Source organism: Paractinoplanes bogorensis (assembly GCF_018829635.1).
Taxonomy (GTDB): Bacteria; Actinomycetota; Actinomycetes; order Mycobacteriales; family Micromonosporaceae; genus Actinoplanes; species Actinoplanes bogorensis.
This window is the reverse complement of record NZ_JAHKKG010000006.1, coordinates 625,794-710,907: the sequence shown is the minus strand read 5'-3', so window position 1 is coordinate 710,907 and position 85,114 is coordinate 625,794. Positions and strand designations below refer to the sequence as shown.

General features: G+C 71.2%; 79 protein-coding genes and 1 riboswitch (1 of these 80 running past the window's edge). Of the genes, 41 read left to right on the top strand and 38 right to left on the bottom strand.

The window, feature by feature from the left end; genetic code table 11:
- The first annotated feature begins 489 nt into the window (after nt 1–489).
- From KOI35_RS22450 to KOI35_RS22430, 5 genes are all read left to right on the top strand, one after another.
- Nucleotides 490–1,407 carry a M28 family metallopeptidase gene (locus tag KOI35_RS22450; protein WP_215789452.1) on the top strand — a complete coding sequence of 306 codons (918 nt, stop codon included), beginning with the start codon at nt 490–492 and terminating at the stop codon, nt 1,405–1,407.
- Between the two features lie 182 nt (nt 1,408–1,589).
- Nucleotides 1,590–2,177, top strand: a complete 588-nt coding sequence (locus tag KOI35_RS22445; protein WP_215789450.1) for a hypothetical protein — start codon at nt 1,590–1,592, stop codon at nt 2,175–2,177.
- Between the two features lie 91 nt (nt 2,178–2,268).
- Nucleotides 2,269–4,719 (top strand): nSTAND1 domain-containing NTPase, encoded by a 2,451-nt coding sequence (locus KOI35_RS22440; protein ID WP_215789447.1) that lies wholly within the window; start codon nt 2,269–2,271, stop codon nt 4,717–4,719.
- Nucleotides 4,720–4,729: 10 nt separating this feature from the next.
- On the top strand, nt 4,730–5,371 hold the full coding sequence (locus KOI35_RS22435) for a hypothetical protein (RefSeq protein WP_215789444.1): 642 nt from the start codon (nt 4,730–4,732) through the stop codon (nt 5,369–5,371).
- Complete coding sequence (locus KOI35_RS22430; protein WP_215789443.1) at nt 5,371–6,564, top strand: caspase family protein; 1,194 nt, start codon at nt 5,371–5,373, stop codon at nt 6,562–6,564. Before KOI35_RS22435 ends, KOI35_RS22430 begins: the two co-directional genes overlap by 1 nt.
- On the opposite strand, the gene KOI35_RS22425 is transcribed toward KOI35_RS22430, so the two are convergent.
- From KOI35_RS22425 to KOI35_RS22400, 6 genes are read right to left on the bottom strand one after another with little or no spacing between them, the layout of a single operon-like run.
- On the bottom strand, nt 6,557–7,567 hold the full coding sequence (locus KOI35_RS22425) for a molybdopterin-dependent oxidoreductase (RefSeq protein ID WP_215789442.1): 1,011 nt from the start codon (nt 7,565–7,567) through the stop codon (nt 6,557–6,559). The two genes, KOI35_RS22430 and KOI35_RS22425, sit on opposite strands and share 8 nt — an antisense overlap.
- Before the next feature lie 54 nt (nt 7,568–7,621).
- Nucleotides 7,622–8,998: a RelA/SpoT-related domain-containing protein gene (locus tag KOI35_RS22420; protein ID WP_215789441.1), complete on the bottom strand. Its 1,377-nt coding sequence runs from the start codon at nt 8,996–8,998 to the stop codon at nt 7,622–7,624.
- Between the two features lie 48 nt (nt 8,999–9,046).
- Nucleotides 9,047–10,531 carry an arabinosylfuranosidase ArfA gene (arfA, locus tag KOI35_RS22415; protein WP_215789440.1) on the bottom strand — a complete coding sequence of 495 codons (1,485 nt, stop codon included), beginning with the start codon at nt 10,529–10,531 and terminating at the stop codon, nt 9,047–9,049.
- Nucleotides 10,528–11,373 (bottom strand): carbohydrate ABC transporter permease, encoded by an 846-nt coding sequence (locus KOI35_RS22410; protein ID WP_215789439.1) that lies wholly within the window; start codon nt 11,371–11,373, stop codon nt 10,528–10,530. The genes arfA and KOI35_RS22410 overlap by 4 nt, the downstream gene beginning before the upstream one ends.
- The gene (locus KOI35_RS22405) at nt 11,370–12,242 is read right to left on the bottom strand and encodes a carbohydrate ABC transporter permease (RefSeq protein WP_215789438.1); all 873 of its coding nucleotides are present in this window, start codon (nt 12,240–12,242) and stop codon (nt 11,370–11,372) included. The genes KOI35_RS22410 and KOI35_RS22405 overlap by 4 nt, the downstream gene beginning before the upstream one ends.
- Nucleotides 12,243–12,244: 2 nt before the next feature.
- Nucleotides 12,245–13,594, bottom strand: a complete 1,350-nt coding sequence (locus KOI35_RS22400; protein WP_215789437.1) for an ABC transporter substrate-binding protein — start codon at nt 13,592–13,594, stop codon at nt 12,245–12,247.
- Between the two features lie 232 nt (nt 13,595–13,826).
- Between KOI35_RS22400 and KOI35_RS22395 the strand changes: the two genes are divergently transcribed.
- Nucleotides 13,827–14,855, top strand: coding sequence for a LacI family DNA-binding transcriptional regulator (locus KOI35_RS22395; RefSeq protein ID WP_215789436.1), 1,029 nt, complete (start codon nt 13,827–13,829; stop codon nt 14,853–14,855).
- On the opposite strand, the gene KOI35_RS22390 is transcribed toward KOI35_RS22395, so the two are convergent.
- Complete coding sequence (locus KOI35_RS22390; RefSeq protein ID WP_215789435.1) at nt 14,830–15,612, bottom strand: class I SAM-dependent methyltransferase; 783 nt, start codon at nt 15,610–15,612, stop codon at nt 14,830–14,832. The two genes, KOI35_RS22395 and KOI35_RS22390, sit on opposite strands and share 26 nt — an antisense overlap.
- Nucleotides 15,613–15,985: 373 nt before the next feature.
- Between KOI35_RS22390 and KOI35_RS22385 the strand changes: the two genes are divergently transcribed.
- Nucleotides 15,986–19,579, top strand: a complete 3,594-nt coding sequence (locus KOI35_RS22385) for a helix-turn-helix transcriptional regulator (RefSeq protein ID WP_215789434.1) — start codon at nt 15,986–15,988, stop codon at nt 19,577–19,579.
- Here KOI35_RS22385 and KOI35_RS22380 read toward each other — a convergent pair.
- Entirely contained in the window at nt 19,557–20,069 is a 513-nt protein-coding gene (locus KOI35_RS22380) for a TetR/AcrR family transcriptional regulator (RefSeq protein ID WP_246613464.1), read from the bottom strand. The two genes, KOI35_RS22385 and KOI35_RS22380, sit on opposite strands and share 23 nt — an antisense overlap.
- Before the next feature lie 90 nt (nt 20,070–20,159).
- Here KOI35_RS22380 and KOI35_RS22375 point away from each other — a divergent pair, with 90 nt between their 5' ends.
- On the top strand, nt 20,160–20,900 hold the full coding sequence (locus KOI35_RS22375) for an SDR family NAD(P)-dependent oxidoreductase (RefSeq protein WP_215789432.1): 741 nt from the start codon (nt 20,160–20,162) through the stop codon (nt 20,898–20,900).
- Here the strand turns inward: KOI35_RS22375 and KOI35_RS22370 are convergent.
- Nucleotides 20,897–22,156 (bottom strand): putative bifunctional diguanylate cyclase/phosphodiesterase, encoded by a 1,260-nt coding sequence (locus KOI35_RS22370; RefSeq protein ID WP_215789431.1) that lies wholly within the window; start codon nt 22,154–22,156, stop codon nt 20,897–20,899. The two genes, KOI35_RS22375 and KOI35_RS22370, sit on opposite strands and share 4 nt — an antisense overlap.
- Before the next feature lie 202 nt (nt 22,157–22,358).
- Between KOI35_RS22370 and KOI35_RS22365 the strand changes: the two genes are divergently transcribed.
- Nucleotides 22,359–24,404: a DUF6055 domain-containing protein gene (locus KOI35_RS22365; RefSeq protein ID WP_246613462.1), complete on the top strand. Its 2,046-nt coding sequence runs from the start codon at nt 22,359–22,361 to the stop codon at nt 24,402–24,404.
- 51 nt (nt 24,405–24,455) lie between these two features.
- Nucleotides 24,456–24,839, top strand: a complete 384-nt coding sequence (locus KOI35_RS22360; protein WP_215789430.1) for a S24/S26 family peptidase — start codon at nt 24,456–24,458, stop codon at nt 24,837–24,839.
- Here the strand turns inward: KOI35_RS22360 and KOI35_RS22355 are convergent.
- Nucleotides 24,793–25,161 (bottom strand): DUF6086 family protein, encoded by a 369-nt coding sequence (locus KOI35_RS22355; RefSeq protein WP_308121122.1) that lies wholly within the window; start codon nt 25,159–25,161, stop codon nt 24,793–24,795. The two genes, KOI35_RS22360 and KOI35_RS22355, sit on opposite strands and share 47 nt — an antisense overlap.
- A 576-nt stretch (nt 25,162–25,737) precedes the next feature.
- On the opposite strand from KOI35_RS22355, the gene KOI35_RS22350 reads away from it, so the two are divergent.
- A complete protein-coding gene (locus tag KOI35_RS22350) occupies nt 25,738–26,265 on the top strand; it encodes a DUF2716 domain-containing protein (protein ID WP_308121117.1) in 528 nt (175 codons plus the stop codon).
- A gap of 255 nt (nt 26,266–26,520) precedes the next feature.
- On the opposite strand, the gene KOI35_RS22345 is transcribed toward KOI35_RS22350, so the two are convergent.
- Nucleotides 26,521–26,694: a hypothetical protein gene (locus tag KOI35_RS22345; protein WP_215789428.1), complete on the bottom strand. Its 174-nt coding sequence runs from the start codon at nt 26,692–26,694 to the stop codon at nt 26,521–26,523.
- A 456-nt stretch (nt 26,695–27,150) separates the two neighbouring features.
- On the opposite strand from KOI35_RS22345, the gene KOI35_RS22340 reads away from it, so the two are divergent.
- From KOI35_RS22340 to KOI35_RS22325, 4 genes are all read left to right on the top strand, one after another.
- Nucleotides 27,151–27,687: a hypothetical protein gene (locus KOI35_RS22340; protein WP_215789427.1), complete on the top strand. Its 537-nt coding sequence runs from the start codon at nt 27,151–27,153 to the stop codon at nt 27,685–27,687.
- 28 nt (nt 27,688–27,715) lie between these two features.
- Complete coding sequence (locus KOI35_RS22335) at nt 27,716–28,276, top strand: hypothetical protein (RefSeq protein WP_215789426.1); 561 nt, start codon at nt 27,716–27,718, stop codon at nt 28,274–28,276.
- Nucleotides 28,239–28,538 carry a hypothetical protein gene (locus tag KOI35_RS22330; protein ID WP_215789425.1) on the top strand — a complete coding sequence of 100 codons (300 nt, stop codon included), beginning with the start codon at nt 28,239–28,241 and terminating at the stop codon, nt 28,536–28,538. The genes KOI35_RS22335 and KOI35_RS22330 overlap by 38 nt, the downstream gene beginning before the upstream one ends.
- 95 nt (nt 28,539–28,633) lie before the next feature.
- Nucleotides 28,634–29,158 carry a hypothetical protein gene (locus tag KOI35_RS22325; protein ID WP_215789424.1) on the top strand — a complete coding sequence of 175 codons (525 nt, stop codon included), beginning with the start codon at nt 28,634–28,636 and terminating at the stop codon, nt 29,156–29,158.
- Here the strand turns inward: KOI35_RS22325 and KOI35_RS22320 are convergent.
- The gene (locus KOI35_RS22320; protein WP_246613461.1) at nt 29,131–31,428 is read right to left on the bottom strand and encodes a putative bifunctional diguanylate cyclase/phosphodiesterase; all 2,298 of its coding nucleotides are present in this window, start codon (nt 31,426–31,428) and stop codon (nt 29,131–29,133) included. The genes KOI35_RS22325 and KOI35_RS22320 overlap by 28 nt on opposite strands.
- A gap of 178 nt (nt 31,429–31,606) precedes the next feature.
- Between KOI35_RS22320 and KOI35_RS22315 the strand changes: the two genes are divergently transcribed.
- From KOI35_RS22315 to KOI35_RS22305, 3 genes are all read left to right on the top strand, one after another.
- Nucleotides 31,607–33,433, top strand: coding sequence for a diguanylate cyclase domain-containing protein (locus KOI35_RS22315; protein WP_215789423.1), 1,827 nt, complete (start codon nt 31,607–31,609; stop codon nt 33,431–33,433).
- Between the two features lie 9 nt (nt 33,434–33,442).
- Nucleotides 33,443–34,975, top strand: coding sequence for a serine/threonine-protein kinase (locus tag KOI35_RS22310; protein WP_215789422.1), 1,533 nt, complete (start codon nt 33,443–33,445; stop codon nt 34,973–34,975).
- Between the two features lie 307 nt (nt 34,976–35,282).
- Nucleotides 35,283–38,708 carry an ATP-binding protein gene (locus tag KOI35_RS22305; protein ID WP_215789421.1) on the top strand — a complete coding sequence of 1,142 codons (3,426 nt, stop codon included), beginning with the start codon at nt 35,283–35,285 and terminating at the stop codon, nt 38,706–38,708.
- Nucleotides 38,709–38,992: 284 nt separating this feature from the next.
- Here KOI35_RS22305 and KOI35_RS22300 read toward each other — a convergent pair whose 3' ends face one another.
- The 5 genes from KOI35_RS22300 to KOI35_RS22280 all read right to left on the bottom strand — a co-directional run bounded on the left by KOI35_RS22300 (nt 38,993) and on the right by KOI35_RS22280 (nt 43,336).
- Nucleotides 38,993–39,649, bottom strand: a complete 657-nt coding sequence (locus KOI35_RS22300; protein WP_215789420.1) for a hemerythrin domain-containing protein — start codon at nt 39,647–39,649, stop codon at nt 38,993–38,995.
- A gap of 97 nt (nt 39,650–39,746) precedes the next feature.
- The gene (locus tag KOI35_RS22295) at nt 39,747–40,736 is read right to left on the bottom strand and encodes a helix-turn-helix domain-containing protein (RefSeq protein WP_215789419.1); all 990 of its coding nucleotides are present in this window, start codon (nt 40,734–40,736) and stop codon (nt 39,747–39,749) included.
- 24 nt (nt 40,737–40,760) lie between these two features.
- A complete protein-coding gene (locus KOI35_RS22290) occupies nt 40,761–41,750 on the bottom strand; it encodes an alpha/beta hydrolase (RefSeq protein ID WP_308121116.1) in 990 nt (329 codons plus the stop codon).
- 89 nt (nt 41,751–41,839) lie between these two features.
- Nucleotides 41,840–42,427: a DUF6892 domain-containing protein gene (locus tag KOI35_RS22285; protein WP_215789418.1), complete on the bottom strand. Its 588-nt coding sequence runs from the start codon at nt 42,425–42,427 to the stop codon at nt 41,840–41,842.
- A gap of 9 nt (nt 42,428–42,436) precedes the next feature.
- Nucleotides 42,437–43,336 carry a LysR family transcriptional regulator gene (locus KOI35_RS22280; protein WP_215789417.1) on the bottom strand — a complete coding sequence of 300 codons (900 nt, stop codon included), beginning with the start codon at nt 43,334–43,336 and terminating at the stop codon, nt 42,437–42,439.
- A gap of 76 nt (nt 43,337–43,412) precedes the next feature.
- On the opposite strand from KOI35_RS22280, the gene KOI35_RS22275 reads away from it, so the two are divergent.
- Both KOI35_RS22275 and KOI35_RS22270 read left to right on the top strand, forming a co-directional pair.
- Nucleotides 43,413–44,321, top strand: coding sequence for a hypothetical protein (locus KOI35_RS22275; protein ID WP_215789416.1), 909 nt, complete (start codon nt 43,413–43,415; stop codon nt 44,319–44,321).
- A gap of 362 nt (nt 44,322–44,683) precedes the next feature.
- On the top strand, nt 44,684–45,892 hold the full coding sequence (locus KOI35_RS22270) for a YibE/F family protein (RefSeq protein WP_246613459.1): 1,209 nt from the start codon (nt 44,684–44,686) through the stop codon (nt 45,890–45,892).
- Between the two features lie 7 nt (nt 45,893–45,899).
- Here the strand turns inward: KOI35_RS22270 and KOI35_RS22265 are convergent, their stop codons facing one another.
- Genes KOI35_RS22265 through KOI35_RS22245 form a run of 5 tightly spaced genes read right to left on the bottom strand, consistent with a single transcriptional unit; the run spans nt 45,900 to nt 50,946 of the window.
- Entirely contained in the window at nt 45,900–46,649 is a 750-nt protein-coding gene (locus KOI35_RS22265) for a hypothetical protein (protein WP_215789414.1), read from the bottom strand.
- A gap of 41 nt (nt 46,650–46,690) precedes the next feature.
- The gene (locus KOI35_RS22260) at nt 46,691–47,158 is read right to left on the bottom strand and encodes a hypothetical protein (protein ID WP_215789413.1); all 468 of its coding nucleotides are present in this window, start codon (nt 47,156–47,158) and stop codon (nt 46,691–46,693) included.
- A 53-nt stretch (nt 47,159–47,211) separates the two neighbouring features.
- Nucleotides 47,212–48,768, bottom strand: a complete 1,557-nt coding sequence (locus KOI35_RS22255) for a Na+/H+ antiporter (protein WP_215789412.1) — start codon at nt 48,766–48,768, stop codon at nt 47,212–47,214.
- A 13-nt stretch (nt 48,769–48,781) separates the two neighbouring features.
- Nucleotides 48,782–50,152 (bottom strand): FAD-binding oxidoreductase, encoded by a 1,371-nt coding sequence (locus tag KOI35_RS22250; RefSeq protein ID WP_215789411.1) that lies wholly within the window; start codon nt 50,150–50,152, stop codon nt 48,782–48,784.
- Nucleotides 50,149–50,946, bottom strand: coding sequence for an alpha/beta fold hydrolase (locus KOI35_RS22245; RefSeq protein ID WP_215789410.1), 798 nt, complete (start codon nt 50,944–50,946; stop codon nt 50,149–50,151). The genes KOI35_RS22250 and KOI35_RS22245 overlap by 4 nt, the downstream gene beginning before the upstream one ends.
- A 93-nt stretch (nt 50,947–51,039) precedes the next feature.
- Between KOI35_RS22245 and KOI35_RS22240 the strand changes: the two genes are divergently transcribed.
- A complete protein-coding gene (locus KOI35_RS22240; protein WP_215789409.1) occupies nt 51,040–51,444 on the top strand; it encodes an SRPBCC family protein in 405 nt (134 codons plus the stop codon).
- Complete coding sequence (locus tag KOI35_RS22235; protein ID WP_215789408.1) at nt 51,437–51,748, top strand: ArsR/SmtB family transcription factor; 312 nt, start codon at nt 51,437–51,439, stop codon at nt 51,746–51,748. Before KOI35_RS22240 ends, KOI35_RS22235 begins: the two co-directional genes overlap by 8 nt.
- On the opposite strand, the gene KOI35_RS22230 is transcribed toward KOI35_RS22235, so the two are convergent.
- The 4 genes from KOI35_RS22230 to KOI35_RS22215 all read right to left on the bottom strand — a co-directional run bounded on the left by KOI35_RS22230 (nt 51,706) and on the right by KOI35_RS22215 (nt 57,358).
- Nucleotides 51,706–53,028: an aminotransferase class I/II-fold pyridoxal phosphate-dependent enzyme gene (locus tag KOI35_RS22230; protein WP_215789407.1), complete on the bottom strand. Its 1,323-nt coding sequence runs from the start codon at nt 53,026–53,028 to the stop codon at nt 51,706–51,708. The genes KOI35_RS22235 and KOI35_RS22230 overlap by 43 nt on opposite strands.
- 154 nt (nt 53,029–53,182) lie before the next feature.
- Nucleotides 53,183–54,172, bottom strand: coding sequence for an MsnO8 family LLM class oxidoreductase (locus KOI35_RS22225; RefSeq protein ID WP_308121115.1), 990 nt, complete (start codon nt 54,170–54,172; stop codon nt 53,183–53,185).
- 89 nt (nt 54,173–54,261) lie between these two features.
- Complete coding sequence (locus KOI35_RS22220) at nt 54,262–56,229, bottom strand: right-handed parallel beta-helix repeat-containing protein (protein WP_215789406.1); 1,968 nt, start codon at nt 56,227–56,229, stop codon at nt 54,262–54,264.
- Nucleotides 56,230–56,347: 118 nt separating this feature from the next.
- On the bottom strand, nt 56,348–57,358 hold the full coding sequence (locus KOI35_RS22215) for a LacI family DNA-binding transcriptional regulator (RefSeq protein WP_308121114.1): 1,011 nt from the start codon (nt 57,356–57,358) through the stop codon (nt 56,348–56,350).
- A gap of 105 nt (nt 57,359–57,463) precedes the next feature.
- Here KOI35_RS22215 and KOI35_RS22210 point away from each other — a divergent pair, with 105 nt between their 5' ends.
- The 7 genes from KOI35_RS22210 to KOI35_RS22180 all read left to right on the top strand — a co-directional run bounded on the left by KOI35_RS22210 (nt 57,464) and on the right by KOI35_RS22180 (nt 66,097).
- Nucleotides 57,464–59,068: a methyl-accepting chemotaxis protein gene (locus KOI35_RS22210; protein ID WP_308121113.1), complete on the top strand. Its 1,605-nt coding sequence runs from the start codon at nt 57,464–57,466 to the stop codon at nt 59,066–59,068.
- Between the two features lie 157 nt (nt 59,069–59,225).
- Nucleotides 59,226–60,266 (top strand): iron-siderophore ABC transporter substrate-binding protein, encoded by a 1,041-nt coding sequence (locus tag KOI35_RS22205; RefSeq protein ID WP_215789404.1) that lies wholly within the window; start codon nt 59,226–59,228, stop codon nt 60,264–60,266.
- Entirely contained in the window at nt 60,263–61,309 is a 1,047-nt protein-coding gene (locus KOI35_RS22200) for a FecCD family ABC transporter permease (protein WP_215789403.1), read from the top strand. The genes KOI35_RS22205 and KOI35_RS22200 overlap by 4 nt, the downstream gene beginning before the upstream one ends.
- On the top strand, nt 61,306–62,373 hold the full coding sequence (locus tag KOI35_RS22195) for a FecCD family ABC transporter permease (RefSeq protein ID WP_215789402.1): 1,068 nt from the start codon (nt 61,306–61,308) through the stop codon (nt 62,371–62,373). Before KOI35_RS22200 ends, KOI35_RS22195 begins: the two co-directional genes overlap by 4 nt.
- On the top strand, nt 62,370–63,182 hold the full coding sequence (locus tag KOI35_RS22190) for an ABC transporter ATP-binding protein (protein WP_215789401.1): 813 nt from the start codon (nt 62,370–62,372) through the stop codon (nt 63,180–63,182). Before KOI35_RS22195 ends, KOI35_RS22190 begins: the two co-directional genes overlap by 4 nt.
- Nucleotides 63,183–63,231: 49 nt before the next feature.
- Nucleotides 63,232–64,593, top strand: a complete 1,362-nt coding sequence (locus tag KOI35_RS22185; RefSeq protein WP_215789400.1) for a diguanylate cyclase domain-containing protein — start codon at nt 63,232–63,234, stop codon at nt 64,591–64,593.
- A 37-nt stretch (nt 64,594–64,630) separates the two neighbouring features.
- Complete coding sequence (locus KOI35_RS22180; RefSeq protein WP_215789399.1) at nt 64,631–66,097, top strand: aldehyde dehydrogenase; 1,467 nt, start codon at nt 64,631–64,633, stop codon at nt 66,095–66,097.
- A gap of 6 nt (nt 66,098–66,103) precedes the next feature.
- Here the strand turns inward: KOI35_RS22180 and KOI35_RS22175 are convergent, their stop codons facing one another.
- Both KOI35_RS22175 and KOI35_RS22170 read right to left on the bottom strand, forming a co-directional pair.
- Complete coding sequence (locus KOI35_RS22175) at nt 66,104–66,556, bottom strand: hypothetical protein (RefSeq protein ID WP_215789398.1); 453 nt, start codon at nt 66,554–66,556, stop codon at nt 66,104–66,106.
- A 56-nt stretch (nt 66,557–66,612) separates the two neighbouring features.
- Nucleotides 66,613–66,927, bottom strand: a complete 315-nt coding sequence (locus KOI35_RS22170) for a DMT family transporter (RefSeq protein ID WP_215789397.1) — start codon at nt 66,925–66,927, stop codon at nt 66,613–66,615.
- A gap of 12 nt (nt 66,928–66,939) precedes the next feature.
- Nucleotides 66,940–67,003, bottom strand: a riboswitch (guanidine-III (ykkC-III) riboswitch).
- Nucleotides 67,004–67,184: 181 nt separating this feature from the next.
- Between KOI35_RS22170 and KOI35_RS22165 the strand changes: the two genes are divergently transcribed.
- Nucleotides 67,185–67,463 (top strand): hypothetical protein, encoded by a 279-nt coding sequence (locus KOI35_RS22165; RefSeq protein WP_215789396.1) that lies wholly within the window; start codon nt 67,185–67,187, stop codon nt 67,461–67,463.
- A gap of 21 nt (nt 67,464–67,484) precedes the next feature.
- Here the strand turns inward: KOI35_RS22165 and KOI35_RS22160 are convergent, their stop codons facing one another.
- Complete coding sequence (locus KOI35_RS22160) at nt 67,485–67,856, bottom strand: PepSY domain-containing protein (RefSeq protein ID WP_215789395.1); 372 nt, start codon at nt 67,854–67,856, stop codon at nt 67,485–67,487.
- Nucleotides 67,857–68,003: 147 nt separating this feature from the next.
- Between KOI35_RS22160 and KOI35_RS22155 the strand changes: the two genes are divergently transcribed.
- The 5 genes from KOI35_RS22155 (at nt 68,004) to KOI35_RS22135 (ending at nt 71,934) form a co-directional block, all read left to right on the top strand.
- On the top strand, nt 68,004–68,615 hold the full coding sequence (locus KOI35_RS22155; protein WP_215789394.1) for a DUF7019 family protein: 612 nt from the start codon (nt 68,004–68,006) through the stop codon (nt 68,613–68,615).
- 49 nt (nt 68,616–68,664) lie between these two features.
- The gene (locus tag KOI35_RS22150) at nt 68,665–70,608 is read left to right on the top strand and encodes a sulfatase (protein ID WP_215789393.1); all 1,944 of its coding nucleotides are present in this window, start codon (nt 68,665–68,667) and stop codon (nt 70,606–70,608) included.
- Between the two features lie 39 nt (nt 70,609–70,647).
- Nucleotides 70,648–70,968, top strand: coding sequence for an ArsR/SmtB family transcription factor (locus tag KOI35_RS22145; protein WP_215789392.1), 321 nt, complete (start codon nt 70,648–70,650; stop codon nt 70,966–70,968).
- Between the two features lie 193 nt (nt 70,969–71,161).
- Entirely contained in the window at nt 71,162–71,587 is a 426-nt protein-coding gene (locus tag KOI35_RS22140) for an SRPBCC family protein (protein WP_215789391.1), read from the top strand.
- Complete coding sequence (locus KOI35_RS22135) at nt 71,584–71,934, top strand: nuclear transport factor 2 family protein (RefSeq protein ID WP_215789390.1); 351 nt, start codon at nt 71,584–71,586, stop codon at nt 71,932–71,934. The genes KOI35_RS22140 and KOI35_RS22135 overlap by 4 nt, the downstream gene beginning before the upstream one ends.
- A gap of 225 nt (nt 71,935–72,159) precedes the next feature.
- Here the strand turns inward: KOI35_RS22135 and KOI35_RS22130 are convergent, their stop codons facing one another.
- From KOI35_RS22130 to KOI35_RS22095, 8 genes are all read right to left on the bottom strand, one after another.
- Nucleotides 72,160–72,777 (bottom strand): hypothetical protein, encoded by a 618-nt coding sequence (locus KOI35_RS22130; protein ID WP_215789389.1) that lies wholly within the window; start codon nt 72,775–72,777, stop codon nt 72,160–72,162.
- Nucleotides 72,778–72,833: 56 nt separating this feature from the next.
- Nucleotides 72,834–73,058 carry a hypothetical protein gene (locus KOI35_RS22125; RefSeq protein ID WP_215789388.1) on the bottom strand — a complete coding sequence of 75 codons (225 nt, stop codon included), beginning with the start codon at nt 73,056–73,058 and terminating at the stop codon, nt 72,834–72,836.
- Complete coding sequence (locus KOI35_RS22120) at nt 73,055–73,294, bottom strand: hypothetical protein (RefSeq protein WP_215789387.1); 240 nt, start codon at nt 73,292–73,294, stop codon at nt 73,055–73,057. The genes KOI35_RS22125 and KOI35_RS22120 overlap by 4 nt, the downstream gene beginning before the upstream one ends.
- Nucleotides 73,291–73,998 carry a class I SAM-dependent methyltransferase gene (locus KOI35_RS22115; protein WP_215789386.1) on the bottom strand — a complete coding sequence of 236 codons (708 nt, stop codon included), beginning with the start codon at nt 73,996–73,998 and terminating at the stop codon, nt 73,291–73,293. Before KOI35_RS22115 ends, KOI35_RS22120 begins: the two co-directional genes overlap by 4 nt.
- Nucleotides 73,999–74,231: 233 nt before the next feature.
- The gene (locus KOI35_RS22110; protein WP_215789385.1) at nt 74,232–76,700 is read right to left on the bottom strand and encodes an FG-GAP repeat domain-containing protein; all 2,469 of its coding nucleotides are present in this window, start codon (nt 76,698–76,700) and stop codon (nt 74,232–74,234) included.
- A gap of 89 nt (nt 76,701–76,789) precedes the next feature.
- Entirely contained in the window at nt 76,790–77,482 is a 693-nt protein-coding gene (locus tag KOI35_RS22105; protein WP_215789384.1) for a CPBP family intramembrane glutamic endopeptidase, read from the bottom strand.
- Complete coding sequence (locus KOI35_RS22100; protein WP_215789383.1) at nt 77,479–78,579, bottom strand: FAD-dependent oxidoreductase; 1,101 nt, start codon at nt 78,577–78,579, stop codon at nt 77,479–77,481. The genes KOI35_RS22105 and KOI35_RS22100 overlap by 4 nt, the downstream gene beginning before the upstream one ends.
- 12 nt (nt 78,580–78,591) lie before the next feature.
- Nucleotides 78,592–78,834: a hypothetical protein gene (locus KOI35_RS22095; RefSeq protein ID WP_215789382.1), complete on the bottom strand. Its 243-nt coding sequence runs from the start codon at nt 78,832–78,834 to the stop codon at nt 78,592–78,594.
- A 55-nt stretch (nt 78,835–78,889) separates the two neighbouring features.
- Between KOI35_RS22095 and KOI35_RS49000 the strand changes: the two genes are divergently transcribed.
- On the top strand, nt 78,890–81,496 hold the full coding sequence (locus KOI35_RS49000; protein WP_215789381.1) for an ATP-binding protein: 2,607 nt from the start codon (nt 78,890–78,892) through the stop codon (nt 81,494–81,496).
- A gap of 26 nt (nt 81,497–81,522) precedes the next feature.
- A complete protein-coding gene (locus tag KOI35_RS22085) occupies nt 81,523–82,095 on the top strand; it encodes a hypothetical protein (protein WP_215789380.1) in 573 nt (190 codons plus the stop codon).
- Here the strand turns inward: KOI35_RS22085 and KOI35_RS22080 are convergent.
- Nucleotides 82,039–82,473, bottom strand: a complete 435-nt coding sequence (locus KOI35_RS22080; protein ID WP_215789379.1) for a universal stress protein — start codon at nt 82,471–82,473, stop codon at nt 82,039–82,041. The two genes, KOI35_RS22085 and KOI35_RS22080, sit on opposite strands and share 57 nt — an antisense overlap.
- 91 nt (nt 82,474–82,564) lie before the next feature.
- Here KOI35_RS22080 and KOI35_RS22075 point away from each other — a divergent pair, with 91 nt between their 5' ends.
- The 4 genes in view from KOI35_RS22075 to KOI35_RS22060 are tightly spaced (at most 33 nt apart) and all read left to right on the top strand, a layout consistent with a single transcriptional unit that may run on beyond the window.
- Nucleotides 82,565–83,143 carry a TetR/AcrR family transcriptional regulator gene (locus tag KOI35_RS22075; protein ID WP_308121111.1) on the top strand — a complete coding sequence of 193 codons (579 nt, stop codon included), beginning with the start codon at nt 82,565–82,567 and terminating at the stop codon, nt 83,141–83,143.
- Nucleotides 83,140–84,150, top strand: coding sequence for an MBL fold metallo-hydrolase (locus KOI35_RS22070; protein WP_215789377.1), 1,011 nt, complete (start codon nt 83,140–83,142; stop codon nt 84,148–84,150). The genes KOI35_RS22075 and KOI35_RS22070 overlap by 4 nt, the downstream gene beginning before the upstream one ends.
- A 33-nt stretch (nt 84,151–84,183) precedes the next feature.
- A complete protein-coding gene (locus KOI35_RS22065) occupies nt 84,184–84,870 on the top strand; it encodes a hypothetical protein (protein WP_215789376.1) in 687 nt (228 codons plus the stop codon).
- Nucleotides 84,867–85,114, top strand: the 5' portion of a protein-coding gene (locus KOI35_RS22060; RefSeq protein ID WP_215789375.1) for a transcriptional regulator. The gene runs 82 nt beyond the window's last position; the window shows 248 of its 330 coding nt (coding positions 1–248); its start codon is at nt 84,867–84,869; its stop codon lies off the right edge, out of view. Before KOI35_RS22065 ends, KOI35_RS22060 begins: the two co-directional genes overlap by 4 nt.

Below are 85,114 nucleotides of genomic sequence, written 5' to 3'. Positions count from 1 at the left end.
CGACCAGGACGGTGGTGCGGCACCGTCACCCGCCTCACCGTCCCGACTCGTCAGGACAGCCCGCCCAAGCAGGGCGCCCACGACCAGGACGGTGGTGCGGCACCGTCACCCGCCTCACCGTCCCGACACGTCAGGACAGCCCGCCCACCGTCACCCGCCTCACCGTCCCGACACGTCAGGACAGCCCGCCCACCGTCACCCGCCTCACCGTCCCGACAAGTCAGGACAGCCCGCCCAAGCAGGGCGCCCACGACCAGGACGGTGGTGCGGCACCGTCACCCGCCTCACCGTCCCGACTCGTCAGGACAGCCCGCCCAAGCAGGGCGCCCACGACCAGGACGGTGGTGCGGCACCGTCACCCGCCTCACCGTCCCGACTCGTCAGGACAGCCCGCCCACCGTCATCCGGGTCAGCCGTCCTGGCACGTCAGGACAGCTCAACCGGGCTTACGCTGAGGGCGCCCCGCGGGGCCGACAGCTGGGAGCCGACATGGACGCGACCGATCCCGCCGGTGGATGCCGGGGACACCGCCCCGGCCGGCCGGCCCCGGCATTGCTGCCCCGCCCGGCCTCCACCGCCCGGCGGGGCGCGTCCACGGTTGCCGATCTGGTCTCCGCCGACACCTACCGCGCGGTCCTCGAAGAGCTGACCGCCCACCCCACGCGCCAGTCCTTCTCCGAGCACTACCGCGCAACCGCCGGCCAGGCCACCGATCGCCTGGCCGCCCTGGCCTACGCGACCCGCGCGGAACCGGTCACCGTCGGCGCGCACGAAACGCTCAACGTCATCGCCGACCGCCCGGGCACCGCGGAAGAGGCGGAACGCCGGCTGGTCTACGTCACCGCCCACCTCGACTCAATCAACCAGACCGGCGGTCTCGACGCACCTGGCGCCGACGACAACGCCTCCGGTGCGGCCGGGGTGCTCGAACTCGCGCGAGTGCTCACCACCGTCGACAACCGGCACGACCTGCGGTTCATCCTGTTCGGCGGCGAGGAACAGGGCCTCTACGGCAGCCGCGCTCATGTCGCGGGTTTGTCCGCAGCGGACAGTTCGCGCATCGCGGCCGTCATCAACATGGACATGATCGGCCGGCGCAACGCCGGCACCCCGTCGGTCCTGTTGGAGGGCGCACCCGTCTCCCAGCCGCTGATCGACGACCTGGCGCGGGCCGCCCACGACACCGGCGAGCTGGAGGTGTTCGTCTCGCTCGACCCGTACGCCTCCGACCACGTCCCGTTCATCGACGCCGGCCTGCCCGCCGTGCTGACCATCGAGGGCCACGACGAGCTGAACAACGACGAACACACCCCGCGCGACATCCTCGAAGCTCTCGACCTGACGCTGGCCGTGGCCATCCTGCGCATGAACGCGACCGCGATCGCGGATATCGCCACGCGCGCATAGCTCGCCACCATCAGCTCCCGTGCAACGGTCCCCGCGACACGGCATCGAGCAACTGCTCCGGAGTGTCCTCACCCCCGCAAGACGAACGCGAACCCGGACATCGCGGCGCGCCCGGCGACCAACGCGACCGCCGCCACACACGTCACCTCGCGCGCCGCGCCCGATGGGCGACAATCGAACGTATGACGATCGACCTGTCGGCCGATCCGCCGCCGCCTCGGCGCGCCGGCCCGCCCGGGATCCGGCGCCGCCAGTTCCTGCTCGCCGGCGCGTGCGGGCTGATCGGCGGCGCGGGCGGGGCGTGGGCGATCGGGTCGCTCGTCCGGCCCGGCCACGCCGGCCCGGTCGCGCACTCGGTGGCCGCGATGGAACCGGCCGCGGTGCCCGGCCGGTTCGTCGATCTGGCCACGGTCGGGCCGTTCGTCACCGTCGAGGTCGGCCGGTCCGGGCGGTGCAGTGTCACCGTCACCGCGACCGTCGCCTTCGGATCGTCCGACAACGGCACGCTGTCCCAGGGCGGCGCCATGGCCTACGAGGCGACCGGCGCCAACGAGCGGCCGCCCCGGCTCGAGGGCGCGGGCCGCTCGTTCTGGTCGCTCAGCGGCCTCGAGGTGCCGTTCAGCGTCACCCAGACGCTGGCCGCCACCACCCTGGTCGAGGGTCTGCGCCCCGGCCGCACGACGTTCACCGCCAAATACCGGGCCGAGGGCGGTTCGCCCGTGCCGGTGATGTTCAGCCAAAGGACGATCACCGTCACTGCGATCGCCTAGAAGTCAAATACCTTGACGCTTTTCTATACGCGTGCGAACCTCCGAATCGAGTCGCCGATCGCCATTCTTGATCGCTTTTCGGGATGTCGTCATGAGTTCCTCCGAGGCCGGATCACGCGCACCGCTCAGCCATGCCCGGCCCACCCTGTTCCTCCTGCACTCGAGCACGGATCGGGAGTGGGTGGACGGATTCCTGCGGCCCGGACTGGGGTTGCCGGACGACGACATCGTCACCGGCGAGTCGTTCCGGCCGGGCGTGGCCATGGTGGACGAGGTGGCCCGGGCGGTCCGGGAGACCGAGTTCACGCTGCTCGTTCTGTCCGACGCATTTCTGACAGATCATTGGGCCACCTTCGGCGGCACCCTGGCGGCACACGCCGACGTGACCGGCCCCGGCCGGGTCGTCCCGCTGATGCTGCATCCGTGCGAACTGCCCCTCAACATCTCCTATCGGGTGCTGCTGGACTGCACCGATCCCGATCGCTGGGGCATCGAGATCGAACGTCTGCGCCATCTGCTGAATGTGCCGGAACCACCGGCCGAAAGAGTGGCCTGCCCCTATCCGGGAATGGTGGCCTTCGGATCGGCGGATGCGCGATTCTTCTACGGCCGTGATCGGGAGACGGACGATCTCGTCCACCGATTGCGGCATCAGAGATTCCTTCTGATCGTGGGTCCGTCCGGCTCCGGGAAATCGTCTCTCGTCACCGCCGGTCTGCTGCCCCGGCTGACCGCGGACGGCGGCTGGTTCATCCGGACCGTCCGGCCCGGCGAGCGTCCGTACGAGGCTCTCCAACTGGCCCTGGACGGCAACTCCGGGCGCATGCTGCTGGTGATCGACCCGCTCGAGGAGGTCTTCGTCCAGGCGTCGCCGGGGGAACGGGAACGTTTCCTGCGGGCGCTCGCGGTGCTCCGCGACTCCGGAGCCTGCGCGATCGTGCTGCTGATGCGGGCGAACAGCTACGCCGAGTTGATGAACAGTCCCCTGTGGCCGGTCGCGCCCGGCGAGCGGGTCGAGATCGTGCCGCTGCGCGAGGCCGAACTCCGGCAGGCGATCGCCCGGCCCGCGCGTGACGTGGGCGTCCACCTCGAGCCGGTGCTGATCGAGCGGCTGATGCACGACGCCGTGGGCGAGCCGGGTGTCCTTCCGCTGCTGCAGGCGGCGATGGTGCTGCTGTGGGAGCGCCGTTCGCGTCGTCTGCTCACCGCCCAGGCGTACGCCGCACTGGGCACCGACGACCGCAGCGGCCTCACCACCGCGATGGCGATCCGGGCCGACGCCGCGCTGGCCGAGCTGTCCCCGGCCCGGCAGGACATCGTCCGGCGCATCCTGCTGCGCCTGGTCCACCTGAGCGACGACCACGGCGACAGCCGCCGCCGGCAGCCGGTTTCCGCCCTGCGCACCGGTTCCGACAACGACGCCGACTTCGAGGCGACACTGCGCCACCTGGCCGACCGTCGCCTGGTGATCGTCAGCGGCGACGAGCACGAGTCCCGCACCGCTGACCTGGCCCACGAGCAGCTGATCCGGGGCTGGCCGACGCTGCGCGACTGGGTCGCCCAGAACCGCGCCGACGAACTGACCCGCCGCCGCATCAGCCACGACGCCGGCGACTGGGCCGGCGGCGCCCGGGAGCTCTATCGCGGCCGGCGGCTGTCGGCCGCGGTCGACTGGTCGCGGCGTTATCCGTACGAGCTGGGGACCCGCGAGAGCCGCTTCCTGCGCGCGGGCCGGCGGTGGCGTGCGGTCCGGCGGATCTCCCTGGCCGCCCTGACACTCGCCTTTCTGGCCGGCACCGTCTGGCTGGCCGTCCCGCAGGTGCAGCAGTGGCGCTGGCGCAACGAGGCCAGCCGCCTCGGCCCCACGGTCCTGCTCCCCGCCGGTGTCGCCCAGATCGGTCCCGGGCCGTCCCCGACGACGTTGCCGGCGCTGCGCTTCGACGTGCACGAGGTGACCAACCGGCAGTTCCGTCTGTGCGTGCGGGCCCGCCACTGCCTCGAGTCGATCTGGCCGATCGACCCGACGATGCCTGCCGGTGACGCCGACGACCAGCCGGTCGCCTTTGTCACGGCCTACCAGGCCGCCGGCTACTGCGCCTGGGTCGGGCGCAGGCTGCCGACCGAGGACGAGTGGGAACGCGGAGCTCGCGGAACGACCGGCCGGACGTATCCGTGGGGTGACACGCCGCCCGACTCCGCTCATGTGGCCGCGGCGTTCGGCGAGGACGATCCCCCGGACGCCGTGCCGGTCGGCGACCACCGCTATGCGGCCGGCGACACTCCCGAAGGCATCACCCATCTGGCGGGCAACGTCCAGGAGTGGGTGAGCACCCTCGTCCGGCCCGACGCCAAGCTCGACCCCGTCCGCAGCGGCCGGTGGCAGCGCATCGGCCCCTGGAACGGACGCGACCGGGTCGCTGTGCTGGCCGTCAAGGGCGGCGGCCGGCTCGACGAACCCGTGCCGATGTCGCTGGTCAACGGAAACAGCCCGACGCTCAGCGACGCGGATACCGGCTTCCGATGTGTCTCCTCCGACCGATGAGGTGAGAACAGTGACCGACAGCCCGGATCCCACGACCGGACACGACCCGAAACAGCAGGACGACCTGCTCGACCAGCTCCTCGCGATGCGCCCCGTCGTCTTCGGCGAACCGGTCGTCGAGGGCGATCGCATCACCTCCCAGGCGCGGCACCCGATGCAGAGCCTCGGGCAACAGTTCTGGCTCAACATCGAGGTGAGTGAGCCCGCATCCCGGGGAGTCGACAACCATCAGGCGGCGCTGCGGGACCTCCGGGCCGGCTTCATGGTGATGCACGTGGCGGATCAGCGGACGACCGAGGACGCCGACGCGGAACCGGCCACCGAGGACGAGACCGAGGCCCTGACGTTCCGGATCGGGCCGCTGGAAAGCTCGGCTCCGCGCGAGTCCGCACTGGTGCAGTTCGGCATACAACAACCCCACCTCGCCGACGGCGACATCGACCACTGGGCTTCGGTTCCGGCCGGTACCACCCACCGTGGTCAGATCCTGGTGACGGGCGGGGCGGCGACTCTCATCTCGGGCGGTCGGAGCAGCCTGCGGGCGGCGCGGAGTCTGAGCGACGCCTACCGGGCCAAGACGCTGAAGGTCCGCGGCGAGGCCAAACCGTCGTCCGCCTATACGTTCTACGGATCGTTCCAGAACCAGGGATGATGACAACGAGCTTGTGGGCGTTGGTGGTCGGCATCGCCGGCTACCAACGGCTCGCCCCGCTGCCGGCGGCCGTCCGGGACGATGCGCTCGCCGTCCGCGACGTGCTCGTCGACGACGAACACTGCGGATATCCGCCGGCCAACGTCACCCTGCTGCTCGACCGGGAGGCGAGCCGCGACGCCGTCCTGGGTGCGCTCGCCCGGATCGCCGCCGGGGCCGGGACCGACGCGAGCGTCGTCGTCTACTTCTCCGGGCACGGTGGCCGGGACGCCGGCGCGGAGTATCTGATCCTCGCCGACACCGATCCGGAACGGCTCGGGCCGACGGCGATCTCCGGCGCCGAGTTCAGCGCGGCCCTGCGGGCGATCCCGGCCCGCCGGGTGCTCGTCGTCCTCGACTGCTGCCATGCCGGCGGCGTCGGCCGGCTCAAGTCCGGGCTGGCCGAGCCCCTCTACGAACGGCTCACCACCGGGCGGGTGATCCTGGCCTCGTCGCGGGAGGACGAGTTCTCCTACGTGCTTCCGGGCGCCTCGCACAGCCTGTTCACCGAACATTTCCTGGCCGGCCTGCGCGGCGGCGTGCCCAGCGACGACGGGCTGGTCCGGGTCTTCGACCTCTTCGAATACCTGCAGCCGCGGGTCACCCGCGACCGGCGCACCCAGCATCCGATCCTCAAGGCCCACGTCGAGGAGAACTTCCCGGTCGCCCTGCGCGCGGGAGGCCGGCCCGAGGCACCCGTCAAGGACAACGACGGTTTCCGGTACGACGCGTACGTGAGCTACGCCGACCGCACCCCCGACGCCGACTGGGTGTGGAACGTGCTCGTGCCCCGGCTGGAACGCGACGGCCTGCGACCGGCCGTGTCGGGCGACTCGGGCGATCCCGGCGTCCCGCACATCGTCAACGCCGAGCGCGGTATCCGTACGGCGAAACGGACCGTGATCGTCCTGTCCCGCGCCTACCTGGCCGATCACACCGCCGGCTTCGAGAACGTCCTGGCCCAGTCGATGGGCGTCCGCGAGGGCACCTACCGGCTGCTGCCGATCCTGCTGGAGCCGATCAACGACCTTCCCGTACGCCTGGAGCAGCTCACCACCCTCAACGTGTCCGATCCCGCCCGGCGCGACCGCGACCTCGACCGTCTGGTCCGCGCCCTGCACGCGCCGCTCCCCCACCGCGACGGGATCAGCTGAGCGGGAAGAACGACTGCGCCCACGGCGGCCGGCCCGACGGTTCGATCGAGGTCACCCATTTCACCCACCAGAATCCCCGGCGGGACGGTGCCACGATGCGTACGGGAAAGCCGTGCCCGTAGGTCAGAGGTTTCCCTCCGACGGCGGTCGCCAGCCACACGTCGTCCAGCGTGCCCGCCCCGAACCAGCGGGCGTAGCCGGTGACCGACCGCACCTTCAGGCTGCGCCAGCCCTCGAGCGGAACCCCGGCCGCGGTCAGCAGAGCGCTCAGCCGTACGCCGTCCCATTCCTGATCGCTGTACCAGCCGCTGGTGCAGTCGAGGGTCGCGGCGAAGTGCTCGTGCGGCAGCGCCCGCACGGCGTCCAGGTCGAACGTGGCCGCACCGACCCGCAGGCTCCATCCGGCCGGATCGACCCGCTGAATGCCGTCGTCGAACCACGCGGTCACCTTGAGCTCGTCCGACGGCACCGACCCGGTGAACCGGCGCCCGGTGGCCGCCCACGTGTCCCAGGCCGCGGTGGTGACGGCCGCGCCCGCACCGAGCACGGCCAGCCGCAGCACGGCCCGCCGGTCGACGTCGGCGCGGCGCGGGCGTACGGCATGACCCACGAAGTGAGCCACCAGGGCGAGCAACGCCCCGACCGCGGCGCCCACGTGAATCTGCATCAGCGTGAGCGGCCCGACGAACTCCACCCGGCCGGTCGAGTGCAGCAGCCCACTGCCCACGGTGACGAGCACGAACACCAGCAGCGCGAGCGACAGCGCTTTGGTCGTCCACTTCCGCCGGGTCTTCCGCAGCCCACGGCGAATGACCACGTACTTCCAGGGCGCCACGAGCAGGATCGCCAGGGCCGCACCGGCGTGCAGCTGAATGAGATCGAGCGGCCAGTCGACCCCGATCGTGTTGGCCGCGATCCCGCTGACCACGCCCACGGCCAGCAGCAGCCCGAGCACGAGGTCGACCCGCCGCCCGCCCTGCCTGCTCCGCAGACTCACCCGCATACCCGGAACGCTACTGCGGGGTCAGGCGGCTTCAGACCGAGACAACGCCCCGGCCTATGCCGGCGGGGACTCGAACAGGAGATCACCCGCCCGTTTGATCCTCAGACCCGAGCCGGGGACCCTGGAGACCAACTGTCCCATCAGGCTTTCCGCGGACGCGCGGGTCAGGTTCGTCGCGACGTAGACCGGGCCGTTTGATGTCTCGACTTTCTTGGGCGCCCAGCCCGATGGCACATGGAGTCGGTCAGTGGCGATGGCCCCGTCGATGATTGTCGCCGCGATGCCCTCGCGCGCCGCGACAAACCTCACCACGTCGCGGAGTGCCCGCGCGGCGGCAACGGGCCGCCGCATACCGTCAGCGTCTTCCAGCGAATAGATAGTGAACTGGCCACGGACACGACGTAGCCGCAGAGAGAGAAGGCTCCACCGGCCAGGCGCGGCCGCTTTGACGTAACGGTCGAGAAACACCGCCAGCAGTTCGTCGTCCAGCCTCCGGACGCCACTCGTCTCGGTCGGATAGTCCATGAGACGCGCGACCTGGCCCGTGTCGAGGTTGGCCAGCACCTCTTCCAGCTCACCAACCGTGGTCACTTCGAGCGCCGCCAAGTGGTCGACGAGCTCGTGAATCGACCACGGATCACCCGGCTCGTCACGGGGAAAACGGGCGGCGATGAACGCGCTCAGCGTGTCGGCGTCAATGGGGGTCGGATCAAGCGCCTCCGTCGGCGGCTCGTCCTCGGAGAGGACAGGCTCATCGGCCGAACCGGCCTCAACGGCCGCTTGGGGCCGGAGTCGCTCCTCGATCTCATCGAAGATCTTGTCCATGTATCGGCGCATGCCGCCCGCCTCGACGAACAGCTGATCCACACGCCGCTTCTCACGCTCGCTCAGCGTTCGGTACGCCTCAGCCTTGTAACGGACGTCGTGCTCGTACTCCGCCCAAGCATGGCCGGCCACACTCCGCACCTGAATCTCCAGACCCTGATATTGGTCGAAGTAGGCGACGAGCGCGGGAAACCGGCGCAGGACGGCTTCGTCGTGTATGCCGGAGATGACGATGTGTTCGCTGTCGTAGCCGTTGTTCCTCTTCTCGCCGGGATTCTCCCTCTCGAGATAAGGACAGCTGCTCACGATCAGCCCGGCCAGGTCGTTACGAGCACGCGTGGTGTAGACGATCACCCGGGCTGCGACACAGTCGTGGATCTCCTTCGCGGGATCCAGGTACTTGGGTGTGCCGTCCTCTCGAGTCTTCTCGGACTTCGTCCGGTAAGAGTCGAAGGTCTTCGGACGCGCCTCGACCAGGTGAGTGTCGATAGCGCCCTCCAAGGCCAGATCCTCCAGGAAGCGCTTCGTTTCCGCGGCCGCATCGGCCAGCGACGGCTGGTTCTGCGCGTAATGCCAGAGGTACGAAGGAACCTGTTCGAAGGACACCCGCGCAGGGTACTGACGCGTCCGTCCGGAAGGGACTGGTCGTTCGGGCTAGCAGGTCAGGCGGATGGCTGACCAGGAGACCGGTGGCAGTACTGCCGTGACCGCATCGCCGTCAAGGCTGACGTCCAGCGGGCGAGGAACGACGCGGTCCGGGGCCGCCTGCGTGTTCGTAGCGGTCAGGTCGGCGTCGGAGACCAGCCACGCCTCGCCGGCCCGCCACGCCCCCGGGAAAGCCGCCGTCGAGAACGTCAGCTCGGTGGAGTCGGTGAGGCTGCGGTTGACGGCGAAGATCGACAGGCCCTCGTCGAGGGTTGCTACGGCGTCGATCACGGGGACGGGTCCGTAACGGTCGGTTTCGTAGAGTGGCGCGTCGACGACCACGTCCAGGACCGTACCGGCGGCCAGGCGGGACGTCAGTGCGTACGGGTGGAAGATGGTCTGGCGCCAAGCGGGACCGTCCGGTTCGGCGCGGATCGGGGCGATCACGTTGACCAGCTGGGCCTGGCACGCCGCCGTTACGCGGTCGCTGTGGCGTAGCAGTGCGATCAGCAGGCTGCCGACCACGACCGCATCGGCCACGTTGTACGCATCCTCGATCAGGCGCGGTGCCGTCGTCCATTCGGTTTGCGGCTCGGCCATGAAACGGCTGTGGTACCAGACGTTCCATTCGTCGAACGAGATGTTTATGCGCTTCGGCGATTTCCGGCGTGCGCCCACGCTGTCGGCGGTGGCGGCCACGCTGTCGATGAAATGGTCCATGTCGACGGCCGAGGCCAGGAAGGACGCCAGGTCACCGTCGACCGGCTCGTAATAGGCGTGGGCCGAGATGGAATCGACCGTGTCGTAGGCGATCTCGAGAACCGTGGCCTCCCACGCGCCGAACGTGGGCATCGACGAATTCGAGCTGCCGCATGCGATGAGTTCGATCCCGGGATCGGCCGATCGGAGCGCACGGGCGGTTTCGGCGGCCAGTCGACCGTACGCGGAAGCGGTTTTGTGGCCGGTCTGCCAGGGTCCGTCCATCTCGTTGCCGAGGCAGAACATGCTTATCCCGTACGGTTTCCCGCCGCGCCGGTCCGACAATGCGGTGCCGCCGGGGAACGTCAGATACTCGTGCACGTCCAGCGCCTCCTGGACGCCGCGGGTGCCGAGATTGAGCGCGTACATGACCTCCACGCCGGCCAGCGCCGCCCAGCGCATGAACTCGTCGATGCCGACCTCATTGGTCTCCAGGCTGTGCCAGGCCAGATCGCGCCGCACCGGCCGTTCGGAAACCGGGCCCACGCCGTCCTCCCAGCGGTATCCGGAGACGAAATTGCCGCCCGGATAACGCACCACGGAGACGCCGAGTTCGCGCACCAGGGCGAGCACGTCCTGCCGGAAACCGTCCGCGCCGGCCGACGGATGCGCGGGTTCGTAGATGCCGCCGTAGACGCACCGGCCCATGTGTTCGACGAACGAGCCGAACGTGCGGCGGGAGACCGGGGCGACCACCCGGGCCGGATCGAGGTGGAGCGAGGCGTGCAGGGTCATTTCAGGCTCCCGACGGACAACCCGCCCTGCCAGTATTTCTGGAGGGTGAGGAAGGCGACGATCAGCGGCACGATCGACACCAGCGAACCGACGATGATGAGGTTCCACAGGGATTGCCCGCCGGCGTTGTTCGAGCTGGCCAATTGCGTCCACAACCCGATGCCGACGGGCAGCGGGAACAGTTTCGAGCTCGACAGCATGGTCAGCGGCAGGAAGAAATTGTTCCAGGTGGTGACGATCGACAGCAGCAGCACGGTGATCACGCCGGGGCGCATCAGAGGCAGCGCCACCCGTACGAACGTACGCAGCTCACCGGCTCCGTCCAGGCGCGCGGCATCGAGCAGTTCGTCCGGCACCGACCCGGCCGCGTAAACGCGCATCAGATAGACCGCGAACGGGCTGAGCAGGGACGGCAGGATCACCGCCCAGACCGTGTCGACCAACCCCACGTTGGACATGAGCACGAACGTCGGGATGACCAGCGCGGTCAGCGGCACCATGACCGCGCCGAGCACGAGCGCGAACACCAGATTGCGGCCGCGGAACGAGTATTTCGCGAAGCCGTAGCCGGCCGGCACGGAGATGACCGTGCAGCCGACGCCGCCGGCCAGCGCGTACAGCACCGAATTACCCAGCCAGCGGCCGAACTCGCCGTTGTTGAAGGTGAACAGGTCGCGCAGATTGGCGACGAGGTGGAAACCGTCGAACCACAGCGCTCCCGAACCGGAGAAGAGTGCCTCGGCGTTCTTCGTGCTGGCCACCAGCAGCCACCACACCGGTACGAGGAAATACGCGCACAGGGCGAGCAGCAGCAGTTTGGCCCCGACGTGGCGAGGTCTCATGTGAACAGCCCTCCGCGCTTACGGGTGGCGTACATGAAGATCGCCACCACCAGGAACACCACGAAACCGAGCGAGAACGAGATCGCCGACGCGTAGTTGAACTGGGCGTAGCGGAAGGCCAGGAAGTACGCGTAGATGTTGGGCGTGAAATCGGGCGTCACCGAGCCGTTGGCGATCGGGGTCAGGATCTGCGGTTCGGTGAAGAACTGCAGCGTGCCGATCAGCGAGAAGATCAGGATCAGCGCGAGGGCCGACGACACCATCGGCACCTTGACGCGCAGGGCGATCTGGCGCGCGTTCGCCCCGTCGATCCGGGCCGCCTCGTAGAGCGATGTGTCGATGCTCCGGAGCGCGGCGTAAATGATGATCATGTAGTAGCCGGACCACTGCCAGGTCACCACATTCAGCAGACCGTAGAAGATGTTCCCCTGGCTCAGCAGAAACGGTGCCCGCACGTCGAACGCGGCCGCGACCTGCTCGATCGGGCCGAAACTCGGGCTGTAGAGAAACCCCCACATGAGAGCACCGAGAACGGCCGGTACGGCGTACGGGAGGAAAATGACCAACCGGCTGAATCGAGCGAGCCGGCCGGTCACCTCGTCGAGCACGAGCGCCGCGATCAGCGCCACCAGGATCTGCAGCGGGATCACGACGACGCTGAATTTGAGCACGAACCGCAGGCCTTTCCGGAACGACGGATCGCCGAAGGCCCGCGTGTAATTGTCGAATCCGGCGAACGTCGTTCCGGTGGCCAGGCCCTTGGTATAGAGGCTGAGGTAGCCGGCATAGAGCAGCGGGGCCAGCAGAAACGCCACGAAGACGAGCAGGAACGGAAGAACGAAGAGCCATCCCGTACGACGTGCGGTCATCGTCAGCTCACCGTGAAGCCCTGCGTCTTGGCGTATTCGACGACCTGGTTGTGCAGATCGGTCGCGGCCTGGGCGCCGGTCGTCTTACCGCCGAGAATCTTGACGATCTGGGCCTGCAGCTGGGCGTAATAGAACACCGTGAACGGGCTGTAGACCGCTCCCTTGTACGCGTTCTCGGCCGGGATGTAGATGTCCTTGTTCGCGGTCTGCCCGTTGAAGAAGCCGACCTTGGCGTTGACGAACTCGTCCGACTTCAGCACGCCCTGGTTGAGCGGGAAGATCGTCTGCGTCTTCCAGCCGTCGGTCAGCGAGGCCTCGTCGGCGTAGATCCCCATCGCCACCTTCGCCGACAGGGCCTTGTCGGCGGCCTGCGAGGTGACCGCGAACGCGGACCCGCCCCAGTTGACCGAGACCGGGTTCGCCGCGTCCCACTGCGGCAGCGGCGCGACGGCGAACTTGCCCTTGTCCTTGCCCGCACCCACGCCCGAGCCGGTGAGATAGCCGGGCGCCCAGGCGGCCGAGACGTACGTGGCGTACTTGCCGCCGACCATGCCCGCGATGTAGTCGGTGGTGAACTGGTCCTCCTTGCCGACCAGCCCCTTGGCCGCGAGGTCGCCCCAGTAGGTCAGCACGTCCTTGGTGGCCTGGTCGTCCAGCTTGATCGTGATCTTCTGCTTGTCGGCCAGGTCGTAGACGAACGGTTGCGCGCCCTTCTGGATCATCAGGGCGGTCGTCACGGCGGGTACGTTGCTGCCGAAGTCGCCGAACACCGGGCCGCCGGCCGCTTTCACCCTGGCGGCCGCATCGGCGTACTCGGACCAGGTCTTCGGGGGTTTGATCCCGTACTTGTCGAAGACGTCGGTGCGGTAGATCAGCGCCATCGGGCCGCCGTCGACCGGGATCGCGTAGACGGCGTTGCCCTGCGAGACGTCCTTCCAGGCGCCGTCGCTGAAGTTCTTCTTGACGTCACCGGCGCCGTAGGGGGCCAGGTCGACCAGCGCGTCCTGGATCTCGAAGCCGACGAGCTGGTCGGCCTCGAGCATGATGACGTCGGGCGCGCCCTTCCGGGCCGAGATCGCGGTCTGGAACTTCTCGTACTCGGGCTGGCCCTGCCCGGCGTTGGTCCAGCACACCTGCACGTCGGTGTGCTGCTGGTTGAAGTTGTCGACGACCTTGGCCATGTTCGGGTACCAGGCCCAGACCAGCACCCGGGGCGCGGCCTCGTTGACGATCTTGTTGGTGCAGTTGGTCGGCTTGGCGGCGGTTCCGGCGTCGCTCTTGTCGTCGCCTCCGCAGGCGGACGTGGCGAGCACGAGGGTCAGGCCGAGCACGGCGGCGGGGATCTTGCGCATTCCTGGCCTCCTGAGTCACGGCGCGCCGTTCCCAGGGCAGCGTCCATCACCGACAGTGATGCACACGTGCCACGGCACGCTGTGGATGGGATGCCGAGGAGGGTGAGGGGAGTGCACTCTCGCCGGTGAAGATGCGTTGTAAGGTGCGATTGCAGCGCTGCAAAAGAGCATGCCCCCGGTCGTCGCGCCCTGGCAAGGGGTAACCGGCCGGAAATATCGAAGGACGTGATCAATGCGGGAAACTACGCTGCGCGACGTCGCGGAGCTGGCCGGCGTCTCGCCGCGCACCGTCTCCAACGTGGTCAACGGCTACGCCCGGGTCACCGACGCCACCCGTGCGAAGGTCGAGCGCGCCATCGCGCAGCTCGGCTACCGCCCCAACGTGCTGGCCCGCAACCTGGCCAACGGCCGCTCGGGTCAGATCGTCGTCGTGGTGCCCTATCTCGACACCCCGTACTTCGCCGAACTGCTCCAGGCGATCATCCCGGCCGCGCGGTCGGCCGGCTACAACGTGCTCGTCGACCAGACCGACGGCGACCCCGCCCACGAATCCGCTCTCCTCGGACGGGGCACCCGCCAGTTGCTGCTGGACGGCATGATCTTCAGTCCACTGGGGCTTTCCCAGGACGATCTGTCCGTACGGGATCCGGCCCTGCCCCTGGTCGTGCTGGGTGAGCGCCGCTCGGACGGAACGTTCGACCACGTCGGCATCGATGACGTGGCGGCCTCCACCGAGGCGGTCGGCCACCTGATCGAAATCGGACGGCGACGGATCGCGGCGATCGGCGACCAGCCCTACCCGACCGGGGAGGCGGCCCAATTGCGTACGAGGGGATTCCGCGCCGCCCACGCCACGGCCGGCCTCGCCGTCGACGAGTCGCTGGTCATCGGCACCGCCCGCTTCAACCGGGCCGACGGCGCCACCGCGATGGCCGCGCTGCTCGACCGGGACGACCCGCCGGACGCCGTGTTCTGCTACAGCGACCTGGTCGCGTCCGGGGCGATCCATACGATTCTGGGCCGGGGGCTGCGCGTACCCGAGGACGTGGCGATCATCGGCTACGACGACATCGAGGACGGCCGGTACGGGCGGCCCACGATCAGCACGATCTCCCCCGACAAGGCGGCCATCGCCCGCACCGCGGTCGAGCGCCTGGTGCTGCGGATGGGCAGCGCCGACCCGGTCCCCGGGATCGAGGTGCGCGCCGCCCACCGGCTCGTGCCGCGGCAGAGCACTATCGGCGCTTCCCGGCCCCGATGAGAAGCGGCCACATCATGCTGACCTCGGGCTGCTCCCGGCCGGCCCGGGCGATCGCGGCCAGGAACTCGTCCCGCTGCGCCTCGGTGATCAGGCCCTTGGCCAGCGCCACCGGGGCGATGCTGGAATAGGTGGCGGCCAGCATGCCCGCGGTGTCGGCCATGGTGCCGAACCGGCCGGCCACATCGGTCAGGTCGGGCACCCCGATCCCGGCCGCGGCGAACAGCCCCGGCAGCCGGGTGCCGAGCCGGTAGTCGCGGCCCGCGGCCTCGTACGCACCGAGGAAGACCCGCCGCCACTCCTCGGTGACCGGCAACGACGGGAAACTCTCGGCCGAGTCCATGTCGTAGTCCTGCACCACCAGCCGGCCACCCGGCGCCACCCACCGCCACATGCGGCGCAGCACGGCGGCCGGGTCGCTCACGTGCAGCAGCACCAGCCGGCCGTAGACCAGGTCGAAGCCGCCGGCCGGCACGGCGTCGTCGTCCCGCTCGACGTCGGCCGCCACATAGGTGCCCCCGGTGTCCGCAGCGGCCCGCCGACCTACCTCCTGGTCCAGATCAATTCCGGTCACGGTCGCGCCGCGCGAGGCCATCAGCCCCATCACCGCGCCGGTGCCGCACCCGACGTCGAGGCAGCGGTCACCGGGCGACAGACCGACCAGGTCGAGCAGCCTTCCGGTGGCCCGCTCCCAGACCGCCGCCTGGCGGCGGAGCCGCTCGTACTCCTCGGCCGTGCGGCCCATGACGTAATCGCTCATCGCGCCTGCTCCCCCTCCGACTGTCGTGCATGTGCCTTCAGGCTGGTCCGGGCCGGGGTGCGGGGTCATCGTGGAGGCGATACCGAGATTTGGCCGGTCGGCCGTCGCAGGTCGGCTTCGGCCGGTCGGCCGTCGCGGGCCGGCCCTCGCGGGTCGGCTTCGGCCGGTCGGCCGTCGTGGGTCGGCCCTCGCGGGTCGGCGTTGGCCGGTCGGCCGTCGCGGGCCGGCTTCGGCCGGTCGGCCGTCGTGGGTCGGCCCTCGCGGGTCGACTTCGGCCGGTCGGCCGTCTCGGTTTGGCGTTGGCCGGGTGGCCCTGGCTGGACCGTCGCGGGACAGCCTTGGCCGGCCGGCTCTGACCGGAGAGAAGCGTGAGGTGACCGAGACGCGTGGACGTGCCGCCGAACTGGCCGTGCTGGCCGGTGGCCTCGACGCGGCCGTAGCCGGATCAGGGCGGCTGGTCACGATCGAGGGCGTCGCCGGCATCGGCAAGACCACCCTGGCCACGGCGGCGGTATCGGAGGCGCGGGCTCGAGGACTGACCGTCCTGCGGGCGCGCGCGAACCCGCTCGACCAGGACTTCCCGTTCGGCGTGGCCCGGCAGGCGTTCGCCACACTGCAGGCGGGCGACGGGTGGGCCGGGCTGTGCCGCGGACCGGCTGCGCTGGCTGACCGGGTGCTGGCCGCGGGCGAGCCGCTTGACGGGCCCTACGCGGCGACGCACGCTCTCTACTGCCTGACCGCCGAGGTCGCCCACCGAAACCCGGCCGTCCTGTTCGTCGACGACGTGCACTGGGCCGATGTGGCATCGCAGCACTGGTTGGCCGCGCTGGCCCGGCGGGTGGACGAGCTGCCCCTGACCCTGGTGTTGACCGTGGACACCGGGCTCGCCGCAGGCACCGCGCTCGCCGCAGGCACCGCGCTCGCCGCGGACACCGGACTCGCCGCAGGCACCGCGCTCGCCGCAGGCACCGCGCTCGCCGCAGGCACCGCGCTCGCCGCAGACACCGGGCTCGCCGCAGGCACGGGCCGGGCGATCCTGAGCGAGTTGCTGGCCGGCACGGTGATCGCGCTCGGGCCGCTCGATCCGCCCGAGTCGGCCGAGCTCGTGCGACGGCAGTTCCCCGACGCCGAGCCGTACTTCCTCGCCGCCTGTCACGCGGCCAGCGGCGGAAACCCGTATCTGCTGAACGCTCTGATCGCCCATGCCGACGGTCACCAGGCCCCCGCGGTGAGCCCGGCCGAGGTGGCCCGCTGGGTGTCGCGGCGGCTCGCGCGCCTGCTCGACGGCTGCACCGGACTGGCCACCAGCTTCGCCGTGCTCGGGCCGGAAGCGCGCATGATCGACGCCGCCACGCTGGCCGGGCTGACGCCGGAGCGGGCCGCGGTGTGCGCGGACACCTTGCGGGCGGCCGGAATGCTGGTCCACGACGGCGACCCGTGGCGCACGGTCGGACAACGCGCCGGGGCGGCGCCGGCCAAGCCACCGAGACACTCGAGCAGCCAGCGCGTCCCCGACGGGCCGACCGCCCACCCCGGGGGACGCGCAAATGAGCATCGCGTCGCCGACTGGTCGCCGGCCAATCCGATGATCGCGGCGGCCCTGACGGCGCGGCTCGGCCCGGCCGAACTCGCGCTGTGGCACGCCCGGGCAGCGGACCTGCTGGCCATGCGCGGCGCCGACCCGGAACGCACGGCCGTGCACCTGCTGCGGGCCGAGCCGGCCGGCCGGTCCGATGTGGTCGCGCTGCTGCGCTCGGCCGCCGCACGGGCCGTCGGCCGCGGAGCACCGGAGAGCGCGGCGACCTACCTGCGGCGCGCGCTCGACGAACCCGCTCTGGACCCGGACGACGACACCGCCATCCGGCTCGACCTCGCGCTCGCGCTGGCCGCCGTGCGTCAGGACGACGGGCCCACACTCGCCTACGAGGCCGTAGCCCGGATCACCGACCCGGCCGCCCGTGCCGAGGCCGCCCTGCGCTGCGGGCGCGCACTGGCCATCAGCGCCCACGGAGCCGCCGCGATCGCCGTCTGCCGGCTCGGGCTCCCCGCGCAAAAAGCCGCGCTACTGCCCACCCCGCCCGACCAGGGGGCGGGCCGACCGTACGCGATTCCAGCCGAGCTCGCTTCCGCGCCTGTGGACGACACGCCCGGGAGCGCCGTCGAGCCCGGAAACGGCGTCACGCCCGGAAACGGCGTCACGCCCAGTAGCGCCGTCACGCCCGGAAACAACGCCACGCCGGGAAGCAACGCCACGTACACAGCCGGCACGACGACCAGCCAAGTCGAGCGCACGAAGACAACCACAGCCAGCACAACGACCAGCGAAACCGCGAGCACAGCCGCACAGACGACGGCAACCAGCGGAACCACGACCACCCGCGAAGGTGCCGGCGCGGGAGCGCTTGTGGACGACACGCCCGGGAGCGCCGTCGCGCCCGAGAGCAGCGCCACGCCCGGAAGCAAAGTCACAGCCGGCACGACGACCAGCCACGTCGAGCGCACGAAGACAACCACAGCCAGCACAACGACCAGCGAAACCGCGAGCACAGCCACACAGACGACGGCAACGACCACCAGCGGACCCACGACCACCCGCGAAGGCGCCGGCGCGGAAGCGCCTGTGGACGACACGCCGAACAGCCGTGCCGAGGGCGCAACTGTGGATAACACCGCGGCGCGACTGGAAGCGGAGATCGCCGGCGCGGGCGGCCTCGACAGCCGGACCATGGCCCTCTCCCGCGACCTGGCCGAACGATGCCGGAGGCAGCCGCCCCCGCTGCGACTGTGGCGAGTCATCGAGGCTGTGGACGACACGTTCCGCGGAAGACCCGCCCGCGACAACCTGGCCCGGCTGCGTCCGCTACTCGACGACGGCACCCTCGACGCCGAGCACGACTCGGTGCTGCCGACGGTGGCCGGGCTGACGCTGATCGCCAACGGCGCGCTGGACGAGGCCCGCACGATGAGCGAGGCCCTGGCCCGGGCGGCCGGGGCGCGGGGCTGGCTGAGCACCGTCGCGCACGGCCGGTTCCTGCGGTCGCTCGCCGTGCTGCCCGCGGGGCTGGTCACCGAGGCCGTGGCTGACGCTCGCGCGGCCGTGGATTTCAAGCTGACCAGCAACACGCCGCCGCAGGGCGTGCTGTTCGCGTTGTGCCCGCTGATCGACGCGCTGATCGAGGCGGACCGGCTCGACGAGGCCGCGTCGCTGCTCATCGGGGAGCCGCCGCCGCACGCGCTCAGCGGCCCGATGTTCCTGCAGAGCCGCGGGCGGCTGCGGTGGGCCCAGGACCGGCCGGCCGAGGCGATCGCCGACCTGCGTGCGGCCGGGCAACGGTGGGACGAGCTGGGCGTACGGCATCCGGCTTTCGCCACCTGGCGGGCCGACCTGGTCGCGCCGTTGCTGGCCACGGGCATGCCGGCCGACGACCTCGCGGCCGAGCATCTCGCGCTGGCCGAGGCCGCCGAGGCGCCCGGACCGCTGAGCACCGCGCTGCGGGTGGCGGCGGCGGTGGCGGCCCGGGACGAGCGCGTGTCGCTGCTCGAGCGGGCGGTCAAGACCTGCGACGGCACGAAGGAGCGCCTGGCCCGGGCGTACGGAATGGTCGCTCTCGGCAGTGCTCTGCGACGGGCCGGGCATCGGGATCAGGCGCGCTTTCCCTTGCGTACGGGCTTGGAGCTGGCCGCCGAAGGAGGCGCGCACCGGCTGGCGGCGCGGGCCACGGCCGAACTGCACGCGGCGGGCGCGCGACCTCGCCGGGCCGCCACGCACGGGCCGGACGCCCTGACCGAGGCCGAACGGCAGGTCGCCGGGATGGCCGCGGACGGGCTGACCAACCGCGAGATCGCCCAGCGGCTGGTGCTGAGCCGCCGGACGATCGAGACGCACCTGGCGCACTCCTACCACAAGCTGGGCATCACGAGCCGCCGTGAACTGCCGGACGCGCTCAGAACCCGTACGGGGAAATGAGCACTTTGAGGTCTTGGGTGGTGACCTCCTCCTGCAGGAACACCACCCGGTAGACGAGGTAGCCGACCCAGGCCTGCGCGGTCAGCACGGCCGGGAATCCGGGCGGCGCGGACCGCTCGATGATCGTGACCAGGCCCGCGCACCACGGATGCAGGATGTCGCGCAGATCGGCCCGGCCCGCCTCGCCCCGCGAGCTCATCGCGCCGGCCACCACGCTCGCGTCGCCGTAGCGGGTGAGCGTGCCGAGCAGCGCCTCGAGTTGAGCCAGGGCCGTGTCGGGCAGCTCGGCCGGGGCCAGCTTGGCCCGGACGGCGTCGGTGACCAGCGCGGCCTTGTTGGGCCACCAGCGGTAGAGCGTCATCTTGGCCACGCCCGAGCGCTCGGCGATCCGCTCCATGGTCACCCGGTGGTAGCCGATCTCGGTGAGCAGCTCCTCGGCGGCGGTCAGGGCCGCGGCCTGCGCCCGGGGGTCACGCTTCCGGCCCGGCATGAACCCTCCTCGTGTCAGGCAGCTCACAGCATCCTATCAACGATACGAGACGTATCGTTTAGGAAACACCACGGAGAGAGGCGAGAAACGATGGCTCGACTGGATGGCAGGACCGCGCTGGTGACCGGAGGCGCGAGCGGCATCGGGCGGCAGACCGCACTGCGCCTGGCCAGTGAGGGCGCGAACGTGGTCGTCGCCGACGTGCAGGACGAAGCGGGCGCCGAGGTGGCCACCGAGATCGAGAAGAACGGCGGCCGGTCGCTGTTCGTGCACCTCGACGTCACCGGCGAGGCCGCCTGGCAGCAGGCGATCGCGCAGGTCGGCACGACCTTCGGCGGGCTCGACATCCTGGTCAACAACGCCGGGCTGGGCCACGCCGAGACGCTCGAGGAGACGTCGCTGGCGCTCTACGAGAAGGTCGTCGCGGTCACCCAGACCAGCGTCTTCCTCGGCACCAGGGCCGCCGCCGAGCTGCTCAAGGCCTCGACCGCGGCGTCGGTGGTGAACATCAGCTCGATCTTCGGGGCGTCCGGCGGCTTCGGCACCTCGCCGGCCTATCACGCGGCCAAGGGCGCGGTCCGGACGCTGACCAAGAGCATCGCCGTGCAGTGGGCGCCGCTCGGCATCCGGGTCAACAGCGTGCACCCGGGCTTCATCGAGACCCCGATGATGGGCGACACCGACCAGGCCCCGTACGTGTCCACGACGCCCCTGGGCCGCGTCGGCCGCCCCGAGGAAGTGGCCGCCGCCATCGTGTTCCTGGCCGGCGACGACGCGTCCTTCATCACCGGCGCCGAACTGTTCGTCGACGGCGGTTACATCGCGCGCTAACCCATCGGGGTCAGCAGCGCCTCGTTGGCCAGGAACAGCGGGATCGCCCGGGCCGGCTGGGGAACGGCGTAGTGGAAGCCCATCCCCTGCCGGTAGCCCAGGTCGTGCAGCAGTTCGGCCTGGGCGGCGCTCTCCACGGCCTTGGCCACGGCCACGATGCCGAGCTCGCCGGCCAGCGCCGCCACCGCCCGGGCCACGGCGGCCTGCCGGGGCGAGGTGATGATCTGCTCGGTCATCGAGCCGTGCAGCTTGAGCACGTCGATCGGCGCGGTGGCCAGCGCGGGCAGCGAGCCCGGCCCCGAGCCGAAGTCGTCCAGCGACACCCGTACGCCCTGTTCCCGCACCGCCCGCAGGGTGTCCACCACGACGTGCTCGGCCAGCGCCTCCTCGGGCACCTCGATGATCAGCCGGGCCGGTTCGGCGACCGTGCGGGCCACCTCGTCGGCGAAGCTGGGCTCGCGCAGCTGGTGGGCGCTGACGTTGACGTACGTCTCGGGCCAGTCCGGTTCCTGCTGGCGGCACGCCTCGGCCAGCATCCAGCGGCCCAGCGGCACGATCAGGCCGCTGCGCTCGGCGACCGGGATGAAGTCGCCCGGCATGATCGGCCCGCGGGCCGGGTGCTGCCAGCGGGCGAGCGCCTCCAGACCGGTCAGGCGGCCCTCGCCCAGCTGCACGATCGGCTGGTAGACGAGTTCCAGCTGACCGCCCTGTACGGCCTCGTGCAGCCCCTCGAGCAGGGCGGCCTGGTCGAGGAAGCGGCGCTTCATACCCGACTCGTAGTGGGCCGGCCGTCCCTGGCGGCGGTCCTTGGCCCGGCGCAGAGCCATGTCGGCCTTGCCGAGCAGGGCTCCCCCGGTGTCGCCCGGAGCGCCGTGGGCCACGCCGATCCCGGCCCGGGCCGACACCGGTCGCCCGTCGGCGTCGATCGGACTGGCCAGCGAGACCTGGATCCGGTCGGCCAGATCCTCCAGCGCGGGCACCGTGATGTCCGGCGCGAGCACCGCGAACTGGTCACCGCCGAGCCGCCCGGCCACGTCGCCGTCCCGCACGGCGCCGCGCAGCAGGCCGGCCACGGCGGCCAGGATGCGGTCACCGGTGTCGTAGCCGAGCACGTCGTTCACCCCGGTGAAGTCGTCGAGCCCGACGACGAGCACGGCGGGCGGGTTGCCCCGCTGGTACGCGGCGGCCGCCTCGTCCACCCGACGCAGGAACGTCGCGCGGGACAGGACTCCGGTGAGCTGGTCGGTCTCTTCCACAGCGCGTAGTATCGCCCGCCCCCGCGGCAAGCCGACCCCATATTGACGACTGTCACTGGATGGGGTGATGATGGCTCCCGTCCCACGCGGCCGCACACCGGCCGATCCGTGGGCGGGTTGATGACTTTGTGGGGAGTCAGGCTCCGGCTCCCGCCTGCGCTCGGCCCCGCGGCGGCGTCCCCCGCCCCGAAGGACCCCGCGTATGTCCCCCGCATCGCTCGTCGTAGCCCTGGTTCTGGCCCTGCTGCCCGCTCCCGCGGAGGCAACAGCGCAGGTGGCGGCCAAGCCCGTGTACATCCCGGCCTCGTGGCAGAGCACCGGCGAGGTCCCGTGGAGTCAGGACCGTACGAGGGAATCGGCGAATTTTGTTCTTCTCTGGGGTGAGAAATCGGGCACCAACCCCACCGCCGCGCCCGCGCCCTACACCTTCGACCCGGCCGACATCCTCAACCAGCTCGAGTCGCTGTACACCTTCTACAACGACACCATGAAGTTCACCGTGACCGCGCAGTACAAGATCGACGTCATCGTCACCCAGACCTGGAACCGCACCGCGCTCGACGCCTGGGCCACCGGCGGCAGCGCGGAGGGCAAGGTCGGCGTCATCAACATCGCCCCCGCGGCCGCGCGACCCGGATCGTGGGGCCTGGCCCACGAGCTCGGCCACGTCTTCCAGAACCTGACGTTCCTCGGCCGCTCCGGCTACGGCTTCACCCACCCGTCGGCCGGCACGTTCTGGGAGGCCAGTGCCGAATACATGGCCATGCAGGTCTATCCGGACGGCGGCGCGGGCGACCTGACCCGCTTCCTGCGCACCGAGAACCTGGCGTACTCGTCCTCACGCCACCACTACGGCGCGTGGATGCTGATCCAGTATCTGGAGGACCGTCAGCCCGGCATCTTCACCCGCATGTGGGCCGACGCGCGCAGCACCGAGCACCCCCTGGAGACGTACCGACGCCTGGCCGGCCTCACCCAGACGGAGCTCAACAGCGTCCTCGCCGGTTACGCCCAGCGCCAGGTCACCTACGACTACAGCAACAAGATCCACTTCCAACCCTTCCTCAATTCCCTGTACGGCGGTGGCTTCGTCCGGGCCTACAACGGCGTCCCGGTCGAGGCCGTCAACCAGGCGGCCGGCCACTACGCGATTCCCGACGCGCTGGCGCCGTCCGACTACGGCTACAACAAGATCCGGCTCGTCCCGTCCTCCGACGGTGCCCTGGTCCGCCTGCACTTCAAGGGCCACACCGACAGCAACGCGTACGGTTTCGTCGCCCTCTCCGCGAACGGCACACCCCGCTACGGCCCGGTGTCGACCGCCCCCGACAGCCAGATCTCGTTCCAGCTTCAGCCCGGCGAGAAGGACCTCTACCTGGTCGTGCTGGGCGCGCCCCCGGCCATCCACAAGTACGCGTTCCTCGACGGATACACCAAGAACTTCCGTTTCCCGTACGAGTTCGGACTGGCCGGCGCCGTACCCTCCGGTTTCGAACCCGGCTACACGAAACCGGCCGCGACCGGGGGCGGCCACTGGCACACCAACGGCGGCGGCTGGGTCGACAACCGGGCGTCGGTGGCGTCCACCGCCTACGTGGGGCCGCGCGCCGCCGTATACGGCAACGCCACGGTCGGCGGCAACGCCCGGATCGAGGGCCTGGCCTGGGTGAACGCGGGTGCAACGGTGAGCGGCAACGCGGTCGTCAAGGACAACGCGATCGTCCAGGGTGGAGTGAACCTGTCCGGATCGGTCGTGGTGGGCGGAGACGCGGAGCCGGCCGGCGCCTGCGGCTCGGGCACCTACCTGCTGTTCAACCCCGACCGCGGATGCGACGGCCGGGGCGGCGAGACCGACGTCAACCCCGTGTACGCCCGCTTCTCCGACGCCGAGGTGGCGGTCACGTCTTCTTCCCCGACGCCCACCGCATCGCCGACGCCCACCGTGCCGGCGGGCCGTTCCTGCTCGGCCCGGCTGGCGATCACCGGCAGTTGGACCGGCGGCTTCCAGGGCGAGGTGACGGTGACCGCGGGCGCAACCGGGACGTCCGGCTGGACCGCCGCGTGGCCGCTGGCCTCGGACCAGCGCATCACCCAGTCGTGGGGCGCCGCGGTGACGACGACGGGCACCACGGCGTCGGCGACCAACGCGAGCTGGAACGGCGCCCTGGCTGCGGGCGCCACCACCACGTTCGGCTTCCTGGCCGAAGGCACAGCCACGACGCCGGCTCTGGCGTGCACCGCCACCTGACACCGGTAAATTCGGTCGCTTCGTGGGGGCGCCTCCGCGATGATTCCGTTGATGGGAGCCCTGGATTCGCACGCGGGCCGGGTGGCCGGCGGACAGACGGTCGAGTTCCGGCCCAGCGGTTCGTCGATGGTCCCGCTGATCCGTAGTCGTCAGCTGGTCACGGTCGCTCCGGTCGACCCGGCCAAGCTGGAAGCCGGCGACATAGTCCTGGTCCGCGTCGCCGGCACCACCTATCTGCACCTGGTCTCCGCCGTCGACGCCCCGGCCGGCCGCGTGCAGATCAGCAACAACCGGGGCCGCGTCAACGGCTGGACGAACTACGCCCGCGTCTACGGCATCTGCACTGCTGTCGATGGTGTACCGCGACCACGAACCGAGCACAAACGGCTCAGGCTGCCGGCATCGCCCGCGACGCCACGGTCACCAGACGAATGAGCTCACGCTGACCGGCCTCCGGCTCGAAAGCATCGACGTCGAGCGAGATCGCCACGGCCGACCGCTCGATCGGCCCGGTCAACGCCGCAATCGTTCGTCCGCTGCGCTCGACCATCACCACCGCCGCCGGCAGATATCCGGCCAGCAACTCCTTGAAGATCGTATGGTTCGACGACAGATATTGCCTAACCAGCGCGTCCACGAAAAGGGCGAAAGCCACCGGGTCGATCGCGTACTCGTCGGCCTCCAGGTCCACGACCCCGCACGGCAACTCCACCGTAGGCGCGAGCGCCTCGGTCATCCGGAAGAACAGCTGTGCCACCGTCGTAGCCGGATTCCACAGCGTCTGCCCCGTCGTCACATCGTCGAAGCACTGACTCACCGCGTCATGGTCGCAGCCGCCCCAAAGGCGCGACCATCAGATTCCATGCCGAACCCGCGAGCCTGATCGCGCCTCGCCGAACGCACGCATCTGCCGCTGAGTTTGCGAACCGAAGTCATCCGGCTTGGTGCTCCCATGGGCGCCGGCTGTCCGCTGCCCGGCCCGCGCCTGCCTTGCTCCGCCCGCATCCTGCTGATCCACCGTCGGCGCGTTGCCGAGCGATGCCGGCCCCGAGCCTGCGCAACGGCGGCTACGACTGTCCAGACAACGACCTCCACCCGCCGGAGACCAGCGTCGCCTCTCGGACTGACGGCGGCCCGACGGCCTTGCACAACCCAAGGTCTCACTAGTTGGGAGTATCGCAAGCCCAGCGAACGCCTTGATTCTTCAGCGGGAGGCGTCCGGATCTGCTGAGTTGAGTGCGCGTATTTTCCGGAGGTGGGCTCGTCGTTCGCGGGAAGATGACGGGGTGGCTCGATTTGCCGTTGCCGTTTTCGGAGAACGCTTTCCTCATGCGTGGCGGCACTGATGGCGGCGGCCGTGGAGAAGCTCGAGGACGGTGAGTACGAGCAGGTGTGGAGGCGTTTCCGACACGAGTTCGCGTTTCGACCCAGTATGGCAAGTCGCACCTGGCCGGCGATCAAGGAACCAGCCGACTCGGTTACGTGGAGCCTCGCAAGCCTCGACGACGACCCGGGCTACGCGAAGCTGGATGCCATGGTCGACGCCATCAATGACGGACTGTGGGCCTGCACGGCGACCGAGGGGACGCTGCTGATTCTGGATTGGCAGCACGACTGTTATCGGATCAGGCCGCACGCCATGACCGCCAAGGACGGACCGAGATGGCCAGCCAGCATGATGCCCGACGGCGACTACAACATTCACGTGGCCGAAGACTTTCGCTATGGCACTTTCGGCCATCCCTGGGAGAACTCGATTTGCGTAATGGGAGCGCCCTTGCTCCAGCGAGTCGCATCCAGCCTCGACGAGATACTGCTCAGGAGGGTTCGCGAAGGAGGTACGTCGGCTGTCACGACGTGACGTGAGCGAGCCACTCCCATATCCGGATCTGCCGCTGTCCGAGCGTCGACCGGTGAGCCAGCAAGCCCCGCGGACAGGTCTAACTTCCCGACTTCAGCCGGTGGGCGGGTTGCTCGCCGACACGTATGCCACGGCAAGAACGACACGTCCACCAGAAGTAGGTCATCAGACGTTGCACGCACCGCCACGGCCCCGCTCGTTGATCTCCCGAACGGCACGGGTCCTTGATGATTGCCGCGATCCGCTCGCCTCGGATCAGGCCTGCTCGTGAGCCATGTCGTCGATGATCCAGCGGAGTGCTGACACCGCGTTCGAGTACCGCAGGTACCGGGGATTCTGGTTCGACTTAGGTTCGCACTGTTCCCGCATGTGACGCAGTTGATCAATCATGTCCTGCAGGCGCTGTGCGCTTTGATCCTTGGTCAGCATGGGCTTGAGCCTGCTCTACAAACCAAGGGGTTCCGCAAGTGTTACCAGTCGAATGGCCGATGCCGTTTGGGCTGGAGCGACACCCTAACTGCTGCTGAGTTTGCGTAAGACCGAAGTCAGCCGGCCCGACGCTCCCTTGGCTCTGCCAGCGCCTTGAGCTTGGCGCGTCGCGGCTGGCCGTGTGCCTGCGCGACGGTGGCGCTGCCTCTTCGCCGAGACCGTTCACCCCCGGCTGCTTGACCGGCGCATGCCACGTCATCGCTCTACCGACTGCACCAACCAGCGTAAATAACCTGGTCCTGCTGTGCCGACTCCACCAGTGCCTGATCCACCACCCGACCGACGAGCGTGGTACTTCCCGCCGCCCGTGAGTACGGCCTCGGCGGGGCATCTCCGGAGCTTGGTTTTGCCTATGCTGTGCGGGCCTCAGCGGCCACCTCTCGTCTCAGGGATCGCATGGACACCGAGCTTCACGTCAGCTACCACGCCTTCGGCATCATCGACGACGATCTCGACTGGCCCCTGGATCCGCCGCCGTCGGGCAACGGGCTCATCCACCCGTTCCGGGGCGGTGCGTTCGTCTCGACCGGCATTCACAGTGGACGGATTGTTGTGCGGACGGGCGCCTTTGACGCGGCGCCTCCGGTGGATGCCGGGCACGGCTGGGAGAGCATTGTCGAAGTCAGTGTGAGCAGCCGGCGTGGGAAGCTGCGGGTTCGCTCCTATGACGACGACCCGGAAGGCACCACCCTCAGCACCGCCGGACGTGGCAGCTACCGCGTCCGGGCGTACGCGGCCGGCCGGGACACCGACATCGACGGCACCTCTCCGCTCGTCGAGACGTACCGGATCGAGGTGTGGCCGGCCGCTGCGACCACGTCGCTCGTTCTCCGCGCTGAGGACCGCTACGGAGAGCAGGTCATGCGCGAGATGAGCAGCGACGAGCCGAGCGACCCGCGCGACGGCCAGGCGATGAACGAGCCGGTCTTCTGACGGGAGCCCCGGGCGGTAGCCTCGCGGCGTGGACGGAACGCGGCCGCCGTACGCCTGGCGGGTGACCAAGTACGACCCGGCCGACCGGGACGCGCAGGGTCGCTACATCGGCGATGAGGACAGCGACAGCGATCACGGGCCGATCGAGGCGGCCTACCTGGCCACGGTGGCTGCCTTCGCCGCGGAGTCCGGCGTTGACGTGCTGCAGGTCCGGGAACCGTCGGTGCCGTCGGTCGTCGGCCTCGATCCGGGGCGTCTCGACGGTCTGGCCGAGCTGTTCGGCGGCGACCTGGACGGCTACCACGACGGCGCGCCGGTCGGCTTGGAAACCGCCTTGGAACTCGTACGTTCGATGCTTCGGGGCGACGGTGGCTGGTGCCGGCTCGAAGCGGGCGCCGACTTCCTGGTGCACGTCGGCTGGGACCAGTACATGTACGTCGGGAGTCACCGGGACTGCCCGGAAGCCACCGCGCCCGGCCGACGCCGCGTTCTGGGCCGAGCTGGGCCGCCTGATCGAGCAGCGGGGAGCGGTGCTTCTCGAGGAATGTCACGTGCAGAACGCCGCACGATGGCACCGGCTGACCGCTGAGTCGGTCGAGCCGGTCCGGGCGCGATTGGCCCCGCGCGCCCGGCTTCTGGTCTGGCCCGACCTCGACCCGGACGTGGCGGCCGTGCTCGGGTCGCTGCCGGGTGACGCGGTCACCGAACTCGTCGGGCTCGACCGCACCGGTGGGCTCACCAGTCGCATGCTCGACGAGGTCGGCGAAGCGGACGCCGGCGAGAGTCCTCCGCTGATGGCCGCCGTGCTGCCGGACCCGGACGGTGTGGTGCGTGCCCGCTGGGGTTTCTGAGCCGGTACGACGTACAGATGGCTCGATCTTCGAGTCGCGGTGATCGGCTCCGGCCTACGCTCAGGGCGCACCGGACTCACGGCGGGAGCGCGCTCATGTCACCGGAACGACGACGCCGAATCGCGCTGGACGGCGGCCTGGTGGTGGGGGTGGCCGCGGTCGTCTTCCTGTCCACCCGGAACTTCTCGGCGCCCTACTCCAACAAGACGCAGTCCCCGACGGCCCTGATGGTCACGCTGGTGGTGCTGATCGGGGGCCTGGCGCTCGGCACGGTGGTGCGCATCGCCTCCGGCCGCCGGGACTCGTTCCGCCAGTGGATCCACCGGTCGATGGCCGGTGCCCTGCTGCTGACCCCGGCCGCGATGGTGCTGACGAGAACGTATCTGGCCGTCGGCTGGGATTTCAGCGACTGCGGGACGCTTCTGTTCCCGCATCGCCCACCCGGCGCCGACCTGGTGGGTTTCCGTACGGCGTGTGACGTCGCCGCGGACAAACTCACTCTCCGGCTGCTGTTGTGGGTGGGGTTCGGGGTCCTGGTGGCGTACGGGTACGGGCTGTGGCTGAAGTACCGCAAGCGGTGGGCCCGGCGACGTCAGGCGGTCCGGTCCGCCACCGCCTGAGCGAGCGGCACCGGGAGCAGGCCGGCCTCGATGTCGGCGGCCGGTGCCGGGTGACCGAACAGGTAGCCCTGGGCCAGCGAGTACCCGGCCGCGTGCAGGCGGTGCGCCTGGTCCTCGGTCTCGACGCCCTCGGCCACCGCCTCGATGCGCAGGCCGTTGGTGAAACCGATCAGGTGCTCGACGATGACCGCGCCCGCGTGGTCGGCCGCGTCGCCGCTGACGAACGACTTGTCGACCTTGAGGACGTCGACCGGGACGGTGAGCAGCAGGCTCAGCGACGACTGGCCGGTGCCGAAGTCGTCCAGGGCCACCCGCAGACCCCGCTCGCGCAGTTCCCGGACGGCCTCCAGCGGGGCGCCCGCTTCCAGAACGGCGGTCTCCGTCACCTCGAGGAGGAGCGAGGCGCGGTCCACGCCCGTACGGGAAACAATGTCTTCGACCTCGCCCACGAAGCCGGGCTCGGCCAACTGGCGCGCGGACACGTTGATGCTGATCTTGGACGGGGCGTGCGGGCCGAAGCGCCGATGCCAGGCGGCGGCCTGACGGCAGGCGTTCTCGAGCACCCAGCGGCCGATCTCGACGATGCGGCCGTTGCGCTCCGCGAGGGGGATGAAGACGTCCGGCGAGACCAGGCCCAGCGTGGGGTGCTGCCAGCGCAGCAGCACCTCGACGCCGGTGGCACGGCCGCTGGGCAGTTCGACGATGGGCTGGTAGAGCAGGAACAGCTCGTCGCGGTCGAGGGCGGTGAGCAGGTCGGCGCTGAGCCGGGCGGTCCGCTGGGCCTGCTCGTCCATCGCGGCGTCGAACCAGTGCCGCCGGTCGCCGCCGCGGGCCTTGGCCTCGTACATGGCGACGTCGGCCCGGCGCAGCAGGTCGGAGCCGGCGTCCCCGGGGCGGGCGGTGGTCACGCCGATGCTGGCCACGCTGCGGACGGCGGCGCCCAGCCGGGGCGGTTCGCGCAGCTCGGTCAGCACCCGGTCGAGGATCTCCTCCACCCGTACGGCGGAGACGTCGCGCAGCACGATGGTGAATTCGTCGCCGCCGAGCCGGGCCACCATGCCCTCGCTGCCGACCGCGGCCCGCAGGCGCCGGCTGACCACGACCAGCAGGGAGTCGCCGGTGTGGTGGCCGAGCCGGTCGTTGACGCTTTTGAAGTCGTCCATGTCGAGCAGGGCCACGTGGAACGGCGTCCGGTTACCGAGCAGCACGTCGACGGTCTCCTCGAACAGCGCGCGGTTGCCGACACCGGTGAGCGAGTCGTGGGTGGCCTGGTGGGTCAGCTGGTCCTGGGTCTCGCGGAGCCGGGTCAGGCTGGTGTCCACAGTGCTCAGCAGGCGCCGGTTCTCGCGCAGCGCGTACACCTGGCGCAGCATGACCAGCACGGTGAGCAGGGCCGTGCTGATCCGTACGCCGGTGCTGTCGCCGGACGACAGCAGCAGCGCGTCCATGGCGACCACGGCCACGTAGGGCACCACGCTGATCCGCCGGGACCGGCGCGGAGCGGGGGCCCGGCCGCCGCTGCGCAGCTGGCGTCCGGCGGCCAGCACCACGCCGAGCGCCCCCACCGGCACCGCCACGAAGCTGCTGGAGAGGGTGGGGTGCTCGGCCAGGAACGGGGTGAGGCCACCGAAGGCGGCACTGATCGCACTGCCGGCCGACAGGATGTGCAGGGCGCGCCGGTCGAGCTGCCCGGCCCCGGCGAACGCGACCTTGACGAACGTGACCACGGCAACGAACCCGATCGAGACCATGGTGAGCACGGCACCGGCCGAACCGGACTCGGTGATCCACGTCTGGTGACCCCGGATCGAGAACTGCCAGACGAACGCGCCGCCGGCCACCAGCACGACGCACGAGTCGAGCAGGAAGCGCACCCAGTCGCCCCGGGTGCGCTGCCAGGACGGCAACCGCAGGAGCGCCCAGATCACCACGCCCATGGTGGCGAGGTACCAGAGCGTCGTGATCAGACCGATCCGCTGGGTGGGTTCCCCGGCGACCGCGTCCACCGTGTTCGAGATCGTGCCGACGACGTACAGGCCGCTGGCCAGGGTCAGATGCCACCAGAACCGCCGGGTCCCCCGGTCCAGCCCCGGCGAGCGGGAGACCTTCCAGCTCGCGTACGCCCCCAGGGCCGCACTCGCCGGGAGAGGCAGCCAGCCGAGGATCGGGTAGGACCACTCGTGGTGCAACCCGATCAGCAGCCAAGCGGCGTTGACCAGCAGGAGCAGCCCGCCGCTCAGGGCCAGGGCATGCCGCTTCCCGTACGCCAAGATGGTGTCCTCCGCTGTGCCGTGCCGACCGATCGGGTGGCCTCATCGGCCCGCCCGTCCCGATCTCAAGCGAAGTTCCTTGAAAGATCCGGCTTTCCCGGTAGCCTCGGCGTTTCCTCACGTACGCGGGGAGGCTGCCGATGTGCAGGGCCATGGACGGCCGCGGAACGGAGCCTGCATGAGAGATCTCGTACGCAGGCTCGATCCCGTGCTGGGCGCGCTGGCCGCGTTCAGCGCCGCGATCGTCGTGTGGTTCCTGGCCGGCCCGGGCGGCGCGACCACGTCGTGGGCCGTGCAGACCTGCCTCGACCTGCTGATCGCCGCGTTCTCGTGGCGCCTCGCGCGGGCCTCCGCCGGCCATCGGCACGCCCGCCGGTTCTGGCGCGCGGTGTTCATCACCGGCCTGCTGTGCGCGATCGGCGACGGCTACGAGACCGTCCTGGCGGTGCTGGGCCGGTCGGGCCACCAGCCGAGCCCGATCCAGACCGGGTTCGTGGTGCTCGGCATGCTCACCGCGATGATCACGATGCTGTTCCACCCGCTCGGCGGGACGGGCCGGCAGCGCCTGCGGCTGTGGCTGGACGCCGCCACCGTGCTGGCCGCGGTCATCGTCTTCCTCTGGTACTTCGTGCTGGCCGAGGTCGTGACCAGGGGCAACCGGACCGATCTGGTCGGCGCCGTGGCCACCTCGGCGGTCATGCTGCTGATCACCGTCGGCCTGCTCAAGCTGCTGCTGAGCGGCACCGCGCCGTTCGGCCGTGGTCCCGGCATCGTGGCCAGCATCGGCGTGGCCGGCACGGCGATCGCCGCCTCCACCGTGACCCTGCTGACCGGCACCGACGACCCCGGCGTCATCTACGTCTCCCAGCTCGTGCCGTGCCTGCTGATGCCGGTCGGCATGCGCTACCAGGAACTGCAGATGCGCCGCCGGGCCGCCGTGACCGGCCCCACCGAGCGGCGCCGGGCCAGCCGCCTCCCCTACGTGGCCGTCGCCGCCGTGCAGCTGCTGCTCGTCGCGGCCCTGGTCGACCACGGCAGCGACCTGCAGATCTGGGGTGTCGCGATCGGCGCGGTGGCGATCACCGCGCTGGTGCTGAGCCGGCAGAGCGCCGCCTTCACCGACAACGAGCGCCTGCTGACCGAGATCGACCGCAGCCGCGAATGGTTCCGGTCCCTCGTGCAGCACTCGTCCGACGTCACGCTGGTGGTCGGCGCCGGCGGCCGGGTCGACTTCGCCACCCCGGCCGTGCAGAAGGTGCTCGGCATCGACGCCGGCGACCTGGACGGCACCACGCTGGCCGACCGCATCCACCCCGACGACCGGCCGGCGCTGCGCGAGCTCATGCAGCGGCTGGCCGGGCGGCCCGGCACCGAGGGCGACGCCGAGGTGCGGGTGCAGCACACCGACGGCTCGTACCGGTGGCTGCAGGTCGTCGGCGTCGACCTGACCGGGAATCCCAGCGTCAACGCGATCGTCTTCAACGCCCACGACGTCACCGAGGCCCGGGCTCTGCACGACGAACTGCGCCACCAGGCCACCCACGACGCGCTGACCGGGCTGGCCAACCGCAGCCTGCTCGAGCAGCGGCTCTCGGCGGCCACCGCCGATCAGGTCAGCGTGCTGCTGATCGACCTCGACGGGTTCAAGCCGGTCAACGACCGGCACGGGCACCACGCGGGCGACCGGGTTCTGGTCGCGGTGGCCGAGCGCCTCGAGACCTGGACGGCGGAGAGCGGTCTGGCCGTACGCCTCGGCGGCGACGAGTTCGCGGTCCTGCTGCCCGGCACGGGTGCCACCGACGCGGCCGACCGGGCCGAACACATCGCGCTCGCCGTGGCCGAGCCGATCCGGCTGCCGGACGGCCAGCAGGTGCGGGTCGGAGCCAGCATCGGCGTGGCCACCGGCGCGCCCGGGGAGGGCGCCCGCCTGCTCCGCGACGCCGACGCGGCGATGTACCGGCGAAAGGCCCTCCGGCGGGAATCGCCGCTCGCGCGGGTCCGATAAATTGCCCGTGTGACCGAGGGGATCGTCGCCGGCCGCTACCGTCTCGACGAGCGGATCGGCCGTGGCGGCATGGGCGCCGTCTGGCGGGCCCACGACGAATTGCTGGGCCGCGACGTGGCGGTCAAAGAGATCCTGCTGCCCGACACCCAGCGGGCGCTGCGCGAGGCCCGGGCGGCGGCCCGGCTGCGCCATCCGGGCATCGTCACCGTGCACGACATCGTCACCGACGACGACCGGCCATGGATCGTCATGGAGCTCGTCGGCGGCCGGTCGCTGGCCGCCGCGATCGCCGAGCACCAGTTCCTCACCGAGCGGCGCACCGCCGAGATCGGCCGGCACGTGCTCGACGCGCTGCGCGCGGCCCACCGCGAGGGCATCCTGCACCGCGACGTGAAGCCGGCCAACATCCTGCTCGACGGCGACCGGGTCGTCCTGACCGACTTCGGCATCGCCGCCATCGACGACGCCACCGCCCTGACCGCCACCGGTCAGCTGATCGGCTCGCCGTCCTATCTCGCGCCCGAGCGCATCAACGGCAAGGCGGCCACCGCGGCCGCCGACCTGTGGGCGCTCGGCGTCACGCTCTACGCGGCGGTGACCGGCACGTCGCCCTTCCAGCGCGAGGACACGCAGGCCACGTTCGCCGCCGTCCTCACCTTCGCGCCCGCACCCCCGGCCGGCGCCGGAAAGCTGTGGCCGGTCATCAAGGGGCTGCTGGACAAGGATCCGGCCACACGACTCACCGCCGAGGCGGCCGTGCCGCTGCTGGAGTCGGTCGTGGCCGAGCTGCCCGCCGCCGACCCGCCGCGTCGTCCGCGCCGCGATTCCTCGACCGCGGTCGCGCCGTCACCCACCATCGCGGCGCCGACCGCGGCGCAGTCGGCCGACGGCCCGACCGTCACCGCCCACACGGTGCTGATCCCCGGTTCGGGCGGCCGCCGCGTCCGCACGATGTGGGCGGTCACCGGCGCGGTCGTCGCCGCACTGCTGCTGGGTGGCGGCATCGCCTGGGCCGCCGGACGCACTTCCCCGCCCGCGGTCAAGCCGTCCGCGTCCGCACTCGCGGTAGTGGCGTCCCGGCCGTCGTCGCCGTCCGCCCCGGTCAACCCGCTGCTCGACTCGTGCCTGGTCGGCCGCTGGAAGTCGACATCGATCCAGGTGGTGAACCACTTCGAGGGCGTCGACAAACAGTTCTCCGGCGGGTCGGGCGCCATCATGAAGGTGTGGCCGGACGGCCGCGGCTCCAGCGACTTCGCCGGATCGGCCCCGCTGACGGCTACGGTCAAGGGCGCGAAGTACGTCCAGACGCTACGCGGCAGCGTGACCTACCGGACCGCGACCCGCAACGGCCGCGTCTACACGAGCGAGTCGGTGAGCAAACGCTCCCAGACGATCACCCGCAACGGCCGGTCGGTCAGCTTCACCCAGGGCGCGCCGACCAGCGATCCCCTCGAATACCTCTGCTCCGACACCCGCCTGACCATCTACGGCAACGAGGACGCCTCGACCGACAGTTGGGCCCGCATCAGCCGTACGCCCTGAGCGCTCGCTGCCCACCCGTGGCGGCCGGCGTTCGCGGGGCGCGTCGGCCCTTCGCCTTCCGCCGGGCCCGGCGCCTTGCGGTGCACCCGCTACCCACCCGTAGCGGCCGGCGTTCGCGGGGCGCGTCGGCCCTTCGCCTTCCGCCGGGCCCGGCGCCTCGGGGTACATCCGCTGCTTACCCGTGGCGGCCGGGGACTCCCGCCTCGGGGTGCATCCGCCGTTCGGTGGGGTGGCCTGCGGCGCGGTAGCCGGTAAGTTCGGCTGACCACCCGTCCCGCGTGCGCACCGACCGGCAGAAAGAGTCGCGTTGTTCCTGAGCGTCCTCGGCCCGTTGCACGCCACGGTGCGGGGCGTCACGGCCGACCTGGGTGGTCCGCGGCAGCGCGCCGTGCTCGCCCGCCTGGCCATCGCCGGGGGCGAGGTGGTGTCGGCCGACCGGCTTGTCGACGACCTGTGGGGCGGCGACGTCGTGCCGGCCAAGGCGCTGGCCACCCTGCAGGTGCACGTCTCGCACCTGCGCCGCGCCCTGGAGCCCGATCGGGCCCCGCGCACCCCGGCCACCGTGCTGGTCAGCGCCCCGCCCGGATACGCCCTGCGGCTGCCGTCGGCCGAGGTCGACGCGTGGCATTTCGAGGAGTTGATCCGCCGAGCCGCTTCGGTCGAGCTCGCCACACAGGGAGAGCACGCCACGCAGGTCGAGTTGCTCACCGAGGCCCTGAGCTGCTGGAAGGGCGACGCATACGCCGAGGTGGCGGGCGAATCGTGGGCGGTGCCCGAGGTGGCCCGGCTCAACTCGCTCCGTCTGCTCGCCGTCGAGTCCCGCGCCGAGGCCCAGTTGGCTCTGGGCCAGGCCGCGCTCGTGGTCGCCGCATTGGAACGCCACCTGCACGACAACCCCGGGCGTGAGGAGGCCGTGCGTCTGCTCGCACTGGCCCTCTATCGCAGCGGCCGCCAGGGTGACGCGTTGGCAACCCTTCGCCGGACTCGTTCGCACCTGGCCGACGAACTGGGCGTAGACCCCGGCCCGGCGTTGCGAACCCTCGAAGCCGACATCCTGGCCCAGTCCGTCACCCTGGACCTGCCGCCATCCCAGGTCCAGGCACAGTCCCAGATCCAGGCACAGTCCCAGGTCCAGGCTCAGGCTCAGTCCCAGGTCCAGTCCCAGGTTCAGGCTCAGGCTCAGTCCCAGGTTCAGGCACAGACAACCGATGCACATGCCTATGCACCGCCATCGGACTCGCATGCCTACACATCGTCGGCCGCATCGTCGGCCGCTTCGCAGGCGGGAACCCAGGGCCGGCCGCAATCCAAGCAGGCCGAAACCTGGGGCCGGGAAACGGAACTCGCCACCATCGCCGCAGCCGCCGATGAGGTGGCTCGCGAGGGCGCCCGCGTAGTGCTGATCGGCGGGGAGGCCGGCGCGGGCAAAACCACCCTGGTCGACGCCGCCCTGACCACCCTCGTCGAGCAGGGCTGGCACGGCCGGCGCGGACGCTGCCCCGAGGTCGACGGCGCCCCACCCGGCTGGCCCTGGTCGGAGGCCCTCGGCCCGGCCCTCCTCGGTGGCACGAACGCACCCAACCCACTCGACCAGCGACGGGCCGACACGACAACACCCGGCGACCCGCACGCACCCGACCCACGACAGGCCGACGCGACAGCGCTCGGGGGCCTGCACCCGCCGAATCCGTTTGAGCTGGGACGCGCGATCGCGGCGGGGCTCGACGGCGGCCCCACCGTCGTGGTGCTCGAGGACGTGCACCGGGCCGACGACCTCACGCTCCAGCTGCTGCGGCACGTCGTCGCGCAGCAGGCCGGACGGCCGCTGCTCGTGCTCGTCACCTATCGCACCACCGAGCGCGGCGACGAGCTCGAAGCGACGATCGGCGCCCTGCTCGGCGCGACCGCCGCGCACCTTCAGCTGCGCGGGCTCCCGCCGGCCGCGGTGTCCGCGCTGGCCCGGCGGCACGGGCTGGCCGAGGCCGGTCCCGAACTGCTCGCCATGGTCGCCGAGCGGACCGGCGGCAACCCGCTGTTCGTCCGGGAACTCGCCCGCCTGATCGCGGCCGAGGGCGAGCACGCGGCGGGGTCGGGGGTGCCCGCCGGCGTACGGGAAGTGTTGCGCCGCCGCGTCGCCCGGCTGCCCGACACCGTGGCCACCACGTTGCGGCAGGTCGCCGTGCTCGGGCGGGAGGCCGACCTGGACGTCCTGGCCGAGGTGGCCGGCCGTGACCCCGACGACCTGCTCGACACGCTCGAGACGGCGGTGCTGGCCGGGCTCCTCGACGAACCGGCTCCGGGGCAGGTGCGGTTCACCCACGCGCTCGTCCGCGACACGCTTTACGAGGACACTCCCCTGCTGCGGCGCGCCCGGCTGCACACCCGCGCGCTCCGGGTCCTCGGCGGGCACGCGGACGCCGCCACTCTGGCCCGGCACGCGGCGGCCGCGGCGGGTCCGGCGACGGCGCAGGACGCGATTCCGTACGCGGTGGCCGCCGCCCGCGCGGCCGAACGGGCCGGGTCGTGGCGGGAGGCCGCGGCCGAGTGGCGGCAGGCGCTGCACCTGCGCGAGCTCGCCGGGACCCGGGCCACCGGCTCGGCGACCGAACTGCTCGCGCCGGCCGTGACCGCGCACGCCCGGGCCGGTGACGTGCGGCGGGCGCGGTCGATCTATCTGGGCGCGCTCGAGACCAGCGACGACACCGAGATCCTGGTCGCCTGGGACGCGCCGCTGATCTGGACGACACGGGCCGGCCGCGATCCGTCGGCCCGCGCGGTCACGGCCCTGCGGTCGAGGCTCGAGAGCAAACTTCAAGACCCTTCCCGCGTACGCCTGCAACTCGCCCTTTTCCGTGAGCTGGAGGGCTTCGACGAGGCCGAGGCCCATCGGGTCAGCGCCGAGGCCCTCGAACTCGCCCGCCGGGCCGGTGACGCGCGTCTGCTGTGCGCGGCGTTGAACGTACGAGCGTACGCGGCTCTCGGTCCGGACCTGCGCGAGGAGCGCCGCCCGATCGCCGAGGAGTACCTGGCCCGCGCGACCGAGGCGGGCGAGATCGACCACGAGGCGGTCGCGCACTGGCTGCTCTTCCTCGACTCGGCCGCCCGCACCGACCTGGACCGGGCGCGGGCCGAGATGGGGCTGGCCGTGGCCCGCTCGACCACCGGTCAGCTGGGCAGCCTGCTCGCCGTGGTCGGCATCTTCACCGCGCTGCTCGACCTGCTGGCCGGGCGGGTCGACGAGGCGCTGGCCCAGTACGAGGAGGTGAGCCGCCGCCTGGCCGAACACGGTGACGTGAGCGGCGCCGCCATGGGCACGGTCGGCCGGATCAGCGCCGCCGTGGCCCGCGACTCGTGGGCGCCGCTGCTGTCCGAGCTACGCGCGATCGAGGCGGCGTACCCGGGCCGCGTCACCGATCCGCTCGTGCTGGCCCTGCTCGAGTCGGGTTCTGCGGAGGAGGCCCGCCGCGTCTGGGCCACCCGGATGCCGATCGACCGCAACTACTACTGGCTCGGCTACACCGCGATCCGCGCCCACACGGCGGCCCGGCTGGGCGACCGCGAGGCCGGCGAGCAGGTGCTGGCCGACCTGCTCCCGTTCGCCGGGCGGGTCGCCGGCCTCGACTCGGGCACGCTCTATGCCGGCCCGGTCGACGCCGCCCTGCACGCCCTGACCGGCGACCCCGCATACGCGAAGTCGGCCGCCGCCCTGACCGCCCGCCTCACCCTCACTTAGTGCCGCCTGCTCTGAGTGCCGCCTGCTCTGAGTGCCGCCCGCTCTGAGTGCCGCCCGCTCTGAGTGCCGCCCGCTCTGAGTGCCGCCCGCTCTGAGTGCCGCCCGCTCTGAGTGCCGCCCGCTCTGAGTGCCGGCCGCTCTGAGTGCCGGCCGCTCTGAGTGCCGGCCGCTCTCAGTGCCGGCCACTCTCAGTGCCGGCCACTCTCAGTGCCGACCGCTCGCAGCGCCAGCCGGTCTCGGGCGCTGAGGCATTCATTGCTTTTCGCTCTCAATCTCGTTCGCACTCAGTGCTGATTGCGCTCAGCGGCCGCGCCAAAGACCAGGGCCTCGCGGCGCTTGAACGGGAGCGGCAGCAGCTTGATCATGATGGCGACCGGGAAGCCGCCCTCCTGACGGATCTCGGCCAGCTCGGCCTCGGTGCAGACGGCCAGGACCCGGGGCACCTCGAAGCTCATCGCCGCGCCGCGCTTGCGGATCGACGCCTCGACGCGGTTCCAGTCGTCGTCGGAGACGTACTGCTTGATGAGCGGGACGATCGTGCGCTCCTCGTCGGCGATGTGCTCGTGCAGGGTGTCGCGCAGATCGGCCAGGTCGGCGGCCAGCTCGGCCGAGACGATGTGACCGGCCTTGAGCGCGGCCGCGCCCGAGCGGATGCGGGCCAGCTTGGGGTCGAGCACGGCGTGGTCGTCGGTCAGCTCGGTCAGGTCGACGTGGGCGCCGGCCGCGCGTTCGAGAACTGGCCACAGCACCTCGTCCTCGGCGCTGTGATGGTGGTGGATGCTGTCGCAGAAGTCGCTCAGGTAGCCGGCGATCGCGGCCGCCCGCTTGCGATCGAGCCGGGGGCTGTTGCGGGCCAGGCCGGCCGTGAGCTCGGCGCAGCGGTCGAGGTCGCGCAGCATGGCGCGGTGGGCGAGCAGGAGTCCGGTGGGTTCGTTGTTCATGCCGACACCGTGTCGGGGAGCGCCTTCGGGTGACCTAAGAGCGACTTAACGGTGCAGCCGGCGCAGGGCCAGACCCCGGCTCAGCGAGAAGCAGGCCTCAGCGATGCAGGCGGCGCAGGGCCAGGGCCAGCTGGAGGCGCAGGCGGCCCCGAGGCTCGCGGACGTCCCAGCCGAGCACGGGCAGGGTGTGGGCCAGCCTGTCCTGCAGGGTGGAGTGGTGCAGGCGCAGGACGGTCGCGGCGGCGCGCAGGCTGGCCGTCTCGGCGACCGCGTCGAGCGTGGTCAGCATCCACGGGGCGGTCGCGGCGGCCCGGTCGAGGGCGCGCTCGTCGGGGATCGGCTCGGTGTGAGTGGTCGCGAGCAGGGCCAGGCCGCCGAGTTCGTCGGCGTGGACGATGCGCGGGCCGGGATCCTGGTCGGTGCTCTCGGCCGTGAAGCGGAGCGCGATGCGGGCCGCCGCCCACGAATCCGGGAGGTCGGCGGGCGGGCCGGCCGGGCCGACTCCGGCGCGGCCGGTGATGTCCGGTCCGGCCCCGTGGAGCAGGCGCACGGCGCCGCCTTCGAGCGCTATCGCCCGTACGGAATCGGAAGGGTTGAAGCCCAGACGGGCCGCCGCCTGCAGCCGCACCGGTTCGGGTGCGGCGGCATCGACCACCAGCTCGACCAAGGCCGGATCGGGATGCGCGGCGTGACCTCGCGTGCGGTCGAGCACCGAACGGGCCGCGGCACCGGCCCGTTCGAGCACCATCGCGTCGACCGGACCGGGCGGACCGGGCCGCTCCAGCCACAGGGTGGCGTCGCCCGCGGGCGCGGACATCCAGAGCGGGTCGGGCTCGCCGGTCGCGGCCTCCAGCTCGGCCCGGCCTGCCGCGCCGGGCCCGGACGTGCCGTCGGGCTGGACGCGGATCTGGATGCGGCGGTCACGGTCGGCCAGCCGCGCGGCGCACCCGGAGAGGATCGCCGCCCCGCGCACGATCGTCTGCAGACCGGCCCGGGACTCGGCCAGCCGGTCGAAATAGGCGATCACCCGCAGGGCGGCCCCGGCGTCGGGGTCGAGGGCAGCGAGGCGGACGGCGAGGTCCTTCACCGTCCCATCCTCGCTCTCCTGAGCTCAGGCGCCCAATAGCCTCTTCAGCCAGTGCACGCGGGCGGCACTGGCGTCCTGGGAGACGGCGGCCTGCGGTGCCATCAGGTCGAAGCCGTGGAAGCCGCCCGGCCACACGTGCAGCTCGGCCCGGCCACCGGCCCGCCAGATCGCACTCGCGTAGGCCACGTCCTCGTCCCGGAACGTCTCGGCCGAGCCGACGTCGATGAACGCCGGTGGCAGGCCGGCCAGGTTCGTCTCCCGGGCCGGGGCCGCGTACGGCGACACGTCCGGCCCGCCCCGCGCGTCGCCGAGCAGGGCCGTCCAGCCGGTGTAGTTCGCCGTACGGTCCCAGACGCCCCGCCCGGCCATCTGCACCGCCGAAGCGGTGTCGTTGCGGTCGTCGATCATCGGGCAGAGCAGCATCTGGCCGAACAGGGCCGGGCCGCCCCGGTCGCGGGCGATCAGGGCCGTGCCCGCGGCCAGTCCGCCACCGGCGCTGGCCCCGGCAATAACAATCCGCTCGGGGTCGATGCCCAGCTCGGCGGCGTTGGCGGCGGTCCAGACCAGGCCGGCGTAGCAGTCCTCGACCGGAGCCGGGTGCGGGTGCTCGGGGGCGAGCCGGTACTCGACCGACACGATCACCGACGGCACCTCGACCGCCCAGTCCTGCAGCACGCCGAGACCGGTGCGGTTGTTGCCGATGATCATGCCACCGCCGTGCGTGTGATAGATCGCGGGCAGCGGCGTCGACGCGCCGGCCGGGGTCAGGATCAGCAGCTCGACGTCGGGGTCGCCGGCCGGTCCGGGTACGTTGCGGCGGGTCACGGTGAACGCGCCGTCGCGGGCCAGGTCCTCGTCGGAGAGGTCGGCGATGGCGTTGCCCTCGCGCATGGCCGGGATCATCTCGGCGGTCAGCGCCGAGGGCAGCTGCTCGCCGATGACCTCGAGGGCGGCGGCCAGCTCGGGGTCGAACGGTGGAGGCGGGCCGACTGGCTGGGTGGTCTCGATCGTCACGGGAACTCCCTTGTTACGGCAACGTTTCGGCGGTGTGACCTCATTCTGTGACGCAGGTCGCTCCCCCGACGAGCGCCGGACGGCGGAAGTTACCCGCCAACTGGCGGGCGCTGTTTGATCGTCACCCCGCGCGCCTCCAGCCGGGTCAGGACGCCGGGGTCGTCGAGGCGGGCCAGCCGGACATCCAGTTCCCGCAGAGCGGGCAGCTGCTCCAGCGCTCCGGCCGCGGTGCAGGCGCCGGTGAGAAGCAGCTCGGCCAGCACCGGGTGACCGGCGAGCGGGGTCAGGTCCAGGGGCTCGGGGTGGTAGCCGTGCCCGTCGAGATCGAGCGACCGCAGACTCGTCAGCCGGTCGATGCCCTCCAGCGACGTCACGTTGTAGTCGTCCGACTCGCCGCCGGTGTCGACGTCGAGGGTCTGCTCGACCAGCATGTAGATCTCGTTGCCGCCGTCGAAGCCGAGGCGCTCGACCGTGCCGGCGGCCGGGAGCGGGAGCGCGTGCAGCAGGTCGAGCGACGCCGCCAGGCGCGGGCCGGGGCCGGGATAGCCGTCGTCGGGGCCGTCCGGGCCGGTCGACTCGACGATCGCCGTGAGCTCGGCGGCGCCGACCGCCCCCGCGTCGAGAAGGGCGCCCAGGACGCCGAGGTGCAGGCCGCGATCCGCGAAGACGATGGTCACAGTCGTGAATTATGACCTCTGGGCGATCGAGGCGGCAGCCGCATGCAACGCCTCGCGCACGGCGACGACGCCGGGGCTGCCGGCGGCGGAGACGCGGGTGGCGGTGAAGACGGTTCGCTGCAGGCGCTCCTCGGCGACCGGGTAGGCGGCGATCTGCGGCAGCGTCGCGGTCAGGAAAGCGGGAAGCAGGGCCACGGCCCGGCCGGAGGCGACCAGCGCACCGAGGACGACCCCGTCGTCGCTGCGGTGCCGGACCAGGGGCTCGTAGCCGGCCAGGCGGTTGCAGACGTTGCGGAGCACCGCGTCCAGCCCGGTGCCGCCGCGATGGCCGGTGGCCCACTCCAGATCGGCGCAGTCGGCGAGCGACCGGTAGGGCAACCCCGGCCGTACGGCCAGCAGCACGTCCTCGCGGATCAGGTCACGACGGTCGATGCCGGGTTGCCGGGCGACCGGGACCGGGTCGTATTCGATGCCCACGACCAGATCGACGGTGCGGGCGCGGAGCTCGTCGAGGGCGGGTGCGGTCTCGCGCTGATAGACCTCGACCCGCAGATCGGGGGCCGTGGTGGCCAGTCGCTCCAGCGTCGCCGGGAGCAGGGCCAGCGCCGGGGTCTGCACGATCGTCAGGCGCAGCCGGCCGCCCGGAGCGTCGCCGGCGCTCGCCAGTTCGGCCCGCATGGCCTCGTCGGCGGCCAGCGCCTCGGCGGCGTAGCCGGCCAGCCGCAGACCGGCCGGGGTCAGCTCGACGCTGCGCCCGACCCGGCGCAGCAGCCGGACCCCGGCCTCGGTCTCGAGCTGCGCCAGTTGCACCGAGACGCTGGACGGGCTGAACGAGAGGGCCTCGGCGACCGCCGCGACGGTGCCGAGCCGGGACAGGGCGTCGAGAAGGCGTAACCGTCGGAGCTCCACCGTTCGGATTCTCCCACGAATTGAGCCCTGAAATCGGAACTGGATCCGAATGGTCTGGTCGGACAGCCTGGAAAGCATGGTTCTGATCTCGATACTTCTGGCCCCGGTGGTGATGGCCGGGGCCGCCCTCGCCGAACGTCGTCTCGGACCGTCCGCAGCCGGCTGGGTCGGCGCTCTGCCCGTGGCCATGGCGGTGGCCGTGCTCGTCGTCGCGACCGACTCCGGACCGGACGCGGCCGCGGCCATGGCGCTCAGCGCCGCCGTTCACGTTCCCGCGCAGGTGGCTCTGGGTGTGGTCTTCGCGCACGTGCTCCACCGCCACGGCCTGCTCCGCGGCGCGGCCGGGGGCGCGCTGGCCTACGTCGCCGTGGCTCTTCTGGTCGAGCGCCTCCCGGCCGCGGTGGCCGTGCTCGCCGCGGTCATCGTGCTGTGGGCGGCACCGCGGGTGATGCCGACTGCCTTATTGCGTACGCCGTCGGCCCGCTCCCGGTCGAGCATCGTGCTGACCTGCGCCGGGGCGGCCCTGATCGTCGCCGCGGCGGTGCTGTGCAGCCGGTGGGCCGGTCCGGCTCCGGCCGGTGCGGTGGCGGCGTTCCCGACGATGTGCACGATGCTGACGGTGGTGGCGGTCACCTGCGACGGACGGGCGGCCGGGGTGCACACCCTGATCGGGCTGGTGCGCAGCCTGCCCTGCTATCTCGCTTTCGGGCTCACCTTCGGGCTCACCGCGCCGCTGGCCGGGCCCGCCGCCGTCGCGTACGGGCTGATGGCCTGTCTCGCCGTGGCCGCCGTGCTCCCGTCACCTCTGCGCCGGGACGGCCGCCCGGTGCAGCAGCCGGGCCGTGTAGAGCAGCAGCAGCGCCAGGACGACCTCGATGCCCAGTCCGGTGCCGACGCCGAGCGCCTCCCCCAGCGAGAAGTTGCCGAAGTGCGTGACGTGGAAGACAAAATGCGTACCGGCGTAGATCAGGTAGCCGGTCAATGAGGCCAGCGCGACCTTCTCGTCGTTCAGAACGGCGGCGATCAGGAGCGTCGCCGCCAGCGCCAGGCCGAGCCCGCCGACGTCGGTGACCAGATGTTCGTTGTACGGCGGGTCGAGCCGGACGGTCGGGAAATCGTCGTAGAACGAGCGGGGCCGGAAGTACTGCCAGGCCGAGACGAACGTCTGCAGGGCGGCCAGCGTGTACAGGCCGGCCCGCAGCCATCGGCGGGCGGATTCGAGGGTCATGCCACATGGACGCGTAACCACCCGGATCTGTGACAGGGCCGCCCGTACGCTTGCCGTGCTCGACGCCGCCCGACACCGGAGGATAGATGCCGCACGACCACGAGCCCATGACGCCGCGCATGCGACGTCTCGTGCTGTCGGTGCTGATTCCCGCCGTGGTGCTGACCGCCCTCGGGATGCTGCTGCTCTGGCCGCACGGCACCGACCGTCCCGGCGACGGCGGCGGCGCGATCGAGGTGACCGGGCAGGTCGTGGCGGTGACCCCGGCCGCCTGCCCCGAGGTCGAGCTGCCGCAGGGCGAGACCTCCGCCGCGCCCACCGAGTGCGGCACGGTCAGCGTCCGCCTCACCGAGGGCGACCGGTCCGGCGACACGGTGGAGACCGACATCCCGGCCGGTCCCGGCGCGATCACGGTCGAGCCCGGCGACGACATCGTGCTGCTGCACCTGGAAGAGAGCTTCAGCGGTCGCGAATACACGATCGGCGACCACCAGCGTGGCTTCGAACTGTGGGTGCTCGGCGCGGCGGTGGCGCTGGCCGTGATCGCCTTCGGCCGGTGGCGCGGCCTGCGGGCACTGGCCGGGCTGGCGGTCACGTTCGCCGTCCTGCTGATCTTCGTCGTCCCCGCGATCCTCGACGGCCGGCAACCCCTGCTGGTCGCGGTCGTCGGGGCCGCCGCGATCATGCTGACGGTGCTCTACCTGACCCACGGCTTCACCCTGCCGACCACGGTCGCGGTGGCCGGGACGCTGATCGCCCTGACCATCACCGCGGTGCTGTCGGCCCTGTTCACCGGCTACATCCACCTGAACGGGGTGGCCGACGAGGCGACCAGCTTCCTGAGCATCAGCCAGGGCGACGTCAACATGCGGGGCCTGCTGCTGGCCGGCATCGTGATCGGCGCACTCGGCGTCCTCGACGACGTCACCGTGACCCAGGCCGAGACCGTCCGCGAGCTGGCCGTGGCCAATCCCCGCTACGGTTTCCGCGAGCTCTACCGCGCCGCCACCCGCGTCGGCCGGGCGCACATCGCCTCGGTCGTCAACACCATCGTTCTCGCGTACGCCGGTGCCTCGCTCCCGCTGATGCTGCTGTTCGCGGTCGGCGACACCCCGGTCTCCCGCCTGCTGACCGGCCAGCCGATCGCCGAGGAACTGGTCCGCGCCGGCGTCGGAACCCTGGGCCTGATCGCCGCCGTCCCCATCACGACGGCCCTGGCCGCCTGGCTCTCCGTCCGAGCCGCCACCCCGCCGGCCGAACGATCAGCCCCACCGGATGAGTCGCCGTGGATGGCGTTCATCGACGACGAACCGGCCAAGGAGCGCTGACGCCCCGCTATGCCGCGCCTCGCTCGAGCGCCTCGGCGTAGTCCATCGCTGCCCGGTGCTGCTCGTCGTCCAGCCGGCGGGCCGCCCACGCGAGTTCGACCAGATCCGACGGCCACTCGTGTTTCAGGCTCCACGGAACCTCCGCGACCTCGAGGCCGAGCAGCGCGGCCAGGTCACCGATGGGGATGCCAACAGTGCGGGCAACGGCGTTCACGAACTCAGCGCGCGGCTCCGGCCGCCTCCTGAAGTCGATGGCGTACGTCGAGGTCGACACATAAGGGCCACCACCGAGCGCCCTCAGAAGCCTCGCATCGAGGAGAAGGTTGCGGTTGGTCAGCAGCCGCCGCAGGATCACGCCGGGCGTTGCTTCGTTCCAGTCGGACAGGAACGGTTGAGTACGCACCGTTTCCCGGCGCGGCAATCCGTCGACGAAGTGGCGCAGCCGCTCACGACGCTGCGCGTCCAGGCCGTAAGCGTCCCAGATCACGAGAGTGCCGACGTGCCAGGGACCGTGGAGCTCCGCCGGAGCCAGATCATCGGGGACGGCGCGGGCCGCGAACAGGAACAGGTCAGAGGTGTGCAGACCCAGTGCCGGCGCGAGGTGGCGCAGCAGCGGCTCGTCCGGGTCGGCTCCGCCAAGGACGGCGTCGAGCCGCTCCGCGGGAATCCCCGCACTCTGTGCGAGGTCGGCCGCGGACGTCGCTCGATGCTCGAGCAGACGTGCAAGGCGTGTGCCGAACACCGGCATGCTTGTCATCCGGCCAAAATACTGCCGCCCGCAAACGGCGAGCTCCCCTCTCAGCCCGCCTCGTCGATCAGTTGCCGGGCCAGCCCGCGGTTGGATCGCCACGGCTGCGCCTCGGCCGCCAACGACTCCAGCAGCGGCAGTCCGGCCCGGATGCGGGCGCGGACGTCGTCCTCGACGTCGACCCTGATGCCGTCGCGCTCGTAGACGGCCCAGGGCGGCACTGCCTCGTAGCTCAGCAACGACGACAAGCTGCTCAGCGCCTGCGCACGCGCCTCGGCCCGCCATCGGACCGCGACGGCCAGCAGGACATCCACCGCGGGCCCGGCCGCCGGCGACAACGAGCCGGAATGGCCATGCGCGACGGCGTCCTCCAACATCGCCACGGCCCAGGCGACATTCCACTCCTCCCTGCCCGAGGTAATGCCTGCCAACGCGGTACGCACCGCCGCCGGGCTGTGCCAGGGTGGCGAAGCGAACGACGACCAGTCGACGCCGTTGACTGCCGCATCGAGATCCACGCCCGCGACCCTAACCACAACGCAACGCTGACGAGCGCCCACCGCGTACGGAATCAGGAAGCCCCGAAATTGTGGTGCCGCAGCTGGACCTCCTCGAAGTCCAACGTGGTCTGGATCCGCTGCAGCACCTCGTCGTCGATGACGCCCTCGTCCCGCAGCCGCACCAGGGTGTCGTGCTTGTGGGCGATAGCCGCCAGCCGCAGCCGCCGGTCCTGGTCCTCGGAGTCGCGCGCGCTGTCGTCGGAGTCGCGCAGGATGCTCAGCCGCCGGTCGAACTCCGCGCCCAGGGCGTCGGCGATCTCGCGACCGACGCCCGCCCGGTCGGCCAGCTCGGGCAGCGAGTCGCGCGCCGACGAGCCCACCGTGATCTCGGCCTTCCGGCGTTCCCGCTCGGCCGAGCCGTCGTCGGCGACCCGGGCCCAGCGCACGATCCGGGGCAGCAGCGGCGCCTGCACGACCAGCGTCACCGCGATGACGCCGGCGGTCACGAAGACGATCAGGTCGCGGTCGGGGAACGACGACGGCACGGCCAACGCGGCGGCCAGCGAGACCGCGCCCCGGAATCCGGCCGACGCCATCACCACACGGGGACGGGCTCCCACTCGCAGCTCGCGTTGCCGGGGCCTGCGGTCGAGGACGCGGATCACGTACGGGCTGGTGAACAACCACGCGAACCGCACCCCGATGACCACCGCCGAGACGACCATCACGGCGGTCAGGGCCTTCGCGACGCCGACGGTGCTCAATTCCCGTACGGCCGACTGCACCTCGAGACCGACCAGCACGAACAGCGCGGCGTTGGCCAGGGCGGTCAGGAAGGCCATCACGGTCTGCACGTACTGGCGGGAATCGGCCGTGAACAGTCGCGGCGCGGCCCGGCTGACCAGCAGCCCGCTCGCCACCACGGCCAGCACGCCGGAGGCCTCGACCTCTTCGGCCAGCAGGTAGGCGGCCAGCGGCGTGAGCAGGGCGATGATGTTGTGCTGGAACGGGTCGTCCAGGCGCCGGCGCACCTGGATGCTCAGCCCGGCCAGGATCACGCCGATCGCGATGCCGCCCAGGTAGGCCAGCGCGAACCGGCCGGAGACGGTGGCGAACCCGACGTGTTCCTCGCCCAGCGTGACACCGACCGCGAGCGCGTAGATGACCAGCGCGGTGCCGTCGTTGACCAGGCTCTCGGCCCGCAGCGTGGTGGCCAGGCGCCGGGGCAGCGACCGGCCCAGCACCCCGACGGCGGTGGCGTCGGTCGGCGCGACCGCGGCGCCGAGCACCCAGGCCGGACCCCAGGGCAGACCGAGCAGGTGGGCGGCGACGGCGACCACCGCGGCTGTCGCGGCGACCAGCACGGTGCTCAGCAGGACGATCGCGCGCAGGTTGGTGCGGATCTCGCGCAACGACGACGTGAAGCTCTCCCAGTAGAGCAGCACGGGCAGGAAGACCAGCAGGACGGCCTCGGGCGGCAGGTGGGCCGAGCGCAGCGCCGGGACGAACCCGAGCAGCACACCGGCGAGGAGCAGCAGCGCGGGCGGGGCGATCCGGAACTGCCGAGCCACGCTCGTGCAGACCAGGACCGCGACCCCGACCGCGACCGCGAGCAGCAGACTGAGCACGGCCGGGACGCTACTACCCGACCACCTTGGTGGGGTTGAAGAGATTCAGCGGGTCGAGTGTCTGCTTCACCGCGAGCTGCATGGCGAGCACCGCGGGCGACAGTTCCTGCCGCATGCCCGCCCGCTTGAGCAGGCCCACGCCGTGTTCGCCGGTGACCGTGCCGCCGACCGCGATGGCCGCGCTCAGCATCTCGTCGAACGCCGCCTGGGCCGCACGCTTCGCGTCCTCGTCGCCGGCCGGGGCCAGGATCAGCGGGTGCAGGTTGCCGTCGCCGGCGTGCGCGATGGTGGCGATCGTGGTGCCGTGCCGTGTCGCGATCTCTTCGATCGCGGCCAGCATGTGCGGCACCTGCGAGCGGGGGACGCAGACGTCTTCGGTGAGCACCGGGCCGAGCCGTTCCAGGGCCGGGTAGGCGAGCCGGCGGGCGGCGAACAGCGCCTCGGCCTCGACCTCGTCGGTCGACTGTTCGGCCCACATCGCGCCGGCCGCCCGGAACACCTCGGCGACCGCGGTGGCCTCGTCGTCGCCGGCCCGGCCGGGTGAGTCGAGCTGGGCCAGCAGCAGGGCGGCGGCGTCGGCCTCGAGGCCCAGGTGTTTCCAGTCTTCGACGGCCCGCAGGCACGTGCGGTCGAGCAGTTCGAGGGCGGCGGGCAGCAGTCCGGCCCGGGTGATCGCGGCTACTGCTTCACCGGCGGCCACCACGCTGCCGAACGCGCCGACCACGGTTCGGGGCGCTTCCCGGCGCGCGGGACGAAGTCGTACGGTGACCTCGGTTATCACCCCGAACGTGCCCTCGGATCCGGTGAAGAGCCCGGCCAGGTCATAACCGCTGACCCCTTTCGTCGTACGCCGTCCGAGCCGCACGACGGTGCCGTAGTCGCCGGCCGGCCCGCCCACGACCGCCTCCAGCCCGAGCACGTAGTCGCGGGTCACCCCGTACTTGAGGCAGCACAGACCGCCGGCGTTGGTCGACACGTTGCCGCCGATCGTCGACCAGGGCGCGCTGGCCGGGTCGGGCGGATACCAGAGCCCGTGCTCGGCGACCGCCTTCTTGAGGTCGTCGTTGATCACGCCGGGCTGCACGGTGGCGGTCATATTGTCGGCGTCGATCTCGACGATCGCGTTCATCCTGGACAGGTCGATGATCATCGCGCCGTCGACCGCGTTGGCCCCGCCGGACAGCCCGGTGCCGGCCCCGCGGGTCACGATCGGGATGTTGCGCTTGGCGCAGGCCGCGACGACCCGCCGGACGTCGTCGGTGCTCCGCGGGCGTACGGCGGCAAAGGCTTTCCCGTACGGGGCCCACTCGGCATCGTCATGACTGAGGCTCTCGAGGACGTCGGCGTCGTCGATAAGATCGAGGCCTTCGAGCTCACGGATCATTTCAGGAACTCCAGGATCGCCGCGTTGGTCAGCTCGGGCTGGTCGAGGTTGGCCGCGTGCCCGCAGTCGTCGAGCGTGACCACGGAGGCCAGCCGGTTGGTGGCCGCCGCGGCCTCGGCGTGCTCGCACGGCCAGAGCTGGCTCTGCCGCCCGGCGATGAACAGGCTGGGCACGCTCATCCGGGCGATCACGTCGCGCCAGTCGGCCTCGGTGTGGTTCTGCAGCAGGGCACGGCGTTCCGGCGTACGCCCGTCGGCGAACTCGGGCGCGCGACCCAGCGCCTCGACCACCCGGTTGATCCCCTCGAGCCGCTGCCCGCGCAGACCGCGCCCGGTGTCGGGGATGCCGTGGTCGAAGAAGGTGCCCACGTTGTCACGGTTGAGCCCGTAGAACCCGTGGCCCCACGATTCGTCGTTGACCAGCTTGGGCGTCTGGTCGATGGTGACCACGGCCCGCACCCGCTCGGCGCCGAACAGGTCGTAGTAGGCCCAGATCGTGCTCGCCCCCATCGACCCGCCGACGAGCACGGCGTCGTCGAGCGCGAGCTCCACGAGCAGTTCCCGCAGATCCTTGCCGTGGCGCGAGAGTCTTTGCCCGTACGCGGGTGACTCCGACCCGCCGTGCGAGCGCCGATCGAACCCGACGACCCGATAGCCGGCGCCGGCCAGGGCCGCGCGTTGCAGTTCCCAGCTCTCCAGCGGGGCGCAGAACCCGGCGATCAGCACCACCGGCGTACCCGTGCCCTCGTCGGCGTAGTTCAGGCGTACTCCGTCACTGGTTCTGAAGGTCGCCATGCCCCTGACCCTACCTTTTGACGGTCGCGATGTCTTACCGTACGGTAATGCATTACCAAGCGGTAAGACGTTGAGGAGGCCACCGTGCCCGAGGTGACGCGAACGATCGACATCCCCGCCCCGCCCAGCGTCGTCTGGCGCTGGCTGTCGACGCAGGAGGGCCTGCGCCGCTGGATGTCCCCCGACATCGAGATCGACGCCCAGGTGGGCGGAGCCTGGCGCATGCCCGGGATCAGCGGCGTGGTCCTCGAGATGGTCCCCGAGGGCCGGCTCGTGCTGTCGTGGCTCGAGGAGGACGCGGGCTGGGTCCACCCCGGCCGCCTGGTCATCACCCTCGACCCGGCCGCCACCGGCACCCGGGTCGCGCTGGTCCACGACGGTTTCGCCGGCATCGGCAAGCCCGGCTGGGAGGCGACCAGGGAGGCGTACGAGCGGGGCGCCGACCAGCACCAGATCCTCGCCCGCCTCGCCGACGCCGTGGCCGCGGCCGGTGTCTGAGCAGGACGACCTGTTCCGGGCCCTGGCCGACCCGACCCGCCGTCGCATCCTCGACCTGCTGGCCGAACTGGGCCCACAGACCGTCGGCGACCTGGCCGGCCACTTCCCGGAGCTGGTCGCCTCGGGCATCTCCAAACACCTGATGGCGTTGCGGGCGGCCGACCTGGTGACGGCCACGCGCGAGGGCCGCCACCAGCGCTACGCCCTGAACGCGGACGCGATGTCCAGGGCGTTGGCCCCGTGGCTGGCCAAGTACGAGTCCTACTGGTCGTCGGCCCTGTCCCGGCTGCGCGACCTGGCCTGAGCCGCTTCGCCCGCCCGGATCGTCCGGAGGGCCTGCTCCAGACGGTCGAGGTCGTCGGCCGTGTGGCCGGCCGTGGCACACAGTCGCAGCCGTGACTGGCCTTCCGGCACGGCCGGGGCGGGTACGGCGGAGGTGTAGATGCCGAAGTCCAGCAGCCGACGGGCCCACGCGTACGTACGCAAGGTGTCCCCCAGAATCACCGGCACGATCGGAGTCGCCGTGGGGCCGTGGTCGAGCCCGGCGCCGGCGACGATCGCGCGGAGCCGCGCCGTGTTCACGTCCATCCGCTCGCGGTGTTCGGGCTCCTCGACGACAACCCGGATGGCCTCCCGGATGGCGGCGGTGTTGGCCGGGGTCAGCGCCGACGAGAACATGTACGGCGCGGTGCCGTGCTGGAGATACATGATCAGACCGCGGGATCCGGCGACGAAGCCGCCGCCGGACGGGAACGCCTTGCCCAGCGAGCCGGTCATGATGTCGACCTCGGCCGGCATGACCCCCGCGTGCGAGGCCGTACCCCGGCCGTCCTTGCCGATCACGCCGATCGCGTGCGACTCGTCGAGCAGCAGGAAGGCGCCGTAACGGTGCTTGAGCCGCACCAGGTCCTCGAGCGGAGCGAGGTCGCCGTCCATCGAATAGACGCCGTCGACCGCGACGAGCACCCGACCGGCGCCCCCGGTGTGCTCGGCCAGCAAGCTGTCGAGATGGGTCATGTCGTTGTGCCGGAACTTCACCACCCGGCAGCCGGCCAGACGACACCCGTCGAAGACGCTGCGGTGCGCCTTCTCGTCCAGGATCGCGACGTCCCGGCGACCGACGACACCCGAGATGGCGGCGACGTTGGCGTCGTACCCGTTCGCAAACAGCGCGCTCGCCTGGGTGCCGAGGTAGGCGGCCAGATCGCGTTCGGTGTCCAGGTGCAGCTGAATGGTGCCGGTCAGCAGGCGCACACCGCCGGTCGAGGTGCCCCACCGCTCCACCGCCTCGGCCGCGGCCGCGGTGATCCGCGGGTGACCGTTGAGCCCGAGATAGCCGTACGTCGAGAAGACCGTCAGCTCCTGCCCGGCGAACCCGCTCGTGGCCGCGGCCCGGGTGTCGAGCGGCAGGCCGAACGTGTACGCGTTCGCGTCGCGGCTGGCGTCGATGCGATCGAACCACGTCCGCGCGGCCATGATGTCGAGCAGACCGCCGTCTGTGACGTCGTCGGCGTAGCGGTGACCGGCCGGGAAGCCGGTGAACGGGTTCGCGGCGTAGCCACGGATGGCGTCGCGGTTGACCATTGCGGCAAACACTCCGTTGGTTCAGGTATCAACGTGCCAGGCGGCACCGAACCATCCAACGAGAGATGACGAACACCGGATAACGGGCTTTTTCGTCCGGACTCGCCCGCACTCGGCTCGACCGGACAGACGGTTCGTCGGCCGTCGTATGTCGTCAGGGCCGGCTCAGCGAACCGTTCGTCGGGTGTCCGCGGTCGAAGAGAGCGGCCAGCGCCGCGTCCGAGGCGGCCAGAGCGGCCCGGTCGTACGTGCTGCCCGCGGCCACCAACTCGGCTGCTCCGGTGCGCTCGAGCAGCTCGGCCAGGCGGCTCTCGACCCGAGCTCGCGGGCCGGTGATGGCCGCGGCCACGGTCTGCTCGAGATACTGCTGCTGCCGAGAAGTCTTGGTGGCGGCCCGCACCACGGCTACCGGCTCGAGGGGCGGGAACTCCCCCTCCGTACGGCTGCGGGCCATCGCCCACGCCTCGGGGAGGATGAGGTCGGGGTCGTCGGTGATCAGCACGTCGAGGCTGACCGCCACCCACGGTTCGGGCTGTTGCGGCGACGGCCGGAAGGCACGCCGGTATTCGGCCAGCGCCCCGCCGTCGGACCACAGCAGCGGGCCGCCGACGATCACCGGTAGACCGAGCGCGGCCGCGACCTGCAGCCCGGCGCCGGTGGCCAGCACGTACAGGGGAATCGGACCGTCGGGTCGCGGGTGCAGGCTGACCTCGGACCGGCCGGTGAGGTAGCCGCGCAACTCGGTCACGTCGGCGGCGAAGTCGTGGTCGGTCTGGCGCAGCGCCCGGCGTACGGGCGGGGTGAACCCGGGCGACCGGCCCAGCCCCAGGTCGACCCGGCCGGGCGCGAAGGCGGCCAGGGTGGCGAACTGCTCGGCCACCACGAGCGGCTGGTGGTGGGGCAGCATCACGCCGGCCGACCCGATCCGGATGGTCGTGGTGGCGCCGGCTATCGCGGTCAGCAGCACCGCGGGCGCCGATCCCGCGATGCCGGGAACGCTGTGGTGCTCGGCCACCCACACACGGTCGTAACCGAGCCACTCGGCCCGGACCGCGCGCGCCACCGTCTCGTGAAGCGCGATCGGAGAGGCCTCGCCGGCCCGGGTGCGCGAGCGGTCCAGCAGCGAGAGCCGCGAGTTGATCACGCCTGGGTTCAGCGCTGAACACGACGAGGTTGTTCCGCGGGGTGATTCAGGCCTCGACGACCGGACGTGTCGAGGGGCGCGGCCGAGGCTCACCAGATGCGGGTGCGGGACTCCCCCGAGGCCAGCGTGGCCAGCGGCCCAGCGGCGAAACGGCCGTCGGCGGCCTTGACGGTTCCGACCAGGTCGACGTCCATCACGGCGGGTGTGCCGTCGCGCTCCTCGAACTCGGCGTCGGCGAAGCGGACCCGCTCGAGGTCGCGGCCCGACACCGGTGCCGAGCGGGCACCGTCGAACTCGCCCGGCAGCGTGGCCACCAGGTACACGCCGTCGCCGTCCTCCAGGACAGCGGCCGTGCCGGACGGGAGGACCAGCGGGTTGGTCTCGCCGTCGAAGGGGCGGGCGCCCGCCGCATAGACGTTGCCGCCCGTGTAGACCGCCTGCACCACGTCGAGGTAGCGCTGGTGGTCGCCCGGCGGCTGCGACTGGATCCGCTCGATGTAGTCCGCGAACGAGGCCGGGTAGCCGTCGTACGCCGAGGTGCCGGTCAACGCCGGCTCCTTGCCCTCGGCCCCCACCCCGTACGCGAGGGAAGCGTCTCCCCCCACGAAGAGATTGCCGAACCAGCGGTCGTCCCCGGCCCGGATGTACGCGTAGCCGGCCACCTGCGTGCTGTGCGGCCGGTGGTAGGGCGTGGCCCGATCCATGACCGCCTCGACGCGCACCGTGCCCAGGATCAGGTTGCTGATGAACGCGCCGCCCTGGCTGAACAGCTCGATCGACGCCGGGGAGGCGAAGACGTTGTGCTCGACGATGTACGGGCCGTGGCTGACCTCGATGAAGATGTCGCGGCTGTTGTTGTGGAACACGTTGCGCGAGATGCGCGTGCCCTGCGTCTGCCAGTCGAGCCAGGTGCCGAGCGAGCAGTCGTGGATGCGGTTGTGCCGGATCTCCACGTCGATCGCGGCGTGCAGTTTGATGCCGCCGATCTCGTAGCCGTAGTACTCGCGCTTGAGGGCGATGTTGTAGATGTGGTTGTCCTCGATGGTCGAGAACACGCATCCGAGATGGCCGACGATGCCGTTCTGCCCGCAGTCGTAAATGGTGTTGCGGCGAATCACGTGGGAGCCGATGTGCTCCTTGTCCCACCCGATCTGCTGCGCGGAGAAGACCGACTCGAGCTGGTATTGATAACCGGGCTTGTCGCCGCGCTCGGTGGCGTAGTTGTGGCCGGTCGACGCTTCCTTACCGATCGAAACGGCCGAGGTCTTGGCGTCGTGGATGACGTTGTCCTCGATGATCCAGCCCTTCGACCAGTTCGGCCCGATGAGCCCGGGCTGGTCGGCGGTCGGCGGGGTCCACGGCGTGGCCGCCTGGGCCAGCTCGAAGCCACGCACGGTGATGTAGTCGAGATGCGGAACAACCGGGAAGAACACCGATCGCCGTACGTTGATCTCGACCAGCTCGGTGTTCGGATCCGCACCCTGGAAATTGGCCCGGATCGTCGTCGACTCCTCGCCGACGGACGCGTGCCACACCAGCGTGGTCTGGTCGGCATTCAGAATGGGCGACGTCGTCGCCGTCCAGTTGTCGACGATTTCCGTGCGGGCGACGGGTGCGGCGACAGCGTCGGCCGAGTCGACCTCGTAGAAGCTCAGCCCGTTGAGATAGACGTCCCCGAGGTGCTTGTGCGCGGCGCCCTCCGGATAGACGATCCAATCACCGGAAACCTCTTCCCCGTACGGGTTGAAGTCGCCGAACAAAGCATTCGGAACGTCGGCGCGCCACACCGTCCCGGATTCCTGAACCCAGCCGGTGACCCGCTCGGAGCCCTTGATGACCACGTGCTCGCCCTCGGCGGCGCGGTAGGTGATGCGGCGGGCGTCGCTGAGCCCGCCGCGGCGGGGCTTGACCCATTCGCGGTACTCGCCGGCGTGCACGGTCACGGTGTCGCCGGCCTGGGCCAGGGCGGCCGCGCGGTTGATCGTCCGGAACGGCTCGTCCGCGGTGCCGGAGGCCGAATCCGAACCGGTTGTCGCCACGTGGAATTCAGAAGTCATCTGGTCACGCACCTTCGTCGCTGGAGCCCGCGTAACGGTAAGATTTCGAAAAGATCATGTCAAGGCGTCGAAAACTTTCGAACCGGGTCACGGTCGAGCCTTTCGAGCATGACGGCGATCAGGCCGCGGCGGTCGATTTCCGGATGATCAGTTCAGTCGCCAGCTCGATCCGCGGCGAGGCCAGCGTCTCCCCCGCGATCAGCCGCAGCAGCCGGCGCATGGCGACCCGGCCCATCTCGGCGAACGGCTGGCGGACGGTGGTCAGCGGCGGTGCCGACCACCGGGCCGCGTTGATGTCGTCGAAGCCGACCACGCTCACGTCCTCGGGCACGCGCAGGCCCAGCGTGCGCGCCGCCTCGATCACGCCCAGCGCCTGGCCGTCGCTCGAGGCGAACAGGGCGGTCGGCCGCTCCTTCCGGCCGAGCAGCTCGAGCCCGGCCGAGAAGCCGGTCTCGAACGAGAACGGTCCGGCCGTCATCAGCCCGGGATCGCCGGTCAGGCCGTGTTGCGACAGGGCGGCGTGATAGCCGTGCAGCCGGGCGATGGCCACCATCGCGCCCGGCGGGCCCTCGACGAATCCGATCCGCCGGTGACCGAGCTCGAGCAGGTGCGTGGTGGCCGCCATGCCGCCGTTGAAGTTGGTGGCGCCGACGCTGGGCACGTCGGGGCCGGGCAGGTTGATCGGGTCGATCGTGACCACGGGGATGTTCTGCTCGGCGAACTGCCGCCACTGCTGGCTGTTGATCTCGGACGTGACCAGGATCAGGCCCTCGCGGTGGGCCGCCGTCATGCGCCGGGCCCAGGCCGCGCCCAGCGGATCTTCGGGGACGGTGCCGACCACCACGTCGACGCCCTCGGCCGTGGCCGCCTCGAGCGCGCCGTGCAGGATGTCGAGATTGTTGGGGGTCTTCATCGCATCGAAGACCATTTCCACCGTACGGGAACCAGGTTGTGCCCCGCCGAGGCCACGCGCGACGTAGCCGTGGCGCAGCAGCAGGGTCTCGATCCGGGCCCGGGTCTCGGGTGACACGTCGCTCCGCCCGTTCACCACCTTGGACACGGTCGGCACGGACACGCCGGCCTCCCGTGCGACGACGGCCAGCGTCGCGCGCTGCGGATCACGGGTCACGCCGCCCATTATCGCAACGCTTTCGCACCCGTGCGGTTCCTGCCGCGCGGCCGGGGCGGAACCGATCAAGCGGTCGTAGCCCCCTCTCACCGGAAGCGACGTCACGTGACCTCTGGATTGAAGCGACTCCTGACCGACCGGCGTGTCGGCACGAAAATCATGGCCTCGGTCGGCGTGGTCGCCGTCTTCGGGGTGGGCAACGGCCTGTACGCGCTGAGCAGCCTGAGCACGACCAACGACCAGGTCAAGGCCGGGTACGTGCACAACCAGGCGCTCAACAGCATCGGCAACCTGCGCGCGGCGGTCAACCGCACCTGGCTGGCCATGGACGACTACCTGCTCGCCACCGACGCGACCGAGCGCCGCACCGCCGGCGCCGCCGTGGCCAAGGCCGAGAGTGAGGTCACCCGGTACTCGAAGGAGTTCCAGGCGTTCCCGGTCGACTCCACCGCCATGACCGCGGCCGCCCACTTCGACAAGAACTGGGCCGACTACACCGCGCTGCTCGAGAACCAGATCATGCCGCTGTCCGAGCAGAACGCGAAGGCCCAGGTCGAGGAGCTGCGCGACAACCAGCTGGCCACCGAGATGAAGGACGTCCGGACCGATCTGACCTCGCTGTCCGACCTCACCGTCCAGGCCAGCGCCCAGCAGGCCACCGACGCGCAGTCCCGGTACGAGACCACCCGCGTCCTGGTCATCGGCCTGCTGGCCGGCGGCCTGGCGATCGGTCTCGGCCTGGCCTACGTGATCAGCCGGATGATCGTGAAGCCGCTCGGCCGCAACGTCGAGGCCCTCGAGCGCATCGCCCACGGCGACCTCACCGCCCGGGTCGCGGTGGAGAGCAACGACGAGGTCGGCCACATGTCGGCCACGCTCAACGAGACCGCCGAGGCGATGGGCGCGATGGTGCGGCGCATCCAGGACAGCTCGACCATGCTGGCCTCGGCCTCGGAGGAACTGTCGGCGGTGTCGTCCGAGCTGTCGGCGTCGGCCGAGGAGACGTCGGCCCAGGTGTCCACGGTGTCCGACGCGGCGTCGATGGTCTCGGTCAGCGTGACCACGGTGTCGGCGGGCGCCGAGGAGATGGGCGTGTCGATCCGCGAGATCTCGAACAACGCCAACGAGGCGGCCGGCGTGGCCGCGGACGCGCAGCGCGCCGCCGAGAGCACCAACGCCAGCGTGGCCCGGCTCGGCGAGGCGTCGGCCCAGATCGGCTCGGTGGTCGCGCTGATCACCTCGATCGCCGAGCAGACCAACCTGCTCGCGCTCAACGCCACCATCGAGGCCGCCCGCGCCGGGGAGGCCGGCAAGGGCTTCGCCGTGGTCGCCAGCGAGGTCAAGGACCTGGCCCAGGAGACCGCCCGGGCCACCCAGGAGATCACCACCCAGGTCGGCGCGATCCAGGCCGAGAGCAGCGCCGCGGTCATCGCGATCCAGCAGATCGGCGAGGTCATCGCGACCATCAACGACTACACGACGACGATCGCGGCCGCGGTCGAGGAGCAGACCGCCACCACGGCCGAGATCTCGCGCAGCGTCCACGAGGCGGCGACCGGCTCGTCGAGCATCGCCGACACCATCTCCGGCGTCTCGCTGGCCGCCTCGCACGTCACCTCGGGCGCGTCGGACACCCAGCAGACCGCGGCCGGCCTGGCCCGCACCGCGGCCGAACTCCAGGCCACAGTGTCCAGCTACAAGCTCGTCTGAGAGGGCGCGCGCAGGTATCAGATCGGAAGCGGCACAGGTCAAGGCCCCGTACGGGCCGTGACCTGTGCCCTTTTCACTTTCGCCCCCCTGACCCCACGAGGAGTCGCTGTTAGGTTAGGCGTACCTAATTTGAAATCTGTAGAACTGGAGTCCGCGTATGCGAACCCCTCGTTTGCTGGCCGCCGCCGTCGCCACCGCCGCCGCCCTCGCCCTCACCGCTTGCGGTGACGGTTCCGACGAATCCGACGAGACCCCGGCGGGCGGCAGCTCGGCCGCCGCCCAGTTCCCGATCACGATCACCCACAAGCTCGGCACCACCACCATCGAGAAGAAGCCCGAACGCGTCGCCACCGTGCAGTGGGAGAACCACGAGGTGCCGCTGGCGCTGGGCATCGTCCCGGTCGGCATGGCCAAGGCCAACTTCGGCGACGACGACGGCGACGGCATGCTGCCGTGGGTCGGCGACAAGATCAAGGAGCTCGGCGGGCAGGCCCCGGTCATGTTCGACGAGACCGACGGCATCGCGTTCGAGGCGGTCGCCAACACCAAGCCGGACGTCATCCTGGCCACGTACTCGGGCATCACCCAGCAGGACTACGACACGCTCAGCAAGATCGCGCCGGTCATCGCCTACCCGGACGCGCCCTGGGCCACCCCATGGCGCGACATCGTGAAGCTCTCCAGCCAGGCGCTGGGCCTGCAGGCCGAGGGTGACGCGCTGATCGCCAGCACCGAGAAGGCCATGAAGGACGCCGCCGCGACCAAGCCGCAGCTGGCCGGCAAGCAGACGATGTTCGTGACGCACATCGACCCGACCGACCTCAGCAAGATCGGTTACTACACCTCGCACGACACCCGTACGCAGTTCTTCAGCGACCTCGGCCTCAAGATCGCCGACGTGGTGGAGAAGGACTCGGCCGGCACCGACGCGTTCACGCTGAACAAGAGCTCGGAGCAGATCCAGGCGTTCGACGACGTCGACGTGATCGTCATGTACTCGGACAGCGAGGACCAGCTGGCCAAGCTGCAGGCCGACCCGCTGCTGTCGAAGATCCCGGCGGTCAAGCGCGGCTCGGTCGTGCAGCTCGTCGGCAGCACCCCGCTGGCCACCGCGGCCAACCCGACCGTGCTGGCCATCCCGTTCGTGCTGAACGACTACGTCAACCTGCTCGCCACCGCCGCCGACAAGGTGTCATGACGCAGCTCGACGACCGCCCCGGGCCGGGTCCCGCCGTCGATCGGCGGCGCCCGGCCCGGGTGCGTACCCTCTGGATCCTGGCCGGACTGGCCGTGCTGGCCCTGCTCATGGTGGCCTCGGTCGCGTTCGGCTCACGCATCGTGCCGTGGTCCGACATCGTGGCCGGCGTGCAGGGCCACGACGAGAATCTCGGCCAGGCCGCGGTGGTGAAACGCATTCCCCGTACGCTCCTGGCCGTCCTCGTCGGCGCCGCGCTCGGCCTGGCCGGCGCGGTCATGCAGGGCGTCACCCGCAACCCGCTGGCCGACCCGGGCATCCTCGGCGTCAACATGGGCGCCTCCCTCGCGGTGGTCACCGGCATCGTGTCGTTCGGGCTCTCCTCCGCGGCCGGCTACATGTGGGTGGCCATTCTGGGTGCGTCGGTCACGGCGGTTTTCGTGTACGCCGTCGGCTCGCTCGGCCGCGGCGGTGCCACCCCGCTCAAGCTGGCCCTGGCCGGCGCCGCGATCTCGGCCGCGCTGGCCTCGCTGATCGGTGCGTTCGTGCTGCCGCGCAGCGACATCGCCACCGGCTTCCAGTCGTGGCAGATCGGCGGCGTGGGCGGCGCGAGCTACGACAGCATCCGGCAGGCGCTGCCGTTCCTCGCCGCCGGATTCGTCATCTCGTTCCTGTCGGCCAAGTCGCTCAACTCGCTCGCCCTGGGCGACGAGCTGGCGGCCGGGCTCGGCGAGAGGGTGGCCCTGGCCCGGGGCATCGCGGCGCTGGGCGCGGTGCTGCTCTGCGGCGCGTCGACCGCGGTGGCCGGGCCGATCGCCTTCGTCGGGCTGGTCGTGCCGCACCTGTGCCGGCTGCTGGTCGGGCTCGACCACCGCTGGCTGCTGCCGTACTCGGCCCTGATCGGGGCCGCGCTGCTGACCGCCGCCGACGTGGTGGGCCGGCTGGTCGCGCGCCCGCAGGAGATCGACGTCGGGATCATCACCGCGCTGATCGGCGCCCCGTTCTTCATCTACATCGTCCGCCGGCAGAAGGTGCGCGAGCTGTGACCCTTTCGGTTTCGTCGGCGTCGTCCCCCGCAGAGACGCCGACCCTTGCCGCCGTCACCCGCAGCCGGGTGCGTCGATCGCGGCGCCGCGGGCTCGTCATCGGCATCCTCGTCGCGCTGGTCGTGGTGGCGTACGGGATAAATCTCATGGTCGGCGAGACCTTCTACACCCTGTCCGAGATCGGGCGGGTCATCCTGGGCGAGACCGTGCCCGGCGCCTCGTTCACCGTGGGTGAGCTGCGGCTGCCCCGGGCGAGTCTGGCCGCCCTGGCCGGGTTCTGCTTCGGGCTGGGCGGCGTCACCTTCCAGACCATGCTGCGCAACCCCCTCGCGAGCCCCGACGTCATCGGCATCACCTCGGGCGCGAGTGCCGCCGCCGCGTTCGCGATCGTCGTGCTCGGCCTGAGCGAGACCGGCGTCTCGGTGTTCGCGATCGGGGCCGGGCTGGGCGTGGCGGTGATCGTCTACACGCTGTCCTTCCGCGACGGCGTGGCCGGCACCCGGCTCATCCTGATCGGCATCGGCATCGCCGCCATGCTCGACAGCGCCACCGCGTACGTGCTCAGCCAGGCCGCCCAGTGGGACCTGCAGCAGGCCCAGCGCTGGCTCACCGGCAGCCTCAACGGCGCCACCTGGGACGAGACCGGGCCGGTGGCGCTGGCCCTGGTCGTCCTCGGGCCGCTGCTGCTCTCGCAGGCCCGCAACCTGTTCATGCTCCAGCTGGGCGACGACACGGCGGCCGCCCTCGGCGTACGGCTGGAACGCACCCGGATCCTGGTGATCGTGGCCGCCGTCGGACTCCTCGCGTTCGCCACCGCGGCCACCGGACCGATCGCCTTCGTGGCGTTCCTGTCCGGACCGATCGCCGCCCGCATCATCGGCGGGGCCGGTTCCCTGCTCGTGCCGGCCGGACTGGTCGGCGCGCTGCTGGTGCTGGTGGCCGACCTGATCGGCCAGAACGCGTTCGACATCCGCTACCCGGTCGGCATCGTCACCGGCGTGCTCGGCGCGCCCTACCTCGTCTACCTGCTCATCCGCACGAACCGCGCCGGAGGCTCGCTGTGACCGCCACCCATTCCCTGTCCGTGGAGAGTCTGCAGCTCGGCTACGGCGACCGGACGGTCATCGAGTCGCTCGACCTGCTCGTCCCGCCCGGCCGGATCACGACCATCGTGGGCGCCAACGCCTGCGGCAAGTCGACGCTGCTGCGCTCGATGTCGCGGCTGCTCGCCCCGCGGGCCGGCCACGTGCTGCTGGACGGCCGCGAGGTGCACAGGATGCCGGCCAAGGAGCTCGCCCGTACGCTCGGACTGCTCCCCCAGTCCCCCATCGCGCCCGAGGGCATCACCGTCGCCGATCTGGTCGGGCGCGGCCGTAACCCGCACCAGCGCCTGCTGTCCCGCTGGAGTCACGCCGACGACGAGGCCGTGGCCGCCGCGCTCGACGCCACCCACACGGCCGACCTGGCCGACCGCTCGGTCGACGAGCTCTCCGGCGGCCAGCGCCAGCGGGTCTGGATCGCGATGGCGCTGGCCCAGCAGACCGACCTGCTGCTGCTGGACGAGCCGACCACGTTCCTCGACGTCAGCCACCAGGTCGAGGTGCTCGACCTGCTGACCGATCTCAACCAGACCCGCGGCACGACCATCGTGATGGTGCTGCACGACCTGAACATGGCCGCCCGCTACACCGACCACCTGATCGCCCTGGCCGACGGCAAGCTCTACGCCGCGGGCGAGCCGGCCGAGGTGCTGACCGAGGACTGCGTCCGGGCGGTGTTCGGGCTGGACAGCCGGGTCATCACCGACCCCACCTCGGACAAGCCGCTGATGCTGCCGCTGGGCCGCCACCATGTGACCTCAACTCCCGGGTGACCCGGTCGAACAGGGGGTCATGAGGTCACGGCGTCTCGCGGTGTGTCTCGTGATCCTGCTGGGGCTGGTGCTCGTCGGTGGTGCGGGCTGGCTCCTGACCGACACGGTGGCGCGATCACAGACCGAGGTACTGCAGGAGTTCGACACCCGGGCCGAGGTCTCGGCGGCGGTGATCGCCAGCGCGCTCGGCGCCAACGACGCCAAGACGCGGGAGTTCTGCGAGGCCGCGTTCGCCGGCACGGCGGCCGAGATGGCCAGGACCGACTACCGGGCCCAGTTCGACGTGCCCGAGTACGCGATCATCACCGGCGACGGCAAACTCCTCTACGGCACGCCCGCGTCGTTCGCCGCCCGGGCCGCCGGGTGGGTGTCCAACCCCGGCTTCCAGGACGCGAAGCGCACCGGCAAGCTCGCCTGGGGCGACATCATGACCGACCGCAGCGACCCGATGGTCAACGCCTTCCAGCCGTTCGCGACGCCCGGCGGCACCCGGATGCTGGTGCTCACCACCCGGGTCCGCGACGTGACGTCGGTGGCCGCGGGTGCGCTGAAGGCCACCGGCACCACCGCCTACCTGATCGATGCGAACGAGCGGGTGCTGGTCGCGCCGGACGCCACCCCGGCCGGCACGGTCATGCCCGACGCCGGGCTGCTGAGCGTGCTGCGGGCCGACAAGGCCGTCGAGACCGGCGACCGCTACGTCGCGGCCCGCGCGGTGAGCGGCAGCTCGTGGCGCATCGTGACCACCGCGTCCAAGGCCACGGTGCTGCAGTCCGTCCGGTCGACCGCACGCGTCGGCTGGGTGCTGTTCGCCGCCTTCACCGCCGCCATCATCACCATCCTGTTCGTCGGCGCCGTCGTGCTGACCGGCGCGTCGCGGCTCGCCCACGCCCGCCTGCACGACACGCTCACCGAACTGCCCGGGCGGGCGTTGTTCATGCAACAGGCCGAAGAGGTGCTGGCCGAGCAGCGCCGCCGCGGGCGCACGTCGGTCGCGGCGCTCTTCCTCGACCTCGACGGTTTCAAACCGGTCAACGACACGTACGGGCACAGCACCGGCGACGCGCTGCTCAAGCAGGTCGCGCAGCGGCTCCGGGCCGGGGTCCGCGGGCACGACCTGGTGTGCCGTTTCGGCGGGGACGAGTTCCTGGTGCTGTGCAGCGACCTCGAGTCGCCGGCCGACGTCGACGCGGTGGCCGGGCACATCCTGAAGAGCCTGAGTGAGCCGTACGAGATCGACGGCCGTACGGTCACCATCGGCACCTCGATCGGGATCGCCGTCCCGGCCGACCCGGCCCAGCCCGCCGGTGCCCTGTTCCACGACGCCGACGTCGCGCTCTATCAGGCCAAGGAGGCCGGGCGCGGCCGGATCGTCCATTTCCGCGCCGCCCCGGCCTCCGCCCCGGCCTGACTTGCCTGTCACTCTGCGCGCGCGCAAGGGTGACAACGTGGACGAGTTTTCTCTCTTCATCGACGGCAAGTCCGTGGGCTCGGTGACCGGGCGGACGTTCGCGTCGCTGAACCCGTACACCGGCCAGGCCTGGGCCCGGGTCGCCGACGGCAGCGCGGCCGATGTCGATGCGGCGGTGGCGGCGGCCCGCGCGGCGTTCGACGGGCCGTGGGGCGCGATGACCGGCTTCCAGCGGGCCGCGATCATGCGGAAGTGCGCCGACGCCCTCGACGCGAACGCCGACCGGCTGGCCCGGCTCGAGGTCAGCGACTCGGGCAAGCTGCTGCGCGAGATGAGCGGCCAGATGGCCGGGCTGTCGTCCTGGTTCCACTGGTTCGCGGGCCTGGCCGACAAACTCGAGGGGGCGACCGTCCCGCTGGCCAACCCGGACTACTTCGCCTACACCCGCAAGGAACCGGTCGGCGTCGTCGGCTGCATCACCCCGTGGAACAGCCCGCTGCTGCTGTTCACCTGGAAGCTCGCCCCGCTGCTGGCGGCCGGCAACACGTGCGTGGTCAAGCCGTCCGAGCACTCGCCGTGCTCCACGGTCGCCTTCGCCGAGATCCTGACCGAGGCCGGCCTGCCGCCCGGAGTCGTCAACGTGGTCACCGGCTGGGACCGCTCGACCGGCGAGGCACTGGCCGGGCACCCCGGCATCGACAAGGTCGCGTTCACCGGGTCGACCGCCACCGGCATCGCCGTGGGCCGGGCCGCGCTGGCCCACGTCAACCGGGCCACCCTCGAGCTGGGCGGCAAGTCGTGCCAGCTGGTGTTCCCCGACGCCGACCTCGCGGCCGCGGCCAACGGCGTGGTGGCCGGGGTGTTCGCGGCGACCGGGCAGACGTGCATGGCCGGCTCCCGGCTCGTCGTCCATTCCGACGTCGCCGACGAACTCACCGCGCGGATCGTCGAACGCGCCGACGCGATAAAACTGGGCGACCCGATGGACCCGGACACCGAGATGGGACCGGTGGCCAACCTTCCCCAGTACGAGAAGGTGCTCGGCTACCTGCGCACGGCGCGCGAGGAGGGCGGCACCTTCGCCGCGGGTGGCGAGCCGGCGCGCGAGCTGGGCGGGTTGTTCGTCAAGCCGACCGTGATCACGGGGGTGACGGCGCGCTCGACGATCGTACGGGAAGAGGTCTTTGGTCCGGTTTTAAGTGTTTATCCCTTTGCCGACGAGAGCGAGGGTGTGCGGCTGGCCAACGACACCGTCTACGGGCTGGCCGGCGCCGTGTGGACGAAGGACGTGCACCGGGCGCATCGCGTGGCGGCACAGCTCAGGGCCGGCACCGTCTGGGTCAACGCCTACCGGGTGGTGGCGCCCAACATGCCGTTCGGCGGCTACGGGATGTCCGGGATCGGCCGCGAGAACGGCCTGGCCGCCGTCGAGGAGTACCTGGAGACCAAATCGGTGTACGTCGAACTGACCGGCGAACTCAGAGATCCGTTCAAACTCGGCTGACCCTTGCTAGACCCGCCGCACGGCCACGGTGACCCGCTGGGCGGTGGCGAAGATCGTGCCGGCCCAGGCGCCCGAGTCGCGGAACGAGAGGCTGGTGGCGCCGTGGTCGGTGCGGTCGGCCACAATCGTGAAGCCGCGCGGAAGCTCACTGCGGAAGAACGCGAGCACGGCCGCGGAATCCGGCGCGGTCAGCGTGAACGAGGCGCCCGACTCACGGTCGGACAGGCCGGTCACCTGACTGCCCGGCGGCAGGCGGAGAGCCGCGGGCATGTTCCGTACGCCCGGAGCCGCCGCCACAACCGCACGCGCCACCGGCCGGGCGGCGGGAGCGCCGGGCGCGATCGCGGCCGGTTCCAGCCGGCGCGCGTCGCCGGCCGGGGCCGGGGCGCTGCCGCACGCACCCGCACCGGCCAGGGCCAACAGCGTGGCCACAGCCGTGGCGATCCGCCTCGCGATCATGAGCCGCCCTTCCGCCGGTGCCCGGATCCGTCCCATTCTGCTCGATCAGGTCAAGCTCAGTGCAGGAACTTGAGGCCGGCCACACAGCCGATGATGCCGGTGAGCAGCAGAATCTTCACCACCGAAACAGATTCGGCCCCGGTGATCATGGCGTAGGCCACGGTCAGCACCGCACCGACACCGACCCACACGGCATAGGCGGTGCCGACGGGCAGATCACGCATGGCGAAGGCGAGCCCACCCATGCTGGCCACGATGGCCACCCCGAAGATGACGGTGGGCTGAACCCGGGTGAACCCTTCAGACTTGCCGAGGGCAGTGGCCCAGACGGCCTCGAGCACACCGGACGCGATAAGAACAAGCCAGGACATGACAGTCTCCTGTTAGCGCCGTCTTGTCGCTGACCGGGTACGGCACCGCTCGTCCGGGAGTCCGTCCGGACTCACCCCACCAGCATCGCAACGCCCGCCGCCCACGGCAACCGATTCCGTGGTGGCGCTTGTCTCCACCGGAAATCCTCAGAGACGGTCTCCGTCCGGACACGCATGAAGGGGGTGCCGGTCCCGGCATCGACGGAGGACACTGAAGGCGTGTGCCGGGCTACCGAGTCGCCGGAAGGGAACCAGCCATGACGTGGCCGGAGGGTGATCGGCTCGCCGAGATCTTCGTTCCCATGGAATACAGCCTGCGCGTCATCGCCGGGCTGGCCGTCGGCGGCGTGGTGCTGGCTCAGCCCTGGCTGTGGTGGCCCGATCTGTGGGGCGTTCCCGGACTGTGGATCCTGCTGGCCGTCGCGGGCGGTGTGCTGATCCTGACGGCGTTGTTCCGCGCGATCCGCAAGGGCATGGCCGAGAGGTATTTCCGCCAGTACACGAGGGAGCGCGAACAACGCCGGCAGTGGGAGTGACCGTCACATCGTTGCGGCAGCTCAGTCGTCGTCGTCCTCGTCCTCGTCCGAGGAGGAACCGCTGCCGAGGATGGCGCCCGTCACCGCGTCCACGTCGGCCTCTCGCTCGCGGCCGTTCAGGGCGAACTCCATCTCCCAGATCGGGCCGCCGTTGCGCTCGTCCAGCTCGGCCTCCAGCACCCGCGCGCCGGGGAAGCGCTGGGTGATGATGGCGGCCGCCCGTACGGCGTTGACCGGGCGGGGGCCGAACTTCGCGTCCAGCTCGGGGTCGATCTCGATCTCGAAGCCGTTGGATGACGTGCGGGAGTCCTTGGCCGTGGCCAGGGCGGTGCCGGCCGCCAGGGGCAGGGCTACGCCGGCGATCGTGACTGCTACGAGCACTGTTCTGCGCATGGGGTCCTCCGACCGGGGGGTGATGGATCGACACCGGGCAGTACGGGCGTCGCGGGCGGGGCGCTCGGTGGGCGGCCGAAGCCTGGACCGGCCCTGGACAAAAACTGGATCGCGGATGGGACGATGGAGGTCCGCGGAAGGGGATGCATGTCGTTCCGGTATTTCGTCTACATCAGTGACGCCAAGGTCGAGATGCTGCTGCAGCAGATCAAGCCCGAGGCTCTGCGCAAACGCACCTCGGAGGTCGGGCTCGGGCTCAAGTTCCTGACCGCCAAGCGGGGTGCCGAAACGCTGGCCGGGGCCGAGCGCACGGCCCGGCTCGATCAGGTTGTGCGCTACCTGAACGACTACGGCGACCTCGGGACCGTCGAGGAGCCGGGGCAGTTCTTCGGTGGGCTGATGCCGTTGCGCTGGGGGCCGACCGTGGGCGCCGACGGGTTCCCGATGGTCTACTTCGGCGGGCGCGCGGGCAAGACCGTGCTCGGGCTGGGCGGGTCGCGCGCGCACGTCTTCGGGACGCCACCCGGCCCCGAACCGCAGCCGCTTCCGATCGGGCGGTCCATGCTGCCGTCCCTGCTCGACGGCATCACACGGGTCGACGGCATCGAGGCGCCTGCGGCCGTACGGGAAACGACTGATGCTCTTCGCGGTCCTGAGCAGACAATGGAATTCGTGGCCAAACGGCTGCTCGACGAGCCCGGACCGGACGGCGAGCGGGTGCTGCTCGGGTCGCCGCTGTACGTGGCCCTGGTCGACTAAATATTGACGGGTATCGACGGACAGAATTCCGGCGCCTAGCGTCGGAGCCGTGACAGGTTTGCGGATCGACCGGCGGCAGCTGCTGCGCGGTGCGGGTGCGGTGGGTGCAGCCGGGCTGGCCTTCCAAGGCCACAAAGCAGCAGCCAAGCCGAACGTCGTGGTCGTGCTCATTGATGATCTCGCCCGGCGGGAGCTGGGCTGTTACGGCAACACGTTCAACGAGACGCCGCACATGGATCGGCTCGCCGCGGACGGGATCCGGTTCACCAACGGGTATACGGCCGCGCCGGTGTGCTCGCCGACGCGGGCCAGCATCATGACCGGGCAGTGGCCGGCCCGTACGGGAATCACCGAATATCTCGGACCGGACGGCGACAACTTTCTGCCGGCCAGTCACACGACGCTGCCCGAGACGTTGCGGGGCGCGGGCTATCGCACCGGGCTGATCGGCAAGTGGCACCTGACCGAGACGTACACGGGGGACGTCCGGACGCGGCCCGGTAACCCCTGGTCGCACGGGTTCGACGAGGTCATCGCGTCGGAGCAGAAGTACATCGCGGGCGGCGACTACTGGTGGCCGTACTTCATGCTGCCCGATCTGCCGCAGCGCAAGCCGGACGAGTATCTGGTCGACCGGCTCAACCTGGAGGCGGTCGACTTCATCAGCCGGGCCCACCAGGCCGGTACGCCGTTCTTCCTCTACCTGGCCCACTACGCCACACACGTCACGTTGGACGCTCCTCAGGCGCTGATCGACAAGTACGCGGCGAAACCCGGCGGCACCAACCCGAAACTCGCCGCCATGCTCGAGGTGATCGACGACGGTGTCGGCGCGATCCGGGCCAAGCTGACCGAGCTCGGCATCGCCGGCAACACCGTGATCCTGCTGCTCTCCGACAACGGCGGGGACAGCGGCGTGGCGACCAGCACCCCACTGCGAGGGGCCAAGGCGACCCTGTACGAGGGTGGCGTACGTGTCCCGATGATCGCCTATCACCCGCAGGGCGCCGGCGGCCGAGTGGTCGACACCCCGTTCAGCACCGTCGACTTCATGCCGACGATTCTCGATACGGCCGGGGTCGCCCGCCCGCCCGCGCAGCAGCTCGACGGGGCCAGCTTCGCCGGGCTGCTCACCGGCGGGGCGGCGCCGGCCCGGGACTCGCTGTTCTGGTTCTATCCGCACTGGCACAACCCGGGGGCGCCGACCGCTTCGGTGCGCCGGGGCCGGTACAAGCTGCTGCGCTATCTGCACGACGGGCGGACCGAACTGTTCGACCTGGTCGCCGACCCGGGCGAGACGACCGACCTGGCCGCGCAGCAGCCCGCCCAGGTGCAGTCGCTGAACGCCGCGCTCGACGCCCACCTGCGCGACGTCGACCTGATCCCGCCCGCACCCACTCCGGCCAATTTTCCGGGCCTGGTGCTGGAGGAGGAGTTCAGCGGCGGCCTGGGCAGTTGGTCGATCCTGTCGCCCGCACCGGAGAACCGGCCCGGTTCGGTGCAGGCCTCCAACGGCTTGCTCACCGTGTCGGCGGGCGGCTCTCCGGCTTTCGCGCTGTTCCGATCGACCACCCCGGTCACCGATTCGCCGGCGGCCGTGATCCTGACCCAGCGGTCGCACCCGACATCCGGCGCGCTGTTCGCCGGGCTGGTTCAGGACGCGCAGAACTACCTGCTGGCCGTCTACAACCACAAACTCAGGCGCGCGGGGTACGACGTACGGGTAAACGGTGTTCTGATGACGCAGCGGATCACCCAGCTGGACCAGAAGATCAGCTACCCCGGCCCGAACGCGCGCCTCGCCTGCGTGCTGCACCGCGACGAGCTGACCGGCTATGCGATCGCCGCCGGTGGCACCTGGCAGTACCTGTTCACCGTCGACTTCGGGCGCTGGCTGCCGCCATCGGCGCTGTCCCAGTTCCGATACGGCTTCGGCACCCGCGTCGACGGTGGGAACGTGACTCTGGAGCGTTTTGCCGTACGGCGTCGCTGACCTCTATATACAAACGTTCGCTTGTGTTAGCGTGGCCGCGTGACCCAGCCTGATCTCGACGCGGTGTTCGCCGCACTGGCCGACCCGGTGCGGCGTTCCCTGGTCGGCCGGCTCGCCCACGGGGATGCCACGGTGAGCGAGCTGGCCGAGCCGTTCGCGCTGACCCAGCAGGCCATCTCGCACCACGTCGGGGTGCTGCGCCGCAGCGGCCTGGTCGAGCAGCGACGCGACGGCAACCGCCGGCACTGCCGCCTGCGGGTCGACCAGCTGGCGCTGCTCGGCGGCTGGGTCGACGAGCAGCGCCGGGCCTGGGACGACCGCCTGGACACCCTGGCCCAGCACTTGTCGGACGAGCCGTGACGGCGTCAGCAAGCGCTCACTCACCGGACGGACCGCCCGCCGCCCTGCCATTAGTGAGTACTCACTTACCAGCAGCACCAGCCGCAGACGAACCGCCCGCCGCCCTGCCATTAGTGAGTACTCACTTACCAGCAGCACCAGCCGTGGACGGACCGCTCGCCGTCGGTGCCGGATCGCGCTTCGGGGATCGCCCGTGACCGCCCGCTCGCGCCGCCGGGGTGACGAGCTCATCGCCGAGCGGCACCTCGACGCGACACCCGAGCGGGTGTGGACCGCGTTCACCACGGCGACGGGCATCGCGGCCTTCTGGGGCGGTTCGCACGCCGTCGTGCCGCCGGAATCGGTGACCGTCGACCTGCGTCCGGGTGGGTCGTTCGCGCTCGACACGCTGGGAGGCCGCCGGCTGCGTTTCGTCTACGTCGGCATCGATCCGCCGCGCGAGCTCGTCTTCGACGAACCGGTCACCGGGCTGCGCACGACCGTCTCGCTGCGCCGCTCCCCCAGCGGCACACATCTCACCGTGCATCAGCGCAAGCTCCCGCCCGAACTGCAGACCGCGCAGGCCGCCGACGGACTCGCGTCCATTCTCGACGCCCTCGCCGATTACCTGGAGAAATGATGACTCAGCGCGACCTCGTACTCGAATACTTCGCCGGCTTCCGCACCAGCGACCACCCGCGCATCCTGGCCACCCTCACCGACGACGTCGAGTGGGTCATCCACGGCCACCGCACCACCCGGGGCAAGACCGAGTTCGACGGTGAGATCGAGAACCCGGGCTTCACCGGCAGCCCCGCCCTCGACGTGCAGCGCGTGTTCGAGGACGGCCCGGTCGTGGTGACGACCGGCGAGGGCCGCGGCGTGAGCGTCGAGCACGGGCCGTTCCGGTTCGCGTTCAACGACCTGTTCACCTTCCGCGACGGCCGCATCGCCCGCGTCGACTCCTACGTCGTCCCGCTCGCCTGACGGCCCGCCCGGACCGGAGAGCAGACCGGCGGGTCGCCCCGCTCGCCTGACGGCCCGCCGTCGTCCCGCACGCCTGACGCCCGCCCGGACCGGAAAGCAGACCGGGCGGGTCGCCCCGCCCACCTGACGACCCGCCCTGACCGGAGAGCAGACCGGGCGCGAGTTCGCAGCACCACCGACCCGGTCACGCCAACGGCATCGCAGCGCCCGGACGGAATCACAAACTCAGACGGTCGCCAAGAGGGACGCCGCCTGCTCCGCGGGCACGTCCAGGAGGTGCGACAGCTGTCCCTCTGCCCCGGCGGAGGCCGTCACCTGCGTCAGACGGGCGCCGTGGATCTCGGCCCGGAACTCGTAGCGGAACGTCTCGTCGCCCGCGTAGGTCAGGGCGACCCGACCGGTCCAGTCGATGCGGTGGCTGCCGTCGGCGTCCGCGGTGAAGGTGATCGTGTGCTCGGCGACCGAGTCATGTCCGAGGAGATAGACGTGGAAGGCCGGATCGGCGTCCAGGTCTTCGATCGGCAGCGGGTCGGCCGCCAGCCGCTGCGGCTGCGGGTCGGCGATCCGGAACGGGCGACCCGGCGTCGCGGCGAGCACCCCGGTCGCCTCTCCCCAGAACGTCGACGAGATCCGGCACCGGTGGTAGTTGTTCCAGACGATCGGAGATTCCCAATCGGGCCGGTCGTCCGGCCCCGGGTCGCCCGCCTCGTCGTAGTCGGCCGTCCGGAGGCTCAGGTCGAACCACAACTGACCGAGATCGTCGAGCCGTCCCGCCCACTCGAACTCGTCGACCCGATGACCGTCCGGCCACGGGTTACCAGGAAACCAGATCCGGCCGTTCATGATCCGGCAGATTACCCGGCCGGCCAGTCGCGCCCAGAGCCGCGGCAAGCCGTGCGCTACCAGTGCAGGCGTTTGGCCTTCATGTCGACACCGCGGCGTTCGCGGGGGCCGTCAAGGCGCCGCCAGAGCAGCAACACGGTGGCCATAGCTACGCCCTGCACGGCCCAGAGCGCGATGTCCCATCCCGGCCGCTCGTCGAACACGAACGCCCGCAGACCGATCGCCGTCAGCACCACGGTCGACGCGGCGCCGATCAGGACTCTGGTGCTCCGGGGGCTCACGAGCTCATCGTAGACCGGCGGAACCGGTCCTCCTGCTCGTCGTGTTCGATCAGGCCGCCGGCGGCCAGGGCCAGCAGCGCCTGGTGAAGTCCGGTGCCGACGGGATTGTCCGTCCAGAAGATCCACTTGTTGACGGCAAAGCTGTCCGACGGCATGGCACCCAGGGCGACCGCCAGCGCGAACGCCGCCTGGTCCGAGTCGTACCAGTCCGTCGCGTTGAGGAAGCTGACGGTCATTTGCGGGCCAGCACCATGCGGAAACGGGGGCCGCCGCTGGCCAGGTTGCCCAGCGCGGGCAACGGCTCGGTGCCGACGGTGAAGCCGGCCGCGGCCAGGTCGGCGGTCAGCGCGGCCACCCCGGTGATCCGGTAGTACATGACGAAGGGCGGCCGCCACACGAAGTTGCGCACCCGCATCACCGTGTCGAAGCCCAGCATGACCCAGTGCGCGACCGAGGCCACCGACGGCGGTTCGTTGATCGGGAAGGCGAACAACCCGCCCGGACGTAGGGCGCGGTAGACGCCGGCGAAGACGGCCGGACGTTCCGCGGGCAGAAAGTGGCCCAGCGCGCCGAAGGTGACGGCCAGGTCGAACTCGGCGTCGAATTCCAGCTTTCGTACGTCACCCCGCCGCAACTCGGCCCCCGGATGCGCCCGGCGCGCCTGGTCGAGCATGCCCGCGCTGAAGTCGACGCCGGCCACCCGCCCGTCGACCACCGACTCGAGCACGCCGAGCCCGGCCCCGGTGCCGCAGCACACGTCGAGCCCGGCCGCGAACGGACCGCGAGCCGCCAGCGCCGCCGTGGTCGCGTCGAGGATGCTCACCGGCGTCCGGAAGGGGGTGTGATCGAATTTCGGGGCCAGCAGGTCGTAGCCGCGCTCGACCGACGACAGCGCCTGCACGGTCAGCTCGCGCAGGCTCGGACCTTGGGGCGAGAACACCCACCGACCCTACCCGCGAACGGAGAAACCGGGTGCTGACACGGGGGCCGTACAGCGGCAGGCTCAGAGGTTCGCGCCGGTCGTCGCGGTGCAGAACCGGTACGGCGTCGACTTCGGACGGGTCAACGACGAGATGCTCGCCCACTGCGGTGTCGAGGGCATCGCGCCGGATGAAGAACAGAGAGACCCCTTCCCGCGTACGGGGAAAGGGGTCTCTCGGTTGTCGAGACGAGCTAGAAGAGCAGGTTGAACTGGTTCCAGCCGGTGCCGATCCGGATGTTGGTCGAGCCGTCGACCCAGCCGCCGCGGCCGTTGCCGCGGTAGAGGAACAGCTCGCCGCCCGAGTTGCGGGTGATCACGTCGGTGAAGCCGTCGCCGTTGAAGTCGCCCGGCGAGAAGACGGCGGTCCAACTCTGCCAGCCCGTGCCGATCAGGTCGGGTGAGCCGCCGTTGAGCCAGCCGCCCTTGCCGTTGCCTCGGTAAAGCTTGAGCTCGCCGGCCGCGTTCCGGCCGATCACGTCGGCGTTGCCGTCGCCGTTGAAGTCGCCCGGCGAGAAGATCAGGTTGAACTGGTTCCAGCCCGTGCCGATCCGGATGTTGGTCGAGCCGTCGATCCAGCCGCCCTTGCCGTTGCCGCGGTAGAGGAACAGCTCGCCGCCCGAATTGCGGGTGATCACGTCGGTGAAGCCGTCACCGTTGAAATCGCCCGGCGAGAACACCGAGGTCCAGTTGTTCCAGCCGGTGCCGATCGTCTCGGGGGACCCGCCGTTGAGCCAGCCGCCCTTGCCGTTGCTGCGGTAGAGCTTGAGCTCACCGGCCGCGTTGCGGGCGGCCATGTCGAGGTTGCCGTCGCCACTGAAGTCGGCGACCGGGAACAGGAGGTTGAAGCTGTTGAAGCCGGTGCCGACCTGCAGGTTGGTCGACGGGTCGACCCAGTTGCCCTTGCCGTTGCCGCGGTAGAGCTTGAGCTCGCCGGCCGAGTTCCGGCCGATCACGTCGGCGTTGCCGTCGCTGTTGAAGTCGTTGCGCCAGTCGTCGAGCGGGTAGTCGACCGGGTCGTGGCCGGGGTCGGTGACCTCGACCGGCTGGTCGGTGATGGTGAGGTCGTCGATCAGAGTGCGGAAGCCGCCCGCGTTCTTCGGCTGGTCGTAGCCGACCATGACCGTGGTGACCTGCTTGTCGGCCAGGCGGCCGAGCGGCACGACGACCTGGTTCCAGCGGTCGGCGACGATCTTGCTGCACTGGAAGGCCGGGTGGACGCGGACGCCGTTCTGGTCGGTCAGCTGGGAGTCGCGCAGCGTCGAGCCGTCGCTGAACAGCAGGTCGACCGACACGCAGGTGCTGTTGCGGGTCTTGGCCTCGGGGCGGGTGGCCGTGCTCTGCGGGCGGATCCAGTAGGACAGCGTCGTCGACGGCTTGACCGAGATGCGGCTGACCGGCATCGACTTCAGGTATGCGTACGACGACTGGGTGTTGACGTCGGTGCCGGAGTAGACCAGCGCCGCCGTGCCGGTGTGCGCCGTGCCCGAGGCGACGGCGACGGCCGGGGTGGTGACGTTGGCGACGCCGCCGGTGGCCGGGAGCGTCGGCTGCACGTCGGCCGTCTCGAACCCGGTGGTCAGGTCGAGGTCGAACTGCCCGGCCCGGACGAAGTCGTTGAGCTGGGCCGGCGTGCCCGCCAGGGCCTGGGTGGCGTACCAGGCGAGGTTGAGGTCGCCGGCCGCGGTCGCGTTCTTCCTGATCTCGAGGGCGGCGGCGCGGTCGGCCTGGTAGGCCCGCTCCAGCGCGATCTCGATGTCGCGGTCCTTGGCCTGGTGGACGCCGGTGTCGATGAACGTCTTCCAGGCCGCCGGGTCGAGGTTGCGGCTGGCCGCCATGGCCGCGGCCTGCACCTCGGAGCCCTCGGTGGCGAAGTTCCACACCTCGATCACGAAGTCGCGGTCGGGCAGGCTGAGCAGCTGGTCGGTGACCGTCATGCCGATCCGGTTGGCGGCCAGCTTCTTGGCCGCACGGGCCCGCTCGGCGGCCTTCTCGGCCTCGGTCTTGGCCTCGTCGGCGGCGATCCGGTCGTCGACGTCCTGCCCGGCCGCGGCGGCCATGCCGCCGGTGATGAAGGCCGTGCGGTCGGCGTCGCTGCCGTCCCGGGCGGCGCGGGCGGCCGCCTTCACCTTGGGCCACTTGACGTCGTCGGACGTGCGTTCCCAGATCAGCCGTACGAAGTCGGCGTCGCTCCCGTTGAGAAGGGCGGCGTCGGCGACCACGTCGATGCTGGCCGCGGCGGCACTCCGCGCGGCGTCACTGGCCCGCTTGGCCTCGGCCTCCTGGCGCTCGCGCTCGACGTCACGGTCGAAGGCGGCGAACACGCCGGTGACGATGAAGTCGTAGGCCGCCGACGACTCCACGTCGTCGGAGAAGGCCAGCTCGGCCGCGGCCCGCACCTCGAGATGGTCGGCGTTGTTCTTGACGATGTTCCAGAGCGCGATGACGAAGTCGCGGTCGGCCAGCTCGATCAGCGCGAAGTCGTCGCCGTGGCCGAACTTGATCGCCACGGCGAGCTTCTGGTCGTAACTGGCCTCGACCGCGGCCTGTGCCTGAGCAACGGCAATGCGCGGGACGGCCTGCGCGGCACCGGGCGTCAGGACGACCAATGTCGCGACAAGTCCGGCGCCCAGCAGCCTGGGCAGAGCTTTTTTGGGCAGCATGAAGTCGGTGTTCCCCCGTGTTAGTTCGATCGAAATCGATTCGAGGGAAGGGTAACGGATCGATCGGCGTGACGAAGACCCGTCCAGGCTCAGCGTAGGGAAGCCGGCCGGGCGGCCCGGGCCGAGCCGGTCGGCGACAAGGGCACGAGCAGCACGAGCAGCGGCAGCACGATCGACGACCCCACGACTACCAGGGAGAACGTGGGTGGATAGTCGCGCTCCCACAGCTGCCACATGCCGATCGCCGCGTGCACGATGGCGGGTGCCCAGATCGTCCGGTTGCCGTGCTCCCACAGCCAGGCCAGCGGCACGCACGTCACCGCCGCGGTGACGATGCCCAGCACGGCGACGAACCAGGGGGCGCCGAACAGCAGCGGCACGTGGGTGACGGCGATCAGCGGCATCGACCACGCCACCGCCCGCCCGAACGAGTGCCTTTCGCGCAGCCACCGGAACGCCAGGCCGCGCCACACGAACTCCTCGGCCAGGCCGTGAAAGATCAGCACCCCGGCCAGCACGAGCGGCCAGTCCGGACGCAGGTGGAGCGAGACCCCGAGCAGCGCGGCCCCACCGAGATAGCCGGTCACCACCAGGGCACCGGCCACCAGCGCGATGAGGCACGTACGCAGCGGCGGCCGGGCCAGGCCACGAAGGTCGGCTACGACAAGAACCGCGATGGCCAGCGCCAGCAACGACCGGCCCGGCGCGGGTGGCGCCGTGGCGAGCCGGTCGAGGGCCAGCCAGGCGATCAGGAACGTGAGCCCGAACCGGAGCCGGCTCATTTCGGCACCGTCAGCTCGGCCAGGCTCAGGGCCAGCCGCCGCTGCACCGCGGGTGACCGGCCGGCCAGGCTGAGCACGCTGTTGCGGACGGCCCGCAGCATCGGGTTGCGCAGCGTGGCGGCCCGCGTCATGCGGTGGGTGGTGGCGACGACCTGGGTGGCGACCGGACGGCGGAGGGTCTCGTACGCGTCCAGGTCGATCTCCCCGGCCAGGGCCCGCGCCAGGGTCACCGCGTCCTGGATGCCGGTGTTCATGCCCTGCCCGCCGGCCGGGCTGTGCACGTGGGCGGCGTCCCCGGCCAGGAACACCGGGCCCCGGCGGTAGTGGTCGGCCAGCCGGTGCTGCACCCGGAACCGGGAGCTCCACACCAGACCGGTGACCTCGGCCGGCTCGGCCTCGGGGCCGCGCGCGTCGAGCAGTGCCTGCACGTCGGCCGCGGAGGGTTGCTCGGGCGCGTCGTCCAGCGTGGCCACGATGCGGTAACGCTCACCGGGCAGCGGCGCCACGACGACCAGGCCGCTCGGGGCGAAGAACAGGTGCACCTCGTCGCGCGGGAACGGCCACTTCAGGTGCACGTCGGCCAGCACGAACGACTCCGGGTAGCGCCCGCCGGTGAAGCCGATGCCGGACTGCTGACGGACCACGCTGTTGAGGCCGTCGCAGCCCACCACGTAACGGGCCTCGATCTGTTCGCCACCGGCGAGCGTCACGACCCCGCCCTCGACGGCGGTCACCGGAGACTGCCAGCGCACCTGACCGGCGTACGCGGAAAGAATCTGCTCGGTCTCGCTCTGCGGCAGCATCAGCGTGAACGGGAACCTGGTGGGCAGGCCGGCGAACGGCACCCGCATGAGCGCCCGATCGCGGTCGCGCACGGTGAACTGCGGCACCACGATGCCGCGGCGGACCAGCTCGCCGGCGATGCCCAGGTCGTCCAGCACCTCGAGGGTACGGGCGTGGATGACCGCCGCCCGCGAGGTGTTGGCGCCCTGGGCGGCCGCGTCGAGCAGCACGTGGTCGATGCCTCGCGCCTTCAGGGCGGCCGACAGGGTCAGGCCGGTCGGACCGGCTCCGACGATCACAACGTCCATGGTCATCTCCAAGAAGGATCAGGGGGTGTCGAGCCGCTCGATGCGGATCGCGGTGGTGGCGGTGGCGACGAAGCGCGGCAGTTGGCGCAACGCGGCCTGCGGGTCGGGTGCGGTGGCCTGCCACCAGATCTCGTGACCGCCGGTGCGGCACGAGGACAGGGCCGTCGCGTGCCGCAGCGGGCTCGGGAAACCCCGGAACGCGGCGAACACGACCCCGCAGTCATCGGCGGCGTGGCGGTTGTGGAGGAGGTAGCTCGGCACGAATCGAGCCTCGCCGCCGTCGCGCCGGCGGACATCGGGGTGCGACCCTGAACCCGTGAAGGCACTCGTCGGGCGCGACCCCGAGCTGGCCGCCGTCGACGCCCGCCTCGACGCGCTGGACGGCCCGGCGGTCGTCGTGGTCGCGGGCGAGCCCGGCATTGGCAAGAGTCACCTGCTGGCCGAGCTGGGCCGGCGGGCCGACGCGCGCGGGATGCTGGTGCTCAACGGCAGCGCGTCCGAGTTCGAGCAGGACCTGCCGTTCTGGCTGTTCGTGGACGCGCTCGACGAATATCTGCGCGCGACCCGGCCGGCCGGCCTGGACGACGACCTGGCCCTTCTTCTGCCGTCGTGGCCGGCCACGGCCGGCCCGGCCAGCAGCGGCGACCCGCGGTACCGCGCTCACCGGGCCGTGCGCAAGGTCCTGGAGGTGCTGGCCCAGGAGACCCCGGTCGTGCTGCTGCTCGACGACCTGCACTGGGCCGACGAAGGGTCGATCGAGCTGATCTGCGCCCTGCTGCGGCGGCCGCCGGCGGCGAAGGTGCTGCTCGGCCTGGCGATGCGACCCCGGCAGGCGCCCGGACGGCTGGCCACGGCGCTGGATCGCACCGGCACCGTCCGGCTCGATCTGGTGCCGCTCGGCCTGCACGACGTACGGGAGATGGTCGGTCCGGAGGCGGACGCGGCCGGGCTGCACGCCGAGAGCGGCGGCAACCCGTATTTCCTGACCCAGCTGGTGCGCGGCGCGGGTGCGGGCGGGGCGGACGAGCTGGCCCGGCTCGACCGTGACGTACGCCGGGTGCTCGAGGCGGCCGCGGTGGCCGGCGATCCGTTCCTGCTCGATCTGGCCGCGGTGGCCGCCGGACGCGAGGTCACCGAGGCGCTCGACGTGCTGCTGGAGCGCGATCTGGTGCGCCCGACCGAGGCCCCGCGCCGGTTCCGGTTCCGGCATCCGTTGCTGCGCAAGGCGGTCTACGAGGCGGCCCCGCGGGCGTGGCGGCTCGGCGCGCACGAGCGGCTGGCCCGGGAGCCCGGCCTGTCGCCGTCGGCACGGGCGCATCACGTCGTGCAGGCGGCCCGGCCCGGCGACGCGGAGGCCGTGCGGTTGCTGCGCTCGGTCGGGGACGACGCCGCGGCCCGGGCGCCCGGCGAGGCCGCCCGCTGGTACCGCCACGCTCTCGACCTGCAGCCGTCCGATCCTGCGCTCTGGGTCGCGCTCGGGTCGGCCCAGGGCGCGGCCGGTGATCTGGAGGAGGCACACCATTCCCTCGTACGCGCTCTCGAGCTGATCGGAACCGCAGAGGCCCGCGTGCCGGTGGTCGCGGCCTGCGCGGGTATCGAGAACACGCTCGGCCGGCACGACGCCGCGCACCGCCGCCTGACCACCGCCCTCGACGCGCTGGGCGACGAGCACCCGGCCGAGTCGGCCGCGCTGATGACCGGGATCGCCCAGGACCACCAGTTCCGGCTCGAGTTCGAGCAGGCCGTGCACTGGGCGCGGCGGGCCCGGGAGGCGGCCGGGCGATCCGGGAACCGGGTGGCGATGGCGGACTCGGCGATGCGGCTCGCGTTCAGCGCCGCGTTCGCCGGGGACGGCGAGGTCGCGGCGGCCGCCTGCGCCGAGTCGGCGGCTCTGCTCGACACCCTGACAGACGCCGAGATCGGCCTCTCGCCCGACCCGATCGTGGCCCAGCTGGCCGCGGCCGAGTTGCTCAGCGGCCGGCTGGCCGACGCCGAACGGCACGCCGAGCGGTCGCTGGCCGTGGTGCGCCACCACGTGCCGGTGATGTTCTGGGCCGGCCTCGTCCGGGCCGCGCTGGGCCGGCTGCCCGAGGCGGCCGCCCTGCTCGACGAGGCGATCGAGGTGGCCCGCTCGTCCGGGCACGGTTCGCTGCTCGGCTGGGCGCTGGTGGCCCGGTCGTCGGTGGCCCTGGACTGCGGCGACCGGGCTGCGGCGCGGGCGCTGGCCGAGGAGAGCGTGCGGGCGCACCAGGCGCCCGAGCGGTCGCTGCCCGGAGTGTGGTCGCGGCTGGTGCTGGCCGCCTCGGGCGAGCTCGAGGCGGCCGAGCGGACCATCGGCATCGATCTCGACCTGCTGCCGGCGCCCCTGCGAGCGTCCGCGCGGGCCCTGGTCGAGCAGGCCCGGATCGCGCGGGGCGACCTGACCGGGGCCGAACCGACCGCGGCGATCCGGCTCGCCCAGGGGCATCCGCGCGAGGCGGCCGAGCTGGCCCTGGCCGCGGCGGCGTCGGGCACCGTGCTCGAGGAGGCCGCGGCCCGTTTCCTGGCCGCCCGCGCGCTCGCCTCGTCCGGAGACGTCGAGGCGGCCGTCCACCAGCTCCAGCTCGTCTGCGAGATCTACGAGCGCTGCGGCGCGCCCCGCCGGCGGGCCGAGGCGGAACGGCTGCTGCGCAAGCTCGGCCACCGGGTGCACCGGCGCAGCGAGCCCGGCGCCCTGGCCGGACTGACCGGGCGCGAGCTGCAGATCGCCCGGCTGATCACCGACCGCCGCACCAACGCCGAGATCGCGGCCGAGCTGTTCCTGAGCCTGAAGACGGTCGAGACCCACATCCGGCACGTCTTCCAGAAGTTGTCGGTCACGTCCCGGGTCGAGGTGGCCCGGGCCGTCGAGCGGCTCGATCAGGGTGCCGCCCCGATGTCGTGACGGCCGGGCGCGCCGACGCTGACGGCATGAACTCACGTCTCGTCGCGGTCAGCGCGATCCTGTTCTCCGCCGTCTATCTGCTCTCCGACCTGATCGAGCTGGCCCAGGGCGGTTTCTCGCCGTTCCAGCTGGCGCTCACCTACGCCGCCGAGGCCGCCCTGCCCCTGTTCGTCCTCGGCCTGTACGCGGTGCAACGCCCCGCGATCGGCACGCTCGGGCTGGCCGGGGCGGTCGGGTACGCGTACACGTACGTCTTCTTCACCGGCACGGTCCTCTACGCGCTGGTCGACCACACGCCGGACTGGCCGACCCTGTCCGAGCGTCTCGGCGCCTGGGTCGGCGTGCACTCGGTACTGATGATCGTGTCGGGGATCGCCTTCGGCGTGGCCGTGGCGCGGGCCGGCGCATCGAGCCCGTGGACCGGCTGGCTCCTGGTCGCGGGCATGATCCTGTACGCGGTCAGCCCGGCGCTGCCCGACGTGGCCCAGGTCGGTGCGGCGGGCGTACGGGACCTGGGGTTCGCCTCGATGGGGTGGACACTCCTACGGAACCACGGTGACCGGCCAGCGGCCGCAGCGCACCAGCTTCGAGCCCAGTGACCCGGCGATCCGGTGCAGCGCCTGGGTCGAGCGGCCGACGATCACCGCGTCGGCGTGCAGCTCGGCGGCGGCATCAATGATTTCCCCGTACGGCTCCCCCGTCCGCACCAGCAGGCGCGCGTCGAGATCGAGCTCGGCCAGCCGGTCGACGAACATGGCCCGCAGCTCCTTCTCGACCGCGTCCTGCGTGTCGATCACGGTGGCCACCGCGCCGCCGGTGTCGGCCAGCGGCAGCAGGGCCGACGGATGCGTGCGCACATAGAGCGCGACCAGCCGGCTTCCTTGACGCCGGGCGAGCCCCGCCGCGTAGGCGGCCGCCCGCAACGAGGAGGTGGAACCGTCGATGCCCACGAGAATGGTGCCCGGCCCGTCCCGCATGTCGACCCTTTACTGAACGGTTGGTGTCTACTTATCCAAAGTGTATCGTGACGGTAACCGTTCAGCAATGTTCGAGGGGTGGCCGGGCACAGTGAGCACAGGACGACCCCGCGACCCCGACGTCGACCGGCGGATCGCCCGCGCCGCGCTCGACCTGTTCGGCGACGCCGGCTGGGCCGGGTTCGCGATGGAGACGGTGGCCCGGCGGGCCGGGGTCGGCAAGGCGTCGCTCTATCTGCGCTGGAACAGCAAGGAGGCGCTGCTCACCGACGCCCTCACGGCCGGCCTGCCGCACGTCAGCGACGTCGACACCGGCACCCTGCACGGCGACCTGGTCGAGCTGGCGACCCAGATCCTCGACGTCTACGCCGGCCCGATCAGCCGGGCCGCGCTGCGCCTGACCCTCGAGGCGGCGACCATCCCCGGCATCGCCGAACACTACGACTCGATCCGCCGGGCCCAGATCCAGGCCGCGCGGGGCATCGTCCGGCGCGGCATCGCCCGGGGCGAACTGCCCGGCACGACATCGGTCACGCTGCTGCTCAACACCGTGATCGGCGGGGCCATGATGCACGCGCTGACCACCCCGCCCGACAAGCGGGCCGCCCTGGCCGCCGACACCGGCACGCAGGCCCGCCGCCTCGTCGACTTCCTGCTCGCGCGATCGTGATCGTCACCGGCACGGCCCAGCGCGACGCCTGGCAGCAGCGTGTCCTGCCGCCGGTCGAGCTCGTGCGCCCGGGCCTGTGGTCGATCCCGGTGCCCATCCCCGACAACCCGCTCCGCTACACCCTGGCCTACGCCTTCGAGAGCCGCGACGACGGCGTACTGCTGGTCGATCCGGGCTGGGACTCCCCCGAGGGCCGGGCCGCCCTGACCGCCGGCCTGCGCGACCTGGGCCCGGTCACCGGCATTGTGCTCACCCACGTGCACCCCGACCACCACGGCCTCAGCGGATGGTTGCGCGAGCGCTCCGGCGCCTGGATCGGCATGCATCCGGCCGAGGCCGCATGGCTTCCCGCACGGCGCTGGCGCGACCAGCCGCCCGGCTTCAGCGAGCGCTGGCTGCGCCGCCACGGCGCCCCCGAAGACCTGCGGCTCACCCAGGATCGCCTGGACAGCCTCTATGCGATGGCCGAACCGGACCGCGCGATCGACGACGGCGACCGACTGCCGCTGGCGGGCCGTGAGGTGCGCGCGGTCTGGACGCCGGGCCACACGCCGGGTCACCTGTGCCTGCACGACGCCGAGGCCGGGGTGCTGCTGACCGGCGATCACCTGCTCCCCCGCATCAGCCCGAACATCGCCGTGCATCCGGGTGACGACGGCGACCCGCTCACCGACTATCTGGGCTCGCTCGACCGCACCGCGAAGTTCACCGGCGACGAGGCCCTGCCCGCCCACGAATACCGGTTCCGCGGCATCGGCACCCGCGCCGCCGGCCTGCGCCGCCACCACGACAAGCGCAGCGACGAGATCATGGGCGTGATCGCGACGCACGGCGATCCGACGTCGTGGCAGATCGCCGCCGCCCTCACCTGGTCGCGCGGCTGGGACGCGCTACACGGCCTGATGCGCCGGATGGCCCTGGCCGAGACCGTCGCCCACCTGCACCACCTGGCCGCCGCGGGCGCCGTCCGCCCCACCGGCCGCGAACCGATCAAATGGAGGGGGTAGCGCAAATCAGTTTGTAGTGGAAACCTATTGGCCATGACTACTGATGCCGCCCGCATGCTCTCCGACGTGCGCGCCCTGACCGGACAGGTGCGCCGCGACCAGCGCCGGACCTGGGTCGCGCTGTCCGTGCTGGCCGCCGCCACCCTCGTGGCGATCCCGTTCGACCTGCTCTTCATGTGGGTGCGGTGCGACGACACCGGCTGCATGTTCGGGCGCCAGGGCCTGTTCTACTACTGGCCGGCGGCCCTGCTGATCGCGTACGCGGTGATCGCCGTCAGCTACATCCGGGCCGCCCGCGACCGAGGGGTGGGGACGCGGGTGCTGCCGTACGCGATCACCGGCGCCGTGACCGCGGTGGTGATCACGGCCGTGTCCCTGGCCGCGGCCGCCTGGTTCCCGGACAACCCGCCCTTCGACGGCGGCCCGATGCCGTACTGGTGGATCGTGCTGGACCGGCTGGTCCTGCCCTGGGGTCTGATCGGGCTCGCGCTGCTGGTGCTGGCCCGGCTCGAACGCCACCTCGCGCTGTTCTGGTTCACCGTGGGCTATCTTGTGCTGGTGCTGCTGGTCGTACCGACGAACGAGGGCATCCACGTGCCGTTCGTGACCGACCCGGCCCTGCAGCTGCGGCTCTCGACGGTGCTGCCGCAGCTCATCGTCGCCGCCGCCCTGCTGGCCGGCGCGATCGGCTTCCACCGGGCCCGTCCGGGGCAGCGGTGACCGCCTCGCCCGACACGTCCGACCACCCGGTCATCGGCCTCGACGAGGTCGTGCACCAGCGGGTGCGGCTGGGCATCCTGGCCATCGGGCACGAGGCCCGGCGGGTCGAGTTCGGCTATCTGCGCGACCAGCTCGACCTGACCGCCGGCAACCTGTCCAAGCACCTGAGCGTGCTCGAGGCGGCCGGTCTGATCGACATCGAGAAGGGCTACGAGGGCAAGCGCGGCCGCACCTGGGTCACCCT

Coding starts and splice junctions, on each gene's coding strand:
- KOI35_RS22160 (WP_215789395.1), bottom strand. CDS start 67,856: ATGCGCAGAACAGTGCTCGTAGCAGTCACGATCGCCGGCGTAGCCCTG.
- KOI35_RS22105 (WP_215789384.1), bottom strand. CDS start 77,482: ATGAGCCGGCTCCGGTTCGGGCTCACGTTCCTGATCGCCTGGCTGGCC.
- KOI35_RS22405 (WP_215789438.1), bottom strand. CDS start 12,242: ATGACCGCACGTCGTACGGGATGGCTCTTCGTTCTTCCGTTCCTGCTC.
- KOI35_RS22155 (WP_215789394.1), top strand. CDS start 68,004: ATGTCGTTCCGGTATTTCGTCTACATCAGTGACGCCAAGGTCGAGATG.
- KOI35_RS22250 (WP_215789411.1), bottom strand. CDS start 50,152: ATGATCCGTGAGCTCGAAGGCCTCGATCTTATCGACGACGCCGACGTC.
- KOI35_RS22440 (WP_215789447.1), top strand. CDS start 2,269: ATGAGTTCCTCCGAGGCCGGATCACGCGCACCGCTCAGCCATGCCCGG.
- KOI35_RS22110 (WP_215789385.1), bottom strand. CDS start 76,700: ATGCTGCCCAAAAAAGCTCTGCCCAGGCTGCTGGGCGCCGGACTTGTC.
- KOI35_RS22445 (WP_215789450.1), top strand. CDS start 1,590: ATGACGATCGACCTGTCGGCCGATCCGCCGCCGCCTCGGCGCGCCGGC.
- KOI35_RS22390 (WP_215789435.1), bottom strand. CDS start 15,612: ATGAGCGATTACGTCATGGGCCGCACGGCCGAGGAGTACGAGCGGCTC.
- KOI35_RS22450 (WP_215789452.1), top strand. CDS start 490: ATGGACGCGACCGATCCCGCCGGTGGATGCCGGGGACACCGCCCCGGC.
- KOI35_RS22135 (WP_215789390.1), top strand. CDS start 71,584: ATGATGACTCAGCGCGACCTCGTACTCGAATACTTCGCCGGCTTCCGC.
- KOI35_RS22205 (WP_215789404.1), top strand. CDS start 59,226: ATGCGAACCCCTCGTTTGCTGGCCGCCGCCGTCGCCACCGCCGCCGCC.
- KOI35_RS22175 (WP_215789398.1), bottom strand. CDS start 66,556: ATGATCGCGAGGCGGATCGCCACGGCTGTGGCCACGCTGTTGGCCCTG.
- KOI35_RS22270 (WP_246613459.1), top strand. CDS start 44,684: ATGCGACGTCTCGTGCTGTCGGTGCTGATTCCCGCCGTGGTGCTGACC.
- KOI35_RS22080 (WP_215789379.1), bottom strand. CDS start 82,473: ATGCGGGACGGGCCGGGCACCATTCTCGTGGGCATCGACGGTTCCACC.
- KOI35_RS22085 (WP_215789380.1), top strand. CDS start 81,523: ATGAACTCACGTCTCGTCGCGGTCAGCGCGATCCTGTTCTCCGCCGTC.
- arfA (WP_215789440.1), bottom strand. CDS start 10,531: ATGACCCTGCACGCCTCGCTCCACCTCGATCCGGCCCGGGTGGTCGCC.
- KOI35_RS22400 (WP_215789437.1), bottom strand. CDS start 13,594: ATGCGCAAGATCCCCGCCGCCGTGCTCGGCCTGACCCTCGTGCTCGCC.
- KOI35_RS22395 (WP_215789436.1), top strand. CDS start 13,827: ATGCGGGAAACTACGCTGCGCGACGTCGCGGAGCTGGCCGGCGTCTCG.
- KOI35_RS22340 (WP_215789427.1), top strand. CDS start 27,151: ATGGACACCGAGCTTCACGTCAGCTACCACGCCTTCGGCATCATCGAC.
- KOI35_RS22365 (WP_246613462.1), top strand. CDS start 22,359: ATGTCCCCCGCATCGCTCGTCGTAGCCCTGGTTCTGGCCCTGCTGCCC.
- KOI35_RS22165 (WP_215789396.1), top strand. CDS start 67,185: ATGACGTGGCCGGAGGGTGATCGGCTCGCCGAGATCTTCGTTCCCATG.
- KOI35_RS22265 (WP_215789414.1), bottom strand. CDS start 46,649: ATGACAAGCATGCCGGTGTTCGGCACACGCCTTGCACGTCTGCTCGAG.
- KOI35_RS22425 (WP_215789442.1), bottom strand. CDS start 7,567: ATGCGGGTGAGTCTGCGGAGCAGGCAGGGCGGGCGGCGGGTCGACCTC.
- KOI35_RS22315 (WP_215789423.1), top strand. CDS start 31,607: ATGAGAGATCTCGTACGCAGGCTCGATCCCGTGCTGGGCGCGCTGGCC.
- KOI35_RS22230 (WP_215789407.1), bottom strand. CDS start 53,028: ATGGTCAACCGCGACGCCATCCGTGGCTACGCCGCGAACCCGTTCACC.
- KOI35_RS22345 (WP_215789428.1), bottom strand. CDS start 26,694: ATGCTGACCAAGGATCAAAGCGCACAGCGCCTGCAGGACATGATTGAT.
- KOI35_RS22245 (WP_215789410.1), bottom strand. CDS start 50,946: ATGGCGACCTTCAGAACCAGTGACGGAGTACGCCTGAACTACGCCGAC.
- KOI35_RS22170 (WP_215789397.1), bottom strand. CDS start 66,927: ATGTCCTGGCTTGTTCTTATCGCGTCCGGTGTGCTCGAGGCCGTCTGG.
- KOI35_RS22220 (WP_215789406.1), bottom strand. CDS start 56,229: ATGACTTCTGAATTCCACGTGGCGACAACCGGTTCGGATTCGGCCTCC.
- KOI35_RS22120 (WP_215789387.1), bottom strand. CDS start 73,294: ATGACCGTCAGCTTCCTCAACGCGACGGACTGGTACGACTCGGACCAG.
- KOI35_RS22100 (WP_215789383.1), bottom strand. CDS start 78,579: ATGACCATGGACGTTGTGATCGTCGGAGCCGGTCCGACCGGCCTGACC.
- KOI35_RS22130 (WP_215789389.1), bottom strand. CDS start 72,777: ATGAACGGCCGGATCTGGTTTCCTGGTAACCCGTGGCCGGACGGTCAT.
- KOI35_RS22380 (WP_246613464.1), bottom strand. CDS start 20,069: ATGCCGGGCCGGAAGCGTGACCCCCGGGCGCAGGCCGCGGCCCTGACC.
- KOI35_RS22375 (WP_215789432.1), top strand. CDS start 20,160: ATGGCTCGACTGGATGGCAGGACCGCGCTGGTGACCGGAGGCGCGAGC.
- KOI35_RS22360 (WP_215789430.1), top strand. CDS start 24,456: ATGGGAGCCCTGGATTCGCACGCGGGCCGGGTGGCCGGCGGACAGACG.
- KOI35_RS22275 (WP_215789416.1), top strand. CDS start 43,413: ATGGTTCTGATCTCGATACTTCTGGCCCCGGTGGTGATGGCCGGGGCC.
- KOI35_RS22325 (WP_215789424.1), top strand. CDS start 28,634: ATGTCACCGGAACGACGACGCCGAATCGCGCTGGACGGCGGCCTGGTG.
- KOI35_RS22410 (WP_215789439.1), bottom strand. CDS start 11,373: ATGAGACCTCGCCACGTCGGGGCCAAACTGCTGCTGCTCGCCCTGTGC.
- KOI35_RS22300 (WP_215789420.1), bottom strand. CDS start 39,649: ATGAACAACGAACCCACCGGACTCCTGCTCGCCCACCGCGCCATGCTG.
- KOI35_RS22430 (WP_215789443.1), top strand. CDS start 5,371: ATGACAACGAGCTTGTGGGCGTTGGTGGTCGGCATCGCCGGCTACCAA.
- KOI35_RS22065 (WP_215789376.1), top strand. CDS start 84,184: ATGACTACTGATGCCGCCCGCATGCTCTCCGACGTGCGCGCCCTGACC.
- KOI35_RS22200 (WP_215789403.1), top strand. CDS start 60,263: ATGACGCAGCTCGACGACCGCCCCGGGCCGGGTCCCGCCGTCGATCGG.